The sequence below is a fragment of the Rhizobium sp. RCC_161_2 genome (assembly GCF_041355235.1).
Lineage (GTDB): Bacteria > Pseudomonadota > Alphaproteobacteria > Rhizobiales > Rhizobiaceae > Rhizobium.
Window position 1 is genome coordinate 511,547 of sequence record NZ_JBFUPL010000002.1, and the last position, 113,578, is coordinate 625,124.

General features: G+C 59.8%; 108 protein-coding genes, 1 tRNA gene and 1 pseudogene (1 of these 110 only partly in view). 50 read left to right on the forward strand and 60 right to left on the reverse strand.

What is annotated here, in order from left to right:
- Nucleotides 1-215: 215 nt before the first annotated feature.
- Nucleotides 216-1,289 (forward strand): helix-turn-helix domain-containing protein, encoded by a 1,074-nt coding sequence (locus tag AB6803_RS06620; RefSeq protein WP_371108132.1) that lies wholly within the window; start codon nt 216-218, stop codon nt 1,287-1,289.
- A gap of 458 nt (nt 1,290-1,747) precedes the next feature.
- On the opposite strand, the gene AB6803_RS06625 is transcribed toward AB6803_RS06620, so the two are convergent.
- The 3 genes from AB6803_RS06625 to AB6803_RS06635 all read right to left on the reverse strand — a co-directional run bounded on the left by AB6803_RS06625 (nt 1,748) and on the right by AB6803_RS06635 (nt 4,412).
- Nucleotides 1,748-1,912 carry a hypothetical protein gene (locus tag AB6803_RS06625; RefSeq protein ID WP_371108133.1) on the reverse strand — a complete coding sequence of 55 codons (165 nt, stop codon included), beginning with the start codon at nt 1,910-1,912 and terminating at the stop codon, nt 1,748-1,750.
- A gap of 717 nt (nt 1,913-2,629) precedes the next feature.
- On the reverse strand, nt 2,630-3,832 hold the full coding sequence (gene cml, locus AB6803_RS06630) for a CmlA/FloR family chloramphenicol efflux MFS transporter (RefSeq protein WP_371108134.1): 1,203 nt from the start codon (nt 3,830-3,832) through the stop codon (nt 2,630-2,632).
- A gap of 283 nt (nt 3,833-4,115) precedes the next feature.
- The gene (locus AB6803_RS06635; protein WP_371108135.1) at nt 4,116-4,412 is read right to left on the reverse strand and encodes a PsiF family protein; all 297 of its coding nucleotides are present in this window, start codon (nt 4,410-4,412) and stop codon (nt 4,116-4,118) included.
- Nucleotides 4,413-4,891: 479 nt separating this feature from the next.
- Between AB6803_RS06635 and AB6803_RS06640 the strand changes: the two genes are divergently transcribed.
- From AB6803_RS06640 to AB6803_RS06655, 4 genes are all read left to right on the forward strand, one after another.
- The gene (locus AB6803_RS06640; protein ID WP_371108136.1) at nt 4,892-6,058 is read left to right on the forward strand and encodes a septal ring lytic transglycosylase RlpA family protein; all 1,167 of its coding nucleotides are present in this window, start codon (nt 4,892-4,894) and stop codon (nt 6,056-6,058) included.
- A 128-nt stretch (nt 6,059-6,186) separates the two neighbouring features.
- The gene (locus tag AB6803_RS06645; RefSeq protein ID WP_371108346.1) at nt 6,187-7,338 is read left to right on the forward strand and encodes a D-alanyl-D-alanine carboxypeptidase family protein; all 1,152 of its coding nucleotides are present in this window, start codon (nt 6,187-6,189) and stop codon (nt 7,336-7,338) included.
- Between the two features lie 142 nt (nt 7,339-7,480).
- On the forward strand, nt 7,481-8,164 hold the full coding sequence (gene tmk, locus AB6803_RS06650; protein ID WP_371108137.1) for a dTMP kinase: 684 nt from the start codon (nt 7,481-7,483) through the stop codon (nt 8,162-8,164).
- Nucleotides 8,161-9,198 carry a DNA polymerase III subunit delta' gene (locus AB6803_RS06655; protein WP_371108138.1) on the forward strand — a complete coding sequence of 346 codons (1,038 nt, stop codon included), beginning with the start codon at nt 8,161-8,163 and terminating at the stop codon, nt 9,196-9,198. Before tmk ends, AB6803_RS06655 begins: the two co-directional genes overlap by 4 nt.
- On the opposite strand, the gene AB6803_RS06660 is transcribed toward AB6803_RS06655, so the two are convergent.
- Nucleotides 9,195-9,995 carry a sulfite exporter TauE/SafE family protein gene (locus AB6803_RS06660; protein ID WP_371108347.1) on the reverse strand — a complete coding sequence of 267 codons (801 nt, stop codon included), beginning with the start codon at nt 9,993-9,995 and terminating at the stop codon, nt 9,195-9,197. The genes AB6803_RS06655 and AB6803_RS06660 overlap by 4 nt on opposite strands.
- A 248-nt stretch (nt 9,996-10,243) precedes the next feature.
- On the opposite strand from AB6803_RS06660, the gene metG reads away from it, so the two are divergent.
- The 4 genes from metG to AB6803_RS06680 are packed head-to-tail and all read left to right on the forward strand — an operon-like array spanning nt 10,244 to nt 13,908.
- Complete coding sequence (metG, locus tag AB6803_RS06665; RefSeq protein ID WP_371108139.1) at nt 10,244-11,797, forward strand: methionine--tRNA ligase; 1,554 nt, start codon at nt 10,244-10,246, stop codon at nt 11,795-11,797.
- An 8-nt stretch (nt 11,798-11,805) separates the two neighbouring features.
- The gene (locus AB6803_RS06670) at nt 11,806-12,588 is read left to right on the forward strand and encodes a TatD family hydrolase (protein ID WP_371108140.1); all 783 of its coding nucleotides are present in this window, start codon (nt 11,806-11,808) and stop codon (nt 12,586-12,588) included.
- A gap of 4 nt (nt 12,589-12,592) precedes the next feature.
- Nucleotides 12,593-13,420, forward strand: coding sequence for an MBL fold metallo-hydrolase (locus AB6803_RS06675; RefSeq protein WP_371108141.1), 828 nt, complete (start codon nt 12,593-12,595; stop codon nt 13,418-13,420).
- Nucleotides 13,417-13,908 carry a YbaK/EbsC family protein gene (locus AB6803_RS06680; RefSeq protein WP_371108142.1) on the forward strand — a complete coding sequence of 164 codons (492 nt, stop codon included), beginning with the start codon at nt 13,417-13,419 and terminating at the stop codon, nt 13,906-13,908. The genes AB6803_RS06675 and AB6803_RS06680 overlap by 4 nt, the downstream gene beginning before the upstream one ends.
- A gap of 240 nt (nt 13,909-14,148) precedes the next feature.
- Here the strand turns inward: AB6803_RS06680 and AB6803_RS06685 are convergent, their stop codons facing one another.
- The gene (locus tag AB6803_RS06685) at nt 14,149-15,042 is read right to left on the reverse strand and encodes a hypothetical protein (RefSeq protein ID WP_371108143.1); all 894 of its coding nucleotides are present in this window, start codon (nt 15,040-15,042) and stop codon (nt 14,149-14,151) included.
- Nucleotides 15,043-15,045: 3 nt separating this feature from the next.
- The gene (locus AB6803_RS06690; protein WP_371108144.1) at nt 15,046-15,867 is read right to left on the reverse strand and encodes a hypothetical protein; all 822 of its coding nucleotides are present in this window, start codon (nt 15,865-15,867) and stop codon (nt 15,046-15,048) included.
- Between the two features lie 645 nt (nt 15,868-16,512).
- Here AB6803_RS06690 and AB6803_RS06695 point away from each other — a divergent pair.
- Nucleotides 16,513-17,220, forward strand: coding sequence for a polysaccharide deacetylase family protein (locus AB6803_RS06695; protein WP_371108145.1), 708 nt, complete (start codon nt 16,513-16,515; stop codon nt 17,218-17,220).
- A gap of 16 nt (nt 17,221-17,236) precedes the next feature.
- On the opposite strand, the gene AB6803_RS06700 is transcribed toward AB6803_RS06695, so the two are convergent.
- The gene (locus AB6803_RS06700; protein ID WP_371108146.1) at nt 17,237-17,500 is read right to left on the reverse strand and encodes a DUF1127 domain-containing protein; all 264 of its coding nucleotides are present in this window, start codon (nt 17,498-17,500) and stop codon (nt 17,237-17,239) included.
- Nucleotides 17,501-17,587: 87 nt separating this feature from the next.
- Here AB6803_RS06700 and AB6803_RS06705 point away from each other — a divergent pair, with 87 nt between their 5' ends.
- The 7 genes and pseudogenes from AB6803_RS06705 to AB6803_RS06735 all read left to right on the forward strand — a co-directional run bounded on the left by AB6803_RS06705 (nt 17,588) and on the right by AB6803_RS06735 (nt 25,352).
- Entirely contained in the window at nt 17,588-18,463 is an 876-nt protein-coding gene (locus AB6803_RS06705; protein WP_371108147.1) for a LysR family transcriptional regulator, read from the forward strand.
- Nucleotides 18,464-18,731: 268 nt separating this feature from the next.
- Nucleotides 18,732-20,510: an ABC transporter ATP-binding protein gene (locus AB6803_RS06710; RefSeq protein WP_371108148.1), complete on the forward strand. Its 1,779-nt coding sequence runs from the start codon at nt 18,732-18,734 to the stop codon at nt 20,508-20,510.
- A 2-nt stretch (nt 20,511-20,512) separates the two neighbouring features.
- Nucleotides 20,513-22,414, forward strand: a complete 1,902-nt coding sequence (locus AB6803_RS06715) for an ABC transporter ATP-binding protein (protein WP_371108149.1) — start codon at nt 20,513-20,515, stop codon at nt 22,412-22,414.
- Between the two features lie 43 nt (nt 22,415-22,457).
- Nucleotides 22,458-22,923 (forward strand): annotated as a pseudogene (locus AB6803_RS06720) (N-acetyltransferase family protein).
- 155 nt (nt 22,924-23,078) lie between these two features.
- Nucleotides 23,079-23,585, forward strand: coding sequence for a helix-turn-helix domain-containing protein (locus tag AB6803_RS06725; protein ID WP_065695696.1), 507 nt, complete (start codon nt 23,079-23,081; stop codon nt 23,583-23,585).
- Nucleotides 23,586-23,607: 22 nt separating this feature from the next.
- Nucleotides 23,608-24,873, forward strand: coding sequence for a beta-ketoacyl-ACP synthase II (gene fabF, locus AB6803_RS06730; RefSeq protein ID WP_371108150.1), 1,266 nt, complete (start codon nt 23,608-23,610; stop codon nt 24,871-24,873).
- Nucleotides 24,874-24,932: 59 nt separating this feature from the next.
- On the forward strand, nt 24,933-25,352 hold the full coding sequence (locus AB6803_RS06735; RefSeq protein WP_371108151.1) for a DUF4864 domain-containing protein: 420 nt from the start codon (nt 24,933-24,935) through the stop codon (nt 25,350-25,352).
- 85 nt (nt 25,353-25,437) lie between these two features.
- Here the strand turns inward: AB6803_RS06735 and AB6803_RS06740 are convergent, their stop codons facing one another.
- From AB6803_RS06740 to coaD, 7 genes are all read right to left on the reverse strand, one after another.
- Complete coding sequence (locus AB6803_RS06740) at nt 25,438-26,310, reverse strand: cell wall hydrolase (RefSeq protein WP_371108152.1); 873 nt, start codon at nt 26,308-26,310, stop codon at nt 25,438-25,440.
- A gap of 294 nt (nt 26,311-26,604) precedes the next feature.
- Complete coding sequence (locus AB6803_RS06745; RefSeq protein ID WP_371108348.1) at nt 26,605-26,994, reverse strand: VOC family protein; 390 nt, start codon at nt 26,992-26,994, stop codon at nt 26,605-26,607.
- 261 nt (nt 26,995-27,255) lie between these two features.
- Nucleotides 27,256-28,386 (reverse strand): tRNA guanosine(34) transglycosylase Tgt, encoded by a 1,131-nt coding sequence (gene tgt, locus AB6803_RS06750; protein ID WP_371108153.1) that lies wholly within the window; start codon nt 28,384-28,386, stop codon nt 27,256-27,258.
- A gap of 6 nt (nt 28,387-28,392) precedes the next feature.
- Nucleotides 28,393-29,475 carry a tRNA preQ1(34) S-adenosylmethionine ribosyltransferase-isomerase QueA gene (gene queA, locus AB6803_RS06755; RefSeq protein ID WP_371108154.1) on the reverse strand — a complete coding sequence of 361 codons (1,083 nt, stop codon included), beginning with the start codon at nt 29,473-29,475 and terminating at the stop codon, nt 28,393-28,395.
- Between the two features lie 74 nt (nt 29,476-29,549).
- Nucleotides 29,550-30,050, reverse strand: coding sequence for a peptidylprolyl isomerase (locus tag AB6803_RS06760; protein WP_153365644.1), 501 nt, complete (start codon nt 30,048-30,050; stop codon nt 29,550-29,552).
- A 134-nt stretch (nt 30,051-30,184) separates the two neighbouring features.
- Nucleotides 30,185-30,757, reverse strand: coding sequence for a peptidylprolyl isomerase (locus AB6803_RS06765; protein ID WP_371108155.1), 573 nt, complete (start codon nt 30,755-30,757; stop codon nt 30,185-30,187).
- 37 nt (nt 30,758-30,794) lie between these two features.
- Complete coding sequence (gene coaD, locus AB6803_RS06770; RefSeq protein ID WP_371108156.1) at nt 30,795-31,298, reverse strand: pantetheine-phosphate adenylyltransferase; 504 nt, start codon at nt 31,296-31,298, stop codon at nt 30,795-30,797.
- Between the two features lie 201 nt (nt 31,299-31,499).
- On the opposite strand from coaD, the gene AB6803_RS06775 reads away from it, so the two are divergent.
- From AB6803_RS06775 to AB6803_RS06785, 3 genes are all read left to right on the forward strand, one after another.
- Complete coding sequence (locus AB6803_RS06775) at nt 31,500-31,721, forward strand: hypothetical protein (protein ID WP_371108157.1); 222 nt, start codon at nt 31,500-31,502, stop codon at nt 31,719-31,721.
- 92 nt (nt 31,722-31,813) lie between these two features.
- On the forward strand, nt 31,814-31,972 hold the full coding sequence (locus tag AB6803_RS06780; RefSeq protein ID WP_007696021.1) for a hypothetical protein: 159 nt from the start codon (nt 31,814-31,816) through the stop codon (nt 31,970-31,972).
- A gap of 41 nt (nt 31,973-32,013) precedes the next feature.
- On the forward strand, nt 32,014-32,148 hold the full coding sequence (locus AB6803_RS06785) for a hypothetical protein (RefSeq protein WP_371108158.1): 135 nt from the start codon (nt 32,014-32,016) through the stop codon (nt 32,146-32,148).
- 460 nt (nt 32,149-32,608) lie between these two features.
- On the opposite strand, the gene gyrA is transcribed toward AB6803_RS06785, so the two are convergent.
- A complete protein-coding gene (gyrA, locus tag AB6803_RS06790) occupies nt 32,609-35,416 on the reverse strand; it encodes a DNA gyrase subunit A (protein ID WP_371108159.1) in 2,808 nt (935 codons plus the stop codon).
- Between the two features lie 226 nt (nt 35,417-35,642).
- Between gyrA and AB6803_RS06795 the strand changes: the two genes are divergently transcribed.
- On the forward strand, nt 35,643-36,275 hold the full coding sequence (locus tag AB6803_RS06795; RefSeq protein ID WP_371108160.1) for a MarC family protein: 633 nt from the start codon (nt 35,643-35,645) through the stop codon (nt 36,273-36,275).
- 68 nt (nt 36,276-36,343) lie between these two features.
- On the opposite strand, the gene AB6803_RS06800 is transcribed toward AB6803_RS06795, so the two are convergent.
- The gene (locus AB6803_RS06800; protein WP_371108161.1) at nt 36,344-36,889 is read right to left on the reverse strand and encodes a single-stranded DNA-binding protein; all 546 of its coding nucleotides are present in this window, start codon (nt 36,887-36,889) and stop codon (nt 36,344-36,346) included.
- 259 nt (nt 36,890-37,148) lie between these two features.
- Between AB6803_RS06800 and uvrA the strand changes: the two genes are divergently transcribed.
- Nucleotides 37,149-40,070 carry an excinuclease ABC subunit UvrA gene (uvrA, locus tag AB6803_RS06805; RefSeq protein ID WP_371108162.1) on the forward strand — a complete coding sequence of 974 codons (2,922 nt, stop codon included), beginning with the start codon at nt 37,149-37,151 and terminating at the stop codon, nt 40,068-40,070.
- Between the two features lie 30 nt (nt 40,071-40,100).
- Entirely contained in the window at nt 40,101-40,907 is an 807-nt protein-coding gene (locus tag AB6803_RS06810) for a DUF72 domain-containing protein (protein ID WP_371108163.1), read from the forward strand.
- A gap of 6 nt (nt 40,908-40,913) precedes the next feature.
- On the opposite strand, the gene AB6803_RS06815 is transcribed toward AB6803_RS06810, so the two are convergent.
- Complete coding sequence (locus AB6803_RS06815; protein ID WP_371108349.1) at nt 40,914-42,389, reverse strand: NAD(P)H-hydrate dehydratase; 1,476 nt, start codon at nt 42,387-42,389, stop codon at nt 40,914-40,916.
- 350 nt (nt 42,390-42,739) lie between these two features.
- Here AB6803_RS06815 and AB6803_RS06820 point away from each other — a divergent pair, with 350 nt between their 5' ends.
- The 3 genes from AB6803_RS06820 (at nt 42,740) to hspQ (ending at nt 45,113) form a co-directional block, all read left to right on the forward strand.
- On the forward strand, nt 42,740-43,078 hold the full coding sequence (locus tag AB6803_RS06820; protein WP_003579240.1) for a P-II family nitrogen regulator: 339 nt from the start codon (nt 42,740-42,742) through the stop codon (nt 43,076-43,078).
- 61 nt (nt 43,079-43,139) lie between these two features.
- On the forward strand, nt 43,140-44,549 hold the full coding sequence (glnA, locus tag AB6803_RS06825) for a type I glutamate--ammonia ligase (protein WP_371108164.1): 1,410 nt from the start codon (nt 43,140-43,142) through the stop codon (nt 44,547-44,549).
- A gap of 234 nt (nt 44,550-44,783) precedes the next feature.
- Entirely contained in the window at nt 44,784-45,113 is a 330-nt protein-coding gene (gene hspQ, locus AB6803_RS06830; RefSeq protein ID WP_007693548.1) for a heat shock protein HspQ, read from the forward strand.
- 152 nt (nt 45,114-45,265) lie between these two features.
- Here hspQ and AB6803_RS06835 read toward each other — a convergent pair whose 3' ends face one another.
- The gene (locus AB6803_RS06835; protein ID WP_371108165.1) at nt 45,266-45,922 is read right to left on the reverse strand and encodes an invasion associated locus B family protein; all 657 of its coding nucleotides are present in this window, start codon (nt 45,920-45,922) and stop codon (nt 45,266-45,268) included.
- 265 nt (nt 45,923-46,187) lie between these two features.
- On the opposite strand from AB6803_RS06835, the gene AB6803_RS06840 reads away from it, so the two are divergent.
- On the forward strand, nt 46,188-47,999 hold the full coding sequence (locus AB6803_RS06840) for an extracellular solute-binding protein (protein ID WP_371108166.1): 1,812 nt from the start codon (nt 46,188-46,190) through the stop codon (nt 47,997-47,999).
- A gap of 110 nt (nt 48,000-48,109) precedes the next feature.
- A complete protein-coding gene (locus AB6803_RS06845; RefSeq protein WP_371108167.1) occupies nt 48,110-48,781 on the forward strand; it encodes a DsbA family oxidoreductase in 672 nt (223 codons plus the stop codon).
- 23 nt (nt 48,782-48,804) lie between these two features.
- Here the strand turns inward: AB6803_RS06845 and AB6803_RS06850 are convergent, their stop codons facing one another.
- From AB6803_RS06850 to AB6803_RS06860, 3 genes are all read right to left on the reverse strand, one after another.
- Nucleotides 48,805-49,266: a hypothetical protein gene (locus AB6803_RS06850; RefSeq protein ID WP_371108168.1), complete on the reverse strand. Its 462-nt coding sequence runs from the start codon at nt 49,264-49,266 to the stop codon at nt 48,805-48,807.
- 97 nt (nt 49,267-49,363) lie between these two features.
- The gene (gene mfd / locus AB6803_RS06855; protein ID WP_371108169.1) at nt 49,364-52,864 is read right to left on the reverse strand and encodes a transcription-repair coupling factor; all 3,501 of its coding nucleotides are present in this window, start codon (nt 52,862-52,864) and stop codon (nt 49,364-49,366) included.
- On the reverse strand, nt 52,861-53,175 hold the full coding sequence (locus tag AB6803_RS06860) for a succinate dehydrogenase assembly factor 2 (protein ID WP_368511549.1): 315 nt from the start codon (nt 53,173-53,175) through the stop codon (nt 52,861-52,863). Before AB6803_RS06860 ends, mfd begins: the two co-directional genes overlap by 4 nt.
- A gap of 173 nt (nt 53,176-53,348) precedes the next feature.
- Between AB6803_RS06860 and recG the strand changes: the two genes are divergently transcribed.
- A complete protein-coding gene (gene recG, locus AB6803_RS06865) occupies nt 53,349-55,454 on the forward strand; it encodes an ATP-dependent DNA helicase RecG (protein ID WP_371108350.1) in 2,106 nt (701 codons plus the stop codon).
- A gap of 43 nt (nt 55,455-55,497) precedes the next feature.
- Here recG and AB6803_RS06870 read toward each other — a convergent pair whose 3' ends face one another.
- Entirely contained in the window at nt 55,498-56,994 is a 1,497-nt protein-coding gene (locus AB6803_RS06870) for an esterase-like activity of phytase family protein (protein WP_371108170.1), read from the reverse strand.
- A 485-nt stretch (nt 56,995-57,479) separates the two neighbouring features.
- Here AB6803_RS06870 and AB6803_RS06875 point away from each other — a divergent pair, with 485 nt between their 5' ends.
- On the forward strand, nt 57,480-58,418 hold the full coding sequence (locus AB6803_RS06875; RefSeq protein ID WP_371108171.1) for a YiiG family protein: 939 nt from the start codon (nt 57,480-57,482) through the stop codon (nt 58,416-58,418).
- A gap of 60 nt (nt 58,419-58,478) precedes the next feature.
- On the opposite strand, the gene AB6803_RS06880 is transcribed toward AB6803_RS06875, so the two are convergent.
- The 14 genes from AB6803_RS06880 to pcsA all read right to left on the reverse strand — a co-directional run bounded on the left by AB6803_RS06880 (nt 58,479) and on the right by pcsA (nt 74,748).
- Entirely contained in the window at nt 58,479-59,180 is a 702-nt protein-coding gene (locus AB6803_RS06880) for a DUF502 domain-containing protein (RefSeq protein ID WP_371108172.1), read from the reverse strand.
- Between the two features lie 177 nt (nt 59,181-59,357).
- Entirely contained in the window at nt 59,358-61,184 is a 1,827-nt protein-coding gene (gene glmS / locus AB6803_RS06885; protein ID WP_371108173.1) for a glutamine--fructose-6-phosphate transaminase (isomerizing), read from the reverse strand.
- Between the two features lie 117 nt (nt 61,185-61,301).
- Complete coding sequence (gene glmU / locus AB6803_RS06890; RefSeq protein WP_371108174.1) at nt 61,302-62,663, reverse strand: bifunctional UDP-N-acetylglucosamine diphosphorylase/glucosamine-1-phosphate N-acetyltransferase GlmU; 1,362 nt, start codon at nt 62,661-62,663, stop codon at nt 61,302-61,304.
- A 100-nt stretch (nt 62,664-62,763) separates the two neighbouring features.
- On the reverse strand, nt 62,764-63,510 hold the full coding sequence (locus AB6803_RS06895) for a FadR/GntR family transcriptional regulator (RefSeq protein ID WP_371108175.1): 747 nt from the start codon (nt 63,508-63,510) through the stop codon (nt 62,764-62,766).
- A 16-nt stretch (nt 63,511-63,526) separates the two neighbouring features.
- Nucleotides 63,527-64,495 (reverse strand): galactofuranose ABC transporter, permease protein YjfF, encoded by a 969-nt coding sequence (gene yjfF / locus AB6803_RS06900; protein ID WP_371108176.1) that lies wholly within the window; start codon nt 64,493-64,495, stop codon nt 63,527-63,529.
- Entirely contained in the window at nt 64,492-65,520 is a 1,029-nt protein-coding gene (locus AB6803_RS06905; protein WP_371108177.1) for an ABC transporter permease, read from the reverse strand. Before AB6803_RS06905 ends, yjfF begins: the two co-directional genes overlap by 4 nt.
- On the reverse strand, nt 65,517-67,040 hold the full coding sequence (ytfR, locus tag AB6803_RS06910; RefSeq protein WP_371108178.1) for a galactofuranose ABC transporter, ATP-binding protein YtfR: 1,524 nt from the start codon (nt 67,038-67,040) through the stop codon (nt 65,517-65,519). Before ytfR ends, AB6803_RS06905 begins: the two co-directional genes overlap by 4 nt.
- A 128-nt stretch (nt 67,041-67,168) precedes the next feature.
- Nucleotides 67,169-68,131: a galactofuranose ABC transporter, galactofuranose-binding protein YtfQ gene (gene ytfQ, locus AB6803_RS06915; protein WP_371108179.1), complete on the reverse strand. Its 963-nt coding sequence runs from the start codon at nt 68,129-68,131 to the stop codon at nt 67,169-67,171.
- A gap of 147 nt (nt 68,132-68,278) precedes the next feature.
- A complete protein-coding gene (locus tag AB6803_RS06920) occupies nt 68,279-69,364 on the reverse strand; it encodes a BMP family ABC transporter substrate-binding protein (protein ID WP_371108180.1) in 1,086 nt (361 codons plus the stop codon).
- Between the two features lie 49 nt (nt 69,365-69,413).
- Nucleotides 69,414-70,334 (reverse strand): ABC transporter permease, encoded by a 921-nt coding sequence (locus tag AB6803_RS06925; RefSeq protein ID WP_371108181.1) that lies wholly within the window; start codon nt 70,332-70,334, stop codon nt 69,414-69,416.
- A complete protein-coding gene (locus AB6803_RS06930; RefSeq protein ID WP_371108182.1) occupies nt 70,331-71,425 on the reverse strand; it encodes an ABC transporter permease in 1,095 nt (364 codons plus the stop codon). The genes AB6803_RS06925 and AB6803_RS06930 overlap by 4 nt, the downstream gene beginning before the upstream one ends.
- Complete coding sequence (locus AB6803_RS06935; RefSeq protein WP_371108183.1) at nt 71,415-72,989, reverse strand: ABC transporter ATP-binding protein; 1,575 nt, start codon at nt 72,987-72,989, stop codon at nt 71,415-71,417. Before AB6803_RS06935 ends, AB6803_RS06930 begins: the two co-directional genes overlap by 11 nt.
- 40 nt (nt 72,990-73,029) lie before the next feature.
- On the reverse strand, nt 73,030-74,010 hold the full coding sequence (locus AB6803_RS06940; protein ID WP_371108184.1) for a quinone oxidoreductase: 981 nt from the start codon (nt 74,008-74,010) through the stop codon (nt 73,030-73,032).
- Nucleotides 74,011-74,022: 12 nt separating this feature from the next.
- Nucleotides 74,023-74,748, reverse strand: coding sequence for a phosphatidylcholine synthase (gene pcsA / locus AB6803_RS06945; protein WP_153365672.1), 726 nt, complete (start codon nt 74,746-74,748; stop codon nt 74,023-74,025).
- 214 nt (nt 74,749-74,962) lie between these two features.
- On the opposite strand from pcsA, the gene AB6803_RS06950 reads away from it, so the two are divergent.
- Nucleotides 74,963-76,165 carry a UbiH/UbiF family hydroxylase gene (locus AB6803_RS06950; RefSeq protein WP_371108185.1) on the forward strand — a complete coding sequence of 401 codons (1,203 nt, stop codon included), beginning with the start codon at nt 74,963-74,965 and terminating at the stop codon, nt 76,163-76,165.
- Here the strand turns inward: AB6803_RS06950 and AB6803_RS06955 are convergent.
- From AB6803_RS06955 to AB6803_RS06970, 4 genes are all read right to left on the reverse strand, one after another.
- Nucleotides 76,142-77,104, reverse strand: coding sequence for an AEC family transporter (locus AB6803_RS06955; RefSeq protein WP_371108186.1), 963 nt, complete (start codon nt 77,102-77,104; stop codon nt 76,142-76,144). The genes AB6803_RS06950 and AB6803_RS06955 overlap by 24 nt on opposite strands.
- Before the next feature lie 52 nt (nt 77,105-77,156).
- Nucleotides 77,157-77,909 carry a cytochrome c biogenesis CcdA family protein gene (locus tag AB6803_RS06960; RefSeq protein ID WP_371108187.1) on the reverse strand — a complete coding sequence of 251 codons (753 nt, stop codon included), beginning with the start codon at nt 77,907-77,909 and terminating at the stop codon, nt 77,157-77,159.
- Nucleotides 77,910-78,086: 177 nt separating this feature from the next.
- Entirely contained in the window at nt 78,087-78,602 is a 516-nt protein-coding gene (locus AB6803_RS06965; protein WP_371108188.1) for a hypothetical protein, read from the reverse strand.
- 107 nt (nt 78,603-78,709) lie between these two features.
- Nucleotides 78,710-78,922 (reverse strand): DUF982 domain-containing protein, encoded by a 213-nt coding sequence (locus AB6803_RS06970; RefSeq protein ID WP_353619635.1) that lies wholly within the window; start codon nt 78,920-78,922, stop codon nt 78,710-78,712.
- Nucleotides 78,923-79,425: 503 nt separating this feature from the next.
- On the opposite strand from AB6803_RS06970, the gene AB6803_RS06975 reads away from it, so the two are divergent.
- From AB6803_RS06975 to AB6803_RS07025, 11 genes are all read left to right on the forward strand, one after another.
- A complete protein-coding gene (locus AB6803_RS06975; RefSeq protein ID WP_371108189.1) occupies nt 79,426-80,763 on the forward strand; it encodes a tyrosine-type recombinase/integrase in 1,338 nt (445 codons plus the stop codon).
- A complete protein-coding gene (locus AB6803_RS06980) occupies nt 80,760-81,383 on the forward strand; it encodes a hypothetical protein (RefSeq protein ID WP_371108190.1) in 624 nt (207 codons plus the stop codon). Before AB6803_RS06975 ends, AB6803_RS06980 begins: the two co-directional genes overlap by 4 nt.
- 106 nt (nt 81,384-81,489) lie before the next feature.
- Nucleotides 81,490-81,696, forward strand: a complete 207-nt coding sequence (locus tag AB6803_RS06985; protein WP_371108191.1) for a helix-turn-helix domain-containing protein — start codon at nt 81,490-81,492, stop codon at nt 81,694-81,696.
- Nucleotides 81,689-82,300, forward strand: a complete 612-nt coding sequence (locus tag AB6803_RS06990) for a hypothetical protein (RefSeq protein ID WP_371108192.1) — start codon at nt 81,689-81,691, stop codon at nt 82,298-82,300. Before AB6803_RS06985 ends, AB6803_RS06990 begins: the two co-directional genes overlap by 8 nt.
- Nucleotides 82,297-83,883: a hypothetical protein gene (locus tag AB6803_RS06995; RefSeq protein ID WP_371108193.1), complete on the forward strand. Its 1,587-nt coding sequence runs from the start codon at nt 82,297-82,299 to the stop codon at nt 83,881-83,883. The genes AB6803_RS06990 and AB6803_RS06995 overlap by 4 nt, the downstream gene beginning before the upstream one ends.
- A gap of 714 nt (nt 83,884-84,597) precedes the next feature.
- On the forward strand, nt 84,598-85,224 hold the full coding sequence (locus AB6803_RS07000; protein WP_371108194.1) for a hypothetical protein: 627 nt from the start codon (nt 84,598-84,600) through the stop codon (nt 85,222-85,224).
- A 172-nt stretch (nt 85,225-85,396) separates the two neighbouring features.
- Nucleotides 85,397-86,143 (forward strand): phage terminase large subunit, encoded by a 747-nt coding sequence (locus AB6803_RS07005; RefSeq protein ID WP_371108195.1) that lies wholly within the window; start codon nt 85,397-85,399, stop codon nt 86,141-86,143.
- Nucleotides 86,137-86,862 carry a hypothetical protein gene (locus AB6803_RS07010; protein WP_371108196.1) on the forward strand — a complete coding sequence of 242 codons (726 nt, stop codon included), beginning with the start codon at nt 86,137-86,139 and terminating at the stop codon, nt 86,860-86,862. The genes AB6803_RS07005 and AB6803_RS07010 overlap by 7 nt, the downstream gene beginning before the upstream one ends.
- 16 nt (nt 86,863-86,878) lie before the next feature.
- Nucleotides 86,879-87,604: a hypothetical protein gene (locus tag AB6803_RS07015; protein WP_371108197.1), complete on the forward strand. Its 726-nt coding sequence runs from the start codon at nt 86,879-86,881 to the stop codon at nt 87,602-87,604.
- Nucleotides 87,605-87,609: 5 nt separating this feature from the next.
- The gene (locus AB6803_RS07020) at nt 87,610-88,125 is read left to right on the forward strand and encodes a hypothetical protein (RefSeq protein ID WP_371108198.1); all 516 of its coding nucleotides are present in this window, start codon (nt 87,610-87,612) and stop codon (nt 88,123-88,125) included.
- Nucleotides 88,122-88,649 carry a hypothetical protein gene (locus tag AB6803_RS07025; RefSeq protein WP_371108199.1) on the forward strand — a complete coding sequence of 176 codons (528 nt, stop codon included), beginning with the start codon at nt 88,122-88,124 and terminating at the stop codon, nt 88,647-88,649. Before AB6803_RS07020 ends, AB6803_RS07025 begins: the two co-directional genes overlap by 4 nt.
- Here AB6803_RS07025 and AB6803_RS07030 read toward each other — a convergent pair.
- The 3 genes from AB6803_RS07030 to AB6803_RS07040 form a co-directional block, all read right to left on the reverse strand.
- Nucleotides 88,646-89,203, reverse strand: a complete 558-nt coding sequence (locus AB6803_RS07030; protein ID WP_371108200.1) for a hypothetical protein — start codon at nt 89,201-89,203, stop codon at nt 88,646-88,648. The genes AB6803_RS07025 and AB6803_RS07030 overlap by 4 nt on opposite strands.
- Nucleotides 89,204-89,206: 3 nt before the next feature.
- Nucleotides 89,207-89,794 carry a ComF family protein gene (locus AB6803_RS07035; protein ID WP_371108201.1) on the reverse strand — a complete coding sequence of 196 codons (588 nt, stop codon included), beginning with the start codon at nt 89,792-89,794 and terminating at the stop codon, nt 89,207-89,209.
- A gap of 226 nt (nt 89,795-90,020) precedes the next feature.
- Nucleotides 90,021-90,096 (reverse strand) — tRNA-Lys (locus AB6803_RS07040).
- 371 nt (nt 90,097-90,467) lie between these two features.
- On the opposite strand from AB6803_RS07040, the gene AB6803_RS07045 reads away from it, so the two are divergent.
- The 3 genes from AB6803_RS07045 to AB6803_RS07055 all read left to right on the forward strand — a co-directional run bounded on the left by AB6803_RS07045 (nt 90,468) and on the right by AB6803_RS07055 (nt 91,882).
- Complete coding sequence (locus AB6803_RS07045) at nt 90,468-90,719, forward strand: GlsB/YeaQ/YmgE family stress response membrane protein (RefSeq protein ID WP_371108202.1); 252 nt, start codon at nt 90,468-90,470, stop codon at nt 90,717-90,719.
- A gap of 164 nt (nt 90,720-90,883) precedes the next feature.
- The gene (locus AB6803_RS07050) at nt 90,884-91,090 is read left to right on the forward strand and encodes a hypothetical protein (RefSeq protein WP_371108203.1); all 207 of its coding nucleotides are present in this window, start codon (nt 90,884-90,886) and stop codon (nt 91,088-91,090) included.
- A gap of 177 nt (nt 91,091-91,267) precedes the next feature.
- The gene (locus tag AB6803_RS07055) at nt 91,268-91,882 is read left to right on the forward strand and encodes a GntR family transcriptional regulator (protein ID WP_371108204.1); all 615 of its coding nucleotides are present in this window, start codon (nt 91,268-91,270) and stop codon (nt 91,880-91,882) included.
- A gap of 55 nt (nt 91,883-91,937) precedes the next feature.
- Here the strand turns inward: AB6803_RS07055 and AB6803_RS07060 are convergent, their stop codons facing one another.
- The 5 genes from AB6803_RS07060 to cysG all read right to left on the reverse strand — a co-directional run bounded on the left by AB6803_RS07060 (nt 91,938) and on the right by cysG (nt 96,967).
- A complete protein-coding gene (locus AB6803_RS07060; protein WP_371108205.1) occupies nt 91,938-92,750 on the reverse strand; it encodes a ferredoxin--NADP reductase in 813 nt (270 codons plus the stop codon).
- A 239-nt stretch (nt 92,751-92,989) separates the two neighbouring features.
- Complete coding sequence (locus tag AB6803_RS07065; protein WP_371108206.1) at nt 92,990-93,502, reverse strand: DUF934 domain-containing protein; 513 nt, start codon at nt 93,500-93,502, stop codon at nt 92,990-92,992.
- Between the two features lie 10 nt (nt 93,503-93,512).
- The gene (locus tag AB6803_RS07070) at nt 93,513-95,186 is read right to left on the reverse strand and encodes a nitrite/sulfite reductase (protein ID WP_371108207.1); all 1,674 of its coding nucleotides are present in this window, start codon (nt 95,184-95,186) and stop codon (nt 93,513-93,515) included.
- Nucleotides 95,187-95,205: 19 nt separating this feature from the next.
- Nucleotides 95,206-95,520 (reverse strand): DUF2849 domain-containing protein, encoded by a 315-nt coding sequence (locus AB6803_RS07075; RefSeq protein ID WP_007693487.1) that lies wholly within the window; start codon nt 95,518-95,520, stop codon nt 95,206-95,208.
- A 4-nt stretch (nt 95,521-95,524) separates the two neighbouring features.
- Complete coding sequence (gene cysG / locus AB6803_RS07080) at nt 95,525-96,967, reverse strand: siroheme synthase CysG (protein ID WP_371108208.1); 1,443 nt, start codon at nt 96,965-96,967, stop codon at nt 95,525-95,527.
- Nucleotides 96,968-97,256: 289 nt separating this feature from the next.
- Between cysG and AB6803_RS07085 the strand changes: the two genes are divergently transcribed.
- Both AB6803_RS07085 and mazG read left to right on the forward strand, forming a co-directional pair.
- Nucleotides 97,257-97,844, forward strand: coding sequence for a deaminase (locus tag AB6803_RS07085; protein WP_371108209.1), 588 nt, complete (start codon nt 97,257-97,259; stop codon nt 97,842-97,844).
- A 25-nt stretch (nt 97,845-97,869) separates the two neighbouring features.
- The gene (gene mazG, locus AB6803_RS07090) at nt 97,870-98,706 is read left to right on the forward strand and encodes a nucleoside triphosphate pyrophosphohydrolase (protein ID WP_371108210.1); all 837 of its coding nucleotides are present in this window, start codon (nt 97,870-97,872) and stop codon (nt 98,704-98,706) included.
- Between the two features lie 13 nt (nt 98,707-98,719).
- On the opposite strand, the gene hflX is transcribed toward mazG, so the two are convergent.
- From hflX to dusB, 8 genes are all read right to left on the reverse strand, one after another.
- Nucleotides 98,720-100,051 (reverse strand): GTPase HflX, encoded by a 1,332-nt coding sequence (gene hflX, locus AB6803_RS07095; RefSeq protein ID WP_371108211.1) that lies wholly within the window; start codon nt 100,049-100,051, stop codon nt 98,720-98,722.
- Nucleotides 100,052-100,129: 78 nt separating this feature from the next.
- On the reverse strand, nt 100,130-100,372 hold the full coding sequence (gene hfq, locus AB6803_RS07100) for an RNA chaperone Hfq (RefSeq protein WP_007693481.1): 243 nt from the start codon (nt 100,370-100,372) through the stop codon (nt 100,130-100,132).
- A gap of 107 nt (nt 100,373-100,479) precedes the next feature.
- Nucleotides 100,480-101,343, reverse strand: coding sequence for a D-amino-acid transaminase (locus AB6803_RS07105; protein ID WP_371108212.1), 864 nt, complete (start codon nt 101,341-101,343; stop codon nt 100,480-100,482).
- Between the two features lie 73 nt (nt 101,344-101,416).
- A complete protein-coding gene (locus AB6803_RS07110; RefSeq protein ID WP_371108213.1) occupies nt 101,417-102,781 on the reverse strand; it encodes a sigma-54-dependent transcriptional regulator in 1,365 nt (454 codons plus the stop codon).
- Complete coding sequence (locus AB6803_RS07115) at nt 102,771-105,044, reverse strand: ATP-binding protein (RefSeq protein ID WP_371108214.1); 2,274 nt, start codon at nt 105,042-105,044, stop codon at nt 102,771-102,773. The genes AB6803_RS07110 and AB6803_RS07115 overlap by 11 nt, the downstream gene beginning before the upstream one ends.
- A 283-nt stretch (nt 105,045-105,327) precedes the next feature.
- Nucleotides 105,328-106,779 (reverse strand): nitrogen regulation protein NR(I), encoded by a 1,452-nt coding sequence (ntrC, locus tag AB6803_RS07120; RefSeq protein ID WP_153365688.1) that lies wholly within the window; start codon nt 106,777-106,779, stop codon nt 105,328-105,330.
- On the reverse strand, nt 106,776-107,933 hold the full coding sequence (locus tag AB6803_RS07125; RefSeq protein WP_371108215.1) for a nitrogen regulation protein NR(II): 1,158 nt from the start codon (nt 107,931-107,933) through the stop codon (nt 106,776-106,778). Before AB6803_RS07125 ends, ntrC begins: the two co-directional genes overlap by 4 nt.
- Nucleotides 107,930-108,955, reverse strand: a complete 1,026-nt coding sequence (dusB, locus tag AB6803_RS07130; RefSeq protein WP_371108216.1) for a tRNA dihydrouridine synthase DusB — start codon at nt 108,953-108,955, stop codon at nt 107,930-107,932. The genes AB6803_RS07125 and dusB overlap by 4 nt, the downstream gene beginning before the upstream one ends.
- Nucleotides 108,956-109,180: 225 nt before the next feature.
- Between dusB and AB6803_RS07135 the strand changes: the two genes are divergently transcribed.
- Nucleotides 109,181-110,401 (forward strand): bifunctional 2-C-methyl-D-erythritol 4-phosphate cytidylyltransferase/2-C-methyl-D-erythritol 2,4-cyclodiphosphate synthase, encoded by a 1,221-nt coding sequence (locus AB6803_RS07135; protein WP_371108217.1) that lies wholly within the window; start codon nt 109,181-109,183, stop codon nt 110,399-110,401.
- Nucleotides 110,398-110,898: a CinA family protein gene (locus AB6803_RS07140; protein WP_371108218.1), complete on the forward strand. Its 501-nt coding sequence runs from the start codon at nt 110,398-110,400 to the stop codon at nt 110,896-110,898. Before AB6803_RS07135 ends, AB6803_RS07140 begins: the two co-directional genes overlap by 4 nt.
- On the opposite strand, the gene AB6803_RS07145 is transcribed toward AB6803_RS07140, so the two are convergent.
- The 4 genes from AB6803_RS07145 to AB6803_RS07160 are packed head-to-tail and all read right to left on the reverse strand — an operon-like array spanning nt 110,889 to nt 113,159.
- Nucleotides 110,889-111,332: a type II toxin-antitoxin system RatA family toxin gene (locus tag AB6803_RS07145; protein ID WP_371108219.1), complete on the reverse strand. Its 444-nt coding sequence runs from the start codon at nt 111,330-111,332 to the stop codon at nt 110,889-110,891. The genes AB6803_RS07140 and AB6803_RS07145 overlap by 10 nt on opposite strands.
- 9 nt (nt 111,333-111,341) lie before the next feature.
- A complete protein-coding gene (locus tag AB6803_RS07150; RefSeq protein WP_371108220.1) occupies nt 111,342-111,908 on the reverse strand; it encodes an AAA family ATPase in 567 nt (188 codons plus the stop codon).
- Nucleotides 111,909-111,959: 51 nt separating this feature from the next.
- A complete protein-coding gene (locus AB6803_RS07155) occupies nt 111,960-112,553 on the reverse strand; it encodes an AAA family ATPase (protein ID WP_371108221.1) in 594 nt (197 codons plus the stop codon).
- A 12-nt stretch (nt 112,554-112,565) separates the two neighbouring features.
- Nucleotides 112,566-113,159, reverse strand: a complete 594-nt coding sequence (locus AB6803_RS07160; protein WP_371108222.1) for an AAA family ATPase — start codon at nt 113,157-113,159, stop codon at nt 112,566-112,568.
- 143 nt (nt 113,160-113,302) lie between these two features.
- On the opposite strand from AB6803_RS07160, the gene AB6803_RS07165 reads away from it, so the two are divergent.
- Nucleotides 113,303-113,578 carry the 5' portion of a VOC family protein gene (locus tag AB6803_RS07165; RefSeq protein ID WP_371108223.1) on the forward strand. 99 nt of this gene lie beyond the right edge of the window, so the window shows 276 of its 375 coding nt (coding positions 1-276); it begins with the start codon at nt 113,303-113,305; its stop codon lies off the right edge, out of view.

Below are 113,578 nucleotides of genomic sequence, written 5' to 3' on the forward strand. Positions count from 1 at the left end.
AACAAGCGGGTCGTGGACTCGAACTCACTGCAAAAACGTCAACAGCCAAGTCATTTGTTTAGGCCTGGTTTCGTCGGGTACCGCACAGGGATACGCGCGGACAAATTCATTCCGAGGATTGCGTCAGCAAGCTACAAGCGAAAAGGCTTCCTTGTAAGATCGAACTACTTATGCGTATATATGCGCATAGGTAGTTCGATCTCCAGGAGATTCAAATGACGATCAATCGACTGAAACATTTCCGGGTCATGAATGCCGAGACCCAGACGCAAGCCGCCAAGGCGGCGGGCGTGACGCAGCCGACGTATCAGCGCTGGGAAACCGGCAAGACCGAGATCCCGAAAAGCCACCTTGCCAAGCTGGCAAAGCACTTCAAGACCACCGAATTGGAATTACTTGGTCGGCACCCGCCGAAAGAGGCAGCGTTCTACGATGACGAAGCTCCGTTGGACCTGCAATATTACGGTGAGTGTGCGGTGCATTTCGGCGGCGGCGGCGAGCCGTTGGTGCTTTCGATTTCGGAAGCAGCGCACGTGCAAGCCTATCACGAGTTGCAGAGTAGCAAGCGGTTCATCGTTATCAAGGACTTGGGCAACCGTACCGTGGCGATTCGGCACAAGGCGATTTCCGAATTCTATTTTTCCAGTGAAGCTTATGACACCTACGGGCCGGATCATGATGACTACAAACTGGCAACGCCAATCCAGATGCCTGACACTCGCGACTGGGCCATCGTAGAGGCGATTCGAGATGAAGAGATTGTCGGCGGCGACTATACATCGGATTTTGCTAAGGACGATGTCGAGCGCGTCCAACGCCAGATCATGATTACCGACGAGCAGTTCGATGAACTGGTCGCCAAAGGTGTTATCAAACCCGAGGACCTCGCGATTGAGAAAGCCGAGAGAGCGGCGGAAACCGATGAGATTGTTGCCCTAGCTCACACGGTGACGGTCCAGTTCTCGACCGGCAAGCGACGCGAAATAGCCGATGTCGATTGCAACCTTTTCGAATGCATCGAACCTCTTATTGATATCCACTATTCCCACAGCGGAAACGATGAGGACGAACCCAACATGATCCGGTTACCGTATGAGGGCTATCATCGCACCGTATTCTTCAACCCGGACTTGCTGGATTATATTTCGTTCCCGACACACAAAATCGAAGAGGATGAAGTCGAGAGCTATGACGACGGGCTGATCGACGGCGATGAAGCCAATAGTGACGATGCCATGGTGATCAAGCTGCCGAAGACCAAAAGAGGGAGAGGACGAAATGAGAACTGACGTATCCTTGTCTTACAGCTGTGAACAGATTGAGAAAATGCTGGTCACACTTGACGAGTGGTAGGTCCGCAGGACGCGCGTTAACCCCGGCGAACACCACGGTTCGTGGCAGCCTCTCCGACGTACCCAAGCTTACCTTAAGGGAGACCTCCCTGACCTTGAGGACAACCGCCACGCCCTCACTGCGCCCTGGGGGAATTGAAGTACGTCCGCTCATCGTCGAAACTAGCAATAAGGAGGGTTCTAGAGGGCTAACGAGTAGATATAATGCTCATCTTCATCGTTCCCGGCCAGCCAGAGCCCTTACCAAACTTGTCCATACATCACCGAACCCCTTGATTTCTCGGCAATTTTGCGACTCACTCTTGCCGTGCCTTTCCACCCCTGACCGCCCAATCTCACGAAAAAAACGGGTATTATGGTTTGGCGTTGCTTTATTTTCCGAGCGATGGCCGGGTTCATATTACCTCCGCAAACGTGCCGTGATTGCCAAGTTGCTCCAATAGGCCGTCCCAGTCCGCTATTCCGTCTTCGGCAGGGTCGAGTTCAATATCCGGATCACCATCGAAACGGTCCAGCAGTTCAATCAATTGCTCAATAAGATTTTCGATCTTCTCACGCACTGCCAAAATCCTTTCAAAAAGGCCGAGCGAAGTCGGCCGGTCAAAACCGTTTCCATCCTTTGTCTCCTTTATGTGGTGGTATGCGTGCGGGCGGCGAGTCGAAATACAACTTATTCGTGAGGTCGAGAGAACAGTTAAGCGGGCTTACACCCATTCACATACTGCATCCAAATCGCGCAATTTGAGTACCTTCACCCACGAGATCCCACTTGATTGTCACCGCCGATCCTGTAGACACCACCGAAGAACGCGACTGCCGTCAACTTTAGGGCGGGGTCGGGCGGCCGATTGACGTCACGCTGCTGCCACGAGATCACGTGGCCGTTCTTTTTCCCGACGACATGAGACATGATAGGCTCTCGGCCGCAATCCGAGGCGACTTCTCACCATGTCACGCCAGCTGTCACGCGACATTCCTCACTCGCTCCTGTAGTTAGCCTCCAACGTTCAGGTTTGAGGCAAAGAGCTTTGAGGTGCGGATTGATGTCGACTTCGATTTTGACTGCTTTGACGGTATGCGCCGGCGCAATCACGGTGGCACTTATGGTGGCGCAGCTGCTTCACTGATCTTGGTGTCCATCGGTCGGGTTCTCTTGTTTTATTTAATAATATCAATATTATAGGTAATTTTCACCACGAACAAAGTGGCATGTATGACGAGGCCGGCGCGAAGGCTCCGGCCTCTCATTGGGCAGCCTCGCAGCCGCCCGACAAACCTCACTGCTTTGAAGATTGATCTCGTAATTGGAGCAGTGCGAGACCAGCCGATACCAGCGCCGCCATCATGGCCGCGTAGCCGATCAGCGGCCAGGCGGTGTCTCCGCCCAGCATGGTCGTTGCCAGGGTTCCCACTGTCCCGACGATCAGGCTCTGGATGCAGAAATAGAAGGCGACAGCCGATCCGGCGATGTCGTTGAAGCCGGCGAGCGCGCCGTTCGCCGAGACCGATGCGGTCAGGACGATGCCGGCTGCCATGACCCACATTGGCACGATGAAGCTCGCGAAGGATGGCGAGCCGAGGACTTCGCCCAGGCTGAGGAGAATAGCGCCGCATAATAGCAAGCCCATGCCACGCGCCGCGCTTCCAGCAATGCCCCATCGCGCGACAAACGCCTTGGCGAACCGGGTCACCACGATCATGACGACCGCGACGGTCGCGAAGGTGATGCTGAACCGGATCTCGGAATAACCGGCCCGATCGATGAGGACGCGCGGCGCCGTCGAGAAGAACACGAAGAAGGTGCCCATGGCGGCGCTGAAGGCCAAGGTGTAGGTCCAGAACGGCAGGCTGGAAAAGATCGGCATTACCGATCGGCGCTGCGTTGTCTGGCTCTCGGGTCTCGTCTCACGCCATCGGAACGCGGCATTCAGTCCGGCCGGCACCGACAATGCCGCCAGGACGATGAAGATGGCTCGCCAACCGAAATGATCCGCAATCAGCGCTCCCACAATAGGCCCCAGCGCCGGCACGAAGGCCATGATCGAACTGAACAGGCCATAGATGACAACGCCTTCGGGGCGGTCCGCATAGACGTCCCGGACCGTGGCGAAAGTCGCAACGAGCGCGGCCGAGGCGCCGACGGCCTCTAGCAGGCGGAACGTGACGAAGGGAATGGCGGTCGATGACGAAGCCGCGCCCAACGAGGCGATCGCGAAAAGGAACGCGCCGGTAAGCAATATCGGGCGACGTCCGATGCGATCGGATATCGGCCCGAACAGGACCTGCCCGACGCCGAGCATCATCATGTAGAGGCTGAGCGTGAGCTGGATCACGAATGGACTTGTGCCGAGGAGCCCGGGCATCGCCGGAACGACGGGAAGATAGATATCCATCGCCAGGGAGGCGAGAATGTCGAAGGGCGCCATCAGCAGAAGGGCTGCCGGCAGCGTATAGCCCCAGATGGGGCGGTTGGTAGTCATGAGATTATATCCGCTCGAATGAGAAATATCCGGCGGCGTCTGCTTGTCAGCAACTGGCTGGGTCAGGTTCGACAGAACGCCGCAACAACGAAATGCGTTGTTGCGGCCTACTTATCTGACGACTTGGCGGCTCCCATGCCGATGCTCCACACGATGAAATGGTTGATGCGGGCATTCTTTACCCGACCGACCTCGGCTTGACAATGTCCATAGCCCAGAGCCGAGAGCAGGGCTGGCAAGGGCTGCGGCGGTGTTTACGCCGCAGCCTCGGTGTCAGGCTGGCTTATACCTTGCCGCCGTTTTTCTTGCACTGGCTGCGGAACTTGGAACGTTCCTTTCCATGCAGGCCCTTTGCATCGGCCTGTGCGGAGCAGGCCTTTGAAACCTCTGTTTGAGCAGGCTTTGCGGCTTTCTGCTTGGTCGTGGTTGCGGTCGATTTCGTGGTGGCCGCCGGCGCCGTGGTGGTCGTGGTGGTGGCCGGCGCGGTCGTTGTTGTCGACGGGGTCGCTGTCTGCGCCATCGCGTTCGCGCCGATCAAAGCAACGATGGCCGCAGCCGTGAAGGTTCTCACAAATCGCATGATGTTTTCCTCCGTTGCCTGACGTGGGTTGGGGGTATGTAACGTCAGACTAACGGTGCAAACTTGGATCATTGTTTGAGCAAAAGCAATCAACTAACCCTTGTAAGGCCCGCCATCCCGGCGATATCGCGGCTCCAGGGAAGTTTACGAAATTCGCGGCCAAGCACTCCGTCGGGCTCCCACGGCAACGATCGATTAGACCACTCCGATCTTGATCCTTGTCCTCACATTCGATCTGCGAGAGGGGCGTGCGGCGCTGTTCGGCGTCGCGCCAGGGGCCACAGGCTAGCTTTTATTTTAATAATTCATTAACCATAACATTCGGAATTATCCGTATCCGCTCAATTCGGAACGCAAATTCGACAACATGCAATCATGATTAAAGTACCGTTAGGTGATTGGGGCGTAGCAGATATCGGCATGAGGGATATGCCAGTGCATGCCTCGGTCCTGGTAATTTGTTAAGCGGCGTGGGACAGATGAAATTCGATAATCGTGCGATGACATACGCGACAGGTATGCGTTGGTTTGCTCTCTCTTTGATGTGCGCCACCGTCACCGCTTGCGGAACCTCGCAGCAGGTTGCAACGAAGCGTCAGCACGGCAAGGAATATTTTTCCGAGAAGGAATATGGCGTCAAGGCGAGCCCACGGGTCGTCGCCAACGGGCCGGTTCCGAAAGGCGGCGGCCGGTTCCTTGTCGGCAATCCCTATCAGGTCAAGGGCAAGTGGTATTACCCCAAGGAAGATTATGCCTATAACAAGACAGGTATTGCCTCCTGGTATGGCTCGGCCTTCCATGGCCGCCTGACCGCCAATGGCGAAGTCTATGACCAGCAGGCGCTGACCGCCGCGCATCCGACTTTTCCGCTGCCGAGCTATGCGCGCGTAACCAATGTCGAGACCGGCTCCTCGATCATTGTACGCGTCAACGATCGCGGACCTTATCATCCCGGCCGCATCATCGACCTTTCCAACAAGACGGCGCAGCTCCTCGATCTTCAGCACAGCGGCACCGGCGATGTGCGCGTGCAGTATGTCGGCCGCGCCCGCATGGACGGCCATGACGAGCCCTATCTGATGGCCTCCTACATCCCCAAGGGATCGCGCATCCCAAGCATCAATCCCGGCGGCCAGATCGCAACGGGCGTGATGGTTGCCTCGAACGGTGCGATGACCGCCGATCAATTGCCTGAGTCCGATAGCTACGCCCGCAAGAGCCGCCAGCAGCGCAGCTTCGAGACCACGCCGGCGCTGGCGCCGATACCGCGATCCTCGCCGAATTCTGCTGTCGCCTTTGCCGGCTCCACGCCGACGAATTCCAATGTCGGCAAGCACAACAATCCGCCGCCGATGACCTGGAACGGCGGCGCCGCGCCGTCCGTCGATCCTGTCGAGCCGACGCTTGTCGTCCTGCCCATGATTGGCCCCATCCCCTATGAGCGTCCGGATTTTTCGCCGGGCATGGCCAGCCTCGCCACGCCGTCGCTCGCCTCCACGGTTGCCGCCTATCAGGATGCGCCGGTCAAGACGGTCTACGTCAACCTCGCTTTCGATGCGGTCATGGTCCGCAATGACGGGTTGACGCAGGAATCGATCCTCTCCGCCTATCACCGCCAGCATCAAGGTCAGACACAAGTCGATTGATCGGCGTGATTGCCTGAATCTTCACCCCTGGCTAATATGCTCGGGCGTGGTCGCATTGGGGAGCCGACATGCTAAGACGCTTTACCGCCGCGTTTTTCTTCCTTGTCGGAATTGGATGTCTGCCGGCGATGGCACAACAGGCACCGCCTCCCACTTTCGATACCAAGGCCACCCAGGCCTTCATGGTGGAAGCCTCGACCGGCACGATCCTGCTTGCCAAGAACGCGGATCAACCGATTTCTCCGGCGTCCCTTGCCAAGCTGATGACGCTGGATGTCATCTTCGATGCGCTGAAGCGGGGGGAGATCACGCTCGACACCGAATATCCCGTCTCCGAAAATGCCTGGCGCACCGGCGGGGCGCCGTCGCGCACCTCGACCATGTTCGCCGCGCTGAAATCACGCGTGCGCGTTGGCGATCTGATCCAGGGCATAGCAGTGCAGCAGGCCAATGATAGCTGCATCGTCCTTGCCGAGGGGATTTCGATCAGCGAAAAGGAATTCGCCAGACGCATGACGGCACGTGCGCGCGAGATCGGCATGCCGCGGGCTGTGTTCACCAATTCCACCGGCTTGCCGGATGCGGACGATCCGAATGGCGGCGGCAAAATCTCCACGCGCGAGCTGGTGACACTGGCGCAGGACCTGCAGCAGAATTATCCCGATTTCTATAAGTATCTCAGCCAACCGGATTTCACCTGGAACAAGATCTTTCAGCGCAATCGCAATCCTCTGCTGCCACTGAACATCGGCGTCGATGGCCTCGGACTCGGCTTTGCGGACGGCGAAGGCTATTCGATCGTCGCCTCCATCCAGCGCGACGGCAAGCGCCTGTTCCTGGCGCTCGGCGGGTTGAAGACGGACAAGGAACGCACCGAGGAAAGCCGCCGCGTGCTGGAATGGGGCCTCAGCAACTTCAAAAGCCAGCGCCTCTTCGCCGACGGCGAAGTGATCGGCAATGCCAGCGTCTACGGCGGGGCACAATCCACAGTCGGGCTGCTCGCCAAGATGCCGGTCGATATCTATGTGGCCAACGACAACCCCGATCGCCTCTCGGCCCGCATCGTCTACCGTTGGCCCCTGACCGCACCCGTCGCCGCCGGCTACGAAGCGGGAACGCTTCGCGTCTTTTCCGGTGCACGGCTGTTGCGCGAACTGCCGCTCTATACGAAGGATCCGGTCGCGCAGGGAACGCTCAGCCGCCGCGCTTTCGATGCGCTCATGGAGTTGACGGAGACGCTGCTCTTCTCCTGGCTCTGGGATACGCCGACACCGACCTGATTGCTTCCTGCCTCGCGAAATCCCTGTTCACAGCCTATATAGAATGTCCGAGCTGGTGGTTTCACCCGGCTGCGTCTTGGGTTAAACAGAACGCATATGGCTCAGCGGCAAAAGAACGCAAAACAAGTGCAGGACATGATCATTGGCTGATGCAACCGGACTGTTCGTGAGCTTCGAGGGCGGGGAAGGGGCCGGAAAATCGACCCAGATTCGCCGTCTGGCGACGTGGTTGCGCGGGCTTGGCCATGATGTGCTGGTGACGCGCGAGCCGGGCGGTTCGCCGGGAGCCGAAGCGGTGCGGCATGTGCTGCTCTCGGGGGCGGCGGAGATGTTCGGAACACGCATGGAAGCCATCCTCTTTGCCGCGGCCCGCAACGATCATGTCGAGGAGATCATCCGCCCGGCGCTTGCGCGTGGCACGATCGTGCTCTGCGACCGCTTCATGGATTCTTCCCGTGTCTATCAGGGAATCACGGGCAATCTGGAACCGGATTTCATCGAAGCCCTGCAACGGGTGGCCGTCAACGGTGTCGTGCCGGACTGCACGCTGATCCTCGACATTCCCGCCGAACTGGGCCTGGAACGCGCCCGCAAGCGTGCGTCGGCCGATGCCGCGCCAGACCGTTTCGAAAAGGAAGAATTGCAGACCCATGAGAAACGCCGCGAAGCCTTTCTCGATATCGCCGCACGCGATCCGGACCGCTGCCATGTCGTCGACGCGCAACGCGGTGAGGACGCCATTGCCGATGAGATCGCCGCGATTGTCGAAAAGCGGCTGAGCCCGGCAAGCGAGCTGCAAACCGCCAGGCCGGAAGTGGCGCAATGAGCGAAGATCGGCCCGGCGTTCTGGACGGAGCAATCCCTCCGCAAGATAACACTCGTCTTTTCGGCCATGAGGAGGCCGAGGCCTTTCTGGCGCAGTCCTATCGGTCCGGCAAGGGCCACCATGCCGTGCTGATCGAAGGTCCGGAGGGCATCGGCAAGGCGACGCTCGCTTTCCGCTTCGCCAACCATGTGCTCTCGCATCCGGATCCCGCCACGGCACCCGAGACGATCAGCGATCCGGATCCAGCGTCCGCCGTCAGCCGGCAGATTTCCGGTGGCGCCTCGCACAATCTGCTGCACCTTGCCCGCCCGGTCGACGAGAAGACCGGCAAGGTGAAATCGGCGATCACCGTCGACGAGGTACGCCGCGCCGGCAAATTCTTTTCGCAGACCTCCGGCACCGGCAACTGGCGCGTCGTCATCATCGACCCCGCCGATGATCTCAATCGGAATGCCGCCAACGCCATCCTGAAGATCCTCGAGGAGCCGCCAAAGCGGGCGCTTTTCCTGGTGCTGTCGCACGCGCCGGGCAAGCTTTTGCCAACCATCCGTTCGCGCTGCCTGCCGCTGAAACTGGCGTCGCTCAGCGATGATGCCTTGAGCAAGGCGCTTGGGCATCTTGGCATTGGCTTGTCAGCAGGGCAGGGCGCTGAACTGCTGGCGGCAGCCAAGGGGAGCGTCAACGAGGCGCTGAAGGTGCTGAATTATGGTGGGGGTGAAATCGTTGCGGCCTATGAGCAGGTGATTTCAGCGGAAGGCCCCGCCGCGCGCCGAGCGATGCACCGCCTCGCCGATGCGCTGTCGGCCAAGGAGAGCGAAACGATCTTCGGCTTCTTCGTTTCCCATATCGGCGACGATATCATGGCCCGGGCGAGGGCGGCCGCGCTGGAGGGGCATCTTACCGTCGCGGAAAAGCTCGCCCGCCTCTATGCCGAGGTCACTGAGCGCCTCACCGTCTCACAGGCTTACAATCTCGACCGCAAGCAGACGATCATCACCGTCCTCGGCGAGCTCAAGCAGCGGCTTTCCTATTAAGGGAAGATCAGCTTCACGGCGACGACCATCAAAGTGACAGCGAGGACGATACGGATCAGCCGCTCATGCAGGCGTGGCGCAAGCAGGCTGCCGGCGACGATGCCGGGGATAGAGCCAAGCAGCAGCGCAAACAGCATCGTCCAATTGATCTCGCCGATAAACCAATAGCCCATGCCGCCGATCAGGGTCAGCGGCACGGCATGGACAATATCGGAGCCGACGATCTCGCGGACATCGAGCTGCGGATAGAGCACCAGAAGCACGGTGACGCCGAGCGCACCGGCGCCGACAGACGTCATGGTGACGAGCGTACCCAGTACGAGGCCCAAGATGAGCGTCAGCAGAGCAATGGTGCGCGGCGTCAAAACTCCGCGCTCGCCTCGCCATTTGCGCATGGCGTTCAACACCTGGCCACGACAGAGCAGCATCAGCGCCGTCAGCAGTAGAAGACAGCCGAGCGACAGGGTGATTGCATGCGCAACCTCCGGGCTCTCGCGATTGACGCCAGCCATCAGCCACAACATCGCAAGAGCAGCCGGAACACTGCCCGAGGCGAGCAGACCGACCACTCTCCAGTTCACCCGCCCATGCATGCCGTGCACGGCCGTTCCAGCCGTCTTGGTGATCGCGGCATAGAGGAGATCGGTTCCGACGGCCGTGGCCGGATGCACGCCGAACAGCAGCACGAGCAAGGGCGTCATCAACGATCCGCCGCCAACGCCGGTAATGCCCACCAGCATGCCAACGAAGAAACCGGAAAAGGAATAGAGGGGTTGGTACCAGGCTGGAAAACTCAAAACCACGGCCTTTTCGAGCCGTTGAACAGGCTGCCAAAAATGAAAATGGAATTCACGATGATTTCTGTCCTGCCCTTCGGTTTTTCGCAGGGGTAAAGCCGGGTCGGGACCCTGTCAAGCAAAGCACGTTCGGAGCCAGGGAATGCTGCAGGCGCGAAACTTGGTGTTTCGCTCCCTGCAAACATGCGCTAAAGCGAGCATGAGCAAGAATAACAATGATGAAACCGTAAAGCGGACCATTGCCTGATATGACCGAAAAGACCCCGTTCTACATCACCACCGCGATCGCCTATCCCAACGGCAAGCCGCATATCGGCCATGCCTATGAGCTGATTGCCACCGACGCCATGGCACGTTTCCAGCGGCTGGACGGGCGCGACGTTTTCTTCCTGACAGGTACGGACGAACACGGCCAGAAGATGCAGCAGACGGCGCGCAACGAGGGCCTGTCTCCGCAGGAGCTTGCCGACCGCAATTCGGCCGAGTTCCAGGCGATGGGCAAGCTGCTCAATTCGTCGAACGACGATTATATCCGCACGACGGAAGAACGCCACCACGAGACCTCGCGGAACATCTGGAACCTGATGGCCGATGCCGGCGATATCTACAAGGATTCCTATGCGGGCTGGTATTCGGTGCGCGACGAAGCCTATTACCAGGAAAACGAGACGGAACTGCGCGCCGACGGCGTGCGCTATGGGCCACAAGGCACGCCGGTCGAATGGGTGCAGGAGGAGAGCTATTTCTTCAAGCTCTCGGAATACCAGGATCGCCTGCTGAAGCTCTACGAGGAAAACCCCGACTTCATCGGCCCAGCCGAGCGCCGCAACGAGGTAATCTCCTTCGTGAAATCGGGCCTGAAGGATCTGTCGATCTCGCGCACGACGTTCGACTGGGGCATCAAGGTGCCGAACGATCCGGCGCATGTCATGTATGTCTGGGTCGACGCGCTGACCAACTACATCACGGCGACCGGCTATATCGAGGACCGGAACAATCCGCGGGCGAAATATTGGCCGGCCGATGTGCACATCATCGGCAAGGACATCATCCGCTTCCACGCCGTCTATTGGCCGGCTTTCCTGATGTCGGCGAAGTTGCCGCTGCCGAAGCGCGTCTTTGCCCATGGCTTCCTGCTCAACAAGGGCGAGAAGATGTCGAAATCGCTCGGCAACGTCGTCGATCCGGTCAATCTGGTGAACCATTTCGGCCTCGACCAGGTGCGCTATTTCTTCCTGCGCGAAGTTTCCTTCGGTCAGGACGGCAGCTACAGCGAAGAGGCGATCGGCACGCGCATCAATTCCGATCTCGCCAACGGCATCGGCAATCTCGCCAGCCGCTCGCTGTCGATGATCGTCAAGAATTGCGATGGCAAGATCCCGGAATGCGGAGAGCTGACGGAAGAGGACAAGGCGCTTCTGGCACAAGCCGATGCGCTGCTGGCCTCCACGCGCGAAGATATGGGCAAGCAGGCGCTTCACCGTGCACTGGCCTCGATCATCGCCGTCGTCTCCGAAAGCGACCGTTATTTCGCCGGCCAGGAGCCCTGGGCGCTGAAGAAGACCGATCCGGCCCGCATGGCGACCGTGCTCTACGTCACCGCCGATGTCGTGCGCCAGATCGGCATTCTGCTGCAGCCGTTCATGCCGGACTCCTCGACCAAGTTGCTGGATCTGATCGCCATTCCCTCAGATAAGCGCGACTTCGCCGCCCTTGGCGAAGCTGGCCATCTTGTCCCCGGAACGCCTCTGGAGGCGCCGAAGCCGATCTTTCCGCGCTATGTGGCGCCGACAGTCGAATAAGGTTTGTTATGCTGATCGATACGCATTGCCATCTGGATTTCGCCGATTTCGCGGAAGAGCGTGACTTAATCGTCGCGCGCGCCCACGAGGTCGGCGTCAAGCAGATGGTCACCATCTCGACCAAGGTCCGAAAGCTCGACGGATTGCTTGCGATCACCGAGCGGTATGCGTCCGTTTTCTGCTCGGTCGGCACGCATCCAAACAGCGCCGATCAGGAACTGGACATCCAGACCGAGGATCTCGTGCGGCTGGCAAACCAGCACGAGAAGATCGTCGCGATCGGCGAGGCGGGCCTCGATTATTTCTACGACACGGTGAAGCCTGAAGATCAGAAGACCGGCTTCCTGCGCCATATTGCGGCGGCCCGCGAAACGCAGCTGCCATTGGTCATTCACAGCCGTAGCGCCGACGAGGACATGGCCGCGATCCTGACGGAGGAAACAGGGAAGGGGGCCTTCCCCTTCATCCTGCATTGCTTCTCCGCCGGCCCGGCCCTCGCCCGTACCGGCGTCGAACTCGGCGGCTATATCTCGTTTTCCGGTATTCTGACCTTCCCGAAATCCGAAGAGCTGCGCGACATCGCCAAGACGATCCCGCACGACCGGCTGCTGATCGAGACCGACGCGCCGTATCTCGCGCCGAAACGCTGGCGCGGCAAGCGCAACGAACCGTCCTATGTCGTCAACACCGCCGAGGTGCTGGCCGACACGATCGGCGTCAGCATGGACGACGTCTCAGCGATCACCACCGAGAACGCATTCCGCTGCTTCTCCCGGATGACGAGGGTCTGACGGCGTGACACACCGGCGGCGCTTCACCATCTTGGGCTGTTCGTCGTCGCCGGGCGTACCGCGCATCACAGGCGATTGGGGCGCTTGCGACCCGAAGAATTCCAAAAACCGACGCACGCGCTCGGCCTTCATGGTCGAGCAGATCGCGCCCGACGGCGGCGTGACCACCGTCGTCATCGACACAGGCCCGGATTTTCGCGAACAGATGATCCGCGCCGGCGTCGGCTCGATCGAAGCCGTGCTCTATACGCATGCCCATGCCGATCATATTCACGGCCTCGACGATCTGCGCGGCTTCTTCCACAATGCCCATGAACGCATTCCGATCTATGCGGATCAGCCGACCATGGACCGTATCCGCGAAGGCTTCGGCTATTGCCTGGAAACGCCGCCGGGCAGCAGCTATCCGCCGATCGTCAGGCCGGTCATCATCGAAAGCCTGGAGAGTAGCTTCACGGTCGAAGGGCCGGGCGGTCCGATCAGATTCTGGCCGCACAAGCAGCAGCATGGCGATATCCACTCGCTTGGCTTTCGCATCGGCAAACTTGCTTATTGCAGCGATATCAGCGACTTCCCGGCGGAATCTGTCGAGAAGGTGCAAAATCTCGACATCTTGATCATCGACGCCTTGCAATATCGACCGCATCCAAGCCATCTTTCGCTGGAGCAATCGCTCGCCTGGATCGAACGCTTGCAGCCGAAGCAGGCGATCCTGACACATATGCACACACCGCTCGACTACGAGACCGTACTTGCGGAAACGCCAGACAATGTCGAACCGGCCTACGACCAGATGCGTATTGAGCTCGATGTAGAGGATGATGATCTATGAGCGAGGATAGCAGGAAGCTTTCAAGTCTGGAGCGCGTCGAGCAGGCCGCTCGCGATCTCGGCCTCGACATCGTCATCAAGCGCATGGAGCAATCGACCCGCACGGCCGAGGAAGCGGCAAAGGCTGCCGGCTGCGCTGTCGGCCAGATCGTCAAATCGCTGGTCTTCGTCAATGCGGACACCAATGGCCTGACGCTGCTTCTCGTTTCTGGCGCCCATAATGCCGATACGGCATATATCGCAGCCACTTACGATCTGCGCTTGAAGCGCGCCGACATCGACCGCGTCCGCGACGAAACCGGCTTCGCCATTGGCGGCGTCGGCCCGATCGGCCACCGCGTCAACCTGCCGGTCTTCGTCGATGAAAGCCTGCTGGGCTACGATCAGGTCTGGTGCGCGGCGGGACGGCCAGACAGTATTTTTGCCTGCGATCCAAAAGTGCTGGCGGAGAAGATCGGGGCCAAGGTGATACAGGTGAAGGCGGGTTGAAGCGGGATCCCGTGTGCTTCGGATACGGGGCTTTGTTCCAAGGAGTGCGGTTTTGGCAGTGAAGTTGGGGACGTGAGTATCGCGAAAGCGTTGATTTTAAACGCTTCGGGACGATAGCGGGTCATCACGTCAGTTTCAGCATATACTCGACCAGCCATGCAACGGAGACGCCAAAAAGCAACAAGACACCGCTTCCACCGAGGAGACATGGCCAACACACGGACTTATTTTTGGCGCTTCTCATGACACCGTAAGGCCTGGCGAGGTGGCGAATGCATTTGTCAGAAGCAGGTTAGCTCGCTGCTTTGCAGCCTGACGCATAGCTATGTTCGTGCGCGTTCCGGCAGCGTAGAACCACCACAGATAAAGGGTGTTGTACATCCAAGCGCCCTCGTAGCCCCAGGCGGAGTCCGCGCCATCCTTGCCCGCACCAAAAATCGATCCTGCGGGAAACTGCGCGTTGTGTGGTCGGTTTCCGATATGGCGGGCTTCATGGATCAAGGTTCCCGCGCGCGAGATTACGTCTGCGTTGCCTGTTCCGTCTAGTGGATAGAAGAAGGAGAGAAAGAGCGTTACATTCTGCCCACCGCCAAAGGTTCCATACCAGATTGAGCAGCCTACGACCGAGACCCATCCCCAAATCGTACAGACGAAACGCTTTATCTCTGCCCAAAGGTGGCAAATCCATGCGAAAAGAAAGAACCAGGACCTGCACTCCCTTTGTGTCTCGTCGTATCCGCTCGTGCAGCGCCATTCATTCCACTGCCGCGATTGCTGGCAACCGGAAGTGCGAGCCTTCGCGTCACCGTCGCCACACGACGCGCGCAAGTCATCGTAGTATTTGAACTGCTCGCGGACGTAACGGGGTCCCCAATGCAATGCATCTGTGTTCCAATCTTCGTTGTTGTAGTCTTCGGCAGAGTAATTGAGCAGCCAGATGGCGCTCAGACAACGGGCTAGAGGTTTTCGGATATTGCAGACGTCATCATAGCCCCATCCGTCCTGCCAATAGTCGCCGTTGAAGCCGTGCGTATGCCAGGCCCAGTCGATGAATTCCTGATTGCAGATGCGTTGTCCGTAGAGTTGGTCACCGCTCGCAATCAGGTCGGGAACCGAGTAGGTGCAGTCTGCCATGGGTTACCTCCTGCCGATCTGGGGCGCACCCCGAGTTTCGAAAGTTCGCCTTGTCGACTCACCCCGCTGATCTTCCGGCAGTGACGGGGCAGGCGGACTTTGGCGCTCGCTGCCCGCGAGGTGCGCGCGAGGATCCCTGATTTGCGTGACCCTGCTGACATCGGCGCGATGCAGCTTTCCGAGGTGATGGAGCTCTAAGGGAAGAGCAGACAGCGCTCTTTGGTGATATTGCGTCCATTCCGCTCTCGCACCAAGGGCTGTAATCGCGGCCGCCCGTATCGTGTTAGACTCGACCTGGGCAGCTCGAACGAGAGCCTCGATCGCTGCGGACTGCCCATCCAGAGCGAGCGCTTCAATGCCGTCGATAGCATCCAGGGATATCAAGGTCCCTTGGATTGCTCTCTCCAGTTCGGGCGACTCCGCACCTGCGCCACCGGGCAGTTCCTTTGGAGGAAGCGGTTGGGGATTGAGGGCAACCTTGCTTAGAAAGTCGAGTGCGTCAGGATTACGGAGTGCCGCAACCGACAGGACAATCGAATGGCGGAGCATGAAGAGGTCTTCGGGAAGCTCGACAAGAAGGCGATCCGCCTCGTCGATCACAGATTTGCTTTCCGATTTCAGCAAGCTAAGGCTCCTGACGTAATTCGGGGCGTCAATCGAGTTCTCCGAATTGAGCACCTCTAGAAAGCGTCCAAGGGTTCGTGAAATGGTAATCTTAGGTCCCGAAGCTTCAGCAACCGAATGCGGGCGCATGTGTCGTTTTCGAGAGAGCCACGCCGCAAGCGCGATCATCAACACGGCTGCAAATGCGATATATCCAAGCATGACAACGTCCGATCTCTAGGTCTTACGAGAAGCGTCGGAAACAGAGGTATGCGCGCTATGGGCCTGCGGGATGTTGCGTCACGGAAAAGAATGCCGCTAACTCGGCTAATTCATCCTGCTTCCAGGAAGGCCACAGCGATCGCTGTCAGTCGTGGACTGCGATCCTTGTCGATATCGTGAGTAGAAAGCCCCAACCGAAATTCAAGTATAGATGGTTTTCCGATTGTGCGCAATGCGGGCGCGCTGCCTCGTTCGAGCGGTCATTGCATATGGTCTTAACTTGCCGCCATGGTGAGCGTTATCCACCTCAGAATGTTCTCCGTTGCTCGCACCTAAAAGGTCATTACGAGGCTAAACACAACACTTATCAACGATCGATATGTTCCATAATCTATCTTATGTGACTTTCGTATTTTGCCGAGCGGGTTCAAATTTGAGGTGCGACATGCCAATGAAACGCACCCACCTGCTTCCAGCTCCAGTCATTATGCAGACCGCCGCCATCGTTCGGTCCCCTGGCGCCACATGCTTTCCTTATCAAGGCTGATATGCCAACCTCCCGCAAGTTTATGGCAAAGATTTTCGGGCGGATACCACTTGCTTTGGAACGTATTTCAACGGTCACTTCAGGTCGGGATTTTTCTGGTGGCCTGCATCTCCACTGCGTCGGCGGCGGAGCGGACGATATATCTGACATTCGATGACGGTCCGCTGCTCGGCACGGAGAACATCCTTACCACGCTGAAACAGGAGAATGTCCCGGCCGTCATGTTCATGGTCGGACAGCATGTCGAGAGTAATCCGCAAGGGCGTGCATTGCTGGCCGAGGCCAAAGCCTTGCCGCTTGTCACTGTGGGAAACCACAGTTATAGCCATGCCAACAATCACTATCGACACTACTACTCAAATACCGACGCCGTGGTCGCCGACATGCTACGCGCCAATGGCGTCCTTGATCTGACGCCGAAGGTCGTCGCTCGGCTGCCGGGACGCAATGTCTTTCGGCTTCGCAGCGTTTCCAGCGAGGATCTGTCCCTCAACGTTGCGGAGTGGCAACGCGAGTGGCTGGACTATGAACTCGTCGCGGAAGCGGGCTTCTACCTCTATGGCTGGGATTTCGAGTGGGTTCACAGCAATGACGGCAAACCCGTCCAGTCCGTCGACCACCTCGTCGGGGAAATTGATCATCTGTTTGCCTATGGCAAGTTCGTGCGGCCGGGCAAAATGATCCTGCTCATGCACGACGAGATGTTTCAGGACAAGTTCGATGGTACCCAGAACTTGAAGGCGTTGATCAATGCGCTCAGACAAGGTGGTTATGCCTTCGGTGATATCAGCACCTATGATCAATAGGGCCTGAAGCGCCGTTCTAGCCCCAGAACCATGATTTTTTGATCTCGGCCCTCGCCTCTGAGCGCGTTACACCGATGTCCAGAAGCTGAGTGTCGGAGAGTTCCGCGAGATCTATCCGTGTCCCGCGTTTCTCCAGACGGCTAACGAACGCGGTCAGTGCCCCCCGCATAATGCTCCTTGCTCCACTCCAGTCCCTTCCCGGCCCTATCGCAATTGGGTTTTCAACGTCGGTTGTCATCGCATAAGCTCCTGATCTTTTATGCAGCCGATGAAACGTCATGCTGCTTTGGTCATGGCTCAAAAATGCACTGGCGCTCGCCGCGAAGGAAGCTTATGTAATTAATACAATTCATAAGGAATTCTTCTGATGCTGAATCTCGATCAGCTCGCCGCATTCGTCACTGTCATCGATCTCGGCAGTTTCACCGCCGCCGCCGACAAGGTGGGATTGACGCAGCCGGCTGTCAGTTTGCAGGTGAAACTCCTCGAGCAGCGGCTTGGCGTTCGGCTGATCGAGCGTGTGGGCCGGCGAGCGCTGCCCTCGCCGGCAGGCACTGAGCTGCTGCTTCATGCGCGTCGGATCCTGGAGAACTGTTCCGCGGCACAGGAGGCGATGATGCCCTACCGCGAGGGATCGATCGGACGGGTCCGGATCGGCAGCGGCGGCACCGCCTCCATCCACCTCCTGCCCCGCGCCATCGCCGCCGTGAAGAAGCGCATGCCTGGGCTGGAGATCATTGTCCGCATCGGCAATACCGACGAGATCCTTCGCGATCTGGAGGCAAATGCGCTGGATCTCGCGGTGGTCGTTCTGCCTGCTGCCGGGCGCTCGCTTGAGGTGGAGCCGTTCTACGAGGATGAGCTTCTCGCCGTGGCTCCCAAGGGCAGCCTGATGCCTGGGGATGGGCCGGAGGCCGCATTCTTCAGCGACAAGACCCTCATGCTTTACGAAGGTGGCAACACGCGGCGCGCGATCGATGAATGGTTCGCTGCAGCCGGAGTCCGGTTGAAGCCCGCGATGGAGTTCGGCAGCGTCGAGGCAGTCAAGGAACTGGTAGCAGCGGGTCTCGGCTGGTCGTTGCTTCCGGGGTTGGCCCTGCAGCGCGATCGAAGCGATTACCTGGCGACATCGTCCTTAAAGCCACGACTTGCGCGCCAGCTCGGCATGGTCATGCGTCGCGACAAACACCTGACAAAGGGCCTGCGCGAGGTCGTCAACTGTTTGCGCGAGTTTCGAAATTGAACGTCTATGAACACGCAATCTAACGTTCGGGGAGCACTTGTGACCAAGTGAACCCTTGAACGACCGATTGGAATCGGCGACATTCGTCCCATCAATGTTTCCTTTGCGATCCGAACCCGATTCCGGGCCCGCCTCGTTCTAAAAATGCCTGGATAAGAGCGTGAGCAGCGATTCATCAAGAAGCGCCGCGAAGTCTTTGACTTCGTTGGCGCATGTCAGTGCGGCCGGTTGGGGTCGAGGTCTCTCTACCATCGTGCGGATCACGCACATGACGCTGCGCCACCCCTGGCAAACCAGCTTTGCCATAGGCGCCACTTTTGTAGCTGCAACGTTACAGTTGATGATCCCGCGCCTGCTTGGCCATGCTGTGGATCAGACACAATCGGCCTTCGCCGGCGGTGTAGCTGGACACGTCGCTGAAAGTGCGCTGATGACGACCGCCCTGCTCCTGCTGGTCGTCAGCATTCTGCGCGGCCTCTTCACCATGGTGCAGAATTATTACAGCGAAGCCGTCGGCCACCACATGGGCTACGAGCTGCGCCTCGCCTGTTATGAGAAGTTCCAGCAGCTTCCCTTCAGCTTCCACGACAAGGTTCACTCCGGCGATCTCATAACGATTGGGCTGCTCGATCTCGAAGGCGTGCGTATGTATTTCTCCACGGCGCTCGTCCGCACGGTGCTGCTCACCGTGTTGATCGGTGTCGGCGCCTATATGCTGCTATCGACCGATTTCCTGCTCGGGCTTCTGGCTTTGAGCTTTGTGCCCTTCGTCGCCTGGCGCTCCTCCGTAACGCAGCTCAGGCTGCGCGCTACTTGGCTTGATCTACAGGAACGGCTGTCGGTGCTGACCCGTGTCATGGAGGAAAATCTGAGCGGCATTCGTGTCGTGCGTGCCTTCGCCGCGCAGGCTCACGAGCTGATGAAATTCGACAAGGCGTCGCACAACGCCCTCACCCTCGCCCACAAGCGCGTCGGTATTCGCGTCATCAACACCAGCGCGATGAACTTCTCGTTTTTCGCCGCCATGGGCCTCGTGCTTTGGGTCGGCGGCAACAAAGTGATCGCCGGCGAGATCAGCGTCGGCACCCTTGCCTCGTTCCTGACTTTCATGACCATCCTGCAGATGCCGGTGCGCCAGCTCGGGCTGATGGTCAATGCCTATGCTCGCGCGTCGACCTGCGGCTCAAGGCTCTTTGGCCTGCTCGATCTGGATATCGCCATCAAGGACGCGCCGGACGCCAAGCCGCTGGTCGTTACCGACGGCGTACTGCGTTTCGAGAATGTCAGCTTCGTCTATCCTGGCCTGGAAGACCGTCCCGTGCTCGACAATATCAGTTTCGAGGCACGGCGAGGCGAGACGATCGGCATCGTCGGGCCGCCCGGCAGCGGTAAATCCACCATCGCGCATCTGATCCCGCGCTTCTACGACGTGACCTCCGGCCGCATCACCATAGACGGTCAGGACATCAACAAGGCGACGCTGCAATCGCTGCGCCAGAACGTCGCCGTCGTGCAGCAGGATTCCTTCCTGTTCACCACCAGCATCGAGAACAACATCGCCTATGGCGATCCCTGGGCGAAGGAAGGCCGCATCGAGCGCGCTGCCGAATCCGCGCAACTACACAACTACATTCTCGGCCTGCCGGCCGGCTACACCACCGTCGTGGGCGAACGCGGCGTGTCGCTTTCCGGCGGCCAGCGTCAACGTTTGACGATCGCGCGGACGCTGATGCTGAAGCCGGCGGTGATGGTGTTCGACGATTCCACCGCTGCCATCGACGCTGCTACCGAACAGCGCATCCGCAGCGCCATGAAGCGTTTTGCCCGCGATCGTGTGACGCTCGTGGTCGCCCATCGGCTGAGCTCGCTGATGCATGCCGACCAGATCCTGTTCATCGAGGATGGCGAGATCGTCGAACGTGGAACCCATGAGCAGTTGCTGGCCGCGGGCGGCCGATACAAGGCGCTCTACGATCTGCAGGTGCGCCCTGATGATGAGGTGAAGGTGTCCGCCGACCGGGTCGTCGCCGTGAAGAGGGAGGCCTGACAATGTCAGAAACCATCGAAACCGAGCGCAACGATGTGCGCGAGGACGGACGTCGCCCTCCCCGTGCCGTGGTCGGCTCGCATCGCGTCGAGGAAGAAATCTTCGGCAAGGTCTTCGACAGCAAGATCGTCGGCCGCATCTGGACCTTCGTCAGCCCCTATCGCCGCCAGGTCTATATCGCTGTCGTGGCGGTGCTTCTCTTTACCGCGTCGCAGATCGTCATACCGCTCGTCATTCGCTATGCGATCGACCATGCGATGGCGCCCGGCGCTGTCAATTACTCGGCGCTCTGGCTAGCCCTGGCGATCTTTAGCGGGGCGATCCTCGTCAATTATGGGGCGAGCTACGTCCAGGAGACCTATGTCGGCGAAGTCGCGGAAGAGGTTCTGTTCGATATTCGCCGGGCGATGTTTGCGCATATACAGCGCGTATCGCTCTCCTTCATGGACAAGACCGAGGTTGGCCGACTGATGTCGCGCCTGCAAGGCGACGTTAACTCCATGCAGGAATTCCTTGAAACATCAGTACTTTCCGTCGGCGACATCGCCCTGCTCTTCGGCATTATCGTCGTCATGCTGTCGCTCGATTTCCGGCTTGGCCTGCTGACGCTTTCGGTCATGCCGATCCTCTTCATCGTTCGGCTGTTCTGGCTGCCGAAGGCGCGCGTCGCCTTCATGAACGCGCATGAAGTCAATTCCATCACCAGCGGCGCGCTAGCCGAGGCGATCCATGGCGTGCGCGCCGTCCAGGGCATGCATCGCCAGCGCGTCAATTTCGACCTTTTCGACGAGAAGGCGCATACCAATCTGAAGGCGCACCTGACGGCGGCACGATATGCGCAGATCATGGTGCCGATCGTCGACACGCTGACGGGCATGGCCATGGCCATCGTCATCATCGTCGGCGGTTCGATGGTGCTGAATAACAGGCTCGATGTCGGCGTCATGGTCGCCTTCCTGTTCTATATCCAGCGCTTCTTCGATCCGATCCGCTCATTGACGATGCAGTATTCCGTCATGCAGCGCGCCATGGCCTCCGGGCAGCGGCTGACGGACGTGCTCGACGTGCCGATCGATATCAAGGATGCACCCGACGCCAAGGTGCTGTCGGCGGATATGGATGGCTCGGTTGAATTCCGCGATGTCGTCTTCGGCTATGATCCGAAGCATCCGGTGCTGAAAAACGTCAGCTTCAAGGTCAATCCCGGCGAGACTGTCGCGTTGATCGGGCCGACCGGCTCGGGCAAGTCGAGCTCCATGGCGCTGATCCATCGTTTCTACGACGTGCAGCAGGGCCAGGTGTTGGTCGGCGGTCATGACGTGCGCTCCCTCACCCAGGATTCGCTAGGCCAGCAGATCGCCATGGTGTTGCAGGAGCCCTTCCTCTTCACTGGCACCGTGCTGGAGAACATCCGCTACAACAAGGCGGAAGCGACGCGCGAGGAGATTGTCGAGGCGGCTAAGGCGGTTGGTGCGCATGAGTTCATCATACGGCTGCCTGACGGCTACGAAACCGTACTCGGCGAGCGCGGCGGCGGGCTTTCGCTCGGCCAGCGCCAGCTCGTCAGTTTCGCCCGCGCCCTGGTCGCCGACGCGAAGATCCTCGTGCTCGACGAGGCGACGGCCAATATCGACAGCTACACCGAGATGCTTATCCAGAAAGCACTGGTGAAGCTGCTAGAAGGCCGCACCGGCCTGGTGATCGCCCATCGGCTGGCTACCATCCGCGACGCGGACCGCATCATTGTGCTGCAAAACGGCCAGCTGATTGAAAGCGGCAATCACAACGAGCTGATGGCCAACGGCAAGCTCTATTCGAAACTCTATAACCTCAATTATTCTTCCTTCGACGATATCCCCGACGAGGAAGCGACCCCGTCCACACCAACGGAGTCGCGGACGTAGGCCTGGAATCGTTCCGTCCACAGGTTACGAGGATGAGACAAGTATGGACATCAGACCCGCCAAATCCGTTGATGCTCAGGGTATGAGCAATGTTCTGAATGAGATTTTCGACGCGGGCCTGCGAAAGATTGCCGGCGATGTCACGTTGGTCCTGGCGCAGTACATCGAGCATGAACATCGGATAGAATGCTCGGTCGCAGAGGGCGAACAAGGACAGATTCTCGGGTTCCAGTCCCTACGCTACGCCGTAGCGGGAAATCCGTATGGGGTATCTGAGGACTGGGGGATCATCGGAACCCATGTCAACCCTCGTGCTGGCCGCCAGGGCATCGGTTGATGCGCTATTTCAGGCGACGTTGCGGGCCGCCAAGACTTTTGGTTTGCAAAATATCGATGCGACCATCGGCGAAGGCAACAAGATGGGGCTCGCCTACTATGAGGCTATGGGCTTCCGAACCTATCGCTCGGGCGATGGATCAATCTCCAAGGCCTATAAAATCGACCAATGATTCTTTCCCGACAGCTGCTCTCTGAATCGATTTCGCGATCGGTTCACGTTTGACGCTGTTCGTCGGGAAACCAAAGCGATGTCCTCAGCATGGTTCTCGTGGCCCACGTTGAGTAACTTGCATCATGATAGTTATTCATGCTATTCGCCTCTGCCATGCAGAGAACCAGCTTCAGCACCTTTAAATGTCCCGCTGCCCGCGCACTTGAAAGCGTCGGTGACTGGTGGAGCATTCTGATCCTGCGGGACGCGCTCCAAGGCCTGACACGGTTCGATGAATTCCAGAAAAATCTTGGCGTCGCCCCGAATATCCTGACGCGGCGGCTGAAGCATTTGACCGATGAAGGCCTGTTCGAACGCCGCCTCTACAACGAGCGGCCGCCGCGCTACGAATATGTCCTGACCGACAAAGGGCGCGATTTCTTTCCTGTCTTGATGGCGCTGTTCACCTGGGGCAACCGGCATGTGCCGCCCGAGGACGTCGCAATGCGGCTTGCCGATGCGGCGACCGGTAAAGATCGCGATCCGCTTCTCATCGACCGCGTGACCGGCCGCGCCTTCCATCCCGAAGATACGATTCTCGTGCCCGGCCCAGCAGCTGATGAAGCCGTCCATGAGCGGATAGAACACATGAAGGCATGGTTCTTGGGCTTCGACGCCTGATTACGCTAAATAGGAGCAAGACATGGATCGCATCGTCGTAACAGGCATGGGCCTGGTTTCACCACTCGGCGTCGGCGTCAGCGCAGCCTGGAAACGACTGATCGAAGGTCATTCCGGTCTTAGGCTCTTACCGGGGACGATGGTCGACGATCTCGCCGCCAAGGTCGGCGGTGTCGTGCCCAACCTCGAAGAGGATTCCGAGGCCGGTTTCGACGCCGATCGCTACGTGCCGATGAAGGACCAGAAGAAGATGGACCGTTTCATCCTCTTTGCGATGGCCGCGGCCGAAGAGGCAGTGAAGCAAGCCGGCTGGCAGCCGACCGATCTTCGCGACCTTGAGCGCACAGCCACCGTGATCGCCTCGGGCATTGGTGGTTTTCCGGCAATCGCTGATGCGGTCCGGACAGCAGAAGCGCGCGGCGTACGGCGACTATCTCCCTTCACTGTCCCCTCTTTCCTCGTCAATCTCGCAGCCGGCCAGGTCAGCATCCGCTACGGTTACAAGGGACCGCTTGGCGCACCGGTCACCGCCTGCGCCGCCAGCGTCCAGGCAATCGGCGATGCGGCGCGACTGATCCGAGCTGGTGAGGCCGATGTGGCGATCTGCGGCGGCGCGGAAGCTTGCATCGACAAGGTCAGCCTCGGCGGCTTTGCGGCGGCACGCGCCCTCTCTACCGGCTTCAGCAATAGGCCGGAGGAAGCTTCCCGCCCCTTCGATGCCGCCCGCGACGGCTTCGTCATGGGCGAAGGCGCTGGCATGTTGGTGATCGAAACGCTGGATCATGCGCTGGCCCGCGGTGCCACGCCGCTTGCGGAACTCGTCGGCTACGGCACTGCAGCCGACGCCTATCACATGACAGCCGGCCCAGAGGATGGCGATGGAGCACGCCGGGCGATGCTGGCGGCTTTGTCGCAGGCTCGAATTTCGCCCCGCGAAGTCAAACATCTCAACGCCCATGCCACCTCGACGCCGGTCGGAGACCGCGGTGAGATGGAGGCGATCAAGACAGTATTCGGTCGCAATGGCGGCATTGCCGTCAGCGGTACGAAGGCTGCCACCGGCCATCTCCTCGGCGCCGCCGGCGGCCTGGAGGCTGTTTTCACGATCATGGCGCTGCGCGACCAAATCGCGCCGCCGAACCGCAATCTGCAGGACGCCGATCCCGCGACCGAAGGTATCGATCTCGTCGGAGCAACTGCCCGGCCGATGTCGATGGAATATGCGATCTCGAATGGTTTTGGATTTGGTGGCGTAAATGCCAGCGCCTTGTTTCGCCGCTGGCAATAGCCGCTTCTTCAAAAACGTGAAGCGCGCTATGCTCTCCGGGATATTCGCCGGAGATGTCGATGCGCGCTCTATCCCTTGTCGTCATACTCTGTCTCATCCTTGCGCCCGAAGCGCGTGCGGAAGACCCGGTGCAGACGGCGCAGACGCTGATCCAGGGACAGATAGAAGCCTTCCTGCAGAATGACGCCGCCACGGCCTATTCTTTCGCGGCGCCGGGCATCAAGGCGCTCTTTCCGGACAAGGACATCTTTTTCGCGATGGTGAAGAAGAGCTACCAGCCGGTCTATCACCCCGGCAACTATGCCTTCGGCAAAAGCCGCGCTATCGACAACGGCGCTGTCGTCTATCAGGAAGTGTTGATTACGGGTATCGACGATAAGGACTGGACGGCAATCTATCAGATAGCCCGACAGCCGGATGGCTCTTACAAGATCAACGGCGTACAGATCCTGCCCAATACGGCAAGCAAAGGCATTTGAGCAACATTGCGGGATTGGTGCCATAGAGCGGCGCGTCTATCACCCCGGATAGTACGCGCCGCTGAAAAGGCATTTGCAGGCGTTATTAGCCACGAATTCTAAGCGAGTTGCCGGAATAACCGTCCCCCGCGAAATCGGGGCGCGGCTGGGGGATCGCTATGGTCGAGATCGGTTCGACGACTGCCGTCCCATGCGTAACTGGCGCCGAAATCGGAGCCGGCGTCGGGATGGGAACCTCTGCCGGGATGGCAACCGTCGCTGTCTGCAGCGTGAAAGTCGGATTCGACACCGGCGTAAAGGTGGCGACGGACGGCGATTGTTGTACTTGCCGCGTTTCCGGCAATATGAACGGCGATTGCGTTGCCGACATGCCTTGCGGCGAAACGTAGTTCATCGCGACCTCATAGGCCGGAAGCGGCGCCGGGGTCTGCAGCTCGCCATCCCGGCCACGCTTCTCGTAGAACGCATTCCCGCCGGCTATCGCGACATAGTGCATGTTATTATAGGGGAACTTCAGGCCTTTGGTGTGGAAGAACATGGCATCCTTCACGCCCGCATGCCGCTCTCCGCGCAGAATAGCCGTGGCCGCCGTATCAAGCTCCGGTTCCGCCTCGGGGCGCACCAGCCTTGTCATTACGCCCGGCGCGAATTGCCGCTCCTGCGCGACGACGCCGCAAATCGAATTGGCATAAGCCCCCGAGGTCAGCCTGTTCATCACGACAGTGCCCACCGCCATGTACCCATCGTGGTCCGAATGCTCGGACTCAAAATACATGACACGCTTCAGACAGTCGCGGTCCTTGGCGGTGTAATTATAAGTTACCTTCGCCGGCTGGATCGATTTTGTCGAACTATGAGTAGCCGAAGATGTTTTCGTGTCAGTCGTGCAGCCTGTCGCCGCCAATCCGACAAATAACAAGCCGGACAGACATGTCCCCAATTTACCTTGCGCCCTCAACGGCAGGTGCCTCCTACTTATGATTAGAACAGCCCTTATCGATCAAGAAAAAGCGTTGTAGCCGAAATCCACAGGAATTCCAAACCCATCGCGATTAAATTAGCCAATGAAGCTTATCATCGGCGAACGGACCGTTTATTCCGATTCGCCATTTTTCCAAACGTTTTCTCATCGCACCGCTGTTTCGGCTGACCTCCCGGCCTATCGAAAAACCTCGAAAACGCCCCCCTGAAAACGTCCGGTTTGTGACGCGAAGATCGCATCACAAACCATTACAGACATTAATATTTTTGATTAGGCGCCTGGGTCTGGGCGCCAGCCGACCTCAATGAGAATTCGCCCCGGCGCAAAGCAGTAAAATAACCACGCGCCTCGCACCGCCGAAGGCGGTTGCCAGATCTCGCAGCCGGCCGATTTGGCCCGCTCAAATTGTTCGTCCACAGCCTCGCGCGACGGCAATATGAAGCCGATGTGATAGGTATTGCGTCCAACCGAGGCCGAATCACCTCCGCCGAACTTCTCGATCGGACGGCTGATGACCAATTCTAGACCGGCGTCGTCACGCAAAATGGCAAGGCCATTTACGCCCCGCGTCTCGACCTCGATCAGGCCGAAAGCGGATATCAGAACGTCCCTCGTCGCGTCGACATCGGGAACATGAAGATCAAGATGATTTAATCGCATGGCAGGCAGCTCCATAGGTCTTCCCGCGGAGGTATGCCGGCCGAAATCGCCCACACCAACGCGGGCGGCTCGGCCGGTATGACCGAGCTTCCGCGTCGTGGGTACTCGCGCCAAGGCGCGGAACAGAGCTTCCAGATAGAAGGGGTCGGGCTTACCGAAACCGACCCTGCCTTTTTCGACAATTCCGATTAGCGCCGATTTTGGGCAGGCGCAAGGACTGCGAACGGTGGACTAGAACCAAAGTGGTCAGCCAGACGCATCTCAAACCGGCTCGAGATCGCCCCTCGCCCAGTTCTCCTGCGTCTCCGCCATGAAGTCGGCGAAACGGCCCTCGGCGATCGCCTGCCGGATGCCCTGCATCAGTTCCTGATAGTAGGCGAGATTGTTCCAGGAGAGCAGCATGCCGCCGAGCGCCTCGTTGGCGCGGACGAGATGGTGCAGATAGGCGCGTGAATAGTCGCGCGAGGCTGGGCAATTCGATTGGTCATCGAGCGGGCGCATGTCTTCGGCGTGGCGGGCGTTGCGGATATTGACCTTGCCGCGGCGGGTAAACGCCAGACCGTGGCGACCGGAGCGGGTCGGCATCACGCAGTCGAACATGTCGATACCGCGGGCGACGGATTTCAGGATATCGTCCGGCGTGCCGACGCCCATCAGATAGCGCGGCTTTTCAGTCGGCAGTTCCGGCAGGGTGGTTTCCAGCATGCGCAGCATTACATCCTGCGGTTCGCCAACGGCAAGGCCACCGACGGCATAGCCCTTGAGATCCATCTGGCTCAGCGCCTGCGCCGAGCGGACGCGCAAATCAGGCACGTCGCCGCCCTGCACGATGCCGAACATCGCCTTACCGGGCTGGTCGCCGAAGGCGACCTTGCATCGCTCGGCCCAGCGCAGCGACATTTCCATGGCGCGCTCGATCTCCTTCGGGGTCGAAGGCAGAGCCACGCATTCGTCAAGCTGCATCTGGATATCGGAGCCGAGCAGGCCCTGGATCTCGATCGAGCGTTCCGGCGACATATGGTGCAGGCTGCCGTCGACATGCGACTTGAAGGTCACGCCCTGCTCATCGAGCTTGCGCAGACCGGACAGCGACATCACCTGGAAGCCGCCGGAATCGGTCAGGATCGGATGAGGCCAGCGGATCAGCTCATGCAGGCCGCCAAGACGGGCGACGCGCTCGGCTGTCGGGCGCAGCATCAAATGATAGGTATTGCCGAGGATGATGTCGGCGCCGCTCTCGCGCACCTGGTCGAGATACATAGCCTTAACGGTGCCGACCGTGCCGACCGGCATGAAGGCTGGCGTGCGGATGGTGCCGCGCGGCATGGAAACTTCGCCGAGGCGGGCGCCGCCATCGGTCTTCTTCAATGTGAACTGAAAGCTCTCGCTCATCTCGTCTTAGTCTTTCCGGTGGAGCAGGCTGCCATCGCCATAGGAATAGAAGCGATAGCCCGTCTCAATAGCATGGGTATAGGCCGCGCGCATGGTATCGAGGCCGGCAAAGGCCGACACCAGCATGAATAGCGTCGAGCGCGGCAGGTGAAAATTGGTCATCAGCAGATCGACCGCCTTGAAACGGTAGCCGGGCGTAATGAAGATGCCAGTCGCGCCAGACCAGGGCTTGATCGTACCATCCTCGGCGGCGGCACTTTCGAGCAGCCGCAGCGACGTGGTACCGACGCAGACGATGCGACCGCCCCTCGCCTTCACGGCGTTCAGCTTTTCCGCTGTCTCCGCATCGACATGGCCGATCTCGAAATGCATCTTGTGGTCTTCGGTGTCGTCTGCCTTGACCGGCAGGAATGTGCCGGCACCGACATGCAGCGTCACGAAATGCCGCTCGACGCCCATAGCGTCCAGCGTGGCAAACAGCGACGGGGTGAAATGCAGGCCGGCGGTGGGCGCGGCGACGGCACCCTCCTCGCGGGCATAGATGGTCTGGTAATCGGCGCGGTCGCGTTCGTCTTCCGGACGCTTGGCGGCGATATAGGGCGGCAGCGGGATATGGCCGACCCCAGCAATCGCCTCGTCCAGCGCCGGACCAGAAAGATCGAAGCGCAGCGTGATCTCGCCGCCCTCGCCCTTCTCCTCGACCACAGCATCAAGCGCGCCGAGAGCGCAGACATTCTCGCCATGGCCGAACTGGATGCGATCGCCGATCTTGATGCGCTTGCCCGGCTTGGCGAACGCCTTCCAGCCATCGGGTGCGGCGCGCATATGCAGCGTCGCCGAGACCTGCTGGCCGGGCGCGCCTTCGCGATGACGAATGCCTTCCAACTGGGCGGGTATAACTTTCGTATCGTTGAAGACAATAGCGTCGCCGGGGCGCAGGAAGGACGGGAGATCGCGGACTTGGCGATCGCTCAAGACCATCTCGGCATTCGGATCGACCACGAGCAGGCGCGCGCTATCGCGCGGCTCGGCGGGCCGGAGCGCGATACGCTCGTCCGGGAGGTCGAAATCGAAAAGGTCAACACGCATTCAGGCAATCCAGGCAAAGCGAAACCCGCCCCCGCGCCAAAGACGCAAGAGGCGGGTTTCAGGAATAATCACAATCAGACGTCGGCGGCAATCCGCGCGGAGACGATCGAGTCCGGATCCTTCACCGGCTCGCCGCGCTTGATCTTGTCGACATTGTCCATGCCGCTGATCACCTGGCCCCAGACCGAATACTGCTTGTTCAGCCAAGGTGCATCTGTGAAGCAGATGAAGAACTGCGAGTTGGCCGAGTTCGGGTTCTGCGAACGCGCCATCGAGCAGGTGCCGCGCGTATGCGTGGTGGCGGAAAATTCAGCCTTCAGGTCCGGCTTGGAGGAGCCGCCCGTACCAGCGCGGGCCGTATTGCCGCCGACCTTGCCATGCTCCACGTCGCCGGTCTGGGCCATGAAGCCGTCGATGACGCGGTGGAACACAACGCCGTCATAGGCCTTTTCGCGAGCGAGTTCCTTTATGCGGGCGACATGCTCGGGAGCGACCTGCGGCAGGAGCTGAATGACAACTTCGCCCTTGGTGGTTTCCAGGATGAGGGTGTTTTCGGGATCCTTGATCTCAGCCATTTTCGTTTCCTCGTTCTATGTTTGATTACGCATGATCCCCAAAACCGCTTCACACTTTTGGGGATCATGTCGCTTGGTTTGGCATGATCTTATCCAAAAACCGCATGGCACTTTTTGGGATCATGCCTGTGAAATTACTTCTTGCTGACGGTAACCTTGACCATCTTGTCCGGGTTGCTCACTTCGCCGTTCTGGCCCTCGCCGCGCTTGATCTTGTCGACGAGTTCCATGCCCGAGACGACCTTGCCGACGACCGTGTACTGGCCGTTCAGGAAATCGCCATCGGCGAACATGATGAAGAACTGCGAATTGGCGGAATTCGGATCCTGGGCGCGCGCCATGCCGACGACGCCGCGCGTAAACGGAACCTTGGAGAATTCGGCCGGAAGGTTAGGAAGATCGGAACCGCCGGTGCCGGCCTTGGCGGCGTCATAACCCTTCGTCGTGTTGCCGTACTGGACATCGCCGGTCTGGGCCATGAAACCATCGATGACGCGGTGGAAGACAACATTGTCATACGCACCCTTTTTCGCCAGCGCTTCGATCTGCGCGACATGCTTCGGAGCAACTTCGGGCATCAACTGGATGACAACCGGGCCATCCTTCAGCTGGATCGTCAGAAGATCGGTTGCCGCAGCCGAGATGGCGCTGCCTGCGAAGGCGGCGAGGCCGAGAAAGCCTGCCAATGCGATATGAAACAGTTTCATGGGTGCTCCGTTCGGGAAATGGATTTCGGCCTGGATTTTATTTGGCCGGATCTTTTAACTTGCCAGTCAGGGCTTCAAGAACCGCTGGCGGGACGAAGGCGCTGACATTGCCGCCCATGGAGGCGATCTGCCGCACCAATGTGGCGGTTATGGGCCGCGACGCCGTGCCGGCGGGCAGAAACAGAGTCTGAATATCCGGCGCCATCTGCCGGTTCATGCCCGCCATCTGCATTTCATAATCAAGATCGGTGCCATCGCGCAGGCCGCGCACCAGGAGGCTCGCGCCATGCTTGCGCGCCGCGTCGACCACGAGATTATCGAAAGAAACGACGGAAATATCGGCTGCCTTATTCGGCAGTGCATCGGCAAGCGACCGGTTGATCAGTTCGGCCCGTTCCTCGAAGGAAAAAAGTGGCTTCTTGCCGGGATGAATACCGATCGCGACAATGACCTTGGAGGCGACATTCAGCGCCTGCACGAGGACGTCCAGATGTCCATTGGTCATGGGATCGAAGGATCCGGGATAAAAGGCTGTCGTCATACCAAGCCGGCTCGTTGTTTCGACGCCTTTTGTCACGGATAGCCCCTTCTCGCAAGTCATTTACAACCCGGCGATGGCCTCTGAACGACAGATGAATGCAGCGTTCAAGCCCGTTTCAGATCGACAATGCTTTACTCACCGCAACATCGAAACGGGCCGAGTTAACCGGCTCATCCGCCTCCCGCTCAGGAATAACAGGCCATGTTGGTCCTCATCGTCGCAGTCGCCATTGTCGGCTCTCTCGTCATCGAACACGTCGCTCACCTGTTCGCGAACAACTATGAAATCGAATGGGTAAGCCGTGTCGACAGGGATGGCGGCATTTCTGCTCAAGAAATCATCAGCGCCATGCGCAAAACGCATCGCGAATCTGAACGCCAGATGAACAAGGCATTCAAGGTTGCTTCAGATGGGCGTTGGTAAATAGAGGCCAACATATGGCGGAACCATTCACGAGCCGCTGCGTTAAAGTACGAACCTTAAATTTGCACGTTGCTGTAAGAAGGAAAAAGAGTATGCCCGACAAGATCACCCTTATTAACGTTGTTTGGATGACGATGATTTCCGGAATGCTTGCAGCAACGATCGCGCTTTACGATCAAAAGCCTGACCAGTCGAAGATCTATGGTCCCTTTGCTTCGGCTCGTTCCTTTACCGCCTCCAGCCAATACTAAAGGGATCTGAACGCTAGTTCCACGAGAGGAAGGGAGCGATCATGTTCACGATATTAACGGTGCTTACGCTTTTCATCAGCTGCATGTTCGTTGTGTCCGTCGCATCCACCATATCGGCGCTCCATCGCGAAAGCGAAGAGAGCAAGAAGCTGAACAAGCGTCACGGAACACTCTGACCCCTAGGGTTCCTGGCAATCTCCCCACCCGCGCGCGGCCCTCCAGGCGCCCGGGACCATTCAAACCGGACGCTCCCCAGCGTCCGGTTTTTTCTATGCAGTGGCTGCACAGCGGAAATCATGAAATCAGCGAGAAGCCGCCGCTCGGTGACAAGGGCCGCAGCTTCGTTCTTTGACGCCCAGCTACTTTGAATGGTTGCAAAAATCGGAGTTCCCGGCCGACCTCCGCGACAGAAACTCCCCTGATCTTTCATTGCGACTATCTGCACCTTGAGAAGGCATCGGCCCTGTTGTCACCCGCAGACGGCGGATGATGGAAGGCTTTCAGCATGGCGAGGACGCATACTGCATTCCGGGATCCACAGATGCCGGCGCTCGATTGCTGGCATCTACTACCAAATAGACAAAAAAACGGGCGGCCAAGCCGCCCGTTTTCCATTTGGTTTACGAAGAGCGCGAGCTATTCCTCGCTGGCACCTTCTTCGGCCTCGCCTGCAGGCGCCTCGGCCTCTCCATTCGGCACACCATCCTCAGCATCTGCTTCGACGGCGTCATCATCACCTTCCGGCTCGCTGATGCGCTCAACCGAAACAACCTTTTCGTCCTTAGCGGTCGAGAAGATGGTAACGCCCTTGGTGGCACGGCTCGCGATGCGAATGCCGCCGACCGGAACACGGATCAGCTGACCGCCATCCGACACCAGCATGATCTGATTGCTTTCCTCGACCGGGAAGGCGGCAACCAGTTCGCCGATCTCGGCAGTCTTCGACGTGTCGGTGGCGCGGATACCCTTGCCGCCACGGCCGGAGATACGGAAATCGTAGGAAGACGAACGCTTGCCGAAACCCTTTTCCGAAACTGTCAGCACGAATTGCTCCAGTGCCTTCAGCTGTTCATAGCGCTCATCGCTCAGCTGTCCCTCTTCGGTGACTTCCTCGCCAACCAGCGCAATTTCCTCTTCCTCGCCCGTGGTCGAGCGACGCTCGCTGGTCGAGCGCTTGAGATAGGCAGCGCGCTCCCAGGGTTCGGCATCCACATGGTTGACGATGGTCATCGAAATGATGCTGTCGCCCGAGGCCAGCGAGATGCCGCGAACGCCGATGGAATTGCGGCCGGCGAAGACACGCACGTCCGAGACCTGGAAGCGAATGCACTGTCCAAGCGCCGTCGTCAGAAGCACATCGTCATGTTCGGTGCAGGTCTCGACGGAGAGGATTTCGTCGCCCTCTTCCTCGAGCTTCATGGCGATCTTGCCGTTGCGGTTCACCTGCACGAAATCCGACAGTTTGTTGCGGCGCACGGTGCCGCGCGTCGTCGAGAACATGACGTCGAGATTGTCCCAACTCGTCTCATCCTCGGGCAGCGGCATGATCGTGGTTATGCGTTCGCCGGGCTCCAGCGGCAACATGTTGATCAGGGCCTTGCCGCGCGATGTCGGCGTGCCGATCGGCAGGCGCCAGACCTTCTCCTTATAGACGATGCCGCGCGACGAGAAGAACAGCACCGGCGTATGCGTATTGAGAACGAATAGCCGGGTAACGAAATCTTCGTCGCGCGTCGTCATTCCGGAGCGACCCTTGCCGCCGCGGCGCTGGGCGCGGTAGGTGGTGAGCGGCACGCGCTTGATGTAGCCGAGATGCGAAACGGTGACGACCATGTCCTCACGGGCAATCAGATCCTCGTCGTCCATCTCGAGACCGCCATCGACGATCTCGGTGCGGCGCGGCGTTCCGAACTCGTCGCGAACGGCAATAAGCTCTTCTTTTACAATAGTTTGGATACGGACACGCGACGAGAGAATGTCGAGGTAATCCTTAATCTCAGCGCCGATCTTGTTGAGCTCGTCGCCGATTTCGTCACGGCCAAGTGCCGTCAGGCGGGCAAGACGCAGCTCGAGAATGGCGCGCGCCTGCTCTTCCGAAAGATTATAGGTGCCGTCTTCGTTGATGCGGTGACGCGGATCATCGATTAGCCGGATAAGGGATTCGACATCTTCCGCCGGCCAGCGGCGGGTCATCAGCTCTTCGCGCGCCGATTGCGGATCGGGGGCGCGGCGGATAACGCGGATGACTTCGTCGATATTGGCGACGGCGATGGCGAGACCGACCAGGACGTGAGCGCGTTCTCGCGCCTTGCGCAGCAGGTACTTGGTGCGGCGGCTGACGACATCTTCGCGGAAGGACACGAAGGCGCGCAGCATGTCGAGCAGGGTCAACTGTTCGGGCTTGCCGCCATTCAGAGCCACCACGTTGGCGCCGAAAGACGTCTGCAGCGGCGTATAGCGGTAAAGCTGGTTTAGGATGACGTCGGCATTGGCGTCGCGCTTCAGCTCGACAACGACGCGGTAGCCCTGGCGGTCGGATTCGTCGCGCAGATCAGAGATGCCTTCGATGCGCTTTTCGCGCACCAGTTCGGCCATCTTCTCGATCATCGTCGCCTTGTTCACCTGATAGGGAATTTCGGTGATGATGATCTGCTCGCGGTCGCCGCGCATCGGCTCGATCGCAGCGACGCCGCGCATGACGATGGAGCCTCGCCCTGTCTCATAGGCCGAGCGGATGCCGGCGCGGCCGAGGATCTTGGCGCCCGTCGGGAAATCCGGACCTGGAATGATCTGCATGATCTCCGGCAGTTCGATCGCCGGATTGTCGATCAGCGCGATACAGCCATCGATCACTTCGGAGAGGTTATGCGGCGGAATATTGGTCGCCATGCCCACAGCGATACCGCCGGAGCCGTTGACGAGCAGGTTCGGGAACTTTGCCGGCACGACGACAGGCTCGCTCAGCGTGCCGTCGTAGTTGTCACGGAAATCGACGGTTTCCTTGTCGAGATCGTCGAGCAGCGAATGCGCCACCTTCTGCAGGCGGCATTCCGTATAACGTTCGGCCGCCGGCGGATCGCCATCGACGGAACCGAAATTGCCCTGCCCGTCGATCAACGGCAGGCGAAGCGACCAGGGCTGCGCCATGCGGGCGAGCGCGTCGTAAATCGCGAGGTTACCGTGCGGATGGTATTTACCCATCACGTCACCGGTTACGCGGGCGCACTTCACATATTTCTTGTTCCAGTCGATCCCGAGTTCCGACATGCCGTAGAGGATGCGTCGATGAACGGGCTTGAGACCATCGCGAACATCGGGAAGCGCGCGGCTGACGATCACGCTCATCGCGTAATCGAGGTACGACCGCTGCATTTCCTCCATGATGGAAATTGGCTCGATGCCTGGCGGGAGCTTCCCGCCGCCGGGTGGTGTTTGCTCAGTCAAAACAGATCACGATCTCTTTTAGAATCACTGCGAAATTTATAGCCGAAAGGCCTTGCGAGCGCCAATTTTGGCGGGTGCTTTTGAACAGGCTTTTGCCCTGTTAACCCGCTAAATCGAACATTTCCGTGGCAGCACGTCCCGGATTGGCCGCATTGCGCTTTGCGAAAGCCCATTCCTCGCATATCAATGGGTCAACAACCATAGAAAACAAATGGCTGGGGAACATATGGCGAGCGCGGACACGCTAATCAATGCCTTCACGACGCTGCTTGTCACGGTCGATCCGCCAGGTCTCGCTCCGCTTTTCATCGGCCTCACGGCGGGCATGAACCGGGCCGAACGCAAGCAGGTGGCGTTGCGCGGATCCCTGATCGCCTTCTTCATCCTGGCTGCCTTCGCTTTGTTCGGCGCCAGCGTGCTCGGCATCCTCGGCATCTCCATTGGCGCCTTCCGCATTGCCGGCGGCCTGCTGCTCTTCTGGATCGCCTTCGAGATGGTGTTTGAGAAGCGGCAGGACCGGAAGGAGAAGACGACCGAGGTCGCGATCACCAAGGATCATATCCACAATATCGCGGTCTTCCCCCTCGCCTTGCCATTGATCGCCGGCCCCGGTGCCATTTCGGCAACCATCCTGCTTGCCGGTTCGTTGCAGACCACATTCGACCGGGCACAGCTGATCGGCGTCATCGCCGTCAATCTCGGGCTTGTCTTCGCGGCGCTCGCAATCTCCGACAGGCTCGACCGCATGCTGGGAGCAACCGGCCGCGCCATCCTGACCCGCCTGCTCGGCGTCATACTCGCAGCACTTGCCGCCCAATTCGTCGTGGACGGCGTGCGGTCCGCCCTCACGCTCGCATAGAAAAGCCCGCCGGGAAAGGCGGGCTGCTCAACACAATTCTGTATGATCTCTCGATCAGGGCCGCTCGATCAAAACGGGATATCGTCGTCCAGATCACGCGAGAAATTGCTGCCGCCACCGCTGCTTGCGGGAGCGCCACGGCTTGCACCAGCGTTGCGGCCTCCGCCGGATGACGGCGCGGGCTGGCCGTAGTCGTCACCGCCGTAATCACCGCCACCAAAATCACCGCCGCCGCCACGATTACCGCCGCCACCGCCTTCACCGCGACCGTCCAGCATGGTCAGCGTCGAATTGAAGCCTTGCAGCACGATTTCGGTCGAATACTTGTCCTGGCCGTTCTGATCCTGCCACTTGCGGGTCTGGAGCGCGCCTTCGATATAGACCTTGGCGCCCTTCTTCAGGTACTGTTCGGCGACCTTGCAGAGACCTTCGTTGAAGATCACCACACGGTGCCATTCGGTCTTTTCCTTGCGCTCGCCGGAATTGCGATCTCGCCAGGTTTCCGATGTCGCGATGTTGAGATTGGCGATCGGACGGCCATCCTGCGTGCGGCGAATTTCCGGGTCCGCCCCGAGATTTCCAACCAGAATTACCTTGTTCACACTGCCGGCCATGACACCACCCTACTTGCCGCCCATCGACGGCTCTGAAATTCTATCCGCGCACCTTAGACCATTGCCGCCATCAGGTGCTATTTAAGCAATCATCCAAGGGAGCTTCATCCACAAGGAATTTTGTTCTTTCTTTGTTCTATTTTATCCCTATGATCCTGTCAACCGAATCGAAAACCTGACGCTGCCCTTCATTTCAGCCTCGACTCACAGCCCGGCATCACTAAATAAAGGCAGACATCAAGGGACCAAGCGGACGACGATGAGTGAACTGAAGACTATATCCATACGTGGCGCGCGCGAGCACAATCTCAAGGGCATCGATCTCGACCTTCCGCGCAACAAGCTGATCGTCATGACCGGCCTTTCCGGCTCGGGCAAGTCCTCGCTCGCCTTCGACACGATCTATGCCGAGGGGCAGCGTCGCTATGTCGAGAGCCTGTCGGCCTATGCGCGGCAGTTTCTGGAGATGATGCAGAAGCCTGACGTCGACCAGATCGACGGCCTGTCGCCGGCGATTTCGATCGAGCAGAAGACGACCTCGCGCAATCCGCGCTCGACGGTCGGCACCGTCACCGAAATTTACGACTATATGCGCCTGCTGTTTGCCCGCGTTGGCGTGCCCTATTCGCCGGCGACTGGCCTGCCGATCGAGAGCCAGACCGTCAGCCAGATGGTTGACCGCGTGCTCGCCTACGAGGAAGGCACCCGGCTCTACATTCTGGCGCCGCTCGTGCGCGGCCGTAAGGGCGAATACAAGAAGGAACTGGCGGAGCTCATGAAAAAGGGCTTCCAGCGCGTCAAGGTCGACGGGCAGTTCTACGAAATCGCCGATGTGCCGGCGCTCGACAAGAAGTATAAGCACGATATCGATGTCGTGGTTGACCGCATCGTCGTCAGACCCGACATGGCGGCCCGCCTGGCGGACAGCTTCGAAACCTCGTTGCGTCTGGCCGATGGCCTTGCTGTTGCAGAATTTGCCGACAAGCCGCTGCCGCCGGAGGAGACCTCCGCCGGTGGTTCCGCCAACAAGTCGCTGAACGAAACGCATGAGCGCGTGCTGTTTTCGGAAAAATTCGCCTGCCCGGTCTCCGGCTTTACCATTTCGGAAATCGAGCCGCGCCTCTTCTCGTTCAACAATCCCTTCGGCGCCTGTCCGTCCTGCGATGGCCTCGGCTCGCTGAAGAAGATCGATCCCGCGCTGATCGTACCCGAACCGGAACGGACACTACGCGACGGCGCGATCTCTCCCTGGGCCAAATCGACCTCGCCCTATTACAATCAGACACTGGAAGCACTCGGCAAGCATTACGGCTTCAAGCTCGGCAGCCGCTGGAGCGACTTGTCGGATACAGCGAAGGACGTCATTCTCAACGGCACCGAGGACAAGATCGAGTTCCACTACGCCGACGGCGCTCGCTCCTACACGACGCACAAGAATTTCGAAGGCATCGTGCCGAACCTCGAGCGGCGCTGGAAGGAAACGGATTCCGCTTGGGCACGCGAGGAGATCGAGCGCTTCATGTCGGCTGCCCCCTGCCCGGCCTGTAATGGCTATCGCCTGAAGCCGGAGGCGCTGGCGGTCAAGATCAACAAGCTGCACATCAGCCAAGTCGCGGAAATGTCGATCCGGATTGCCCGCGACTGGTTCGACGTGCTGCCGGCGACCTTCACCGACAAGCAGAACGAGATCGCGGTGCGTATCCTGAAGGAGATCCGCGATCGCCTGCGCTTCCTTAATGACGTCGGCCTCGAATATCTGAGCCTGTCGCGCAATTCCGGCACGCTGTCCGGCGGCGAAAGCCAGCGTATTCGCCTGGCCTCGCAGATCGGCTCAGGTCTGACGGGTGTGCTCTACGTCCTTGACGAGCCCTCGATCGGCCTGCATCAGCGCGATAATGCCCGCCTGCTGGAAACGCTGAAGCATCTGCGCGACATCGGCAATACGGTGATCGTCGTCGAACATGACGAGGATGCGATCATGACGGCGGATGACGTGGTCGATATCGGCCCCGCCGCCGGCATCCATGGCGGCCAGGTGGTGGCGCATGGCACACCGCAGGAGATCATGGCAAACCCGAAGTCGCTGACCGGGAAATATCTCTCCGGCGAACTCGGCGTGCCGGTTCCCAACGAGCGCCGCAAGATCAAGAAGGGCAAGGAGATCAAGGTCGTCGGCGCCAGGGGCAACAACCTCAAGGACGTCACTGCTGCGATCCCGCTCGGCGTCTTTACCGCCGTTACCGGCGTTTCCGGCGGCGGCAAATCGACCTTCCTGATCGAGACGCTCTACAAGTCGGCCGCACGCCGCGTCATGGGCGCACGCGAAATCCCGGCCGATCACGACCGCATCGACGGCTTCGAGCATATCGACAAGGTGATCGACATCGACCAGTCGCCGATTGGCCGCACGCCGCGCTCGAACCCGGCGACCTATACCGGAGCCTTCACACCGATCCGCGACTGGTTCGCCGGCCTGCCGGAGGCCAAGGCGCGTGGCTATCAGCCGGGTCGCTTCTCCTTCAACGTCAAGGGCGGCCGCTGCGAGGCCTGTCAGGGCGACGGCGTCATCAAGATCGAGATGCACTTCCTGCCCGACGTCTACGTCACCTGCGACGTCTGCCACGGCAAGCGCTACAACAGGGAGACGCTGGACGTTACCTTCAAGACCAAATCGATTGCCGATGTGCTCGATATGACGGTCGAGGAAGGTGTCGATTTCTTCGCGGCCGTTCCCGCCGTGCGCGACAAGCTTCAATCCCTGAAGGATGTCGGCCTCGGCTATATCAAGGTCGGCCAGCAAGCCAATACGCTTTCGGGTGGCGAAGCGCAGCGCGTCAAGCTAGCCAAGGAACTGTCGAAGCGATCTACAGGCCGCACGCTTTACATTCTCGACGAACCGACCACCGGTCTGCATTTCCACGACGTCGCCAAGCTTCTGGAAATGCTGCACGAACTGGTCAACCAGGGCAATTCGGTTGTTGTCATCGAGCACAATCTCGAAGTCATCAAGACTGCTGACTGGATACTCGACTTCGGTCCCGAAGGCGGTGATGGCGGTGGCGAGATCGTTGCCACGGGCACGCCGGAGATGATCGTCAAGGAGAAGCGCTCCTATACGGGACAATTCCTCAAGGAGTTGCTGGAGCGGCGGCCGATGAAAAAAGTGGCGGCGGCGGAGTAAGGTAGCCTCGCTCAATCAATGGAGGAGAGAATGACCAAAACCGGAACGATCCGAACCGGCATTGGCGGCTGGACGTTTGAGCCTTGGCGCGGGACATTCTATCCCGACACGCTGAAGCAGAAGGACGAACTCAATTTCGCCAGTCGCCAGCTAAAGGTGATCGAGGTCAACGGCACCTATTACAGCACGCAGAAACCGGAGGTTTTTGCCAAATGGGCGGCCGACGTGCCGGATGGTTTCATCTTCTCGCTAAAAGCGACGCGTTTCGTCACCAATCGGCGCGTGCTTGCCGAGGCGGGTGAGTCGATGCAGCGCTTTCTCACATCCGGCATCAGCGAGCTGGGCGATCATCTCGGACCGCTGCTCTGGCAGTTCGCGCCGACCAAGAAATTCGATCCGGATGATTTCGAGGCGTTTCTGAAGCTGCTGCCGACCAAGCAAGACGGCCTTGCGCTCCAGCACGTCGTCGAGGTCCGGCATGACTCGTTCAAGGTGCCGGAATTCGTCGCCCTGCTCGCAAAATACAATATCGCGCCGGTCTGCGCCGAGCATTTCGAATATCCGATGATCGCCGACGTGACCGCCGATTTCGTCTATGCCCGCCTGCAGAAGGGCTCCGACGACATCAAGACCTGCTATCCGCCGAAGGACCTGAAGGCCTGGGCGAAACGGCTGGAGACCTGGGCAGAGGGCAAGATACCCGATGATCTGCCGCTGATCGACGGAAGCCGGAAGGTCAAGGCCGAGCCGCGCGACGTCTTCGCCTTCATGATCCATGAGGGCAAGGTCAATGCGCCTTATGGCGCGATCGCGCTGCAGGAAGAAGTGGCGAAATAGCGTCTATCAAAAGGGCGTGACGTGGGAGACGAGATCCTCCGCCGTTAGTCCTTTTCCGGCGCGCTGCCCGGCCACGCCATGCAGCCAGACACCGGCGGCCGCGGCTTCGAAGGCGGGAGTTCCCTGCGCCATCAATCCGCCGATGATACCGGCCAGCACGTCGCCGGAGCCGGCGGTGGCAAGCCATGGTGGGGCGTTCGCATTGATCAGCGCCCGGCCGTCAGGCGCGGCAATAACACTATCGGCGCCCTTATAGATAACCGCGGCATGAGCCCGCGCCGCAGCCGCCCTGGCCTTACCCACCTTGCTCAGCGCGCCGTCGGCGGCGATATCGGGGAAAAGTCGGACGAACTCACCCTCATGCGGCGTCAGCACCAGACGCGTCCGACCATCGGCGAAGGCGTCGAACAGGCGCTGGGGATCATCGCGAAACGAGGTGATGCCGTCGGCGTCGAGCACCAGATGGCGGTCACTCAAAGCCAGAGCAAACTGGCGGGCCTTTTCGCCGGCGCCGAAACCGGGGCCGAGGACGAAGGTCGAAAGGCGCTTGTCGGATAGCCACTCATGCAATACTGCCTCGTCCTCGACGGGGTGCAGCATGATTGCTGTCAGCATGCCGGCGTTGACCGCCAGCGCCTGTTCCGGTGAGGCGATGGTGACGAGCCCTGCCCCCGCTTTCAGCCCCGCCATGGCCGACATGCGCGCCGCTCCCGTGGCTATTGCGCCGCCCGAAAAGACGACGAGGTGACCACGCTTGAATTTGTGGGTGTCGGTGACAGCCGCCGGTAGGCTCGCCTGCCATTGCGCCGGCGTATTTTCCGCAAGCGTGTCATTCGCCTGTGCACGGACTATTCGGGCGGGGATGCCGATGTCGAAAACCTCCAGAGCACCGCAAAGCTCCCGCCCCGGTATCAGCAGATGGCCGGGCTTACGGGTCATGAAGGTGACCGTGCGTTCCGCACGGAAAGCAGCACCAAGTATTTGTCCGCTGCCGCCATCAAGGCCGGAGGGCAAGTCGATGGCAATGACGGGAACGCCGGCTTCGGCAACCCGCGCGATGATTGTGGCGACCTGATCGGGGACTGGGCGGGAAAGGCCCGCGCCGAAAATAGCATCGATAACCACATCGCCGGCAAGTGGCAGATAGCGTTCCAACGTCTCCCCCGCGGTCGGGCAATCGGCAAAAGCGCGGGCGGCATCGCCCTTGAGCCTTTTGGGTTCGCCCAGATGATAGAGTTGAACCTGCGCGCCGCTTTGGCGAAGCGCGCGCGCCGCCACGTAGCCGTCGCCGCCGTTGTTGCCGGGACCGCAAAGAACAACATATCGCAGGGCTTCAGGGAAATGCCGAAGGGCGCTTGCGGCCACCGCCTGCCCCGCCTTTTCCATGAGGCCATAGGAATCGATACCCGAAGCGGCCGCGGCGTGATCGACGGCGGCCATATCGTCAGGCGAAAGAAGCAGATCGGCGAGAGGTAACATCATGATGGACAATATTGAATCCCAAACCTGCCTGAAAAACAACCGTCATTCCCCAGCTTGATGTGAACAATAATTATGCATTTGCTTAAAATAAGTCCACACACCGCAAACGCCCCACCAAGGTACGATTGTGAGAGTTGAGGCAACTTTTCGCAAAAATTTGCTTATCCCGCTCATTTTCGTGCGAAATCGCTTTCATTTTCCCGAAAAATCCTCATCAATCCGAGGTCTCGGCGTCAATTCGCCGGGATTTTTTTGCAGCAGCCCACTCTGAACTGGCATGATACGTGCATCACGTTGGCCGAGCGGGGAGTAGTCCTGCTGTAACAGGAAAAGCGGAGAGACATTTTCTCATGAAAAAGATCGAAGCGATCATCAAGCCTTTCAAGCTCGACGAAGTGAAGGAAGCCCTTCAGGAAGTCGGCCTGCAGGGCATCACCGTCACGGAAGCGAAGGGCTTCGGTCGTCAGAAAGGCCACACGGAACTTTACCGTGGTGCTGAATACGTCGTTGACTTCCTGCCGAAGGTGAAGGTCGAAGTCGTATTGGCGGACGAAAATGCGGAGGCGGTGATCGACGCTATCCGCAAGGCAGCACAGACTGGCCGTATTGGCGACGGAAAGATTTTCGTCTCCAACATCGAAGAGGTCATTCGAATCCGCACCGGTGAAACTGGCATAGACGCCATATAACCGCCCGGCCTTTTCGGCCGCGGCTAAAAATCGTCATCTAAGTCAAGGGAAGAGAAATTTAATGACGACGGCAAGCGAAATTCTCAAACAGATCAAGGACAACGACGTCAAGTTCGTTGACTTGCGCTTTACCGACCCCAAGGGCAAGCTGCAGCACGTCACCATGGATGTGGTCTGCGTCGATGAAGACATGTTCGCCGATGGCGTCATGTTCGACGGCTCCTCGATTGCGGGCTGGAAGGCCATCAATGAATCCGACATGGTGCTGATGCCGGACCCGGATACGGTCCACATGGACCCGTTCTTCGCGCAGTCCACCATGGTCATCCTCTGTGACATTCTCGACCCGGTTTCGGGAGAAGCCTACAACCGTGACCCGCGCGGCACCGCCAAGAAGGCCGAAGCCTACCTCAAGGCATCCGGCATTGGCGACACCGCCTTCTTTGGTCCGGAAGCCGAATTCTTCGTCTTCGACGACGTCAAGTACAAGGCCGATCCTTACAATACCGGCTTCAAGCTCGATTCCAGCGAGCTGCCGTCCAACGACGACACCGATTATGAAACCGGCAACCTCGGCCACCGTCCGCGCGTCAAGGGCGGCTACTTCCCGGTCCCGCCGGTCGACAGCGCCCAGGACATGCGCTCGGAAATGCTGACGGTTCTCGGCGAAATGGGCGTCGTCGTCGAAAAGCATCACCACGAAGTTGCCGCCGCTCAGCACGAACTTGGCATCAAGTTCGACACGCTGGTGCGCAACGCCGACAAGATGCAGATCTACAAGTATGTCGTTCACCAGGTCGCCAATGCCTATGGCAAGACGGCAACCTTCATGCCGAAGCCGATCTTCGGTGACAACGGCTCCGGCATGCACGTTCACCAGTCGATCTGGAAGGGTGGCAAGCCGACCTTCGCTGGCGATGAATATGCTGGCCTCTCCGAGAGCTGCCTCTACTACATCGGCGGCATCATCAAGCATGCCAAGGCGATCAACGCCTTCACCAACCCGTCGACGAACTCCTACAAGCGTCTCGTCCCGGGTTACGAAGCTCCGGTTCTGCTTGCCTACTCGGCGCGCAACCGCTCGGCTTCCTGCCGCATCCCCTTCGGCTCCAACCCGAAGGCAAAGCGCGTCGAAGTCCGCTTCCCTGACCCGACCGCCAACCCCTACCTCGCCTTCGCAGCTATGCTGATGGCGGGTCTCGACGGTATCAAGAACAAGATCCATCCGGGCAAGGCCATGGATAAGGACCTGTACGACCTGCCGCCGAAGGAACTGAAGAAGATCCCGACGGTCTGCGGCTCGCTGCGCGAAGCGCTCGAAAGCCTGGACAAGGACCGCAAGTTCCTAACCGCCGGCGGCGTCTTCGACGACGACCAGATCGATGCTTTCATCGAACTGAAGATGCAGGAAGTCATGCGCTTCGAAATGACCCCGCATCCGGTCGAATACGACATGTACTACTCGGCATAAGAACCGAGGTTAAAGCCCCGGTTCGCCGGGGCTTTTTCATTATCGGCAAGCGTGAGGCAGGCATTTATCGGTCACGGCTGCCTCACTGGATGTCACATTTTATGTATCGCATGATCGAACAATCAGGGGTGATCGGCGTTACTTGAATGTGACGGTTACATGAAGGAATCGGGGCAAAATCCTTGATATCGGCGGTGAAACTCACCACATGATTGCTTGAAAGGAAGTCGCGCCATGAAACAACGCAACGCAAAGTTCAATATAGGCGACGTGGTTCGACACCGGATGTTCCCATTTCGCGGTGTCATCTTCGACGTCGACCCGGAATTCGCCAATACCGAAGAATGGTGGAATTCCATTCCGATGGAAGTGCGGCCCAGCAAGGACCAGCCCTTCTATCACCTTCTCGCCGAAAACGACGAGACGGAGTATGTCGCATACGTATCCGAGCAGAACCTGATCAATGACGAGAGCGGCGTTCCGCTCCGCAATCCACAGATCGCTCAGATTTTCGACCAGGCGCCCACAGGTGAGCTCAAGCCCAAGATGAGCCTCGCGCATTAAGCACCTATTTCATAACAGGTTTCCCGAAGGGAAGACGCTCCCCAACGTCTTCCCTTTCGTTTTGAGCGGTTCACCTTTCTTCAGACCGGTGCCGCAATAGAAAAAGCCCGGCTCACGCCGGGCTTTTTCATGAAATCTCACAGGGCCGCAGCTTACTGCTTGGCGGCTTTCTGAGCGTCTTCGAGCTTTTTGCGAGCTTCCTCAGCCTTCTTCTGCATGCTGTCCTGCAGGCTCTTCTGGCTTTCGGCCAACTTAGAGTCGGAGATGGCAGCACCGTCAAAGGCGGCGCCGAAACCGGTCAACGAAATCTTGATCGGGTTCGGAGCGCGACGGAAGTTGATCGAGGTGAAGGTCACGTCCGTGCCCTTCTTCAAAGCCGCGATCATGGCGTCGGTCACCGGCACTTCTGCCGTGCACTTGTCCGGCATGCAGACAGCGTAATCGAGCTTCTGGCCCTTGCCGCCATCGATCTGCATGGTGATGCCCGGAGGGATCAGGCGTGCGGTCGGAACGGAAATCTGCAGAATCTTGCGGTTGACCTTGCCGTCGATCGAGATGAGGCCGACTGCCGTCACGAGCTGACCATTGTTGGCCATCATGAGGTTTTGAACGATGCAGATATCGGCATCGTCCTGCTTGGTGCAGGTCTTGTACCAGCCGAGGCGCGGCTGGTTAGCATCGCCGCCACCGTCGGCAGGGGCTGCGCCGGAGGCATCCTGAGCGAAGGCAGCGGCCGGAAGCGCTGCACCGATCATGAGAGCCAGAGCAGACAGACCTGCCCGCGTTTTGTTGTCAGTCTTGAACATCATAGCGAAACCGCCTCCTGAAATCCGATGCGGGACGACAGCCTGTCGCCCCATGCCAACCGGGTCAAACCAACGTCCACCTGTCGAATGAATAAGGCGAATGCATGACCCGGGAAACCCGGGACTTCTGTTACATCGCACAGGCGAGGATATCCAGCTTTTCTTTGGTCTTTTCTGCTGAGACCCAAGAATTCCCCGGCCGCGTGTTGAATTCGGCACTGTCGTGATAAGGTCCGGCAGAATCATACCCCTTACCGGAAAGGATGCCATGCAAGCGCTCCGGATCGCTACTCTCCTGTTCTTCGCAGCATTCTGCAATGTGGCGGCCGCGCAGCCGCTCTACGGCATCGCAATGCATGGAGATCCCGCCTTGCCGGCGGATTATACACATTTTCCCTACGTCAATCCGAACGTCAAAAAGGGTGGGCGTATCAGCTATGGCGTCGTCGGCACCTTCGACAATCTCAATCCCTTCATTTTAAAGAGCATGCGTACGACGGCGCGCGGCATGTGGGATCCCGATTACGGCAATCTCATCTACGAATCGCTGATGCAGCGCTCGCGCGACGAGCCCTTCACCCTTTATGGACTGCTGGCACAGACGGTCGAATGGGATGAGAGTCGCAGTTTCATCCAGTTCAACCTCAATCCGAACGCCAAATGGTCGGACGGGCAGCCAGTGACGCCCGAGGATGTGATTTTCACCTTCGAGCTCCTGCGCGACAAGGGCCGTGTGGTCTTCTCCTCCCCGCTGCAGGCGGTCAGTAAGATGGAGAAGGTCGGCGAGCATGGCGTGCTGATCCATTTCAACGATAAGGCGAATCGCGAAACGCCGCTGATCATCGCCTCGTCGCTGCCAATCCTGCCGAAACACGCCACCGATCCGGAGAGTTTCGACCGGACCACGCTTGCCATTCCCATCGGCTCCGGCCCCTATGGGATCAAGAGCATCGACCCCGGCCAACGCATCATCTTCCAACGCAATCCCGACTATTGGGGCAAGGATATTCCGACGAAGGTCGGCGTCGACAATTACGACGAGATTTCCGTCACCTATTTCCTGCAGGAAACCACGCTGTTCGAAGCTTTCAAGAAGGGCGATATCGACGTCTATCCCGACGGCAGCCCGGGCCACTGGCAACAGGCCTATGACTTTCCCGCAGCCACCTCCGGCGCCGTCGTCAAGGACGTTTTCAAGCCGAAGCTGCCGAGCGGCATGTTCGGTTTCGTCTTCAACACGCGCCGGCCGATCTTCGCCGACAAGAAGGTGCGGCAGGGCCTCACCCTTGCCTTCGATTTCGAATGGGTCAACCGCAGCCTTTCCTCGAACGCCTATACCCGCACGCAGAGTTACTGGCAGAACTCCGATCTCTCATCGCTCGGCGTGCCCGCCAATGCACGAGAGCTTGCCATGCTCGGCCCGATCAAGGATCGCATTGATCCCGATGTGCTCGACGGTAGCTACAGACTGCCTGTCAGCGACGGTTCCGGCCGCGACCGGGCCATCCTGCGCAAGGCCGTCGATCTGCTCAAGCAGGGCGGCTACACGATCAAAGGCGAAAAGATGGTCGATAGCGCCGGGCGTCAGCTCAGCTTCGAGATCATGACGCAGAATGCCGATCAGGAGCGCATCGCAATCGCCTATCGCCGGTCTTTGGCGCTGCTCGGCATCGCCGTGACGATCCGTACCGTCGATGATTCGCAATATCAGCTCCGGACGATCAGCTACGATTATGACATGATCCTCAAAGCCTATCCCTCGTCGCTGTCGCCAGGCATCGAGCAGGTGGGACGCTGGAGCTCCGCCGCCGCAAAGGCTGAGGGCAGCCTCAATTTCGCTGGTGTCGCAGATCCTGATGTCGACACGCTGATGGATCATTTCCTTACGGCCCATTCCGCCGAGGATTTTCGTGACGCGGTGCGCTCCTTCGACCGCATCTTGATTTCCGGCTATTACGTCCTGCCCCTCTATCATATCGGCCAGCAATGGGTAGCGCGGCGCAGCCGCATCGCCCATCCCGATGTGCTGCCGCTCTATGGCTATCAATTGCCGACATGGTGGGACGCTTCGGTGCAATAGGGCACTGAAGCCGCCAAAATGTTGCCGGTTCCCTTTCGGTAACCGGTTGAAGCCTCCGGCCGGAAAGCCTAGATGGGATCTTTGGACGACAAAGCGGAAGGACACAGACCATGGAACGCATCACGATCGATATCGTCTCGGACGTCGTATGTCCCTGGTGCTATCTCGGTAAGGCGCGGCTGGAGCTGGCGATCGCCGAGGTGCAGGACGAAGTGGGCGTCGACCTCAACTGGCGCCCCTATCGTCTCAATCCCGAGTATCCGCCCGAAGGCGTCGACCAAAAGAAGGAATTGGCAAAGAAGCTCGGCGGCGAGGAGCGCGTTGCGCAGGCGCACAAGATGCTGACTGACCTCGGCCGCGACGTCGGCATCAAGTTCGATTTCGACGCCATCAAGATCGGCCCGAACACGCTGGACGCACACCGCCTCATCCATTGGGCGGGGACGGAAAACCGCGAAAAGCAGGAGAAGGTGGTCAACGCCTTGTTCAAGGCCAATTTCGAGGAAGGACGCAATGTGGGCGATCATGCCGTGCTGCTGGATATCGCCGAAGGCGCCGGCCTTGATCGCTCCGTCATATCGGCCCTGCTCTCCTCCGACGCCGACCGCGACCTTATTATCGGTGAGATCGAAGCAGCGCAAAAGATCGGCGTCACCGGCGTCCCCTTCTTCATCTTCGACCAGCAATATGCCGTCAGCGGCGCCCAGACGCCGGATGTACTCATCGAGGCACTGCGCGATATCGCCAAGATGAAGGCCGAGGCGCGGGCTGGGATGAATTGAGCACAGGTCAACGCGTCCAGCGCTTATTCAGCATCATGCCTTTCGATCATAGCGATCCATTCTTCTGTAGTCGTTTCCGATGAAATCATGGACTTAATCCATGGATCGTCGAGGTGGAGATTAACGCACTCACCCAGGCGCGCGATGGATCTGCGATAGTCTTCGTCAAGCTGATGCGGGATATCCGGTCCGCGTCCCTGTCGTCGCGCCAATTCAACAGCCGCTGGTAGCACGAAAAAAGAAAAATCGACTGGCGTACGAGTGCTCATTGCGATCTGAACCACATGCGGGATCGCTGCATAGGAAGCCGTATAGGCATCTCCTTGATGGCAAATGCTCGACCATAAACTAAACCAAGGCTCATCGGTGTAGCCCTTTTTAGGTCCAGTGGATGAGGCTAAAGCTCTAAGCAGAGCCGGGATATTTGAGGCACTGCCGTAAGCGTGTTGCAGTTCATGCCACTGAGGATCGTCGAGCTCAGGCATATGATTGAATTTGCTCACGTTTAAACAATCATGACGTGTATATCACCACATTTAGTATCGACTGAGCAAGTATCAATCGCAGCTAATACGCGATTTCCTATTTCGCCAATTCCGCCAACTGCGTCATAACCACCGCCGCCCCCTGCAGCCGCTTCTCCGGCGTCGGCAAATCCCGCGTCAGGAACACGCTGTGGTCGGGGCGGATCTTCGCCATGCTGCCCTGCTTGGCGATATAGCCTACGAGGTTGGCCGGGTTGGGGAATTCCTTGTGGCGGAACTGCACGACGACGCCCTTGGGGCCGGCATCCAGTTTTTCGACATTGGCGACGCGGCAGAGCGACTTGATGTAGACGATCTTCAGGAGATGCTGCACCTCGATCGGCATTGGCCCGAAGCGGTCGATCATTTCGGCGCCGAAGCCGTCGATTTCCTTGATTTCGGTGATCTCGCCGAGGCGGCGATAGAGCGCCATGCGCAGATGCAGGTCCGGCACGTAGGCGTCGGGGATCATGACCGGCGTGCCGACAGAGATCTGCGGCGACCAGCCGGTGTCCTGGATCTCGTCGACGCCCTTGACCTCGGCAACGGCCTCTTCGAGCATCTGCTGGTAGAGTTCGAAGCCGACTTCCTTGATATGGCCGGACTGCTCCTCGCCGAGCAGATTGCCGGCGCCGCGGATATCGAGGTCGTGGCTGGCGAGCTGGAAGCCGGCGCCGAGCGTGTCGAGCGATTGCAGCACCTTGAGGCGGCGCTCCGCCGTCGTCGTCAGCACCTTGTTGACCGGCAGGGTGAAGAGCGCAAAGGCGCGCACCTTGGAACGACCGACGCGGCCGCGAAGCTGATAGAGCTGCGCCAGGCCGAACATGTCGGCGCGGTGGACGATCAACGTGTTAGCTGTGGGCACGTCGAGGCCAGATTCGACGATGGTGGTCGAAAGCAAGACATCGTAGCGGCCTTCGTAGAAGGCGTTCATGATGTCTTCGAGCTCGCCGGCCGGCATCTGGCCATGGGCGACGGCAACCTTCAGCTCCGGCACGTCCGATTGCAGGAAGGCGTGGATATCGGCGAGATCGGCAAGGCGCGGGCAGACATAGAAGCTCTGGCCGCCGCGATAATGCTCGCGCATCAGCGTTTCGCGGATCACCAGCGAATCGAAGGGCGAGATGAAGGTGCGCACTGCCATGCGGTCGACCGGCGGCGTGGTGATCAGCGACAGTTCGCGCACGCCGGTCATGGCAAGCTGCAGCGTGCGCGGGATCGGCGTTGCCGAGAGCGTCAGCACATGCACGTCGCTCTTCAGCTCCTTCAGCCGCTCCTTGTGCTTAACGCCGAAGTGCTGCTCCTCGTCGATGACCAGCAGGCCGAGATTGGCGAACTGGATGCCAGCGCCGAGCAGCGCATGCGTGCCGACGACGATGTCGGTCTTGCCTTCGGAAACTTCCTTCTTGGTCAGCGCCAGCTCCTTCGCGCCAACGAGGCGGGATGCCTGCTGGATGCGGATCGGCAGGCCGCGGAAGCGGTCGGTGAAGGTCTTGAAGTGCTGACGCGCCAGCAGTGTCGTCGGCACGACGACGGCGACCTGCGCGCCGTTCATGGCGGCAACGAAGGCGGCGCGCAGCGCCACTTCCGTCTTACCGAAACCGACGTCGCCACAGACGAGGCGGTCCATCGGCCGGCCGGCGCCGAGATCGTCGCGCACGGCTTCGATGGCGGTCATCTGGTCTTCGGTCTCGTCATAGGGGAAACGGGCGGCGAACTCGTCATAGAGCCCGTCCGGGGTGCTGAGCACCGGTGCATGCCGCGTTAGGCGCTCGGCCGCTATGCGGATCAGCGCGCCGGCCATGTCCAGCAGGCGCTTCTTGAGCTTGGCCTTGCGCATCTGCCATGCGCCGCCACCCAGCTTGTCGAGCTGTGCCTCGGTGCCCTCGCCGCCGTAGCGTGAGAGAAGATCGATATTTTCGACCGGGAGGAACAGCTTAGCCTCGTCGGCATATTGCAGCTCAAGACATGCATGCGGCGCGCCCGCCGCCTCGATAGTCCTCAGACCAACGAAACGGCCGATGCCGTGTTCGGCATGGACGACAATCGATCCTTCATCGAGACCGGCCACTTCCGAGATGAAATCAGCGGCACGCTTGCGGCGTTTGGATCGGCGCACCATGCGGTCGCCGAGAATATCCTGCTCGCCGATAACGACGAGATCGCCGACTTCGAAACCGGCTTCCAGGCTGAGCACGGCTGCTGCCGCCTCGCCTTTCGCCAACGTAGCAAGATCCTTGAAAGCCTCGACCGTCTTGACGCGTGCAAGGCCGTGTTCGGCAAGCACCTGCAAAAGGCGGTCGAGCGAACCCTCCGTCCAGGCCGTGATCATTATTTTGTCGCCGGCGGCACGGCGTTCGGCGATATGCTTAACCACGGAATCGAAGACGTTGACGCGCTCGGCGTCGGCGTTTTCGGTCGCGGACCGCGCCCATCGCGGACCCTGGCGGGCATCGATGTTGATGACGCGGCGAGCCTCGCCCTCATGCTCGTTGAAGGGCGAGATGCGGATGGCGTTGAAGGCGTCGAGCGCCTTGGAGAGGCTGCCGCCGTCGAGATAGAGCTGGCCCGGTGTCACCGGCTTATACGGCGTGCCCTGAGACATCTGGCTCTTGGCCGGCTGTCCAGAATTCAGGCGGGCATCATAATAGTCGAAAACGAGCTTGGAGCGCTCCTCGGCGGCTTCACGCACCGTATGGTCAGTGACCAGCCGGAAGCCCCGGAGATAGTCGAAGACCGTCTCCAGCTTCTCGTAGAACAGCGGCAGCCAATGTTCCATGCCGGCATAACGGCGACCTTCGGAGACGGCGACATAGAGCGCGTCGTCGCGCGTGGCCGCACCGAAGGAGGAGAGGTAATTCTTGCGGAAGCGGCTGATCGTATCCGGTGTCAGCGTCACCTCGCTCATCGGATTGAGATCGAGGGAGCGGACCTGGCCGGTCGTGCGCTGGCTGGCGGGATCGAAGCTGCGGATGCTTTCCAGCGTATCGCCGAAGAAATCGAGACGCACAGGCTCTTCCGTCCCCGGCACGAAGACATCAAGAATACCACCGCGCACGGCATATTCACCCACTTCACGCACGGTCGCAACGCGGTCAAAGCCGTTGCGCTCCAGGCGGCCGGCGATATCGTCCATGCGGACCTGATTGCCGGGCCGGGCCGAGAAGGCCAGGCTCTCGATCACATCCTGCGGCGCCACCTTCTGCAGCATCGCGTTGACGGTCACCAATACGATCGCCGCATGCGGCTTGCGATGATAGGCGATCAGTCCGGAGAGGGCCGCGAGACGGCGGGCCGAGGTGTCTGAACTGGGCGACACGCGGTCATAGGGAAGGCAGTCCCAGGCGGGCAGCGTCAAAACCGGAATTTCAGGCGCGAGGAAGCCAAGCATCTGCTCGACATCGGCCATGTGCTGGCCATCCGACATCACATAGGCGACCGGCTCGCCGGTTCGCGCCAGTTCGGCCAGCAGGAAGGGCTCCATGCCCGCTGGAACATGGCCAACCCTCAGCGGCTCGCTCGCCGCGAGCAGTTTCTTCGCGTCGAACCCTGGGATCATCTGGTTATCCCAAGCCTTTCCGCGACCTCTTCAAAATCCGGCTTATAGGCGGCCACACGCTTGAAAAGCGGCGTCTGCAGATGCTCGGGTACCGGCAGCGTTCCGAGGATCCACCGGACGAGATCATTGTCTTCCTCGTCCATGATGCGCTCGAATTCATCCAGGTCTGCCTCGCTGAGCCCCGGCAACTCATTGTCGGCAAACTGGCCGAAAACGAGATCCATCTCGCGGAGGCCACGATGCCAGCAGCGAAACAGAATGCGGCGGCGGCGGGGATCGAGATCGGCACTGCTGAGTGTCAGCCCAGTCATCACAAAAACCTTTATGTTGATGCGTCTCTATAAAACCAGCCTTGGAAGGTGGGAACCGCTTTTTCGGAAAAAAGCGCCTCACATTCAATTTTCCGGGGAGTGTGTGCCTCGCGGAAGCCTCCGTGGCGGTCAGCCCTTGCCAAGACTACCCTCCCCGTCGCATTTTGCCGGCCATGCGTCCCGCCATTCTCGACCCGTTATTTGCGTCCATTTCCTCGCTGCCCGGCGTCGGGCCGAAGGTTGCCGAGCTGCTGGTGAAGCTGCTCGACCGGGAAACCATCGACGATTGCCGCGTCGTCGACCTGCTCTTCCACGCGCCACACTCCATTATCGACCGGCGGGAGCAGCCGGGCATCGCGAGAGCACCGCAGGGTGCGATCGTCACCATTACCGGCCGCGTCGACCGCCACCAGCCGCCGCCAAACCCGCGCAGCAACGTGCCCTACCGCGTCTTCCTGCATGACGAGACCGGCGAACTCGGCCTGGTGTTCTTCCGCGGCAAGGCGCAATGGCTGGAAAAGCAATTGCCGATCGATGAGACGGTTACCGTCAGCGGCAAGGTCGACTGGTTCAATGGCCGCCCGTCGATGGTGCATCCCGACTACATCATGCGCGAAAGCGAAGCGCAGAACCTGCCATTGGTCGAACCCGTCTATCCGTTGACGGCGGGGCTCGCACTGAAATTCCTGCGCAAGACTATCGAGGCAGCGCTGGCACGCTTGCCGCAATTGCCGGAATGGGACGATGAGGCGCTGGCACAGAAGCAGGGCTTTCCCTCGATATCCGACAGCTTCCATATGCTGCATGCGCCGTGCGACGCCGCCGATATCGATCCGCAGGCGCCAGCCCGCCGCAGGCTTGCCTATGACGAATTCCTGGCGGGGCAATTGTCGCTGGCGCTCGTCCGTCAACGGCTGCGCAAAGTAGCGGGACAGCCCGTGCATCCGACTGGAGACATCAGTCGGAAGATATTGGAATCCCTTCCCTTCTCCCTGACAAACAGCCAAACGGCAGCCATTGCCGATATCCTCAAGGATATGGCGGGTACTGACCGCATGCTGCGGCTACTCCAGGGTGATGTCGGCGCGGGAAAGACGCTGGTTGCGCTGATGGCGATTGCAGCCGTCATCGAAAGCGGTGGCCAGGCGGTGCTGATGGCCCCGACCGAAATCCTGGCGCGACAGCATTATGCGACCATCGCGAAATTCGCCGCCAGCGCCAATCTTTCCGTCGAAGTTCTGACCGGCCGCACCAAGGGCCGCGAACGCGATGCCATCCTCGAGCGCATCGCCTCTGGCGAAGCGCAGATCGTCATCGGCACGCATGCGTTGTTCCAGGACAGCGTCAGCTATGCCAACCTGATGCTGGCCGTCGTCGACGAACAGCACCGCTTCGGCGTTCACCAGCGCCTGCGGCTGACGGCAAAGGGCATCTCGCCGCATATGCTGGTGATGACCGCCACACCGATCCCGCGCACGCTGGTGCTGGCCGCCTTCGGCGATATGGATGTCTCCAAGCTCACGGAAAAGCCGGCAGGCCGCAAGCCGATCCAGACGATCACCATTCCCACCGAGCGCACCGGAGATATCGTATCCCGGCTGAGGAGCGCACTATCAGAAGGCAAGAAAGCCTATTGGATTTGCCCACTTGTGGAAGAATCCGAAGAATCCGATTTAATGTCGGTCGAGGAGCGGCATGGAACACTCGTCAAGGCGCTTGGCGCCGGCATAGGCCTCATCCACGGCCGCATGAGCGGGCCGGAAAAAGACGCCGTGATGATGGCCTTCAAGAACGGTGAAATCCGCCTGTTGGTTGCCACCACCGTTGTCGAGGTCGGCGTCGACGTGCCCGATGCGACGATCATGGTGATCGAGCATGCCGAGCGTTTCGGCCTGGCGCAGTTGCATCAGCTTCGCGGCCGCGTCGGGCGTGGTGACGAAGCCTCAACCTGCATCCTGCTCTATAAGGGTCCGCTCGGCGAGACTGGACATGCGCGGCTGTCGATCATGCGCGATACCGAGGACGGCTTTCGCATCGCCGAAGAGGATCTAAAGCTGCGGGGCGAAGGCGAGTTGCTCGGCACGCGCCAGTCCGGCACGCCCGGCTTCCGCATCGCAAGCATCGAGGCCCATGCCGATCTTCTCGAAATCGCCCGCAAGGACGCCGCCTATCTGATCGACCGCGATCCGGACCTGACCGGCGAGCGCGGCATGGCGGTACGCACCCTGCTCTATCTCTTCCGCCGCGACGAGGCGATCCGGTTCCTGAGAGCCGGATAGTCGGATGGACGCGACGACCGCGTCCATCCCTTTTCAAAGGCCGTTACTTGGCAGACAGGCCGGGGATCGTCACCTGGAACACCTGGAACATGGTATCGACATCAGCCCCACCTTCCCCCTTGTAGGCAGCGCCTACCTGGAAGCCGTCCTGGGTCAAGAAGTCGTTGTCATTGGCGACGAACAGGAAGTAGTCATCCGGCAGCTTCGGGTCGAGAACGCTGACGAACGACATAGCCTCCCATTTTTCGGAGAGATTGTTGCGGTCGTTCGGCGCACCGTTATGGAGACCGAAGCGAGCCAGATTGGCGCTGTCGTTGATGTCGATGAACTGGCTGACCGTTGCGGGCTTCACTGAGGCATCAAGAACACCCTTCGGAGCAACCGGCGTGTCGGCATCGAATTTGCTGCCGGCGATATCGGTGGCGGCCGATACGTCGATGACGTCGATGCTGCGGTAGAGCGACTTTTCGCCTTCCATGCCGTAGCCGTTGTTGCTGTCGCGCGCCAGCATCAGGAAGCTCGTCGGCGAAAGCGCCACGATTTCGCTTTGGGCGGCGACAGCCGTCTTGCCCTTACTGTTGGTGAAGACCGGCAATGGCACGACATATTCGTGCACCAGCTTCAGATGCGCCAGATCGGCGGCATCGTAAACCAGCGCGCGGGTGTTTTGCCGGGTCGAGCCGGAATCGCCGCCGTCCTGGCGGGTCGCCGACTGCAGCACGGCGATCAGGAACTTGCCGTCCGGGGTCATCGACATGCCTTCGAGGCCCTGATTGTTCTGCCGGCCGCTGGTTGGATCCTTGGGATCGGGTGCGCTTTCGCCGGGGCCGGGATTGTTCGAGGCGAAATTGATCGCACCATGACGCATCGGCAGCAGTGCTGCCGGCGGGGGCGTGGCGGACATCATGCGGCCACCGGCGGAAAAGCGGTAGATATAGGGGCCGTATTCGTCGCTGATGAACATGGTGCCATCCGGCAGGCGGGCGATGGCTTCATTGTCGAGCGAGATCTTGCCGTTCGGCGCTTCAGGCAGCAAGGGCATGCCATCTTCCGGATGGCGACTGCCACTCGAGGGATCGAGGCCGGTGGTGTCGGCGCCCTTATTGTCGGTTAGCAGCATGGTATCGGCAAGCGTGGCAACGACGCCCGACTGCTCCTTGCCGGCCGGCGGCGTTGCGCCTGGCGCGACCGGTGTCAGTTGAACGTCGATGGTGTTGAGGCGCGGACGATAATCGGTGGTGCCGACGACGTTATAGCCACGGTCTGGCAGCAGCCACAACGATCCCTTGTAGGAGCCATCCGCATTGCGCACCCAGCTCTTGGCGTCGATCGACATGCCGGAGCCGGAGCCGAAGGTCTCACCGAACTTGTCGCGCTGGTTGGCCCGGATACGACCGACAGCGACGAGGCCCTTGTTGATCAACGTGATGCCGCCGACGGCGACGGAACTGTCGGCGAAGGCTGCGACCGGCATAGCAAAAACGAAAGTGGCGAGCGCTGCCGACAGCAGCGGCAAACTCATGGAACGCAAATTTCTCACGGCAATATTCTCCTGATGAAAGCTCTTTGTGCTGGAACGGCATTCATCTTCGGATCGGTTGAAAACCGCATCGAACGAAAACGTCCGGCTCCGTTGAGCTGGAAACATTCGACCATGAGATGTGCCCGCCTGCCCTTCCGGCAACCGGTCTAGAACGGCAATATGATAGAGACATGACAGTTCGATCTCTCTGATGCGAACCGGGCGTCAATCGGCCAAATGACGTGCTGAATAAAAGCTTCCCGCGAACCATATCGGAGCGGCCGGGCAATTCTAGGTCGAATGCCCCTGGCAAAAAATCTCAGAGATCGTCAGCCGACTAAATGATCGCCAGCATAACGTTCTTTCGCTCGGTCATAACATCTTGAGATTGAAACCGTTCCGCATTTGGCGTAGGTCGTTTCCTAAGCTAGCTGTGAACCGAGTTTGCGATATCGTCGGAACAATTGCTGTTAACGCCATAATATAGCGAAGGGTTTCATTCCATGAAGACGTCTGCTTCTGTCGCAATTTTCGCGATGGCATTCACCGCAATCCTGGGCCTTTCGGCCTGCGACGATCAGTCGAGCTCCACTGCCGCCAGCAACCAGTCATCCGCCGATACGGCAACGAAGCTGGCAAATAGCGCGAAATTAAACGACTATGTGCTCGCCTATAATGATCTCATCGGGGATTCCGGCCTGCTGGCGCAATATCAAGCCTATCAGAACGCCAATATTTCGAAGAGCGCGACCTCCGACGATATTACCGACGTCAGCAAAGGCTCGCTCGAACAATCCACGGATAAACTAAAGACGGTACGTGGTGCAAAGGGCGATGCCGCCACGGAATTGGATGCCGCCGCCGACAAGCTGATCTCTGCGCTCGGTCAGGTCGTTCCCCGCCTTTCCGGTCTGGATGTCTATTATAGCAGCAAGGCCTATATGGAAGATGCGCTGGCGCGTGGAAAGCGCGAGGATCCGCTGATGCTTGCCGACTTCCAGTCCGCCGCCAACGCATTGGAGGAATTCCATCAGCAATTGCAGAAGGAACTCGACCGCCGGGAACAGGCCGAGCTCGCAAAGATCAAGGAACGGGGAGACATGCCGGTCTACCAGACACGGCTTGCCCTCAGCCAAGCGAGACAACTGGTCGATCTTCTCAATAGTTCGGAAGACCCAGGCAAGCCTGCTCTGCAGAGCCAAATAGACGCAAAGATCACTGATCTGGAAAAGACATTGGAGGATCAGCGCACCGCCATGGCGAAGGCCAAACAGGAAGGCGGCAGCGGCGTCAATACTCCGCTTCTTGACGGCATCAACGACAGTCTGACCGGAATGGTCGGCGACTTCCGCCAGATCAAGCAGGATCCCACGCCGGACAAATACCAGCTCGTCGTCACCCGTTTCAACTCTGCTGTCGAAATGTTCAACAGCGTGAGATAGAGGCTCTGCACGCAGCGACTGGCCGGAGCATAAGTTACCATACCCGCACGCGGTGTAGTTCTAAGACAGGGATTTCATCGGAACGGGCGGCGGTACTTCCTTGGGCGTGATCAGCTTCTCGCGATATTCCGGCGAGACCAGCCCGCCGGAAATCAGAAGCTTGGCGCCGTCTTCCGGGCTCATGTCCAGAAGCGTGATTTTTTCGCGCGGCACGAAGATCAGGAAGCCGGCGGTCGGCACGGGGGTCGGCGGCAGAAAAACCGCCACCATATCATGCCCCATGGCATTGAATTTCGAGGCGATTTCGCCTTTGGCGTCGGTGGAGACGAACACCATCGACCAGAGGCCGGGGCTCGGATATTCGATCAGACCGACCTTCTTGAACGACGTGCCCTGCTCCTTCAGCACGGTTTCGAAGATCTGCTTCAGGCTCTTGTAGATGGTCCGCACCAGCGGCACACGCTGGACGATCGACTCGCCGAAGCGAACGATGCTTTGGCCGATCAGGTTCTTGGCGAGGAAGCCGATGATGGTGATGAAGATCATCGCGATCACCACGCCCGTACCGGGAACGGCGAAGTTCAGGTAGCTCTCGGGATCGTAGCGCGCAGGAATATAGGGCCGGACCCAGCTGTCGGCCCAATGGATGACAGACCAGGTAAGCCAGAGCGTGATGGCAATCGGCGCGCAGATAATGAGGCCGGCCAGGAAGTTGTTTCTGAGCCGCGTCGCCACGGACACTTTGATGGGCTTTTCCGTCATTCGCCGTTCGAAAACTCCGTTCCGTCGCCAACCGCTAACCGGCAAATCCCCCCACCATCTCCTTGATGAATCGTGCCAGAAATCGGCGCGGCGCACAACCCGGCAGCCACGCCACCGGGCCGGATATCGGCCCGGTTCACGACGACGTTATCACACGAAAATAAATGCGGCCGCGACTTACTCCACCGTCACCGACTTGGCGAGATTGCGCGGCTGATCGACATCCGTGCCCATGAAGACGGCCGTGTGATAGGCGAGCAACTGGATCGGCAGCGAGAAGATCATCGGCGCGATGATTTCATCGACAACCGGCAGGACGATGGTCGCCATCGTCGGCAGCGTGGAGGCAGCCGCCCCCGCCTCGTCGGTGATGAAGATGATGCGGCCGCCCCGCGCCGCCACTTCCTGCATGTTTGAGACGGTCTTGTCGAAGAAGCGATCATAGGGCGCAATGACGATAACCGGCATGTTCTCGTCGATCAGCGCGATCGGGCCATGCTTCAGCTCACCGGCGGCATAGCCTTCGGCGTGGATATAGGAGATTTCCTTGAGCTTCAGCGCGCCTTCCATGGCGAGCGGAAAGCTGGTGCCGCGGCCGAGATAGAGCACATCCTTGAACTTGGAGATTTCGCGGGCAAGGCTTTCCATCTGCGGCTGGATGATGTTCAGCACCCTTGCCATGATGCGCGGCATCTCGACCAAGTGGCGCACCATCGCGTTTTCATCCTCGGCACTCACCGTGCCACGCGCAACGCCCGCGCCGATCGCCAGTGACGCCAGAACGGCAAGCTGGCAGGTGAAAGCCTTGGTCGAGGCAACGCCGATCTCCGGGCCGGCCATGATCGGAAACACCGCATCGGATTCACGCGCGATGGTCGATTCCTTGACGTTGACGATTGCGCCGATCTTCAGGCCATTGTCCTTGCAATAGCGCAGCGACGCCAGCGTATCGGCGGTTTCACCGGACTGCGAAATGAACAGCGCTGCCTGCGAGGGAGACAGCGGCATCTCGCGATAGCGGAATTCGGAAGCGACATCGATCTCGACCGGCAGACGGGCGTAACGCTCGAACCAGTATTTGCCGATCAGGCCGGCAAGATAGGCCGTGCCGCAAGCAGAAATCGCAAGGCCGGATACCCCCTTGAAATCGATCGCCGATGCATTCGGATGTAGTCGATGGCTGACGAAATCGACATATTGGCTGAGCGCGTGGGAGATCACCTCCGGCTGTTCATAGATTTCCTTTTCCATGAAATGGCGGTGATTGCCCTTGTCGACGACATAGGCGGTTGCCTGCGATATCTGCCGGGGCCGGCTGACTTCCTGGCCGTTGAAATCGAGGATCGTGGCACTGTTGCGCGTGATGATCGCGCAGTCGCCGTCGACTAGATAGGTGATCTCGTTGGTGAAGGGAGAAAGAGCGATGGCGTCGGAACCGAGGAACATCTCGCCGTTGCCGAAGCCGACGGCAAGCGGCGGGCCGGAGCGGGCCGCCATCAGCGTATCGGGGTCGCTCTGGAACATGATCGCTAGCGCATAGGCACCGGTGACGCGGTTCAGCATCTTCAGCATCGCCGCGCGCGGATCGAGCCCTTCGCCGACATATTTCGCCAGCAGATGCGCGACGACTTCGGTGTCCGTCTGCGTCGTGAACACCCTGCCCTCAGCCTTCAGCTCCTCGCGCAGTTCGGAAAAATTCTCGATGATGCCATTGTGGACGACAGCGACGCCCTCGATGAAATGCGGATGGGCGTTGGTCTCGTTCGGGACGCCATGCGTCGCCCAACGAGTGTGGGCTATGCCGGTGACGCCCGGCAGCGGCTCGGCATCGAGCCGCTTTTCCAAATTGAAGAGCTTCCCTTCGGCGCGGCGGCGATCCATCACGCCGTCATGAATGGTCGCGACACCCGCAGAATCGTAACCGCGATATTCAAGACGCCGTAAGGCATCCACCAATCGCGCCGCTACCGGCTTCGTTCCGACAATCCCAACAATGCCGCACATGCAACTCTCCGTCTGGCCTCAAATAAGAAGGCAAGTCCTAATGATTCTATCAGTTTTCTCAATTGCCGGGACGGTCACTTTCGATTTCTGACCGTTACGCGACCATAAGCGAAATACTTAGTGGCTGCCCTTTTTTGCTGCCTTGATGGCCAGGGCTTTTTCGCGGATGAGTTTGGCGCGGCCGGGCTTCACTTCCTGGCGCGCGCGGCCGAAGGCAAGCGCGTCGGCGGGAACGTCCTCGGTGATCACACTGCCGGAGGCGACATAGGCATTGTCGCCGATACGCACCGGCGCAACCAATGAGGAGTTGGAGCCGATGAAACTGTTGGCGCCAATATGGGTCTCGTGCTTGTTGACCCCGTCATAATTGCAGGTAATCGTGCCGGCGCCGATATTGCTGCCGGCGCCGATCGTAGCGTCGCCGATATAGGTCAAATGGTTGACCTTGGCGCCCTTGCCGATCTTGCCGTTCTTCACTTCGCAGAAGTTGCCGACCTTCGAACCATCTGCAAGATCCGCGCCGGGGCGCAGCCGTGCAAACGGACCGACCGTGGCGGTGCCGCTGACATGGGCGCCTTCGATATGCGAGAAGGCATGGATGACCGCCCCGCTGTCGATGACAGCGCCGGGGCCGAAGACGACGTTCGGCTCGATCAGCGCATCCTGGCCGATCACCGTGTCATAGGCGAGGAACACCGTTTCCGGTGCGATCATCGTGACGCCGAAAAGCATCAGCTCATGGCGGCGACGCTCCTGCCAGAGGCGCTCGATGAATGCGAGCTCGGCGCGGTTGTTGCAACCGGTCATTTCCACTTCCGGCGCGTCAACGGCAACGGCGCGGCCGCCGAGCGAGCGGGCGATTTCGACAAGGTCCGTCAGATAGTATTCGCCCTTGGCGTTGCTGTTACCGATGCGGTCAAGCAGATCGAGTGCCTTACGGCCGTTGATCGCCATCAGGCCGCTGTTGCACCAGGTCACCGCCAGTTCGGCATCGGTTGCGTCCTTCGCCTCGCGGATGGCGATCAACTCGCCGTCCTTGACCAGCAGCCGGCCATAGGCATTCGGATTTTCCGTGTGAAAGCCGATGACGACGATATCGTTGCCGTCGGCAAGTCCCTTTCGGGCGGCACGCAGCGGCACGTCGGTGAGCAACGGCACATCGCCGTAAGCGACGATGATATCGTCATAGCCTCGGGCGATTGCCTCGCGTGCGGCAAGCACGGCATGGCCGGTCCCCAGACGCTCCTTCTGCAAATAGGCCTCAACCTCGATGCCACCGATATCGGCGGCGGCAGCCACCTCCTCCGCATTGCGGCCGACAACGAGGGCGGCGGCGGAAATATCGGTCCTGGCGATCGCTTCCATCACATGCGCGATCATCGGACGGCCAGCGATCGGATGCAGCACCTTGGAGACCGACGACTTCATGCGGGTGCTGTCACCGGCGGCGAGGATGATGGCAAGGCAGGTGCGTTCCATTTCAAGCTCCGAAAGATACGACTCGGCGAGGCCTATGCAGGCCTTACCTCCTCATAGCAACTAGTTGAATGGGGAACTACGGCGAATTTGGATATGGCGCTCAAGCATCCGCAAGCGCCGCGAAGGCTTCCAGCACATGCTGGCGGCCATCGAAAATGACGAACTCCATCGCTTTATACGCGGTCGGTCCGTCGTGAGCCGCGATGGCATCGACAATGGCCATATGCGTATCGGCAATATTGGCGAAGCCGTTGCTGGAGGGAGGTGCGCTCATGCGGAACATTCCGACCAAAGCGGCTTCGATCAAGCCACCGAGCGAGCGCATGAAGGGATTGTGGGACGCTTCGGTGACTGCCAGGTGAAAATGAAGGTCGGCAAGCGCAAGGCTGTCCGCCGTATGTTCCGGCGTGGCCATCGCCAAGGCCAGCCGCCGCAGCAGATCGATTTCTTCCGCGCCGGCCCGCTCCGCCACCAGACTGGCGGCAAAGGGCTCGAAGGCCAGGCGGATGTCGTAGAGGTGAAGGAGAAACTCTTCGTTGACGCCGCTTTCGAAGTGCCAGGTCAGCACCTCGTTGTCGAACATATTCCAGTGGATCCGCTCGGTGACCCGGGTGCCGACCCTGGCGCGCGGGACGACCAGTCCTTTCGCCGCCAACGTCTTCATGCTCTCGCGCAGAACGGTCCGCGATACCTTGAACCGCTGCAGGAGATCGCTGTCGCCCGGAAGGATGGTGCCGATCGGAAATACGCCCGCCACGATCGCCTTTCCGAGATCATCGACGACCTGAGCATGGCTCGTTCGTGATTTTCCCTGGGATTTCCGTGTCTCCAGCAATCTGCCGCGCAACCGCTCTGTCCTTCCCTTAGGCGTAACGTCGATTGAAACGGGAAAGCAACAGAAGCCCCTTCTGCATTAGAATAAATGCAAAAAGCAGCAGCCCGATCAATATCTTCGTCCACCAGCTGGAAAGTGTTCCGTCAAAGGTGATGTACGTCTGGATCAAGCCCTGTATGAGAATTCCGATCAGGGTCCCTCCAACGAACCCTGCTCCCCCCGTCAACAATGTTCCGCCGATAACCACCGCGGCGATGGCGTCAAGTTCGACACCGACCGTGGCAAGCGAATATCCGGCGGATGTATAGAGCGAAAAAACGATTCCGGATAGACCGGCCAAAAAGCCCGACAAAGCGTAGATCTGCATCGTCGTGCGCGCGACCGGAACGCCCATCAACTGCGCCGTCTGCACACCGCCGCCGAGCGCATAGACATTGGCGCCAAAGCGGGTGCGATGCGCCAGCAGGATGCCAGCGGCAAAAACGATGAGCATAACGCCGCCGATCACCGTCAGGCGACCGCCGCCCGGCAGCAACAGATACATATCGCTGAGCTGCGAATAGAAATCATGACTGATCGGGATACTGTCGATCGATAGGACAAAAGCGATGCCGCGCGCCAGGAACATCCCCGCCAGCGTGACGATGAAGGGCGGCATGGCGAGGTAATGGATGATCGAGCCCATGCCTGCGCCGAAGGCCGTCGTGATCACAAGAACAATTGCGAAGGCGACCAGCGGATGAATCGAGGTATCGCGCAGGACGATCGCCAGGAAAACGCCGGTAAAGGCGATGACCGAACCGATCGACAAATCGATACCGCCGGAGATGATCACGAAGGTCATGCCGACAGCGGCAATTCCGAGAAATGCATTGTCCGTCAGCAGGTTACCAACAACTCTTGTCGACAGCATGGTCGGATACTGCAGCGCGCAGCCAGTGTAGGCGAGGATGAAAATGACGATTGTCGCAAGCAGCGGGAGATATTTCGAATTCACTTTGCCTGCTCCTCATGGATCATCTGGGTCTCGCCACGCCGCCGCCACAGGAATGTCGTGACGGACTGAAGGGCCGGAGACTGGATGACCAGAATGATGATGACGATGACGGCCTTGATCACCAGATTGAACTCCGGCGGGAAGCCGGACAAAAGGATGCCCGTATTGACCGACTGGATGATCATCGCGCCGATCAATGAGCCGACAATGCTGAAGCGGCCGCCGAGAAGGGAATTGCCGCCGACAACCACGGCCAGGATCGCGTCCAGCTCAAGCCAGAGCCCGGCATTGTTGGCATCCGCGCCCTTGATATCGGCGGAAACGATGATGCCGGCGATGGAGGCACAGAGGCCGCTCAGCGCATAGACGGCGATCAGCAATATCGGCGTCTGGATGCCGGACAGCGTGCTGGCGCGGCGATTGATCCCGATCGCCTCGACCAACATGCCGAGCGCCGTGCGCCTGACGAGCAGGATGACGGCAAGCCCCACTGCCAGCCAGACGACGACGGGCATAGGCAGCCAGGCAAAGGATCCGCTGCCGAAGAAGATGAGCCCGTCATTGTTGAAGGTCAGGATGACGCCTTCGGTGATCAATTGCGCGATGCCGCGGCCCGCGACCATCAGCACCAGTGTCGCGATGATCGGTTGAATGCCGAGAACCGCGACTAGAAATCCGTTCCACAATCCGCAGGCGATCCCGACACCGATGGTCAGCATCAGCGTGTAGGCGAGCGAACCTCCGGCAACGATCGTCGATGCCGCAACGGCGCCGCAAATTGCGATCACCGCGCCGACCGAGAGATCGATGCCCTTGGTGGCGATGACCAGCGTCATGCCGATCGCCAGAAGCGCCACCGGCGCACCGCGATTGAGGACGTCGATGAGGCTGCCGTACAATCGACCGTTCTGCACTTCCAAATTAAAGAAATGCGGGAACATGATGAAATTCAAGAGAAGAATGGCAGCCAAGGCAATGAGCTGCGGCATCAATCGAAACAAGGATGCCTTGATCTGGGAACTCATGCGTCCTCCCGCTTGCTCTGCGCCGTGGCGATGGCATCGACGATATGGCTGGCGGTTATTTCGCTGCCGGTCAACTCTGCGATATGTTCGCGATCGCGTAGCACGATGACGCGGGAACTATAGGCCACGAGCTCCTCCAGTTCGGAGGAAATCACCACCAGCGACATACCCTGCCGGCAGAGATCCTCGATCAGGCGGATGATTTCGGCATGCGCGCCGACGTCGATGCCGCGTGTCGGTTCATCGAGAATGAGGAAGCTCGGGTTGGTCGCCAGCCAGCGGGCCAGAATGGCCTTCTGCTGATTGCCGCCGGACAGGAGCCTGATCGGCTTTTCGCGGTCGGTGGTTCGAATATCCAGAGCCTTGATGTAGCGGTCGGCGATCGCGTTCTGTTCGCCGCGTGACAGCGGGCGTGCCCAGCCACGACGAGCCTGGAGCGCCATGACGATATTCTCGCGAATGGAAAGATCGCCGATGATGCCATCAGTCTTGCGGTCTTCCGGGCAGAAGCCGAAACCGTTCTTGATGGCGGCGCGTGGTGACGAAAGGGTCACCGCCTGCGAATCGATCCTGGCCTCGCCGCTGTCGGCACGCTCGACGCCGAACATGACCTCGGCGGTCTCCGTGCGCCCGGAGCCGAGCAGGCCGGCAATCCCGACCACTTCGCCGACGCGAACCTCGAGATCGAAAGGCTTGATCTTGCCGCGCTTGCCGAAGTTGGTGAAATGATATTTCGCAGGGCCGCTTTCGCTGGCCGCCTCCTTCACGCTCGCCTCGACTTCGGCAAGTTCGCGGCCCAGCATCATCGCAATCAGGGTCTGGCGTGACAGTCCCTCTGCATCGCGCGTGCCGACCAGGCGACCATTGCGGAGAACGGTAATGCGGTCGCAGATCTCATAGACTTGCTCCAGAAAATGCGTAATGAAAACAATTCCTAATCCGCGCTGCTTCAAATTTCGTATAATGCCGAAAAGCATGGCGACTTCCTGGGTATCCAAGCTCGCGGTCGGCTCGTCGAGGATGAGAACCTTGCCTGAGAGGTCGACGGCACGCGCGATCGCGATCACCTGCTGGATCGCGACGGAGAAACGGTCGAGCTGGCGGCTGACATCGATGTCGATGCCGTATTGCGACAACAGATCCTTCGCCATGGCGTTCATCGCGCGGGTGCTGATCATGCCGAAACGCTTCGGCTGGCGGCCGAGAAACAGATTCTCCGCAACGCTCAGATTGGCGAGGAGGTTCACCTCCTGATAGACCGTGCCGATACCGAGCTTCTGCGCCGCCAGCGTGTCGTGCGGATCGATCTCGGCGCCGTCGAGAGCAAGGCTGCCGGCGTCGCGACGGTATGCTCCGGTCATGCATTTGATGAGTGTTGACTTCCCTGCACCGTTTTCACCGAGAAGCGCATGGACCTCGCCTCGCCGCAGCGTGAAATCGACATGGTCAAGGGCGGTGGAACCGGGAAAATATTTGCAGAAACCAGTCGCGGTCAGAAGGCGCTCGACATCGTGAGCCATGGAGCAAGAATTTCCTTGGATTGAGCGGTATAAAAAACGCGGAACTGCCGTTCGCATCGCGCATCGGCAATTCCGCGCCGAAAAACCGCACCGACCGGTTTCCCGGCCGATGCGACCCGTTTTTTAACTCAGTAGCCCAGGTCTTTCTTCGCTTCGTAGACCTTCTCCGGATCGTCAGCCTGCGTATACAGCTTGGACTCGGTCTGGATCCACTTCGGCGGCTCCTTCTTGGTCTTCAGATAGGCGTCGAGCGCATCGAATGCAGGACCGGCCATGTTCGGCGTCAGTTCCACCGTCGCATTCGCTTCGCCAGCCGCCATGGCCTTGAAGAGATCCGGAACCGAATCGATGGACACGGTCAGAATGTCCTTGCCCGGCTTCAGGCCGGCTTCCTTGATCGCCTGGATGGCGCCGACGGCCATGTCGTCATTGTGAGCGTAGAGCGCACAGATATCCTTGCCGCCGTTCTCCGCCTTCAGGAAGCTTTCCATGACTTCCTTGCCCTTGGCGCGAGTGAAGTCGCCCGTCTGGCTGCGGACGATCTTCAGGTTGTCATGACCCTTGATGGCTTCCTCGAAGCCCTTCTTGCGCGCGATCGCCGGCGACGACCCAGTGGTGCCCTGAAGCTCGACGATGTTGCACTTCTTGTCGCCGACATTCTTCACCAGCCAGTCGCCGGCAACCTTGCCTTCGTGGATCTGGTCAGAGGTAACGGCGGTCAGATACAGATCCTTCGGCGCATTGATCGTGCGGTCCAGCAGAATGACCGGGATCTTGGCTTCCTTTGCTTCCTTCAGAACGGAATCCCATCCGGTCTCCACGACCGGTGTCAGCAGAATCGCGTCAACACCCTGCGCGATGAAGGAGCGAATCGCCTTGATCTGGTTTTCCTGCTTCTGCTGCGCGTCGGCAAACTTAAGATCGATGCCGCGCTTCTTGGCTTCCTGTTTGGTCAGCGTCGTTTCCGCGGCCCGCCAGCCGGATTCCGAGCCGATTTGCGAGAAGCCGACGACGAGATCCTTTGCCGATGCCGACGTAAACATGCAGGCGGCAAGAATGGTGGCACTCACCAGTGCAGTCTTCAATTTCATGATATCCTCCCAATGGGCCATCTCCTGAGGCCACGGAGAAAAAATCATATAGTAATACTTTTGTAAATCGACATTCGTTGATGCAGCGCAACAAAAAAAGGGCGCCATCGGCGCCCTTCTTCAACTTTTGCGATTTCCGCCCGTTTTTTACTTCGAAGCCGGCAGCTTGTCGTCGACGCCTTCGATGTAAAAGTTCATGCCGAGCAGCGTGCCGTCATCGGCGCGTTCGCCGGCCTTCAGCCAAACCGTGCCGTCCTGCTTGTTGATCGGGCCGGTAAAGGGCGCGAGTTCGCCGGACTTGATCTTGGCTTCGGTCTCCTCGGCCAACTTCTTCACGTCGTCAGGCATGTTGGTATAGGGCGCCATCGTCAGGATGCCGTCTTTCAGACCGTCGAAGCTCTGCTCGGACTTCCAGGTGCCGTCGAAGAAGGCATGGACGCGCTTGATGTAGTAAGCGCCCCAGGTGTCCTCGATCGCGGTCAGCTGCGACTTCGGGCCGGCGGCAATCATGTCGGAGGCCTGACCGAAAGCCTTGATGCCGCGCTGTTCGGCAACCTGCATCGGCGCGGTCGTATCCGTGTGCTGCGTCAAGATATCAACGCCCTGGTCGATCAGCGCCTTGGCGGCGTCGGCTTCCTTGCCCGGATCGAACCAGGTGTTGACCCAGATGACCTTCATCTTGAAGTTCGGGTTGACCGACTTGGCACCGGCTTCGAAGCCGTTGATGCCCATGACCACTTCCGGGATCGGGAAGGTGGCGATGTAGCCAGCCGTGCCGGTCTTCGACAGCTTGGCGGCGATAACACCGCTGATGTAGCGGCCTTCATAGAAGCGCGAATTATAGGTCGCGACGTTGTCGGCCGTCTTGAAGCCGGTGGCGTGTTCGAACTTCACCTTCGGATACTTCTTGGCGACAGCGATCGTCGGATCCATGAAGCCGAAGGAGGTGGTGAAGACCATGGCGCAGCCGGAGCGGGCCAAGCGCTCGATCGCGCGTTCGCTATCGGGGCCTTCCGCAACGTTTTCGAGGAACGGCGTTTCGATCTTGTCGCCGAACTCCTTTTGCAGCGCCTGGCGGCCCTTGTCATGTGCCTGCGTCCAGCCGCCATCGGTCTTCGAGCCGACATAGATGAAGCAGATTTTCGTCTTGGCGGCGGCTTCCGCCGAGGTGGCGGCGCCGATACCGACGATCAAGGCCGCTGTGGCGGCGAGTGAAATTGCTAGTTTCTTCATAGTAACCCCTGTTGGTTGGAAGGTTTCCGATAACCCGTCTTTTGATTATTCATCGATCCGGCACGAAAGGCTTGCCGAGCGATGCTGGCGTGTTGATCAACGTCGCACGCCGATTTTGAGAGATAATGACCAGGACGACAACCGTGGAAAGATACGGCAGCATCGAGAGAAATTGTGACGGCACGCCGATGCCGAATGCCTGCGCGTGCAGTTGCAGGATGGTGACGGCGCCGAAGAGATAACCGCCGATGAGAATACGCCACGGACGCCAGGACGCGAAGACGACCAAGGCAAGCGCAATCCAGCCGCGGCCACCGGACATGCTTTCCGTCCATTGCGGCGTGTAGATCAGTGATAGCTGAGCGCCGGCAAGCCCCGCACAGGCGCCACCGAACATGACGGCGAGATAGCGGGTGCGGATGACATTGATGCCGAGCGCATGCGCCGAGGCATGATTGTCGCCGATGGAGCGAAGCTTGAGGCCGTTGCGGCTGCGGAACAGGAACCAGTTGACCGCGATCACCAGGATGATCGACAGATAGAAAACAATATCCTGCTTGAACAGCACGGTGCCGATATAGGGTATCTGCGACAGGACCGGGATTTCGATCGGCAGCAGGCGGATTCCCGGCACGCCGACATAGCCTTCGCCGATCATGCCGGACACACCAAGCCCGAGGATTGTCAGCGCCAGGCCGGTCGCCACCTGATTGCTCACCAGGGTCAGGGTCAGGAAAGCGAAAAGCAGCGAAAACAGTGCGCCGGAGGCCACACCGGCAACGAGGCCGATATAGGGGTTGCCGGTGACTTGGGCAGCGGCGAAAGCGCCGACCGAACCCATGATCATCATGCCCTCGACGCCGAGATTGAGCACGCCGGCGCGCTCCGTCACCAGCTCGCCGATAGCAGCGATGACCAGCGGGGTAGCCGCCGTGATGATGGTCAGAAGAACGGCTTCGAAAAAGGTCATGCCGCGCCTCCGGTCTTGACGTGTGCTCGCGACCGGACGAAGCGAATCTTGTAATAGATCAGCGCGTCGCAGGACAAGACGAAGAACAGCAGGAAACCCTGGAAGACGCTGGTCACCTTATCGGAAACGCCGATGCTCAACTGCGCGCCTTCACCGCCGATATAGGTCAGCGCCAGCACGAGGCCGGATGCGATCAGACCAAGCGGATTGAGGCGGCCGAGATAGGCGACGATGATCGCGGTGAATCCGTAACCCGGCGAGATCGACGGTTGCAGGTGGCCGATGGTGCCGGAAACCTCGGAGATACCAGCGAGGCCGGCGAGAGCGCCGGACAGCAGAAACGCGAACCAGACCATCTTCTTCGGGGAGAAGCCGGCGAAACGCCCTGCCCGCTCCGACTGCCCGAGCACGACCACCTCGAAACCCTTCAGCGTGTAGCGCATCATGAACCAGAGAAGGATCGCCGCGACGATCGCAAAGACGAAACCCCAATGCGCGGTGATGGTGTCACCCCAGATCGGCGGCAGGACGCCTTCCGGAACGAAGTCGCGCGTTCCATAAAAGCCGTGGCCATCCGGATTGCGCCAGGGTCCGCGCGTCAGCCAATCCAGGAAGAGCTGGGCGACGTAGGTCAGCATCAGGCTGGTCAGGATTTCGTTGGTGTTGAAATGCGTCTTCAGAAGTGCCGGGATGGCGGCATAGAGCGCACCGCCAATAGCACCACAGATCATGATCAGCGGCAGCAGCAGCGGCGAATGCCAATCGTAGAAATAGACGGGAATGATGGAGCCGAATATGGCGCCGACGCTATATTGGCCTTCCGCGCCGATATTCCAGTTGTTGGAGCGATAGCAGACCGACAAGCCTACAGCGATCAGGATCAGCGGCCCCGCTTTCTTCGCCAGCTCGTTCAGCGACCAGGGATCGAATAGCGGCTCGATGAGCAGGGCCTCGAGCGAGTCCAGCGGATCCTTGCCGAGCATCCAGAACATGATGCCGCCGGCGATCAGCATCAAAACCAGCGCGAGCAGCGGCGATACGAACCCGTAGAGCTTTGACGCCTGCGGGCGCTTTTCGAGTTCAATGCGCATGCGCGGGCTCCGAATGGGTTTTGGATTCGTGCAGGCCGCCCATCAGCAGACCAATCTTCTCCCGCGTCAGCTCGTTTGCCGGATAGGCAGGCGACAGCCTCCCTTCGGAAATCACCGCTATGTCGGTCGCCACCTCGAAAATCTCGTCGAGATCCTGGCTGATGACGAGCACGGCCGAGCCGCTGCGAGCGAGATCGACCAACGCCTGACGGATGCGGCTCGCGGCCCCCGCATCGACGCCCCAAGTCGGCTGATTGACGACCAGCACGGTCGGCTGGCGGTCCAGTTCACGGCCAACGATGAATTTCTGCAGGTTGCCGCCCGAAAGCGCACCGGCGGCCGGGTCTTCACCGCTCTTGCGCACATCCATGGCCTCACAGATGCGCTTGGCCGCTTGCTTGACCGCGCCGTGACGGATCACCTTCAGGAAACCGCCGCCGAGAAAGGCCTTGCGATCCGATTCAGCGCGGGCAAGCACCAGATTGTCCGACAGTTTCAGGCCCGTCACCGCGGCATGGCCCTGGCGCTCCTCGGGCACGAAACCGGCGCCAAGCAGGCGGCGCGCATTGATACCCTTGGTGCCGACGGCGTGGCCGCGCACATGGATCAAATCTTCGGAAATCACGGTATGCTCGCCGGAGACGACGTCGAACAGCTCCCCCTGTCCGTTGCCGGCCACGCCTGCAATCGCCAGAATTTCACCGGCGCGGACGCGGAACGAAATATCCTTCAGCGAGATGGCAAACGGCGTACGTGCGGGCACCGAAAGACCGGCGACCTCCAGCTGGATATCACCCTTCTTGCCAAGGCCCTCATGCTGAACGCTGGCAACATCGCTGCCGACCATCATCCGCGCGAGCGAGCCGGTCGTTTCCTGCCTGGGGTCGCAGGCGCCCGTCACCTTGCCATGGCGAAGCACGGTGGCGCGCGAACAGATCCGCTGCACCTCCTCCAGACGATGGCTGATATAGAGGACCGAGCGGCCTTCATCCCTGAGCTGGAACAGCGTCTCGAACATGCGGTCGGCTTCCTGCGGCGTCAGCACCGAGGTCGGCTCATCGAGAATGATCAGCTTCGGGTTCTGCAACAGCGCTCGCACGATCTCGATGCGCTGGCGCTCGCCAACGGAGAGATCGGCGACATGCGCATGCGGATCGAGCGGCAGGCCATAGGCGCGCGACAGACTGGCGGCCTCCTCGACGATCTTTCCGATCGGAACGCTGTCATCAAGGGAAAGAGCGATGTTCTCGGCAACCGTCAGCGCCTCGAACAACGAGAAATGCTGGAACACCATGCCAATGCCGAGCTTGCGCGCAGCGCCCGGCGAAGCGATGGATACGGGCTTCCCCTGCCAGGCGATCTCGCCAGCAGTCGGCTCCAGAACGCCGAACAGCATCTTCACGAGAGTGGATTTGCCCGCGCCGTTTTCACCGAGCAGCGCGTGGATCTCACCCGGCTGGATTTCCAGATCAATTTCATTACAGGCAGCAAAGCTACCGAACAGCTTCGTCAGTTTTCGAACCGACAATAACGCACCGGCTGCCGGCATATCGGATGACGACACGTTCCCCTCATTTCTTTCCCAACAATCCGCCCTTTTGGATCTATGGGATCAGCAGCGTAGTTCCACTCGTTTTTCTTGATTCTAGATCCGAGTGCGCGCGCCCTGCATCGCTCAGCGGATAGGTCTGGCTGATATTGATACGCACTTTGCTGCTTTGCACAACAGCAAATAATGCTTCCGCACTGGCTCTCAACTCCTCAGGGGTGCCGACATAGGCGAAAAGACTTGGCCTTGTGGCGAAAAGCGAGCCCTTCTGATTGAGGATGGCAAGGTTAAAATTCTCTATCGGACCGGAGGACTGACCGAAGGTTACCCACAGGCCACGCGACTTCAGGCAATCGAGAGACTGTGGAAACGTATCCCGACCGACCGAGTCATAGACGACATCGACGCCCTTCCCGCCGGTGATCTCCTTGACGCGATCGGCGAAGTTTTCGCTGCTATAGTCGATGACATGGTCATAGCCATGCTCAAGCGCCAGCTTGACCTTCTCCGGCGAGCCGGCCGTTCCGATCACGGTGGCGCCAAGCGCCTTTGCCCATTGTCCGGCGATCAGTCCGACGCCGCCGGCCGCCGCATGGAACAGCAACACGGTTCCCGGTCCGACCTTGAAGGTGCGGTTGAGCAGATACTCCACCGTCATCCCCTTCAGCATCATCACACCGGCGGTCTCGAGCGGAATATCGTCGGGAACCTTGACGAGATGGCGGGCCTCGATATTTCGCTCGACGCTGTAGGCACCGTCACTGCCGACATAGGCAACGCGATCGCCAACGGCAAAGTCGATCACCCCGGGGCCAATGGCGGTGATCGTGCCGGCCGCTTCCTTGCCCAGCGGCAGCGGGAAATACGGCGCTTTGTAGAGTCCCGAACGGAAATAGACGTCGATGAAATTCAGCCCGATCGCGGCGTGGCGGATCTGCACTTCGCCGGCGGCCGGTGGGAGTAGGTCCACCTCCTCCAGCTTCATGACTTCAGGACCGCCGTTTTGATGGATGCGAATGGCCTGGGTCTTCTTCATGACGCGCAAATCCTATTGACGCCCGAGGGATGGGAAAAACTGCAGCACGCCTCCGATGCAATAAAGATAGATGCCGCTGAGGACGAACAGGACAACGGCCCAGTGCGGCATGACGAAGTGCATCAGCAGCGAATAGACACCGAGCGCTGACCAGAACAGGAAGATGCCGAGATTGAGCGGCCGCAGCCGCTTGACGCGCACCGGATGCAGGAAATTGATCGGCAGGAAAGTCAGTACGACGGAGACGCCGACGATGATCATGGCGGTCGTCGCGTTGGCACCGATGACGAACAGCGTGAAGACCACCATGTTCCAGACGACGGGAAAGCCGGAGAAGAAATACTCATCCGTCTTCATGCCGGTATCGGCGTAATAGATGGCGCTGGAAACGACGATCATGCCTGCGGCCACGAAGGACCATGGCTCGCCGATCATGCCGCTTTCATAAAGCGCGAAGGCCGGCAGCAGCACGTAGGTCACATAGTCGATGATGTTATCGAGCGTATCGCCGGACCAATTGGGCAGCACTTCCTTGACGCGGACCTTGCGGGCGATCGGACCATCGATACCATCGACGAGCAGCGCCAGGCCAAGCCACCAGAACATGTCGACAAAGCGATGCTCAGCTGCGGCGACAACGCCGAGAAAGGCGAGAAAAGAGCCGGATGCCGTCAATATATGTACGGAGAAGGCACGAATCTCCGCATAAGGCACCCGCTTGTAATTGAAGACTTTCATCCGCCCCACTGCTCGCCTTGCTTATTCACCTGCCCCGGCAGGCGATTTTTCTCGCTAATATGCATCCTTTGCCCGGCACCGCCAGCGCAAAAGCTCTATTTCCTGGGCACGCTATAGCGAGTTCCTGTCATTTTCACCCACTGCGATGTTTCATCCCATGGATTTCAACAGGCTAAGTGCTTATTTTCAGAGAGAAGACAAGTGAGGCATCGATATGAAGCAGGTTGAAGTGGCCGTCATCGGCGGTGGTCTGGCAGGCATGGTGGCCGCGATTGCGCTCGGGCGCGGCGGAAGATCCGTCGCACTGGTCGCAGCGCCCTATACCAAGACGGACCGTCGGACCACGGCACTGATGGACCAATCGATTCGCTTCCTCGAACGCCTGGCGCTCTGGGAAAAGATCGCGCCATCCACCGCCGCGCTGACGACGATGCAGATCATCGACGGCACGACCCGGCTGCTGCGCGCGCCGACTGTTTCCTTCCGCGCCTCGGAAATCGGCCTCGACGCCTTCGGCTATAATATCCCGAACGCCGTGCTGCTCGACAGCCTCAGCGAAGCCGTCAAGGCCGAGGGCAATATCACGCTTATCGAGACGACCGCTTCCGAGGTCGCCATCCGCGACGATGGCGTCACGATCACGCTTGAAGACGGCGACACTATCGAAGCGGCTTTCGTGGTCGGCGCAGATGGGCGCAATTCGATGGTGCGGGAAACGCTTGGGATCAAGGTCAAGAGCTGGTCCTATCCGCAATCAGCCATGGTGCTGAACTTTGCGCATTCCCTGCCGCATCAAAACATCTCGACGGAATTCCACACCGAGAGCGGGCCGTTCACGCAGGTTCCCCTGCCCGGCAATCGCTCCAGTCTCGTCTGGGTGCAGAAGCCTGAGGAAGCCGCCGCCAATGCGGAGAAATCGCTGGAAGACCTCGGCCGGTTGATCGAGGAGCGCATGCAATCGATGCTCGGCAAGGTCACGGTCGAGGACAATGTGCAGGGCTGGCCGCTCTCCGGCATGACGGCCCATCGCTTCGGCAAGGGCCGCGCCGCGCTGATCGGCGAATCCGCCCATGTTTTTCCGCCGATCGGCGCACAGGGCCTGAACCTCAGCCTGCGTGACATCATCGCTCTGACCGATATTCTTTGCGGTAGCGCCAATCAGCCGATCGCGGCCTCTACCGGCGACACTTTCGACCGCAAGCGGCGCACGGATATCATCAGCCGGACGACAAGCGTCGATCTGCTGAACCGCTCGCTTCTGTCGGACTTCCTGCCGGTGCAGATGCTCCGGGCTGCCGGCCTGCACGTCCTCTCGGCCATTCCGCCGCTGCGCAACGTCGTCATGCGCGAGGGCATCGAGCCCGGTGGCAGCCTGCGTGGATTCTCCTCGATGCTACGGGAAAAGCTGCGCCGGTAAGGTACCGGACTTGATCAGGTAGAGCAGTAGCGACACCGTCACCACGGAACATGCCGTGGTGATCAGGATGGTGGCGGACGCCCGCTCCTGCCAGACACCATATTGCTGGCCGATGACGAAAACATTCGTCGCCGTCGGCAATGCGGCAAGCAGCACCGCCGATTCGATCCAGATCGCATCGAAGCCTCCGACCATCTGCAGCATGAGATAGACCACTAGCGGATGCAGGATGAGCTTTGCCGGCACGATATAGCCGATCTCGGCCGGAATGCGTTTCAGCGGCCGAAGGGCGAGCGTCACGCCCATGGCGAACAGCGCGCAAGGGGCGGCTGCCTGAGCGAGATAATCGACAAAACGCTGGAAGGCGACCGGCTGGTGGACCGAAAGGGCAGCGGCGGCAAAGCCGAAGGCGGTCGACAGGATGAAGGGATGCAATAACACCTTCCTGGCGATATCGGCGGCAACCAGGCCGGGTGAACGCTTGTCACCACCCTCGATTGCCATCAGCGCCGGAGCGACGATGAAATGCAGCGCGTTTTCGAAGCAGACGATCAACGCGACGGGAACAGCGGCCTTTTCACCCAGCGCCAGCAATGCCAGGCCCGGCCCCATATAGCCGATATTGCCATAAGCGCCGGCAAAGGCCTGGATGGTGCTGTCGGCCAACGAGTTACGGCGCAGGACGCGACCGACCAAAAATACCAGCAGGAAGATCGAATAGGTCGCGGCGATGTCGCTGACGATGAAGTCGACGCGCGTCAGCTGGTCGATCGGCGTCTGCGAAACGAGCTTGAAGAATAGCGCCGGCAGCGCGGCATAGATGATGAAGGTATTGAGCCAGCCGAGCGCCTCGGCCGGCTGTTTTGTAACGCGTGCGGCAGTGTAACCAATCAGGATCAGGCTGAAGAACGGCAGCAACAGACCGACAATGTCTGCCATCGGACATTTTCCACTCTGATGATGAAAACAAGGACGGACGATGACGTCCGGCTTAGCCGATTTTCATCAGGATTGGAAAGGTCTGCTGGAACCAGATCGCCATATCGCTGACATAGCCGAAGATAAAGGCGAGGCCCGTGAGCACCAGAAACCCGCCCATGACCTTCTCGACGGTGCCGAGATGGCGGCGGAAACGGACCAGGAAGCTCATGAAGGCGCCGGAAAAGCCGGCGGCGATCCAGAAGGGAATAGCGAGACCCAGCGAATAGATGGCAAGCAGCCCGGCGCCGGCGCCGATCGTCTCGCGCGATGCCGCAACCCCCAGGATCGCTCCGAGCACCGGGCCGATGCAGGGCGTCCAGCCGAAGGCGAAGGCAAGGCCCATGATATAGGCGCCCGTCAGCGTCGCCGGCTTACCGCTACCTTGGAACCGCGCTTCACGCGCAAGAATGCCTAGCCGGAAAACGCCAAGGAAATTCAGACCCATGATAACGATGATCAGGCCGCCGATCTTGGAGAGGATATCGAGATGCTGGCGCAGCAGAAGACCGATCGACGAGGCGCCGGCGCCAAGCGCGATGAAGACGGTCGCAAAACCGAGCGTGAAGAACAGCGCTGAAAACAGCACATTGCCACGAACGCTCGGCCCGCTCGCCACTGCTGCTCCGCCACCACGAAACTGCTCGACGGAAATACCAGCCATGTAACAGAGATAAGGCGGCACCAGCGGCAAGACGCAGGGCGACAGAAACGAAAGTGCCCCGGCGAGCAAGGCACTTAGAAGCGAGATATCGGCAAGCGACACGATAGACTCCGGCTATGTCATTCAGCCGTCTTACTAACGTCGCGGGAGATGGAAGGCCAATCACCTTTTCGAGGGTGGTGCGGTGACAATGAACGCATTCGGCCGCGTCATGAATGTTGCGGTGGTCGGCAAAATTTGCCGGCGGTGTGTAGAGCGATCGCAAGGACCAAAAAGTAATTAGCGGGGGTGCGGCGCTGTTGAGATAGAAGGCAGACGAATATACGGATTAGTCCGATCATACGATATGTTAGGCTCCCCTTTTGCTCCTTTGATCAAATTGGGAATCAAGTGCCCTTGCGGCCCGAACATATAGTCGCTTCCTGCGCATAAATGCGCGAGAGTTCGAAAATCGAAATATCTGAATTGATCGTCGGCCAGAAACGCAGCGTCTTCGTATTCTTTACCGGTAATGCCGGAATAGCCAGAAGTTTTCAGGAATGCATTTCCTACCGCTTTATCAATTCTGGCGCCCGCGCACATGCTCCCGAAAACGCCTCCCAATTTGTATATTCGAAGTATCTCCGCATTCTTGTTCGGTAGCGGCTTCATAGCTTCCGATAGAAACCAATTGGTCGCTGGATCATTGGTCATCGTCTTCCGCCAGAACGAAGGAATATCGGCTGCCATGCAGTTCACGGCCGTGAAGCCTATCGCGATTGCGATAAAGGAAACATCTCTGAAGGCTCCAATCACGCACTCGCTCCGCCCATTTTTGTTGAATGCAAATGAGAGCAATCAACCGAGTCTCCGCAAGCAAAGCAAGAGCTCGGGTATGAGCACCGCCATGCCTCACCCTGATCTCATTGCAACAAAGACACCCCAGCCTCTTCTGCCGCCTTGATAAAGGCGTTTCGGGCGGCTTGCGGGTGAACGCGTTCCATGATCGCGTCGAGACAGGCCTGGATCGCAGTCAGATACGCTTCACCGTCCCTAATCGGCCAATGGTCCAGCAGCGTCTCCGTCGCATCCTGTGCCGTATTGACACGTCGATATCCGCCTGTGTCACTCATCACGAGCGTTACGGCGGCTGGAAATGGTCGCAAAGTGTTTCGTTCCAAAACGTATCACCTCAAAAGCGTAAAGACGCGAGTAACCTTGCAAAAGACGTTCCAGGGAATGCCGCCAACATTCTCAGGGTGGTTCGGGGCGCTGGGAAGCCTGAAGAGCTGATCAGGCAATGCGTCGATGTCGGAAATACGGCCGTTGCGTTTGATGACTTAACGCAGGTCTTTCGGTCGCCGTTATCCCAAGCTCAGAAAGATCAGTGTCTTTTGGATTAAGTTCACCAAACCGGTCACTTAAGGGAACCGTGGTGAGAGCGTCGGGGTTCGAACCCGAGACCTACTGATTAAAAGTAGGCAGGTACGGGAGCTGGTGGCGTTAGCCCAGAGCTGGAAAGAGCGTGTACATAATTGAAGATACTATCTTTTCTTGAAAACTCAGGTTAGTTTAGAGCTGGAGCGCGCGGGCTAACGCCGGAGCGCGCGTTAGCTGCAAGATAGCCCGGAGGCCCAGCATGAGCAAGCAGCCCGAGCCGAAGAAAAAGATTACCCGAGCCGTTTGGGAGAACGCCCAGCCTCACGAGGACGGAAAGACCACCCGCATAATCTGGGATGGCCGCCTCACAGGCTTCGGCCTGCGCATCCGCCCCAGCGGAGCCAAGGCGTTCGTCTACGTTTATCGCGCCAACGGCAAGCCGAAGTGGGCAACCATCAAGGCTACCTCGGCAGACGACGCCTTCGATCAGGCGACCGAGATGGCGAATCAGTACCACAGGGGTAAGGACCCTGTTGCCGAGCGAGAGGAGGCGCAGCGCGAGGCTGACCGCAAGAACAACGCCGCCACGGTGGGCTACATGCTCGACCTGTTCGTCGCCGAGCATGCGAAGTCGGAACTGGCGGAGAAGACGGCGGACGAATACGAGCGAGCCGCCGACAAGATACTCAAGCCGGAGATCGGCAAGATAAAGCTGGGGGCGCTGACCATGGAGGACGTCCATGCACTGTTCGACAAGCTCAGCAAGCGCCCGCGCCAGCACCGCAGCAAGAAGCCCAGCCCAAACGCCAAGCCCCTGCCCCCGGCCAAGGCGCAGGCCGAGGGCGCGATGCGGATGCTACGGGCGGCGCTCAACTGGTCGCGTAGCAAGAAGAAGACCGCGCTCTACGGCAACGCACTGCCGCCACCGCTGGACTTCAAGGAGCTTGGGCTGAAAGGTACGAAGCGGCGGACTAGGCTCTTCACCGAGAACGAGGTTGCGCGCCTTCTGGCGGCGACGGACAAGATGGAGGCCGACAAGCGGCTGATGCCCTCGATGGCGCTCGCCGTCCGGCTCATCTTCGCCCTCGGATCGCGCGCCGGGGAGGTGTGCAGGCTGAAGTGGAGCTACATCGACCGCGAGGCCGGGCTGATAATCTGGGAAAAGACGAAGACCGGACAGCTTGAGAAGCCAATAACGCCCGAGGTGGAGCGGCTTCTTAAGGCTGCTCCCCGGTTCTTCGGCTCGCCGTGGGTCTGCCCGGCGACGGACCCTGAGCTGCCGCTGCGTGTGGATGTTCTGGGGTCGGCTTTTAAGCGCGTAATGAAGGAGGCCGAGGTGGCAGCCGGATACGGAATCAGCTCGCACACCATCAGACACTGGTTCAGTACCAAGACCTACACCGACGCCGACCTGCCGATGGCGGTAGGCATGGCAGTCGTGGGCCACAAGTCGGTCGCCACGGCGATGCGCTACACCCACGTCAGCCGCGAGGTTCTGGCGGAGGCCGCGCGGTCGGCAGCGGCACGGCGCGAGCGCACCGTGAAGGAGGCGGCAAAGAAGGGTAAGGTGGTGCCTATCCGGGGAGGTAAGAAGTGACCGAAGACACAAAACCTCCGCCGTGGCCCGCGTACAACAACGAGGAAGGCAAGTCCCTACTGGCCGACTGGGTGCAGGATCGGATAGCGGACGCCTACGACGAGCTGTATGGCGCGCCCGAACTTGAGGGCCTGCTCCATTCGGAAAAAGAGATGTTGATCGCAGCATTCGGGTTGAAGGACTGGGCCAAGGTGGCGGTGCGGCTGCGCAACCCCGACGCAACACGCGCATTCGTCGGGGTGGTCGCGCACCTGATCGAGCTGAACGCCATGACCAACAGGACTAGCCTGTTACGTGACGACGATTTCAGTGATGCTTACACGCCACTGAACCGCCGCGATGACATACTGACCGCCCGCAACTGGCATGCTGTTCTGCGCGTGCTGCTTCACGATTACCCGGATATGGCCGGAAAGGGAAAGGGCAAAGAGGTCGAGTGGATGACGGTATGGCTCACCGCTGTTCTGCGCGGGGTCGAGGCGGGTAAGAAAGACACGGAGCTGTTTAACGACCGGCACAAGTACATCAAGAGAATGCTAAAGGCCGGAAAGGACGACCGGCGCAACCGTCTTGCCCGGCTCGTCCATGCGGTGCAGACGACCGTCGCAACGGACGACTGATCTAAAACCACGCGCGTTTAAACGCGCCGGTTATACTTGAAAGCCTCAACCGGCTACAACCAGCTCATTGCCATCAACGGCAGTATTTCTCAGTATGGAGAAAGTAATGGCTGGTGAAAATGAACTACTGACGCCCACAGCGGCGGGAAAATACCTAGGCGGAGTTCCGGTTGACACGTTGCGCTGGTGGAGATGGCGCCGGACCGGACCAACCTTCTGCCGTGTCGGTCGTCGCGTCATGTATCGGCGCTCCGATCTCGATGCTTTTGTTCAGCTAGGCGAGGTCCAGATTGCGGAGGTCGCCAATGGCTGAAAATACCAGAAGACCCGCGCTAGTCGACAGCGCGGGTCATCAAAACAAGCTCGAATTGCTCTTCAAAACACTCGATACCGAAAATTATAACCTCGTAGTCGCAGCCGGTAAAGCGGCCACTCCGCCGCTGAAGCCTACAATGATCGACTACAGGCGCATCTTCGGCCATGATAGTTGGCGCGGTGGCGAGAGACGTATGATGCAGTGGCAGGACACCAAGGGCCTGACGCCTGCGCCAGCATACCGCTCCTTCGAGCTTGGCCGGGTCGAGGCACCTCCGTACATGAGGGTTTGGGTGCCGAACGAGGATACGGAGCTGTGCCGACGCCCACTCTCGCCACTCTCCGGCAAGGTGTATGCGCTGCGGCGTCTGCTGGCTACCTTCGACCGCGCATCCAAGCGGCGTATCGTCCGGCGCAATCCGGCCTCACCTCTCGATCTTGGCTACAGGACGGAACAGCAGAACAAGGCATGCTGGGACTTCCTTCGACTGATCGAGGAGGAGGATACCACCCTGCTCAGGACGGTTGGCTATCACCCGGACGCGTGCTTCGAGGAGGAGATCTGGCAGGAGGCCCTTGCGCGGGCGGAGGGCAACGAATGACCACTCCGAACGAGACTATCATCAACAACGAGAGGCGCTCCCACGCAGCGCGTCTCCACGAACTGTTCTGCGGCGCGGAGGACCGGCACTTGACGTACGATCCGGCCCGGCTGCGGCTTGTTGGCTCCAAGATGGAGATGAAGGACGAGAACGACGAAGGTCCGCGCGACAGGAAAGACCCGCCCACCGTCGACCTATGGGAGAAGCACCTTGCCGGCACATATCCGCTCGGCATAAGTCCATTGCGCCACGATGGAATGTGCCGATGGGGTCTCGTCGATATCGATGTATATGACGATCTCGACCATAGCGCGCTTGCCAACAAGATACAGCGAGCCGCCCTGCCTCTCATCGTATGTAGATCGAAGTCGGGCGGCGCGCACGTATTCCTGTTCGTCACCGATTGGATACATCAGGCCGAAATGAACGCCGCATTAGTGGCTATTGCTGTTCGTCTTGGCTATGCCGATGCCGAGGTCTATCCCCCGGTGCCAGGCAAGAAGGGTAACTGCATCAACATGCCAATGCTGGGCGGCTCGGAGCGCTGGGGCGTGAAACCGCGCGGCCTTGATATGAGCGTGGTGGAATTTCTCTACTATGTGGAAAAGGCTCGATGCTCTCCGGCAGACGTGACTCGGCTGGCAAAGACAACAGCAACGACGCAGAAGCCGGGGAGCTCTGCGCCGAGCAGCCGCGTTCTGCGCAATCTAACAGAGAAGTGCGACGAGATAGCTGGTCTGACCGATGGGCGTAAGCGCGCCCTGCACGATACGGCCTTCCTGTTCGGCAAGTATGTTCTCAAGGATCGCATTGAGCCAGAGACGGTGATTAGCAAACTGATCGCTGCCGGCGTCACTGCCGGACTGGAGCCCGTCGCCGCCGAGAGCCATGCTCGCAACGGGCTGGAAGGACGGCTGCGCAAGCGCGGTGGTGCGGACGGCGACGATGGCGACGACGAGAACGAGGGGCGCTTTGCCGAGATAGATAGGATCGTCATGATCGAAGGCGGCGAGGAGCCGATGTGGCGAGTGACGGTAGCCGACTACGGCGACATCACTTTGCCGTCACGGGAGGTCTGGAAGAACGACGTGTTCAACCTGCGATGCGCCGAACGGCTGAAGGTTGGCTTCAGGCGGCTGTCGGTGAACGAATGGGCCGACCGGATCAATGCCGCCCTGTCGATCGCCGAGACAGAAGCCGCACCCACGGAGGCCTCGCAGCATGATCTTTTCCGCGATGCGCTGAACGACTTCCTATTCGATAAGCATAGGGCAGAGAACATGGATGAGCTGCTGCTCGGCAAGCCCTACCCCGACGACGAAAAGGACAAGGTCTGGTTTCGCTTTAAGGATATGTACAAGCGTCTGTGTCAGGGGCCGGGAACGCCGCTTCAGGGAGTTTCGCGCACCAAGATCGGCGAGATGCTGAGGGGCATCGGGCGCTTCGGCGTCGATTGCGATGTTCACAAGACTACTGCCCCAATCTGCAAGAAGACGACCGAGGTATGGTGGGTGCGGATGGGTCTTCTCAACGGGGCCATGCCCCAGCTACCACTGCCGAAGACGGACAGGCCTCCCATCTGATGGAGGCAACGGCGTAAAGTCGCCGGGCGGGCGACAAAGTTTTAGGCGGCGCGGCGCGGGCTTTAAATCCGGCCGCGTCGTCTGTTTTATGGTGATGGCGGTCGCGGTTATAAAAACCGCCGTAGCGGGCCACCAGCGAGCGTTTAGGCGCGGCGGCTATAACGGTAGAGCGCAACCCTGCCGCGAGCGCTGGCGGTCCTGTCAGGGTCCGCAGCGCTCGTGCCGCGTAGGCGGGGCCGGGTCAAGGCGGCGTTGACCGTTGCAGAAGGTCGAACGATAAAGGCCGGGGGATTATGCGATGAGCGCGATCGAGCGTACGTACGAACGGATATACGTATACGCGTGCCCCGCGTGGGACTTTAGGACTTTAGGGCTTTATGTGCGCTATTACATGAGGTTTTCCAAGGTGTTGAGTCCAAAGCCTTCTGATCCGACTAGGGCTTTGTCAGGCTTTCGGTCTTGAGCCCCCCGGCCTTCATCGCTGCGAACGGTTATAACGTGTCGTCCGCCCTCATTCCCGCTCCGCTGCCATCTGCTCCAGGCGCATCGCCATCTAGGATTGGGACCTCCTAATATTTCATTAGCAGGCTAAGCCCATATAAAAATCCTTTATTTCAATTACTTAACACGCTATTACTACTTATAGTTGCTCGTTCAGCTAACGTGCAGCTATCAAAACCAGTCCGCCGGTCGAAATAGCGAGTACCGCCGCCAATGGCTAAAGGGCCGCCCTGCACCGTATGCCAGAACCGCGAACGAGCGGCGATTGACCTTGCCCTCGCCCGAAAGGTTCCGTTCGCCGCCCTTGCCCGGCGCTATAAGCTTGGCTCGGACAGCCTCCGGCGCCACGAGAAGAACCATCTTCCGCCTCAGCTCAGGGCTCAGCTTCTGGCTGGTCCTGCCGACCTACCCATGGACCTCGACCGGCTGAAGGAGACCGAAAGCCAGTCGCTACTCGCCAACATCGTTGCCCTTCGCCATCGGCTCTTCGCCATGATGGACCGAGCCGAGGAAGTGCAGGACACGGCGGGCGCTCAGCGGGCGGCGAGCCAACTTCACCGCAACTTCGAGCTGACGGGCAAGCTGCTTGGCGACCTGAGCACCGGAACCACCATCAACAACAACGTCCTCATATCCCCGGCCTATATCGAGATGCGCTCGGAGCTGGTCAGGGCACTCAAGGCCCATCCCGACGCGGCACGAGCCGTGGCTGCGGTTCTTCAGGGTCTGGAGACGCGGTTTGCCGAGGGCATGACCATAGACCACGGCTACGCCTCCGGGCCAGCAGCACCATTATCCATCGCCTCGTCCTCTTCCCGCGCGTCGGAGGAAGAGTCGTGAGTCACCGGGCCAGTATTGCTACTCTTTATCGGCCCGATGGCGACTATATGCGCAGGGTTCCTCATAGCCCGAGCGCGGACAGGCCAACGTGTTGCCGGGATTTTTCTCCTTTTAACGGTACATGTTGGCCTGTCACCGTCATCATTCTCTCTGCCAGACGGAGGCCGCGCCCATGATGGCCCGCGATCTTGCCCGCGCCCTTGATCCCGTCGTCATGGCTAACGACTGCGGCCTCACACCCGATCCGTGGCAGGCGCGGTTGCTGCGCGACTATCCCCGGCGCGTCCTGCTTCTGTGCTCGCGCCAGTCGGGCAAGTCCACCGTCGCCGCCCTGCTCGTCATCTACGCGGTTCTGTTCATCGCGAAGGCGCAGATCGTCGTCGTCAGCCCAACGCAGCGCCAATCGAACGAGCTGTTCCGCACCATAGTCAACTTCCTCGGTCAGCTGGAGGGCGCGCCGCGCCTAGTCAACGAGTCGACGCAGCGAGCAGAGTTCTCCAACGGCGCGCGCATCCTGTCCCTCCCCGGCACGGAGAAGACCATTCGCGGCATCGCCGGGGTGGACCTCGTGGTCATAGACGAGGCGTCGCGCGTCGAGGATGCGCTGCTGACCGCCGTGCGGCCCATGATGGCGACCAAGCCCGATGCCCGCATGATCGCCCTGACCACGCCAGCCGGCAAGCGCGGCTGGTTCCACGAGGCATGGACCAGCGACGACCAGAAGTGGGAGCGCGTCAGAGTGCCCGCCAGCCAGTGCCCCCGGATAACGGCGGAGTTTCTTGCCGAGGAGCTAAAGGCCCTTGGCGCCATCAAGTTCAGCGAGGAGTACGAGCTGGAGTTCCACGATCCCGAGGAGGCCGTCTTTCCGCTCGGCATCATCGAGGCCGCATTCACGCAGGAGGTCAGAGCGCTGTGGTAGTCGTAGTAGGAGAAGTTCGTCGAGACCACGGAAGGCCTTGGCGGCGGTATCCGGTTCAGGCCGTCAGCCGGTTCGTCATGGGCGTGGACCTCGGCCAGTCGAACGACCCAACCGCAATCTCTGTAATTCACCATACGGTGACGCCGACGGACGACTGGGCCATTACCTACAGCGACGGCGCGACCACCAACATCGCCCGAGAGAAGAGCATAGAGCGGTTCAACGTAGTCGCCCTTGAGCGCGTGCCGCTGGGTACTCCCTATCCGGCTGTCGTCGGCTTGGTGGCGGAGCGGCTGGCCCATCCTGCGCTGGCTGAGGCATGCGACCTCGTCATTGATGAGACCGGCGTTGGTCGCGCTGTCGCCGACATATTCGAGACGAGCGGCATGCGCCCCCAGCGCGTCGCCATCACCGCCGGAAACGAAGTTACCAATCCCGAAAACCGCCGCTGGCATGTGCCCAAGGGTATCCTGATCAGCGGCGTGGACGCTCGCCTGCATACCGGGGAGCTGCGCTTTGCAGCCGAACTGACCGACGCCGGGGCGCTGGCCGATGAACTGAAGGACTTCCGCCGCACAGTGAGCACAGCCGGGCGCTCGTCCTTCAACGCCCGCGAGGGCAAGCACGACGACCTCATCCTCAGCATCGCCATCGCTCTCTGGTGGGCAGCCCGCCCCCGGTACAGCGGCGGCGAGTCCGCCGTTGTGGGGCTCAACTAGACCAAAGGAGAAGACGATGAAGCTGAAGCCACCAATAGACATTCACGAGGCCGCTGTGGAGCGGCATTATGCGCGATCACCGTCCGGCGAAGTGGTTGGCGATGCCGCGCTCGCCGCGCTCGTGGCTGCCGTCCGGCTGACACGCCAGAACAGCGAGGCGCTGGCCTCCTATGCCGACACGCTCGCCTCCGACCGGCTGCTTGCGCCGACCGCTGCCCGGCTCAGGCTGCGCGACAACGCTCTGAAGCTGGCCGAGGCGACGGCGAGGAAGCTGGACGAGGCCAAGGCCAGAGCTCAGCGCGAGGTGGAGGAGGCCGACACGCTGACCAGCATGCCCCCGGCACCGCGCGACGCGCTGACAGCCGGGCTTGAGGCCGAGATACGCGGTCGCCTTGCCGCGCTGTCCGACAAGACCCGCGAGGAGGTAGTCAGCCGCGCCTTCGAAGAGAAAGACCTGAGCATCATCTCTGCGGTTCTCCGGGGACCGGCAATGCTGACTGGCATGAGTCAGGCTCGCCACGACATGGTGCGCAACCGCTACCGCACGACGTTCCATCCCGAGGCCACCGAGCGCCGCCGACGCCTTGCCGACGCGCTGGAGGCCACGGAGCGGACCGGCCGGTCGTTCATCAACTACATCGCTACCGCCACGACCGGCGCGGCTATCGAGATTGCCGACGCATCGGCCAGATCGCAGGCCGCCGAGCAGGCCATTGCGGCCGCCATCGCAAAGCAGGAGTAGAAAACATGAAGGTAACAGTCGATCTCGATCTTGAGGACGTGGTCAAGCGGGCACAGGAGCTGCCGGAGGAGATTGCCCGACCGGAGGATGTAGCTGAGGGTCTGCGCAGCTATTACAGGCAGGACGGCGAGCGCCTTCGGCTCGACAGCACCCGACGCGACGAGCTTGTCGCCCACCTGTCCGACCGTATCGATAAGTACGCTCTTAAGGCCGAGAACACCCGCCTAAAGGACGAGGGTCGCCGCCGTCAGGTGGTCGAGTACGTGCGGGCGGGCCTTGCCGCGCAGCACGTCAAGCCGGAGCTGCTGGACGCGGCGGTGGCGCTGTTCATCTCGCAGCACAAGTTCGGCCTGAAGGACGGCAAGGTGATCGCCGTAGGCCAGCGTGGCTCCGAGGAGGCCGAGCTGGCCGCCGTCAACTGGATCGCCGAAGGGGGCGAGGCCTACACCGCCGCAGCCAGCGGCGGGGTCGACACCGGGGGCTTTGCTGCTCAGGTGGCGCGACTGAAGGGCATGCATTGAGCCGCAAAAAGGGAAATGCACAGATACGGGCCGACCGAAATCCGGACGGTCCGCCGATTCGCTCGACAGCTAGGAGCGATCTTGCCCGCACGGAGAAGGCGTTGCGTCTGGTCTATGGCGCAGTCCTCCCCCGGATGCACAGCGGGAGAATTGTCGGGCCGCTCTTGGCGCGGCAGAGCTGGCAGAAGGTGTTCGTCCTCAACCACGCCGTATTCGTCCAGCTTGCCAAGGAGCTGGGCGAGAGCTGGATGAAGCTTGTGCGCGACGCCGAGGCTGCCCAGGACGATGGCCGTCGTGTGGAGCGCCGCCACATGGAGGACGCGGCCGAGGAGATCGTCGCTGCGGTAGCGGCGCTGCCGAGGCCGTGGCAGGAGGTTGTCGTACGCCGGGCCGCAGGCATGAGCTGGCGGCAGATTGGCGAGGCTCTGCCTAACCGCGTGCTGTTCTCGATGGAGGACGACTACGAGGCGGCGCTGCGCCGCGTATGGGAGCAGGCCGGGGACGTGGTCAGGCGGCTGATCTAAAATGAAAATCCCAGCTGTTCGTTATCGAGTTCATTTAGCTTAATAGATAGTCTTATCTTTTTCTCTGCCAACTCTCGTGCCCCAACGGACATAAGCTCAACGAGATTTCGAAGGGACGGAATGTCTCTGATGATCGTGAAACCACCACGTTTGTTGACGAAGACGACACTCTTTTTTCTCCGTCGCGTCAATTCAATGACATTGCTTAATGTTCCGGTGCTCTTCGCGTCCCAAAGCATCAATCCTACATCGGCGTTCTCGGCCATCAGAATGTCTTTGGCCGCGAAAAACGCCTTTGTTCCAGGCTCTGCATCACTACTTGCATGTCGTACAGGCCAGTCGCCCAAATTATTGCGTGGATGCGATCCGGAACAGTAGACGGTCACAGATTCGGCCCCCCGGTCCCTTAGAACTTCCTGCACTGCTTTGTCTGTGCCGCTCGCGTCCCCGACCAGAACGCCAAGGTTCGCTGCAAGTAAGCTATCAAGCTTCTCTACAAAGGCCGTCGGCAAGTTTTTTATCGTAATGGAACCGGCCACAAAAACTGATTGCATTTCTTACTTCCATGTGAGTGCAACGACATAAATACCGTCAATCTTTGCATAAGACCTCAATGCTTTCGTCGCGGCCTCCATTGAAGCACCGCTGTCAAAAAGGTCGTCGACTAGCAGCGCATTCCACTTACCATTACCCACTATTGCGTCATTGATCGAGAACCTACCTGCGAGCTCGGCGTCTTTCGCTTCCTTGGTACCAAGGTCTTTTAGCTTTTTGCCCGTAGCTGAAGGAGCTTTAACAATTATACCGTCGAACGATGTAACCTTCATCAGCTTTGCCAAATCGCTGGCAACTTCGTTAACAGGCTGCCTCGCGCGCGTTTCAGAGGCAGGCATAGGCACAACTAAGCCAATTCCAGGAAAACGGGGAACGATATTATCAAGGACCGCCTTCGCTAAAATAGGGCTATTGTCCCAAACGCCACCGTACTTTAGCTTGTAGATAGCCTCGCCCGCTTCTGTGCGGTGGTTATCAAACATGGGGTAACCAGACGCGTTATATCCAACAAAAGTGCTCGATAGCATATGTTTGTCGAGCGCATAGCCGTCATCCCAGTTGCCAGACAAGCGTTTTATTTTGACTTCCATTATCCCCTCCTGAATTAGAACCACAGGTAGATATAGGAAGGGCGCTATGCGACTTTAAGATGGAATAGAGGGCCATCTAAACTTTTGATACTGCGCGGCTGCACGAATTTACTGCTTAAGCTTGCAACGGGAGCGCCGCGACCGTTAGCGGCCCGTTAGCCTAAAGGCCGACACAGCTATCGCTCAATTAGTAGCCTTTGTAACGCACCGAAATTTAAGGAAATTTTGGTGAGAGCGTCGGGGTTCGAACCCGAGACCTACTGATTAAAAGTCAGTTGCTCTACCAGCTGAGCTACGCTCTCCCCGTCCGCGGGTGATTGGCACCCCGGCTGGAAGTGCGCGGAACATATGCAGGCGCCCTATTGCGGTCAACCCATAAAATCGCCCTTGCGGCGTCGTAAAATGCTTTTCCGCAGGTTGATGTCGCAAAATCCATCGGCACCCCCGACGGAATCGCTGGGATCGGCTGAAAACTGGACCTTCGCAGAGCCGGAAAATATCTTTTCGATATATCAATTAATCCGAGCGCGTAGGGCCAATTGTAACAATAACCGTCCATAGTCGTGATGGCGATGGCCGCTCCCCACCTTACGCGCGCAATTGTTTGCCGCACGAATCGCTTTTGGTGTATATCAGCATTTGTGAACAACCCACCGAGTCTTAGGAGGACCTTATGGAAGTCGGTTGGATTGCAGCTATTATTATTGGTGGCCTTGCCGGCTGGTTTGCTGAAATGATCATGAAAAGCAACACCGGCATAATCATGAATATCGTTCTCGGTATTGTCGGAGCACTCGTCGCCAGTTGGCTGTTTGGGATACTGGGCATCAGGCTGCCCTTCGATAGTGCATTGATCAACTATCTGATCACCGGCTTCATCGGTGCTTGCATACTGATCTTCGTCGGACGACTGATCAGGCGATAGACGCCCCGCGGGCGAAAGCTCGCCCCGAGTGGGAACAGAAGGGAAGACGGGACAACCGCCTTCCCTTTTTTTATTGCTTGTACATGCGCTCAGCCAACCGAGACCCTTTTCAACCTCACGAGGAGCGCTAGGTACGAAGCAGAAGCAAAGAGGAGTTTGGAAGTATGATGGAAAGCGCCAATCAGACGCCGAACCGCAAGGTCCTGCGCGGTCGCCCCTACAGCATCGCCGAATTCGCGCGGAAATATCGCCTCGACGACGAGGAGGCCAAACGTCTCTTCGACAAGTTCGGCCCCTCGGCCACCGAGCTGGATCTGCTGATGGCCGCCAAGCGGAAGCCGCCGACTCTCTCCACAGTCATCGGCCATTAATCGACATGATGCGGCGGGAGCCCGGGGGTTTAGCCGGCTTCTTCCGTCGCCATAGCAGCCAGCATGAGACGCACGACAGCACCCCTCTCTCCATGCTGATATATCAGTACGCCTTGCCATCGCAAATGCGGCGTGCCAAAAAATGATATATCAGCATGGACATTGGAATCGGCTGGGATGCAGAATTCGCAAAGCCACCTCGCCTATCTTGCCCTGGAGCACCTGATCGTTACGCTGGTGCTGAAGCCCGGCGCGCTCGTCACGGAAAAGCAACTGATCGAGCTTGCGGGCCACGGGCGCACGCCGGTGCGCGAGGCGATCCAGAAGCTGGCGTGGCAGGGGCTGATCCATGTGCGGCCGCGCGTCGGGCTGCAGATCGCCGAAATTCGGCCGGAAGACCACATGCATGTCATGCAGGTCAGGCGCGAGCTGGAACCGATCGCGGCTTCACTGGTTGCCGTCAACGCCAGCCAGCAGCAACGCGAGCTACTGCTCGAATGCGCCCGCCTGATGACGGATTGCGCCGTCACCGGCGACCTGCCCGGCTTTTTCGCCGCCGACAAGACATTCGATGAAATCCTGGAAGAGGCCTGTCCGAACGGCTTCATCACAGCAGCGCTCGGCCCTGTGCAGACCCACTCGCGCCGGCTCTGGTACTCCACCGCGCCACCCGACGGCATGGGCCGGGCGATTGCGCTGCACGTCGGCGTAATCCAGGCCATTCATCAGGGCAATGCCGAAGACGCCGGCAAGGCAATGGCGATGCTGATTGACTATCTCAGCGGTAAATGAAAAAGGCGGCCTCGATATCAAGGCCGCCCTTGCCTATTGCAATATCTGAGAGAGCTCAGCCGACGAAAGCGCGCTCGATGACGAATTCGGCCGGCTTGCTGTTGGCGCCCTCGTTGAGACCAGCCTTCTCCAGCAGCTCTTTGGTATCCTTCAGCATCGCCGAGGAACCGCAGATCATGCCGCGATCGGTCTCTGGATCGAGCGCCGGAATACCGAGATCGGTGAAGAGCTTGCCATTTTCCATGAGATCGGTGATGCGGCCCTTGAAGGGATAGTCTTCGCGGGTAACGGTCGCATAGTGGCGCAGCTTGTCGCCGACGACCTCGCTCAGAAGCTCGTCATTGCGAATTTCCTCCACGAGATCGAAGCCATATTTCAGCTCGGCGACATCGCGGGTGGTATGGGTGAGGATCACTTCCTCAAACTTTTCATAGGTCTCGGGATCGCGGATCAGGCTCGCGAAGGGTGCGATACCGGTGCCGGTCGAAAACATATAGAGCCGCTTACCCGGCGTCAGCGCATCGAGCACCAGCGTACCCGTCGGCTTCTTGCGCATCAGCACTTCGTCGCCGGGCTTGATGTTCTGCAGATGCGAGGTCAGCGGGCCATCCGGTACCTTGATCGAGAAGAACTCAAGTTCTTCGGCCCAGGCCGGGCTTGCGATCGAATAGGCGCGATAAAGCGGCTTGCCGTCAACCATCAGGCCGATCATTGCGAACTCGCCCGAGCGGAAACGGAAGCCCTGCGGCCGGGTCATCGTAAAACGAAAGAGCCGGTCGGTATAATGCGTCACGCTCAGCACCTTCTCGGCAAAAACGCCGGCAGGAACTGCGGAAACAAATTCTTCGGTCTTGGCGGGGGCGTTCATTCGGTCTCAGATCCCGTATTCGTCGTAAGGCGTGTTCTTGTCTGTCTGCGTCTGGCGAGGCTCATATTACACTATAGCCCGGATTTAAAGGCATTCCATTCCATCTCGCGGCGCCAGCATAAAATATGCGTATTCTAGTCAAGTTTTATGCGGTCTCGCAGGCCACATATAGTCATCGCCAGAATTGCGGCAATCCGATGTATATCCTATCGTCGCAATTCCTGAAATGAACAGCCGAATCAGGCCGTCTTGGCTGCCTGACGGCGCCAGCTATAGGTCTCGCCGCCCTGGGCAGGCCGGGCCGTCGGTTGATAGTAATGCGGAATGCCAGGCAGGCGGTTTTCCGAAAGCCGCTTCAGCGCCGTCTCGTTGGTCACTGCGAAGCTGTCGATACCGACACGCAGCATCAGCGGAATCTGGTCGATCAGCACATCGCCGACCGCACGCAGCTCGTTGGTAAAGCCGAGCCGTTGGCGCAGCAGCGAGGCGTGGCTGAAAGCGCGACCGTCACTGAAGGCCGGAAAAGCCACGGCAACGATGGCCAGCCGATCGAGATAGGGTTGCAGCTTCGTCACATCGTCGGCCGGCTTGATCACCACGCCGAGGCCGACATCGTTGCTCTCTTCAGCCTTGGCGATCAGGTCATCGAGGCTCAGCAGCGGCTTCTGCTCTTCAGTCGCCTTCAACTCCTCGGTCTCGATAATCCAGGGATCGTTCTCGACAAAACCGCTCTCGCGCCAAATCTTTGTCATGGTCATCTCCTTATGCCGCTTCGGCCGAAGCCGAGCCGTAGAGCGCATCCTTGAAGGGCTGCGGCCCGACACGCCGATAGGCATCGAGGAAGATTTCGGACGGATCAAGGCGCAGGCCAAGATAGGTGTCGACGATCGTCTCGATGGCGTCGGTGACCTTGTTCGGCTCGAAGCCGCGGCCGATGATTTCACCGATCGAGGTGTGTTCGTCACCGGAGCCGCCGAGCGTGATCTGATAGAGTTCCGCACCCTTCTTCTCGACGCCGAGCAGGCCGATATGGCCGACATGGTGATGACCGCAGGCATTGATGCAGCCGGAGATCTTGATCTTCAGCTCACCAATCTCCGCCTGACGCTCGGCCGAGCCGAAACGCGTCGAAATTTCCTGCGCAAGCGGGATCGAGCGGGCATTGGCGAGCGCGCAATAGTCGAGCCCGGGACAGGCAATGATATCCGTGATCAGACCGGCATTGGCGGTTTCGAGCCCAGCGGAAACCAGGCCGCGATAGACGGCTTCGAGATCGGCGAGCGCCACATGCGGCAGGATCAGGTTCTGTTCGTGGCTGACGCGAATTTCGTCGAAGGCATATTCCTCGGCGATATCGGCGACCACATCCATCTGCGCATCCGAGGCATCGCCCGGAATGCCGCCGATCGGCTTCAGAGAGATCGTCACCATGCCGTAATCGGGATTCTTGTGCGGCTGCACGTTCTGCTGCACCCAGCGGGCGAAGTCCGGATCGGTCTTCTTCCAGCGGGCAAGGCTTTCCCAGCCTTCGGCGCGCTCAGGCAGAGCCGGCGGGGCGAAATAGGCGGAGATCGCCTGAACGTCGGCTTCGGGGAGCTTCAGCTCCGTGTCCTTCAGCTTGACGAATTCGGCTTCGACCTGACGTGCCAGTTCCTCGGCACCGGTTTCGTGCACCAGAATCTTGATGCGGGCCTTGTATTTGTTATCGCGGCGGCCATGCAGATTGTACACGCGCATGACGGCGGTCGTGTAGGACAGCAGGTCCTCTTCCGGCAGGAAGTCGCGGATCAGCTTGGCAACCATCGGCGTGCGGCCCTGCCCGCCTCCGACATAGACGGCAAAGCCGATCTCGCCTTTGTCGTTCTTCTTCAGATGCAGGCCGATATCGTGCACCTGGATTGCGGCACGGTCGCGCTCGGCGCCGGTGACAGCGATCTTGAACTTGCGCGGCAGGAAGGAGAATTCCGGATGGACCGACGACCATTGCCGCAGGATTTCAGCGTAAGGACGCGGGTCGGCGACTTCGTCTGCCGCAGCACCGGCAAAATGATCGGCGGTGACGTTGCGAATGCAGTTGCCCGAGGTCTGGATGGCATGCATCTCGACGGACGCAAGCTCCGCCAGCACGTCTGGCATATCCGAGAGCTTCGGCCAGTTGAACTGCAGGTTCTGACGGGTGGTGAAATGACCGTAGCCACGGTCATAGGTGCGCGCGATATGGGCGAGCATGCGCATCTGGCGCGAGCTCAGCGTACCATAGGGAATGGCGATGCGCAGCATGTAGGCATGCAGCTGCAGATAGACGCCGTTCATCAGGCGCAGCGGCTTGAACGCATCTTCGGCGAGTTCTCCCGAAAGGCGCCGCTCCACCTGATCGCGGAACTGGGCAACGCGTTCCGCGACAAAGGCGTGGTCAAATTCGTCGTAGCGATACATAAACTTCCTCGGGGCTTCCTCAGACTGCAATAAATTCCGGATCGGCCGCGGCATAGCCCGGCGCGTATTCCATGGTGGGACCTTCGGCGCGAATACGCTCGCGCAGGCGCAGCGGCCAAAGCTTGCCGCCGGTTTCCTGAACTTCGATCAGATTGACGTCGACAACCTTGTTATCGGCATAAGCCTGCTTGCCGATCGCTTCCAGCGCAGCTTCGGCCTCGGCATGACGGGCAACCAGTGACTCCTGCAGGGACGTTACCCACTCGCCATTGGCATTCAACCAGACGGCGACACCATCGGTCAGCCGGTTAGCGGTCAGAACCTTGTCGACCATGGGATCAGCTCCTTGCAAATTCTTGAGCGGCAGTCTCCTGACGGACCAGCGGCTCGGACTGTTCGAAATTGGCACCAGCAACGGCCTCGCCGATGATGACCATGACCGGACCGCTCAGCTCGTCGCGATGCTCGAGATCTGGCAGGTCCTTCAACGTACCGTGCATCAGACGGCGGTCGCGGCGGCTGGCGTTCTCGATAACGGCGACGGTGGTCTCGGGCGGAAGCCCGGCTTCCATCAAGCGGCCGGCGACGGAAGCGGCAACCGTGCGGCCCATATAGACGGCGATGGTCGCGCCGGAAATAGCAAGGCTCGCCCAATCCGGCAGGACGTCGCCGGTCAGGTCATGGCCCGTGGTGAAGACCAGCGACGAGGCGACACCGCGCAGCGTCAGCGGCAGCTCGAAATCAGCAGCGGCGGCAAAGGCCGAGGTGATGCCCGGAACGATCTCATAGGTAACACCGGCGGCGCGCATCGCGGCCATTTCTTCGCCCGCCCGGCCATAGACCAAGGGATCACCGGATTTCAGCCGCACGACACGCTTGCCGTCGCGGCCAAGCTGCACCAGCAGGTTGTTGATCTCTTCCTGAGACTTCGAATGGCAGCCTTTGCGCTTGCCGACCGAGAGGCGCTCCGCATCGCGGCGCCCCATATCGACGATCGCCTGCGGCACGAGCGCGTCATAAACGATGACGTCGGCTTCCATCATCACGCGCTGGGCACGCAGCGTCAGCAGGTCTTCGGCACCGGGACCAGCACCGACCAGCCAGACATGGCCTTCGACCTTGTGCGCCGAATGCAACAGAGTATCAGCGGCATGCTCGGCCTGCGGCAGGTGGCCGGCGCTGACGGCATCGGCAACGGGGCCGGAAAAGAAGCGGCGCCAGAAGACGCGGCGGGCGACGCCGCGCGGCACCAGGCGGTCGACGGGCTTACGGTAGCGTGTCGCCAGTTCCGCGAGCTTACCGAGCGAGGGCGACAGCATCTGATCGATCTGCGCGCGGATCATCTGCGCCAGCACCGGACCGGCGCCTTCGGTGCCGATGGCAACGGCGACCGGAGCGCGATTGACGAGCGCCGGGGTGTAGAAATCGCAATAGTCGGGCTGATCGACCGCGTTTGCCGGGATTCTCTCAACACGTGCCGCATCAACGATTGCGCGGTCGGCCTCGGCGTCGCCAGTGGCGGCGAAAACCAGGGCAGCGCCCTTGACCTGCTCCGAAGAGAAAGCGGCACGCACGGTTTCGATACGGTTGGCGATCAGGAAGGAATGATAGTCCGCTTCCGGCGCCGTGGCATAGGCAACGATCTTTGCCTGGGTGTTCATCAGAAGCCGGGTCTTGGCGAAAGCCTCGTCACCATTCCCGAAGACGGCCGTGATCCTTCCTTCCACGCGAAAGAAAGCTGGAAACACCGAGAGCTGGTCAGTCCTGGGAGGCATTATCATTCCACTTCGAGATTGCCCGAATATCGCCTTTGCAGCCACAAGATTGAAGAAACAGAAATTCTAATGCCCCGGCAAGTCCGTATTCTTTTGCTCGACATCTCTTCGATTTGAGCAAAACTCACCAGAAGCCCCGACGCAAGATAAATATAGGAAATCTATAGACTTTTATGATTTCCCAGCTTTAAAGATAGATTTATTGCCTGTGGCCAACCGTGTCTATACGTCGTTTGCGCATTCCGCCGCGCCAGCAATGCCGCTAATCTAAGAGAAAATCCTCGGAGTACGACGCTTGTCAGCAAACACCATTGCCACCCGCCTTCTCGATGTCATGGAACAGGATATCCTGCCGCTGACGCAGAAAGGCGTTGCCGCCGGAAACAAGGTATTCGGCGCGGCGATCCTTCGCAAGTCCGACCTGTCGCTGGTGGTCGCCGAAACCAACAATGAGCTGGAAAATCCGCTCTGGCACGGCGAAGTGCATGCGCTGAAGCGGTTTTACGAGCTTGGCGACAAACCCGCGACAAAAGACCTGATCTTCCTGTCGACCCATGAGCCCTGTACTATGTGCATGTCGGCGATCACCTGGGCCGGCTTCGACAACTACTATTATTTTTTCAGCCATGAGGATTCCCGTGACGCTTTCGCGATCCCGCATGACTTGCTGATCCTGAAAGAAGTCTTCGGACTGGAGCCCGGCGGCTATCGCCGGCAGAATGCCTTCTGGAACAGCTTTGCCATTGCCGATCTGGTGGAGACGGAACAGGATCCGCTGAAGACGGCGCTCAAGGACCAGACGGCACGCATCAAGGCCGCCTATGCCGCGCTCTCCGACAGCTATCAATCGTCCAAGAGCGATAACGACATTCCGCTGAACTGACCAAGGCCGGACCACAGAGATTCCAATGGAAGCATCACAAGACATATCCCGCCTGATCGAGATCATGGCGGCGTTGCGTAATCCTCAGACCGGTTGCCCCTGGGATATCGTCCAGACCTTCGAGACGATCAAGCCGTATACGATCGAGGAGGCCTACGAGGTTTCCGATGCGATCGAGCGCAAGGATATGGACGACCTTTGCGATGAGCTTGGCGACCTTCTGCTGCAGGTGGTATTCCATGCCCGCATGGCAGAGGAAGCGGGCGACTTCTCTTTCGGCGACGTTGTCGAAGCCATCACCCGTAAGATGATCCGCCGGCATCCGCATGTCTTTGCCGTTTCCGACGCCGACACCCACGATGCGGTGAAGCTGCAATGGGATCAGATCAAGGCCGAGGAGAAGCGCGAGCGCACTGAGCGCCGGGCAAAGCGCGGCATCTCCGAGGATTTCAAGGCAGGCTTCCTCGGCTCGGTGCAGCGCTCATTTCCGGCTTTGACCGAGGCGCTGAAATTGCAGGAACGCGCCGCCAAGGTCGGCTTCGACTGGTCCGCGCCGGAACCGATCCTCGACAAGATCGAGGAAGAGATCGGCGAATTGCGGGTGGCGCTTGCCAGCGGCGACAAGGCCAAGGTCAGCGATGAACTCGGCGACCTGATCTTCGCGGTCGTCAATATCGGCCGGCATGTGGAGGCGGACCCGGAGCAGGCGCTACGCGGCACCAACACGAAATTCCGTCGCCGCTTCAATCACATCGAGACGACGCTTGAGGCAGCAGGCGAAACGCTGGAAGGAGCTTCGCTGGAGCGGATGGAAGACATCTGGCAGGCGGCAAAGGCGATCGAAAGACAGCTCGCCGAATAGGGAGTTACCTTCCCTATTCCCAATCCTCGCGCTGCGGCTTCGGACCGCGACCCAGACGCCGCTCCAGTTCCGTGGCCTCCGTCTCGGTCAAGCGCACGTCCAGCTTCACCGTACCGTCCTCGTTATCCTCACGGCTATCGACGATGGCGTGGTTGTAGACCCAGGACAGCAGCGTCAGCTTGTCGACGGGCAGCGTGATCGTCGTTTCGGTCAGGACACCGGAAAGCCGGTGGCTGATTTCGTCCATCAGACGATCGACTCCCTCGCCGCTCATTGCCGATACGGCGATGACGTTTTCGGCAGTCGATGCCTTCTGGACGATGGCGTCATGCGCCTCCGGCTCCAGACGATCGATCTTGTTCCAGACTTCGAGGATGCGCTCAGCCCCTTCCGCCTCGCCGATGCCGAGGTCCCCAAGGATCCGCATGACATCGGCGCTCTGCGCCTGATTGTCTTCGTCCGAGAGATCGCGGACATGCAGGATCAGGTCGGCTTCCAGCACCTCTTCCAGCGTGGCGCGGAAGGCGGCGACGAGATGGGTCGGCAGATCGGAAATGAAGCCGACCGTGTCGGAAAGGATGACAGTACGGCCATGCGGCAGCTTCATGCGCCGCAGCGTCGGGTCGAGCGTTGCAAACAGCATGTCCTCGGCGAGGACGCCGGCGCCGGTGATACGGTTGAACAGCGTCGATTTGCCGGCGTTGGTATAGCCCACCAGCGCCACGATCGGATGCGGCACTTTCCTGCGCTTGGCGCGGTGAAGCTGGCGTGTACGCACCACCTGCTCCAGCTCGCGTTCCAGCCGGATGATCCGCTCCTGCAACTGTCGCCGGTCGGCTTCGATCTGGGTTTCGCCGGGACCGCCCATGAAGCCTGCGCCACCGCGCTGGCGCTCAAGGTGGGTCCAGCTGCGGACCAGCCGGCCTTTCTGATAGTTGAGATGCGCAAGTTCGACCTGCAGCGTGCCTTCCTTGGTGGAGGCACGGCGGCCGAAAATTTCGAGGATGAGACCCGTGCGGTCGATGACCTTGGCGTTCCAGGCTTTCTCGAGATTGCGCTGCTGCACCGGCGTCAGCGGATGATCGACGATCACCAGACCGGCGTTGAATTCATCAAGCAGCGCGAGGATTTCCTCGATCTTGCCGGTGCCGAGCAAGGTCGCGGGGCGCGGATCGTTGATCGGTACGATGGAGCCGTTGACGACATCAAGGTCGATCGCCTGCGCCAGGCCATTGCCTTCTTCGAGGCGGCTCTCGGGTGTGCGCGACGTTGTCCCCGTACCATCCGCCTGTGCTGAGCGCGAACGCCCCTGCTTCAACACAGGCACGATGACAACAGCCCGCATATCATCCCGATGCTTTACGGCTTCCGGGATGATGGAATCATTTTTGGTATCGCGTGTCGTGATAACGGCAAATCCTAGTTAGGATGCGACTTCTTCGCTCTCGAACATCTGCATCGGCTGACCCGGCATGATGGTCGAAATCGCGTGCTTGTAAACAAGCTGCGAATGACCGTCTCGGCGCAACAGCACGCAGAAATTGTCGAAGGACGTAACAACGCCCGTGAGCTTCACGCCATTGATCAAGAAGATTGTGAGTGAAATCTTTTGCTTGCGAACAGTATTGAGAAACAAGTCCTGCAAGTTCTGAGAACGTTCCGCCATCGCGCCGATTCTTTCTTTTTTGCCGACCTAAGCCGGTGCAATATCAAGATATATTGAGGTCTCGGACAGGAGACACCCTCAATCTCTCCCGCCATCGATTGTTGGTATCAAATCGCAGTCTTTTCCGCAACGTCGAAAAAGGCTTCACGAATTTTCTCGGAAACGTTACCCGGATGACCGTTGGCAATCGTCTCGCCATCGATGGCAATCACGGGAAAACAAATACTTGTGGCCGCCGTGATGAACACTTCACGCGCCGCCATCATCTCTTCGACGGAGAAAAAACGCTCGACGATGGTGAGCCCAAGCCTGGCCGCGACCTCCATAAGGGTTGTGCGCGTAATGCCCCGCAGAATGCCATGCTCGGCCGGGCGCGTGACCAGATTGCCGTCGGGATCGACGATCCAGACATTGGTGGCGGCACCTTCCTTCACCATGTTGTTGTGATCGATATAGATCGCCTCCTGCGCGCCGGCCTCCTTGGCCTGTTGGCGCGCCAGCGCATTCGGCAAAAGCCCGACCGACTTGATATCGACCCGGTCCCAGCGATTGTCACGCACCGTAATCGCCTTGATGCCGTTGGCATTTTTCCTGGCGATGACGGCGGGATCGGTGCTCTTGGCGGTGACGACGATCGAGGACGGTGTGCCTTCCGGTGGGAAGACATGGTCGCGCCGGGCGACGCCGCGCGTTACCTGCAGATAGAACAGGCCGTTGCGGACATGATTGCGGCGGAGCGTCTCGCGAATCACATGGATCAGCGCCGCACGGCCCATCGGCCAGGCGATCCGCAGCTCGCCGAGCGAACGGTTAAGACGATCGAGGTGCCGTGTCAGGTCTACGATCAACCCATGGCGGACTTCGCAGACCTCATAGACGCCATCGGCAAACTGATAGCCGCGATCCTCGACGTGAACCATGGCGTCGCTGTGCTTGACGTAACGACCATTCACATAAGCTATTCTCGGCATGACGGACCTTGATCAGAACTTCACGAGACTACAGGCAGTTGTGCGACAGATTGTTGCACCCGCACGAACCGCATCAGACACCGAGCGACTTCAGCTTGCGATGCAGCGCCGAGCGCTCCATGCCGACGAATTCCGCGGTGCGCGAGATATTGCCGCCGAAGCGATTGATCTGCGCAATCAGATAGTCGCGCTCGAACATTTCGCGGGCTTCGCGCAGCGGCAGCGTCATGATGTGATAGTCGTTCTTGGCGGAGACTTTCGGCAGCATGTCGCCGAGATCGGTCGGCAGCATTTCCGCCGTGATCGGCGTATCCGGACCATCGGTACGCGCGAGAATCATTAGCCGTTCGATATTGTTGCGCAGCTGACGAATATTGCCAGGCCAATCATGGGCCTGCAGCACTGCCATGGCATCGTCGCCGATCCGGCGCGACCGAATACCGGCCTGCTCTGAAATCTGCCGCATCAGCTGGTCGACGAGGAAAGGAATGTCCTCGCGCCGCTCGGCAAGCGCCGGCACGCGCACGGGCACCACGGCAAGCCGGTGGTAGAGATCCTCGCGGAATAGGCTCTCGGCGATCCGGCTTTCCAGATTGTAGGCGGTGGACGAGATGATGCGGACATCGACCTTGACCCGCTTGGAGCCGCCGACGCGCTCGAACTGCTGATCCACCAGCACGCGCAGGATCTTGTTCTGCGTCTCGCGCGGCATTTCGCCGACTTCATCGAGATAGAGGATGCCGCGATGCGACTCTTCCAGCGCGCCGGTCTTGCGCGGCTGGCCGGGTGACCCCTCCGTACCGAACAGGGCGATTTCCATCCGTTCGGGCGTAATCGTTGCGGCATTCAGCGCCACGAAAGGCCCATTGGCGCGTGCCGACTTCTTGTGGATCATGCGCGCCACAAGCTCCTTGCCGGAGCCGGAAGGGCCGAAGATCATCACGCGGCTGTTGGTCGGAGCGACCTTGTCGATGGTCTGGCGAAGCTGGGAAACGGCAACCGAGGTGCCGATCAGCTCGATGGCATCGCCGGTGCGGCGCTTCAGTTCCGAGACTTCGCGCTTCAGCTTGGAATTCTCCAAGGCGCGCTCGGCGATCAGGATCAACCGGTCGGCCTTGAACGGCTTCTCGATGAAATCGAAGGCGCCGCGCTTGATGGCGGAGACGGCGGTTTCGACGTTGCCGTGACCGGAGATCATCACGACCGGCAGGTCCGGATGACGCGCCTTGATCTCGTCCAGCAGCGCAAGCCCGTCGAGCTTGCTGCCCTGCATCCAGATATCGAGGAAGATCAGCCTGGGTGCCCGATCGGAGATCGCCGCGAGCGCGCTGTCGCTGTCATGGGCGGTGCGGGTCTCATGCCCCTCATCCGAAAGAATTCCCGAAACGATTTCGCGAATGTCTTCCTCGTCGTCCACCACGAGAATATCAGATGCCATAAACGCTTTCCTTGTCACTTGCTGTCTGGGCGACGATGGCTTGCTCACGGCGCGGCAGATGCACGCGGATCATGGCCCCCCTGCCCTGGTCGAAATCGGCGGGAGCATCGTGCAGTTCGAGCTGCCCGCCGTGGTCTTCAATGATCTTCTTGACGATGGCGAGCCCAAGGCCTGTGCCCTTCTCGCGCATCGTCATATAGGGTTCGAGAATGCTGTGCCGGTTCTCGACCGGCAGGCCACGGCCATTGTCGACAATATCGACAGTAAAGCGGTCGCGCTCGGCATCCAGCGAGGCGCGCACGAGGATTTTCGGCTCCTCGCGGGTCTCGCCACTCGGCACGCCATCGATCGCCTCGACAGCATTCTTGATGAGATTGCCGAAGGCCTGGCCAAGCATGCGCGTGTCGAACATGCCCTCCAGCCGTTCGTCGCCGAGTTCACGCTCGAACTTGACATGGCTATTGCCCATTTCGCGCAGGAACACGGCGTCACGCAGGATATCGCGCAGGTCACTCGGTTCCATGGTCGGCTTCGGCATGCGGGCGAAAGACGAGAATTCGTCGACCATGCGGCCGATGTCACCGACCTGGCGGATGATCGTATCGGTGCATTGATCGAAGACGGGGCGGTCAGCTTCAGCGATATTCTTGCCGAAGCGGCGGCGAATGCGCTCGGCGGAGAGCTGGATCGGCGTCAGCGGGTTCTTGATCTCGTGCGCGATGCGGCGAGCAACGTCCGCCCAGGCCGTCGAGCGCTGGGCGATGACGAGATCGGTGATGTCGTCGAGCGTGATGACGTAGGATTCGTTGGTATCGCGGGTTTCCTCACGCGTCACCTGCACGCTGAGCGTGCGCACCGTGCCACCGCGCACGAGACTGATCTGCTTGCGGAAATCATTGCGATGCCGCGTCGTGGCCTCGGTTATGACCTGCTCGACCTCAGGGGCGATCTCGGCCAGGTTCTTGCCGACGAGTTCTTCGCTCTTCAAGGACAGAAGTTCTTCGGCAGACGTGTTGGCAATGGTGATGCGCCGGTCGTGTTCGACGCCGATAACGGCTGCGGTCACGCCGGAAAGCACCGCTTCGATGAAGCGGCGGCGGTCATCAACCTCGTCCTTGGCTTCGAGGATTTCGTCGCGCTGAGTGCGAATCTCGGAAATCATCTTGTTGAAGGTACGCGACAGGCTGCCGACGTCGCCATCGGCGGCACGCACCGGCACCAGCACATTCATGTTGCCGGAGGCGACGTTGTCAGCGGCGCTGATCAGCAGCCGGATCGGCCGTACGATGCGGTCGGCCACCGCGATTGCGGTCCAGATTGCAGCCAGAAGCACGATCAGGGCAAACCCGATGTAGAGCACGGCGAAGGCGATCTGGAGAGACATGCGCCCCTCTTCCATCGCCTTGTATTCGGCCGTGTTGTCCTCGACCATGCGCATGGCATTCATGACGCGCGGATCAACGGCGCGCACCGTATAGAGGAAGGCGCCGGGAAGCTCGTCAAGCTTGATGATCGCACCGACAAGATTGGTGACACCGGGCGGGATGAGCGTCGGCTGGCCATCGGCCGAGGCGTCGAGCGCGTCCTTCGGGATTGCCGGCAGCGGACGCTCGGTCTTGATATCGGCCTGGACGATCGCCGTGCCGTCGCGGCGCACCAGGAAGGCGCCGAGCATGCCGCGGCCCTTGGCCTGCCTGGTCATCAGATCGGCGAAACCAGTGCGGTCGAGACTGTATAGCGAGCGGTTGCGTTCCAGATCGTTCGCCATGGACACGGTCTGGCCCTGAAGATAGCTGGCATTCTCCATCAGATAGGCCTGCGCGACGTTCTGCGAGGAACTGATGATCTGCTGCGTGCGCAATGCGAACCAGCGGTCGAGGCCGACATTGAGTGTCAGACTGGCGACAATGGCGACGAGGATCGCAGGGGTGATCGCCACGATGGAAAAGAGAACGACAATGCGGATATGCAGTCGCGCGGCGGCGCGGCCACGGCTGCGCGCCTTCACGAGACGCCCGACTTCGCGACCGATCAGGGCGATCAGCCCCAGAACGAACAGGCCGTTGATCACGACGGAGGTAAAGACGACGGAGGATGTGGGGGCAATGGGCGTCAGCCCCAGAAGCACCAGAAGCGTAGCAACCGCGCACGACAACGCACCACCGGCCAGGATCAGGCCAGGAAGAGCGAAGGACGCACGACGGTCCGTCACCTTGACAACCGCCTCGTCGCTCGCCGCCGACGACACCGCGTCCTGCTTCATTCCCAATATCTCCAGGCGCAGGCGACGGTCGGCGCCTCAGCCTAATTGCAATCAGCACTGTTTTGGCGGCAGAGCGCAGCAGGCAAAGGCGGCATTGCCACCCGGTTTCGCATCAACGCGAAACCCCTACTCAAAATTATCGATACAACGGTTTGAAACTTCTGAACAATTATTATTTGCGCAGGAGTTTTTCCGATGAATCGCTACCGCAAAAACCGCGAACCGGCTGCGTGACCTTTAAGCAACGCATTGTGGCGAAAATGCAACGCATCCGATAACGTTGTCAAGCCGTGCGGGAGCTCCGATAAACGGAAACACCCAGTTCTCTGATCTTTTTGCGCAGCGTATTGCGGTTGAGGCCGAGCAGATCGGCGGCTTTGATCTGATTGCCACGGGTGGCGGTCAGCGCGGCGAGGATCAGCGGGTACTCCATCTCGGTCAGCACCCGATCATAGAGACCGGGTGGTGGCAGGTTGTCGCCGAAGCTGGAAAAATAGCTGCGCATATTCTCCTCGACCGCCTGGGCGATGGTCATGGTACCGGTCCGCACCGGCCCCTTTTCGATCGGGCTATCGGGCACATCGGCGCGCAATTCCGAATCGATGATTTCGCGGGTGATGACATCCTGCGGATAGAGCGCCATCAGCCGGCGGATGAGGTTTTCGAGCTCGCGCACGTTACCCGGCCAAGGATAGGCCTTCATCAACTCCAGCGCTTCCTGATCGAACCGCTTGGATCCTAGCCCCTCCTTTTCCGCCTGCGTCACGAAATGACGGACCAAATCCGGAATATCCTCGGCACGGTCGCGCAGCGGCGGCAGGCGCAGCGGCACGACGTTGAGGCGGTAATAGAGATCCTCGCGGAACAGGCCCTGGTTGATCGCCTGTTTCAGATCCTTGTTGGTGGCGGCAACGATGCGGACATCGGTGCGGATCGGTGTGCGACCGCCGACCGTCGTATATTCACCCTGCTGGAGCACGCGCAGAAGGCGCGTTTGCGCGTCCATCGGCATGTCGCCGATTTCGTCGAGAAACAGCGTGCCGCCCTCGGCCTGCTCGAAGCGGCCGGTTGAGCGCGTCTGCGCGCCGGTGAAGGCGCCCTTCTCATGGCCGAACAATTCCGATTCGATCAAGTCGCGCGGGATGGCTGCCATGTTGATGGCGACGAAGGGACCATTGCGGCGCTTGCCGTAGTCATGCAGCGCGCGGGCGACAAGCTCCTTGCCGGTGCCGGATTCGCCGGTGATCATCAGCGTCAGGTCGGTCTGCATCAGACGCGCCAGCACGCGGTAGATTTCCTGCATGGCGGCGGAGCGGCCGACCAGCGGCATGCCGTCCTGCATGTCGTCGTCGAGCTTGGCGGGCTTACGCTTGGGCTCCGACAGCGCTCGGCCGATGATGGCAATCAGCTCCGTCAGGTCGAACGGCTTCGGCAGATAGTCGTAGGCGCCCTTTTCCGAGGCCTTGATCGCCGTCATGAAGGTGTTTTGCGCACTCATGACCAGGACAGGCAGTTCCGGCCGCGCCTTCTTGATGCGCGGCAGAAGGTCGAAGGCATTTTCGTCAGGCATGACGACGTCGGTAACGACGAGGTCGCCTTCGCCGGCGGAAACCCAACGCCAGAGCGTCGCGGCGTTGGATGTGATGCGCACATCGTAACCGGCGCGGCTCAAGGCCTGATTAAGCACGGTACGGATGGCTGCATCGTCGTCGGCGACAAGGATCGTGGCTGTCATCGAGTAGTCCCTGTAGAGTTCGGAAAGGGGGCGTCTTCAAGTGTGATGCCTTTGGAGGCCGGCATCAGAACCCGGAAAGTGGTGCGATGGTTCTGGCTGTCGCATTCGACAATGCCGCCATGGTCACCGATGATCTTGGCCACAAGCGCCAGGCCAAGACCGGTTCCGTTTGTCTTCGTGGTGATGAACGGGTCGAAGAGATGCGGTACGAGATCGGTTGGCACGCCTGGACCGTTGTCGATCACGCAGAATTCGAGCGGCAGCGAGATTTTCTCGCGCGTTCCGGCGACGGAAAGGCGGATACCCGGGCGATAGGCGGTCGTCAGCATGATCTCGCCATCCGGCTTATCGCCGATGGCTTCGGCGGCATTCTTCACCAGATTGAGGAATATCTGCACGAGCTGGTCCCTGTTGGCATAGACCGCCGGCAAGGATGGGTCGTAGTTTTCGCTGAACTTGATGTTGCGTGCAAAGCCAGCCTTGGCGACGGCCTTCACATGATCGAGAACGGAGTGGATATTGACCGGGACGCGATCGATCGGACGTTCGTCGGAAAAGACCTCCATGCGGTCGACCAGCGAAACGATACGGTCGGTCTCGTCACAAATCAGCCGCGTCAGCGCGCGATCGTCGTCCTCTACCGACTGCTCCAGCAACTGGGCAGCGCCGCGAATGCCGGAGAGCGGGTTCTTGATCTCATGCGCCAGCATCGAGGCAAGGCCAGTCACCGAGCGGGCGGCAGCGCGATGCGTCAACTGCCGGTCGATCTTGTCGGCCATGGATCGTTCCTGGAACACGACCACCACGGAGCCGGGATCGCTCGAAACCGGTGCGACATAGATATCCACCAGCTTGTCCTGACCGAGACGCGGCGAACTCAGATCCACGCGATATTCATTCACCGGCGCACGACGTTCGCGCACCTGATCGATCAGCGCCAGCAAAGGGCTTCCGAAGGGAATGAAGGCGGAAATCTCGTAGCGCGCCAGATGCGAGGCGCTGGCGCCGAAGAAGGCCTCGGCCTCCCAATTGGCAAAGGCGATCAGGCCGGCCTCGTTGACCATAACGACCGGATTCTGGATCGCGTTGAGAACCGCCATGGCCACGGCGCCGCCCGTATGCTCAGCACCGCCGGGATTGGATTTCGAGCTCATGCGGCCTCCTGGAGGCTTCGGCCAGGATCGGACCCGGCCTGTAGCGCCGCATGCAACAAGGCGGCCGCCTCTTGGCTGTCTTTCGAAGTCATGATTCTTGCCTTTTCAGCGCCAATGGTGGTGGGAGCGTAACGGTCCAGATACCAGCCGAGATGTTTGCGGGCATGACGAATACCGACGGCCTCGCCATAGAAATCCAGCATCATCCGGTAGTGTTCGAGGGCGATATCGGCGATCTCACCACGATCCGGCGCGCGATAACCGGCAAGCACGCCCGCATGCCAGGGCCGCCCCTGACAACCGCGCCCGACCATGACGGCATCGGCGCCGGAGCGGCGAAGTATCTCGCTCGCGTCTTCCGGCGTATCGACATCGCCATTGGCAACGAGCGGAATGGAAATGACATCGCGCACGGCGCGGATCGCATCCCAATCCGCCCTGCCCTCATAAAACTGCATGCGCGTGCGGCCGTGGATCGTCACGAGCTGGATGCCGGCCTCTTCGGCGCGGCGCGCGATATGCGGCGCGTTGATGGAATTTTCATCCCAGCCGAGCCGCATCTTCAGCGTCACGGGGACATCGACCGCCTTGACGGTCGCCTCGATCAAGCCCAGCGCATGATCCGGATCGCGCATCAGGGCCGAGCCGGAATAGCCGCCGATCACCTTCTTGGCAGGACAGCCCATGTTGATGTCGATGATATCGGCGCCGTTGTCGGCAGCGATCTTTGCCGCTTCCGCCATCCAATGCGCCTCGCGTCCGGCCAGCTGCACCATATGCGGCTTCAGCCCTGCACTCTTCAGACGCGCCCAGGATTCGGCCGTGTCCTGCACCAATTCACGGCTCGCGACCATCTCGGTCACGACCAGGCCGGCCCCATAGCGCAGAGCCAACTGCCGGAACGGCAAATCGGTGACCCCCGACATCGGCGCGAGGATCACGCGATTGCGGATGGGCACTGGACCGATGGAAAATGAGGCTGCAAGCTCAGGTGGAAGCAAATGATTATCTTTCAGGCACACAGTACATCTGCACTATTTTTAGACATTCTCAAGGGGCTTGCCAAGAGGTTTCGGAGAATGTTGATATTTTTTGGGCAAATGCTGGAAAATACCCATTCGAGGCGATAGACCCTGCTGTAGCAAGATCCTGCTTTGGCGATCTTCTTAGCATGATCTTGTCCAGAAAACCGCTTCGCACTTTTTTGGGGATCATGCTGGAGCGGAGCCTTTCATCCCCGGGGGTTTATGACGCAAATGCACTCAACGCAACCGATGTCGATCGGAATCGTGATCGTTGCTGCCGGGCGCGGTGAGCGGGCTGGATCGCCCGAGGAAGGCCCGAAGCAGTATCGCGCGGTCGGCGGCAGGCCGGTTATTGCGCATACGCTTGAAAAATTCGTGACATGGCCGCAAACGGCAAAGATCGTGATCGTCATTCACCGCGACGACGAGACATTGCTGCGCTCGGCGCTGGAGACGATTGCCGATTCGTCCGACGTCGCGATCGCATTCGGCGGCGCCACACGCCAGCAATCGGTGCTTGCGGGGCTGCGGCAGCTGGAAAAGACCGGCGTCACCCATGTCATGATCCATGACGCCGTCCGCCCCTTCTTCGATCACGATCTGCTCGATCGTGTCGCTGCAGCGCTTGCCGCCGGAGCGCCCGCCGTGTTGCCGGCCATGCCGGTGACGGATACGCTGAAGCGGGCGGGCTCGGATGCGCTGGTGACGGAAACCGTGCCGCGCGCCGGGCTCTATGCCGCGCAAACGCCACAGTCTTTTCGGCTGGCCGATATTCTGGTGGCACATGAGAAGGCTGCTGCTGGTAACAAGACGGATTTCACCGACGACGCGGCGATTGCCGAATGGGCCGGCCTGCCAGTGACGCTGGTTGCCGGCAGCGCGGATAATGTCAAACTGACGATCAAGAGGGATATCGCCATGGCCGATGAAAAGCTTTCCGCCGGCCTGCTGCCGGATGTGCGTACCGGCAACGGCTATGATGTCCACCAGCTCGAACCGGGTGATGGCGTGACGCTCTGCGGCGTCTTCATTCCGCATGACCAGACGCTCAAGGGCCATTCCGACGCCGATGTCGCGCTGCATGCGCTGACCGACGCCCTGCTCGCCACCTGCGGCGCCGGCGACATCGGCGACCACTTCCCGCCCTCCGATCCGCAATGGAGGGGCGCGCCGTCGCGCATCTTTATCGAGCATGCCGCAAAGATCGTCCGCGATCATGGCGGCACGATCATGAATGCCGATGTCTCGCTGATCGCCGAGGCGCCGAAGGTCGGGCCACATCGCGAAGCCATGCGCGCCAAGCTCTCGGAATTTTTAGGGATCAGCCTCGAGCGTTGTTCGGTGAAGGCAACCACTAATGAGAAGATCGGCTTCGTCGGCCGCCGCGAGGGCATTGCCGCCATCGCCACGGCAACAGTCGTCTATCGCGGCGGCAAGCCATGAGCCATTTCCCGGATGACATTCTGGCACTTGCGCGCGGCATCGTCAGCGACTTCGCAATGAAGGGCCGGATGATCGCCACGGCGGAATCCTGCACCGGCGGGCTGATTGCCGGCGCGCTGACGGACATTCCGGGTTCCTCGGCAGTCGTCGACCGTGGCTTCGTCACCTATACGAACACGGCGAAGATGGAGATGCTTGGCGTTCAGGAACAGACGCTCGAGCAGTTCGGCGCCGTATCGAAGGAGACCGCCCTGCAGATGGTGCATGGCGCCCTCTTCCGTTCGCACGCCGACTTTGCCGTCGCAGTGACCGGCATTGCCGGACCGGGCGGCGGATCGGCGGACAAGCCGGTTGGCCTGGTGCACCTCGCCGCCAAGGCACGCACGGGCGGCCTCATCCATCGTGAGATGCGTTACGGCGATATCGGCCGCGACAAAGTTCGCCTTGCCACGGTGCAGACGGCATTGGAAATGCTCATCGCGCTCGATCAGGCGTAGATCTTGCCGGCCCGCGTCTCGAAGGCATCCGTGAACATGCGGAAGGCGCGATCGAACATCGAGCCCATCAACGCGCCGAGAATGCGGCTCTTGAACTCATAATCGATGAAGAAGTCGATGACGCTGCCGTTTTCAGTCGGCTGGAAGCGCCAGCGATTGTCGAGATACTTGAACGGCCCGTCGATATATTTCACATCGATCGCCCGCTCCGCCTTGTTGAGCAGCACCTGTGTCGTGAAGGTCTCGCGGATCGCCTTGTAGCCGACGGTCATGTCCGCAACCAGCAAGATCTTGCCGTCGCGCTCCTTGCGATTGCGGATCACCAGGGCATCGCAGAGCGGCAGGAATTCCGGATAGCGCTCGACATCGGCGACGAGGTCGAACATCTGGTCAGGCGTGTGCGGGACGGGGCGGTGCGTTTCAAACTGTGGCATGAGCCGCAATTAAGCAGGACCGCCCAGAAGATCAAGAAGCTGACGCATTTCACCGCGGGATTTTAGCTGGAAAACAGGGACGTCAGGGCCGTGTTGTGCGAGGCCCGCCAGCACTTTGGGTGCAAATTTGCGTTCCCAATCCCAAATATAGCGCAGGAACTCCCAATGGATGCGCTCGGGGCAACCCGACGCCATGTCTGGACGGGACCGTCCAAACCACCGCACAACTCTCGACAGTGCTCCCCACATGCACAACCAGCGCGGCATTCGCACCCAAAGAACAAGCTGTGTGCGCGGCAATCTCAGATCAAAGCTTGATGGCGCCGTTCCATCGATCAGCCAGCGCTCCTCGGCAACCTTTGCGGCGATCAGAGCACGTTCCTCCGCCTTGTCTCTCTTGACCCAACCCGGCAGCCAGAAAAACTCACGATCCATCGAGACGTAAGGCAGATTCAGGCGAGCGACGACTTTCTGTGCCAGAGTTGACTTACCTCCCCCGGAACATCCCATGATGAGAATACGGTCGACGGTCCTAAGACGAGCGACCGCTTCAGCTATGCTGTTCAATTCCTTCATGTTTCGTCTCCCATACCTAGCCGCATACGGCACTGTGGAGCTTGGCTGCAATCAAGCAGAAGCCGCAAGCAGATCGAGAAGCTCACGCATCTGCCGGCGGCTGTTCAGTTGGAAAACCGGGACGTCCGGGCCCTGTTCGACGAGGCCAGAGACGACTCGAGGCGTAAATTTTTCCTCGAACGTCCAGATGAAGCGCAGGAATTCCCAGTCGACTTTCTCGTTGCAGCCTGGCGCCATTTCCGGGCGTGTGCGGCCGACCCATTTGACCCAGCGGGAGACGGCACCCCAGATACAAATCAGCCGCGGCATCCGCACCCAGATGACCAGATCGGTTCGCGGCAGACGTATGTCGAAGGTGGAGGGATTCGTGCCGTCCATGATCCACCGATCGCCCTGCACTTTTGAGACGATGATGGCGCGTTGCTCGTCCTTTCCGCGCTGAAGCCAGCCCGGCAGCCACAGCACGTCGCGATCGATCGACACATAGTCAAGGCCGAAGCGGGCAGCGATCTTGAGCGAAAGCGTCGACTTGCCGCCGCCGGAGCAGCCCATCACGAGAATGCGATTCGCCCGGCGAATATGATCTGCCGCCTGGGCGAGATCCTGTATTTCCCGGCGCAACGCAGGCATCGTCATCTGATCCATGGTAGCTCCGTTTTAAATCCTGGTTTGCAGGCGTGCCAGCAATTCCGCGCCATCGCGATGGGATTTCAGCGTCAAAACAGGCACATGCTGGCCGTGCAGCGCCAGCATTTCCTGAAACTGCGGCGCTTCGTTACGCTCGAAAGTCCAGATGTAATGCAGGAATTTCCAGTCCAAACGCTCGGGACATCCGGCCGCCATCTCGGGCCTTGAGCGGCTCCTATAACGCAGCCAGCGCGAGACGACGCCGCGCAATGCCACGTACCGCGGAGGTCGTAGCCATATGACGATCTCGGCGCGCGGCAACCGCAACGGCAAGGTGCCGGGGCTATTGCCGTCCATGATCCAACGTGGCCCGGCCACCGCCTGCTCGATCCGCGAGATCGCCTCGGCGCGCGGACGTGACTTCCAACCCGGCAACCAGAAGATATCGCGATCCATGGACATGTAAGTCAGCTGGCGCAATGAGGCTATCGCCTGCGCCAGTGTGCTCTTGCCGGTGCCGGAGCAGCCTATGACAAGGATACGGTTCGCCTCTTTGATAAGCGCAGTCGCCTCTTCGATATCAATGGCACGGACATGCGCCTGCGGCGCGACGATCTGCTCCACGGTACAGCTCCATAGTCGAATCGAAAGTGCCGGCACCGGCAACAAACGGCGGGCATGTTTCCTAAATCAAACGGATGACGATCATATGGCGAAGCAAGCGAAAACCGTGGTAGCATCCCTTAGCCAGATCGAGGAGCAGCGCAATGGCGATGGTGCGGTACATAGTCGAGGATGTCGAAACGGCAGCGGCATTCTATCTGAAGCATTTCGGCTTTACGCTAAAACAACAGTTCGGACCGGCAATGGCGATTCTGACGCGGGACGACCTCACATTGTGGCTTGCAGGCCCGATGGCGTCGGCTTCCCGGCCAATGCCGGATGGCCGCAAGCCTGAACCGGGCGGCTGGAACCGGTTCGTGCTTGAGATCCAAGGAGAGTTGCCTGCGCTCGTTTCCACTCTGCGCGAACATGGTATTCAT

Excerpts from the sequence above, each read along its gene's own strand:
- AB6803_RS06620 (WP_371108132.1), top strand. The coding sequence starts at position 216 with ATGACGATCAATCGACTGAAACATTTCCGGGTCATGAATGCCGAGACC.
- cml (WP_371108134.1), bottom strand. The coding sequence starts at position 3,832 with ATGACTACCAACCGCCCCATCTGGGGCTATACGCTGCCGGCAGCCCTT.
- AB6803_RS06635 (WP_371108135.1), bottom strand. The coding sequence starts at position 4,412 with ATGCGATTTGTGAGAACCTTCACGGCTGCGGCCATCGTTGCTTTGATC.
- AB6803_RS06640 (WP_371108136.1), top strand. The coding sequence starts at position 4,892 with ATGAAATTCGATAATCGTGCGATGACATACGCGACAGGTATGCGTTGG.
- AB6803_RS06645 (WP_371108346.1), top strand. The coding sequence starts at position 6,187 with ATGGCACAACAGGCACCGCCTCCCACTTTCGATACCAAGGCCACCCAG.
- AB6803_RS06655 (WP_371108138.1), top strand. The coding sequence starts at position 8,161 with ATGAGCGAAGATCGGCCCGGCGTTCTGGACGGAGCAATCCCTCCGCAA.
- metG (WP_371108139.1), top strand. The coding sequence starts at position 10,244 with ATGACCGAAAAGACCCCGTTCTACATCACCACCGCGATCGCCTATCCC.
- AB6803_RS06670 (WP_371108140.1), top strand. The coding sequence starts at position 11,806 with ATGCTGATCGATACGCATTGCCATCTGGATTTCGCCGATTTCGCGGAA.
- AB6803_RS06680 (WP_371108142.1), top strand. The coding sequence starts at position 13,417 with ATGAGCGAGGATAGCAGGAAGCTTTCAAGTCTGGAGCGCGTCGAGCAG.
- AB6803_RS06685 (WP_371108143.1), bottom strand. The coding sequence starts at position 15,042 with ATGGCAGACTGCACCTACTCGGTTCCCGACCTGATTGCGAGCGGTGAC.
- AB6803_RS06690 (WP_371108144.1), bottom strand. The coding sequence starts at position 15,867 with ATGCTTGGATATATCGCATTTGCAGCCGTGTTGATGATCGCGCTTGCG.
- AB6803_RS06700 (WP_371108146.1), bottom strand. The coding sequence starts at position 17,500 with ATGACGTTTCATCGGCTGCATAAAAGATCAGGAGCTTATGCGATGACA.
- AB6803_RS06705 (WP_371108147.1), top strand. The coding sequence starts at position 17,588 with ATGCTGAATCTCGATCAGCTCGCCGCATTCGTCACTGTCATCGATCTC.
- AB6803_RS06710 (WP_371108148.1), top strand. The coding sequence starts at position 18,732 with ATGACGCTGCGCCACCCCTGGCAAACCAGCTTTGCCATAGGCGCCACT.
- AB6803_RS06715 (WP_371108149.1), top strand. The coding sequence starts at position 20,513 with ATGTCAGAAACCATCGAAACCGAGCGCAACGATGTGCGCGAGGACGGA.
- AB6803_RS06725 (WP_065695696.1), top strand. The coding sequence starts at position 23,079 with ATGCAGAGAACCAGCTTCAGCACCTTTAAATGTCCCGCTGCCCGCGCA.
- fabF (WP_371108150.1), top strand. The coding sequence starts at position 23,608 with ATGGATCGCATCGTCGTAACAGGCATGGGCCTGGTTTCACCACTCGGC.
- AB6803_RS06735 (WP_371108151.1), top strand. The coding sequence starts at position 24,933 with ATGCGCGCTCTATCCCTTGTCGTCATACTCTGTCTCATCCTTGCGCCC.
- AB6803_RS06745 (WP_371108348.1), bottom strand. The coding sequence starts at position 26,994 with ATGCGATTAAATCATCTTGATCTTCATGTTCCCGATGTCGACGCGACG.
- tgt (WP_371108153.1), bottom strand. The coding sequence starts at position 28,386 with ATGAGCGAGAGCTTTCAGTTCACATTGAAGAAGACCGATGGCGGCGCC.
- queA (WP_371108154.1), bottom strand. The coding sequence starts at position 29,475 with ATGCGTGTTGACCTTTTCGATTTCGACCTCCCGGACGAGCGTATCGCG.
- AB6803_RS06760 (WP_153365644.1), bottom strand. The coding sequence starts at position 30,050 with ATGGCTGAGATCAAGGATCCCGAAAACACCCTCATCCTGGAAACCACC.
- AB6803_RS06765 (WP_371108155.1), bottom strand. The coding sequence starts at position 30,757 with ATGAAACTGTTTCATATCGCATTGGCAGGCTTTCTCGGCCTCGCCGCC.
- coaD (WP_371108156.1), bottom strand. The coding sequence starts at position 31,298 with ATGACGACAGCCTTTTATCCCGGATCCTTCGATCCCATGACCAATGGA.
- AB6803_RS06775 (WP_371108157.1), top strand. The coding sequence starts at position 31,500 with ATGTTGGTCCTCATCGTCGCAGTCGCCATTGTCGGCTCTCTCGTCATC.
- AB6803_RS06780 (WP_007696021.1), top strand. The coding sequence starts at position 31,814 with ATGCCCGACAAGATCACCCTTATTAACGTTGTTTGGATGACGATGATT.
- AB6803_RS06785 (WP_371108158.1), top strand. The coding sequence starts at position 32,014 with ATGTTCACGATATTAACGGTGCTTACGCTTTTCATCAGCTGCATGTTC.
- AB6803_RS06795 (WP_371108160.1), top strand. The coding sequence starts at position 35,643 with ATGGCGAGCGCGGACACGCTAATCAATGCCTTCACGACGCTGCTTGTC.
- AB6803_RS06800 (WP_371108161.1), bottom strand. The coding sequence starts at position 36,889 with ATGGCCGGCAGTGTGAACAAGGTAATTCTGGTTGGAAATCTCGGGGCG.
- uvrA (WP_371108162.1), top strand. The coding sequence starts at position 37,149 with ATGAGTGAACTGAAGACTATATCCATACGTGGCGCGCGCGAGCACAAT.
- AB6803_RS06810 (WP_371108163.1), top strand. The coding sequence starts at position 40,101 with ATGACCAAAACCGGAACGATCCGAACCGGCATTGGCGGCTGGACGTTT.
- AB6803_RS06815 (WP_371108349.1), bottom strand. The coding sequence starts at position 42,389 with ATGATGTTACCTCTCGCCGATCTGCTTCTTTCGCCTGACGATATGGCC.
- AB6803_RS06820 (WP_003579240.1), top strand. The coding sequence starts at position 42,740 with ATGAAAAAGATCGAAGCGATCATCAAGCCTTTCAAGCTCGACGAAGTG.
- glnA (WP_371108164.1), top strand. The coding sequence starts at position 43,140 with ATGACGACGGCAAGCGAAATTCTCAAACAGATCAAGGACAACGACGTC.
- hspQ (WP_007693548.1), top strand. The coding sequence starts at position 44,784 with ATGAAACAACGCAACGCAAAGTTCAATATAGGCGACGTGGTTCGACAC.
- AB6803_RS06835 (WP_371108165.1), bottom strand. The coding sequence starts at position 45,922 with ATGATGTTCAAGACTGACAACAAAACGCGGGCAGGTCTGTCTGCTCTG.
- AB6803_RS06840 (WP_371108166.1), top strand. The coding sequence starts at position 46,188 with ATGCAAGCGCTCCGGATCGCTACTCTCCTGTTCTTCGCAGCATTCTGC.
- AB6803_RS06845 (WP_371108167.1), top strand. The coding sequence starts at position 48,110 with ATGGAACGCATCACGATCGATATCGTCTCGGACGTCGTATGTCCCTGG.
- AB6803_RS06850 (WP_371108168.1), bottom strand. The coding sequence starts at position 49,266 with ATGCCTGAGCTCGACGATCCTCAGTGGCATGAACTGCAACACGCTTAC.
- mfd (WP_371108169.1), bottom strand. The coding sequence starts at position 52,864 with ATGATCCCAGGGTTCGACGCGAAGAAACTGCTCGCGGCGAGCGAGCCG.
- AB6803_RS06860 (WP_368511549.1), bottom strand. The coding sequence starts at position 53,175 with ATGACTGGGCTGACACTCAGCAGTGCCGATCTCGATCCCCGCCGCCGC.
- recG (WP_371108350.1), top strand. The coding sequence starts at position 53,349 with ATGCGTCCCGCCATTCTCGACCCGTTATTTGCGTCCATTTCCTCGCTG.
- AB6803_RS06875 (WP_371108171.1), top strand. The coding sequence starts at position 57,480 with ATGAAGACGTCTGCTTCTGTCGCAATTTTCGCGATGGCATTCACCGCA.
- AB6803_RS06880 (WP_371108172.1), bottom strand. The coding sequence starts at position 59,180 with ATGACGGAAAAGCCCATCAAAGTGTCCGTGGCGACGCGGCTCAGAAAC.
- glmS (WP_371108173.1), bottom strand. The coding sequence starts at position 61,184 with ATGTGCGGCATTGTTGGGATTGTCGGAACGAAGCCGGTAGCGGCGCGA.
- glmU (WP_371108174.1), bottom strand. The coding sequence starts at position 62,663 with ATGGAACGCACCTGCCTTGCCATCATCCTCGCCGCCGGTGACAGCACC.
- AB6803_RS06905 (WP_371108177.1), bottom strand. The coding sequence starts at position 65,520 with ATGAGTTCCCAGATCAAGGCATCCTTGTTTCGATTGATGCCGCAGCTC.
- ytfR (WP_371108178.1), bottom strand. The coding sequence starts at position 67,040 with ATGGCTCACGATGTCGAGCGCCTTCTGACCGCGACTGGTTTCTGCAAA.
- ytfQ (WP_371108179.1), bottom strand. The coding sequence starts at position 68,131 with ATGAAATTGAAGACTGCACTGGTGAGTGCCACCATTCTTGCCGCCTGC.
- AB6803_RS06920 (WP_371108180.1), bottom strand. The coding sequence starts at position 69,364 with ATGAAGAAACTAGCAATTTCACTCGCCGCCACAGCGGCCTTGATCGTC.
- AB6803_RS06925 (WP_371108181.1), bottom strand. The coding sequence starts at position 70,334 with ATGACCTTTTTCGAAGCCGTTCTTCTGACCATCATCACGGCGGCTACC.
- AB6803_RS06930 (WP_371108182.1), bottom strand. The coding sequence starts at position 71,425 with ATGCGCATTGAACTCGAAAAGCGCCCGCAGGCGTCAAAGCTCTACGGG.
- AB6803_RS06940 (WP_371108184.1), bottom strand. The coding sequence starts at position 74,010 with ATGAAGAAGACCCAGGCCATTCGCATCCATCAAAACGGCGGTCCTGAA.
- pcsA (WP_153365672.1), bottom strand. The coding sequence starts at position 74,748 with ATGAAAGTCTTCAATTACAAGCGGGTGCCTTATGCGGAGATTCGTGCC.
- AB6803_RS06950 (WP_371108185.1), top strand. The coding sequence starts at position 74,963 with ATGAAGCAGGTTGAAGTGGCCGTCATCGGCGGTGGTCTGGCAGGCATG.
- AB6803_RS06955 (WP_371108186.1), bottom strand. The coding sequence starts at position 77,104 with ATGGCAGACATTGTCGGTCTGTTGCTGCCGTTCTTCAGCCTGATCCTG.
- AB6803_RS06975 (WP_371108189.1), top strand. The coding sequence starts at position 79,426 with ATGAGCAAGCAGCCCGAGCCGAAGAAAAAGATTACCCGAGCCGTTTGG.
- AB6803_RS06985 (WP_371108191.1), top strand. The coding sequence starts at position 81,490 with ATGGCTGGTGAAAATGAACTACTGACGCCCACAGCGGCGGGAAAATAC.
- AB6803_RS06990 (WP_371108192.1), top strand. The coding sequence starts at position 81,689 with ATGGCTGAAAATACCAGAAGACCCGCGCTAGTCGACAGCGCGGGTCAT.
- AB6803_RS06995 (WP_371108193.1), top strand. The coding sequence starts at position 82,297 with ATGACCACTCCGAACGAGACTATCATCAACAACGAGAGGCGCTCCCAC.
- AB6803_RS07000 (WP_371108194.1), top strand. The coding sequence starts at position 84,598 with ATGGCTAAAGGGCCGCCCTGCACCGTATGCCAGAACCGCGAACGAGCG.
- AB6803_RS07005 (WP_371108195.1), top strand. The coding sequence starts at position 85,397 with ATGATGGCCCGCGATCTTGCCCGCGCCCTTGATCCCGTCGTCATGGCT.
- AB6803_RS07015 (WP_371108197.1), top strand. The coding sequence starts at position 86,879 with ATGAAGCTGAAGCCACCAATAGACATTCACGAGGCCGCTGTGGAGCGG.
- AB6803_RS07020 (WP_371108198.1), top strand. The coding sequence starts at position 87,610 with ATGAAGGTAACAGTCGATCTCGATCTTGAGGACGTGGTCAAGCGGGCA.
- AB6803_RS07030 (WP_371108200.1), bottom strand. The coding sequence starts at position 89,203 with ATGCAATCAGTTTTTGTGGCCGGTTCCATTACGATAAAAAACTTGCCG.
- AB6803_RS07035 (WP_371108201.1), bottom strand. The coding sequence starts at position 89,794 with ATGGAAGTCAAAATAAAACGCTTGTCTGGCAACTGGGATGACGGCTAT.
- AB6803_RS07045 (WP_371108202.1), top strand. The coding sequence starts at position 90,468 with ATGGAAGTCGGTTGGATTGCAGCTATTATTATTGGTGGCCTTGCCGGC.
- AB6803_RS07050 (WP_371108203.1), top strand. The coding sequence starts at position 90,884 with ATGATGGAAAGCGCCAATCAGACGCCGAACCGCAAGGTCCTGCGCGGT.
- AB6803_RS07055 (WP_371108204.1), top strand. The coding sequence starts at position 91,268 with ATGCAGAATTCGCAAAGCCACCTCGCCTATCTTGCCCTGGAGCACCTG.
- AB6803_RS07060 (WP_371108205.1), bottom strand. The coding sequence starts at position 92,750 with ATGAACGCCCCCGCCAAGACCGAAGAATTTGTTTCCGCAGTTCCTGCC.
- AB6803_RS07065 (WP_371108206.1), bottom strand. The coding sequence starts at position 93,502 with ATGACAAAGATTTGGCGCGAGAGCGGTTTTGTCGAGAACGATCCCTGG.
- AB6803_RS07070 (WP_371108207.1), bottom strand. The coding sequence starts at position 95,186 with ATGTATCGCTACGACGAATTTGACCACGCCTTTGTCGCGGAACGCGTT.
- AB6803_RS07075 (WP_007693487.1), bottom strand. The coding sequence starts at position 95,520 with ATGGTCGACAAGGTTCTGACCGCTAACCGGCTGACCGATGGTGTCGCC.
- cysG (WP_371108208.1), bottom strand. The coding sequence starts at position 96,967 with ATGATAATGCCTCCCAGGACTGACCAGCTCTCGGTGTTTCCAGCTTTC.
- mazG (WP_371108210.1), top strand. The coding sequence starts at position 97,870 with ATGGAAGCATCACAAGACATATCCCGCCTGATCGAGATCATGGCGGCG.
- hflX (WP_371108211.1), bottom strand. The coding sequence starts at position 100,051 with ATGCGGGCTGTTGTCATCGTGCCTGTGTTGAAGCAGGGGCGTTCGCGC.
- hfq (WP_007693481.1), bottom strand. The coding sequence starts at position 100,372 with ATGGCGGAACGTTCTCAGAACTTGCAGGACTTGTTTCTCAATACTGTT.
- AB6803_RS07105 (WP_371108212.1), bottom strand. The coding sequence starts at position 101,343 with ATGCCGAGAATAGCTTATGTGAATGGTCGTTACGTCAAGCACAGCGAC.
- AB6803_RS07110 (WP_371108213.1), bottom strand. The coding sequence starts at position 102,781 with ATGGCATCTGATATTCTCGTGGTGGACGACGAGGAAGACATTCGCGAA.
- AB6803_RS07115 (WP_371108214.1), bottom strand. The coding sequence starts at position 105,044 with ATGAAGCAGGACGCGGTGTCGTCGGCGGCGAGCGACGAGGCGGTTGTC.
- ntrC (WP_153365688.1), bottom strand. The coding sequence starts at position 106,779 with ATGACAGCCACGATCCTTGTCGCCGACGACGATGCAGCCATCCGTACC.
- AB6803_RS07125 (WP_371108215.1), bottom strand. The coding sequence starts at position 107,933 with ATGAGCTCGAAATCCAATCCCGGCGGTGCTGAGCATACGGGCGGCGCC.
- AB6803_RS07135 (WP_371108217.1), top strand. The coding sequence starts at position 109,181 with ATGACGCAAATGCACTCAACGCAACCGATGTCGATCGGAATCGTGATC.
- AB6803_RS07140 (WP_371108218.1), top strand. The coding sequence starts at position 110,398 with ATGAGCCATTTCCCGGATGACATTCTGGCACTTGCGCGCGGCATCGTC.
- AB6803_RS07145 (WP_371108219.1), bottom strand. The coding sequence starts at position 111,332 with ATGCCACAGTTTGAAACGCACCGCCCCGTCCCGCACACGCCTGACCAG.
- AB6803_RS07150 (WP_371108220.1), bottom strand. The coding sequence starts at position 111,908 with ATGAAGGAATTGAACAGCATAGCTGAAGCGGTCGCTCGTCTTAGGACC.
- AB6803_RS07155 (WP_371108221.1), bottom strand. The coding sequence starts at position 112,553 with ATGGATCAGATGACGATGCCTGCGTTGCGCCGGGAAATACAGGATCTC.